This is a genomic window from Salinispirillum marinum, from assembly GCF_042650105.1.
GTDB classification, from domain to species: domain Bacteria; phylum Pseudomonadota; class Gammaproteobacteria; order Pseudomonadales; family Natronospirillaceae; genus Salinispirillum; species Salinispirillum marinum.
In genome coordinates this window covers 914,590-1,029,932 of sequence record NZ_JBHSAL010000001.1, presented here as the reverse complement: position 1 = coordinate 1,029,932, position 115,343 = coordinate 914,590, and the positions used below count along the sequence as shown (strand labels likewise).

At 53.1% G+C, this 115,343-nt stretch carries 102 protein-coding genes (1 of these 102 running past the window's edge); 44 read left to right on the top strand and 58 right to left on the bottom strand.

All coding sequences use genetic code 11. The features are described 5' to 3' along the window. From ACFOSD_RS04790 to ACFOSD_RS04765, 6 genes are all read right to left on the bottom strand, one after another. Window positions 1-944: the beginning of a polymorphic toxin type 10 domain-containing protein gene (locus tag ACFOSD_RS04790; RefSeq protein ID WP_380692952.1), read on the bottom strand. It extends 1,267 nt beyond the left edge of the window; only the first 944 of its 2,211 coding nucleotides appear in the window; it begins with the start codon at window positions 942-944; the stop codon falls past the left edge of the window. Window positions 945-1,738: 794 nt separating this feature from the next. After that, the gene (locus ACFOSD_RS04785) at window positions 1,739-2,377 is read right to left on the bottom strand and encodes a hypothetical protein (protein ID WP_380692954.1); all 639 of its coding nucleotides are present in this window, start codon (window positions 2,375-2,377) and stop codon (window positions 1,739-1,741) included. Further along, window positions 2,377-9,726 carry an RHS repeat-associated core domain-containing protein gene (locus tag ACFOSD_RS04780; RefSeq protein ID WP_380692956.1) on the bottom strand — a complete coding sequence of 2,450 codons (7,350 nt, stop codon included), beginning with the start codon at window positions 9,724-9,726 and terminating at the stop codon, window positions 2,377-2,379. Before ACFOSD_RS04780 ends, ACFOSD_RS04785 begins: the two co-directional genes overlap by 1 nt. A gap of 19 nt (window positions 9,727-9,745) precedes the next feature. After that, on the bottom strand, window positions 9,746-10,324 hold the full coding sequence (locus tag ACFOSD_RS04775; protein WP_380692958.1) for a hypothetical protein: 579 nt from the start codon (window positions 10,322-10,324) through the stop codon (window positions 9,746-9,748). Window positions 10,325-10,642: 318 nt separating this feature from the next. Then, on the bottom strand, window positions 10,643-11,305 hold the full coding sequence (locus ACFOSD_RS04770; protein ID WP_380692961.1) for an SPOR domain-containing protein: 663 nt from the start codon (window positions 11,303-11,305) through the stop codon (window positions 10,643-10,645). Between the two features lie 86 nt (window positions 11,306-11,391). Further along, window positions 11,392-13,590, bottom strand: coding sequence for a primosomal protein N' (locus ACFOSD_RS04765; RefSeq protein ID WP_380692963.1), 2,199 nt, complete (start codon window positions 13,588-13,590; stop codon window positions 11,392-11,394). Between the two features lie 128 nt (window positions 13,591-13,718). On the opposite strand from ACFOSD_RS04765, the gene rpmE reads away from it, so the two are divergent. Next, window positions 13,719-13,934 (top strand): 50S ribosomal protein L31, encoded by a 216-nt coding sequence (gene rpmE, locus ACFOSD_RS04760; protein WP_380692965.1) that lies wholly within the window; start codon window positions 13,719-13,721, stop codon window positions 13,932-13,934. A gap of 173 nt (window positions 13,935-14,107) precedes the next feature. Further along, the gene (locus ACFOSD_RS04755) at window positions 14,108-15,349 is read left to right on the top strand and encodes a malic enzyme-like NAD(P)-binding protein (protein ID WP_380692967.1); all 1,242 of its coding nucleotides are present in this window, start codon (window positions 14,108-14,110) and stop codon (window positions 15,347-15,349) included. A gap of 67 nt (window positions 15,350-15,416) precedes the next feature. Here the strand turns inward: ACFOSD_RS04755 and ACFOSD_RS04750 are convergent, their stop codons facing one another. After that, window positions 15,417-17,822 (bottom strand): penicillin-binding protein 1A, encoded by a 2,406-nt coding sequence (locus ACFOSD_RS04750; protein WP_380692969.1) that lies wholly within the window; start codon window positions 17,820-17,822, stop codon window positions 15,417-15,419. Window positions 17,823-17,989: 167 nt separating this feature from the next. Here ACFOSD_RS04750 and ACFOSD_RS04745 point away from each other — a divergent pair, with 167 nt between their 5' ends. The 11 genes from ACFOSD_RS04745 to ACFOSD_RS04695 all read left to right on the top strand — a co-directional run bounded on the left by ACFOSD_RS04745 (window position 17,990) and on the right by ACFOSD_RS04695 (window position 33,706). Beyond that, on the top strand, window positions 17,990-19,060 hold the full coding sequence (locus ACFOSD_RS04745) for a pilus assembly protein PilM (protein ID WP_380692971.1): 1,071 nt from the start codon (window positions 17,990-17,992) through the stop codon (window positions 19,058-19,060). Beyond that, window positions 19,057-19,611, top strand: a complete 555-nt coding sequence (locus tag ACFOSD_RS04740; RefSeq protein ID WP_380692974.1) for a PilN domain-containing protein — start codon at window positions 19,057-19,059, stop codon at window positions 19,609-19,611. Before ACFOSD_RS04745 ends, ACFOSD_RS04740 begins: the two co-directional genes overlap by 4 nt. 3 nt (window positions 19,612-19,614) lie before the next feature. Next, window positions 19,615-20,235, top strand: coding sequence for a type IV pilus inner membrane component PilO (pilO, locus tag ACFOSD_RS04735; protein WP_380692977.1), 621 nt, complete (start codon window positions 19,615-19,617; stop codon window positions 20,233-20,235). Then, entirely contained in the window at window positions 20,232-20,768 is a 537-nt protein-coding gene (locus tag ACFOSD_RS04730; protein ID WP_380692979.1) for a pilus assembly protein PilP, read from the top strand. Before pilO ends, ACFOSD_RS04730 begins: the two co-directional genes overlap by 4 nt. Window positions 20,769-20,790: 22 nt before the next feature. Further along, window positions 20,791-22,887, top strand: coding sequence for a type IV pilus secretin PilQ (locus tag ACFOSD_RS04725; protein WP_380692981.1), 2,097 nt, complete (start codon window positions 20,791-20,793; stop codon window positions 22,885-22,887). Window position 22,888: 1 nt separating this feature from the next. Further along, complete coding sequence (gene aroK / locus ACFOSD_RS04720) at window positions 22,889-23,416, top strand: shikimate kinase AroK (protein ID WP_380692983.1); 528 nt, start codon at window positions 22,889-22,891, stop codon at window positions 23,414-23,416. Next, window positions 23,403-24,485, top strand: a complete 1,083-nt coding sequence (gene aroB / locus ACFOSD_RS04715; protein WP_380692985.1) for a 3-dehydroquinate synthase — start codon at window positions 23,403-23,405, stop codon at window positions 24,483-24,485. The genes aroK and aroB overlap by 14 nt, the downstream gene beginning before the upstream one ends. Window positions 24,486-24,488: 3 nt before the next feature. Further along, a complete protein-coding gene (locus ACFOSD_RS04710; RefSeq protein WP_380692988.1) occupies window positions 24,489-26,108 on the top strand; it encodes an AAA family ATPase in 1,620 nt (539 codons plus the stop codon). Between the two features lie 164 nt (window positions 26,109-26,272). Further along, window positions 26,273-30,727 carry a glutamate synthase large subunit gene (gltB, locus tag ACFOSD_RS04705; RefSeq protein ID WP_380692991.1) on the top strand — a complete coding sequence of 1,485 codons (4,455 nt, stop codon included), beginning with the start codon at window positions 26,273-26,275 and terminating at the stop codon, window positions 30,725-30,727. 5 nt (window positions 30,728-30,732) lie between these two features. Then, on the top strand, window positions 30,733-32,151 hold the full coding sequence (locus ACFOSD_RS04700) for an FAD-dependent oxidoreductase (RefSeq protein ID WP_380692993.1): 1,419 nt from the start codon (window positions 30,733-30,735) through the stop codon (window positions 32,149-32,151). Between the two features lie 163 nt (window positions 32,152-32,314). Then, entirely contained in the window at window positions 32,315-33,706 is a 1,392-nt protein-coding gene (locus ACFOSD_RS04695) for a hypothetical protein (protein ID WP_380692996.1), read from the top strand. A 57-nt stretch (window positions 33,707-33,763) separates the two neighbouring features. Here ACFOSD_RS04695 and ACFOSD_RS04690 read toward each other — a convergent pair whose 3' ends face one another. The 8 genes from ACFOSD_RS04690 to ACFOSD_RS04655 all read right to left on the bottom strand — a co-directional run bounded on the left by ACFOSD_RS04690 (window position 33,764) and on the right by ACFOSD_RS04655 (window position 42,044). Further along, window positions 33,764-35,293: an amidohydrolase family protein gene (locus ACFOSD_RS04690; RefSeq protein ID WP_380692999.1), complete on the bottom strand. Its 1,530-nt coding sequence runs from the start codon at window positions 35,291-35,293 to the stop codon at window positions 33,764-33,766. A gap of 41 nt (window positions 35,294-35,334) precedes the next feature. Next, the gene (locus tag ACFOSD_RS04685) at window positions 35,335-35,934 is read right to left on the bottom strand and encodes a malonic semialdehyde reductase (protein WP_380693002.1); all 600 of its coding nucleotides are present in this window, start codon (window positions 35,932-35,934) and stop codon (window positions 35,335-35,337) included. A 17-nt stretch (window positions 35,935-35,951) separates the two neighbouring features. Beyond that, window positions 35,952-37,280: a TRAP transporter large permease gene (locus ACFOSD_RS04680; RefSeq protein ID WP_380693004.1), complete on the bottom strand. Its 1,329-nt coding sequence runs from the start codon at window positions 37,278-37,280 to the stop codon at window positions 35,952-35,954. Continuing rightward, the gene (locus ACFOSD_RS04675) at window positions 37,277-37,861 is read right to left on the bottom strand and encodes a TRAP transporter small permease subunit (RefSeq protein ID WP_380693006.1); all 585 of its coding nucleotides are present in this window, start codon (window positions 37,859-37,861) and stop codon (window positions 37,277-37,279) included. The genes ACFOSD_RS04680 and ACFOSD_RS04675 overlap by 4 nt, the downstream gene beginning before the upstream one ends. A 77-nt stretch (window positions 37,862-37,938) precedes the next feature. After that, window positions 37,939-39,048 carry a C4-dicarboxylate TRAP transporter substrate-binding protein gene (locus ACFOSD_RS04670; protein WP_380693008.1) on the bottom strand — a complete coding sequence of 370 codons (1,110 nt, stop codon included), beginning with the start codon at window positions 39,046-39,048 and terminating at the stop codon, window positions 37,939-37,941. Between the two features lie 39 nt (window positions 39,049-39,087). Next, window positions 39,088-40,029 carry a dioxygenase family protein gene (locus tag ACFOSD_RS04665; RefSeq protein WP_380693010.1) on the bottom strand — a complete coding sequence of 314 codons (942 nt, stop codon included), beginning with the start codon at window positions 40,027-40,029 and terminating at the stop codon, window positions 39,088-39,090. Window positions 40,030-40,072: 43 nt separating this feature from the next. Beyond that, window positions 40,073-41,218, bottom strand: coding sequence for a CaiB/BaiF CoA transferase family protein (locus ACFOSD_RS04660; protein ID WP_380693012.1), 1,146 nt, complete (start codon window positions 41,216-41,218; stop codon window positions 40,073-40,075). Between the two features lie 49 nt (window positions 41,219-41,267). Continuing rightward, entirely contained in the window at window positions 41,268-42,044 is a 777-nt protein-coding gene (locus tag ACFOSD_RS04655; RefSeq protein ID WP_380693014.1) for a citryl-CoA lyase, read from the bottom strand. Between the two features lie 172 nt (window positions 42,045-42,216). Here ACFOSD_RS04655 and ACFOSD_RS04650 point away from each other — a divergent pair, with 172 nt between their 5' ends. Both ACFOSD_RS04650 and ACFOSD_RS04645 read left to right on the top strand, forming a co-directional pair. After that, a complete protein-coding gene (locus tag ACFOSD_RS04650) occupies window positions 42,217-43,107 on the top strand; it encodes a LysR substrate-binding domain-containing protein (RefSeq protein ID WP_380693016.1) in 891 nt (296 codons plus the stop codon). 137 nt (window positions 43,108-43,244) lie between these two features. Next, window positions 43,245-44,153, top strand: a complete 909-nt coding sequence (locus ACFOSD_RS04645) for an ROK family protein (RefSeq protein ID WP_380693019.1) — start codon at window positions 43,245-43,247, stop codon at window positions 44,151-44,153. Window positions 44,154-44,215: 62 nt separating this feature from the next. Here the strand turns inward: ACFOSD_RS04645 and ACFOSD_RS04640 are convergent, their stop codons facing one another. The 4 genes from ACFOSD_RS04640 to ACFOSD_RS04625 form a co-directional block, all read right to left on the bottom strand. Further along, window positions 44,216-45,664, bottom strand: coding sequence for a methyl-accepting chemotaxis protein (locus ACFOSD_RS04640; protein ID WP_380693021.1), 1,449 nt, complete (start codon window positions 45,662-45,664; stop codon window positions 44,216-44,218). 203 nt (window positions 45,665-45,867) lie between these two features. Beyond that, window positions 45,868-46,512: a TetR/AcrR family transcriptional regulator gene (locus tag ACFOSD_RS04635; RefSeq protein WP_380693022.1), complete on the bottom strand. Its 645-nt coding sequence runs from the start codon at window positions 46,510-46,512 to the stop codon at window positions 45,868-45,870. Window positions 46,513-46,655: 143 nt separating this feature from the next. Next, window positions 46,656-47,648, bottom strand: coding sequence for a nucleoid-associated protein (locus ACFOSD_RS04630; protein ID WP_380693024.1), 993 nt, complete (start codon window positions 47,646-47,648; stop codon window positions 46,656-46,658). Window positions 47,649-47,829: 181 nt separating this feature from the next. Further along, window positions 47,830-48,378, bottom strand: coding sequence for a cupin domain-containing protein (locus ACFOSD_RS04625; protein WP_380693026.1), 549 nt, complete (start codon window positions 48,376-48,378; stop codon window positions 47,830-47,832). A 249-nt stretch (window positions 48,379-48,627) separates the two neighbouring features. Between ACFOSD_RS04625 and ACFOSD_RS04620 the strand changes: the two genes are divergently transcribed. Continuing rightward, the gene (locus ACFOSD_RS04620) at window positions 48,628-49,926 is read left to right on the top strand and encodes an NAD(P)/FAD-dependent oxidoreductase (RefSeq protein ID WP_380693029.1); all 1,299 of its coding nucleotides are present in this window, start codon (window positions 48,628-48,630) and stop codon (window positions 49,924-49,926) included. 85 nt (window positions 49,927-50,011) lie between these two features. Here the strand turns inward: ACFOSD_RS04620 and ACFOSD_RS04615 are convergent, their stop codons facing one another. Then, entirely contained in the window at window positions 50,012-51,511 is a 1,500-nt protein-coding gene (locus ACFOSD_RS04615; protein WP_380693033.1) for an aldehyde dehydrogenase, read from the bottom strand. A gap of 280 nt (window positions 51,512-51,791) precedes the next feature. On the opposite strand from ACFOSD_RS04615, the gene ACFOSD_RS04610 reads away from it, so the two are divergent. The 4 genes from ACFOSD_RS04610 to ACFOSD_RS04595 all read left to right on the top strand — a co-directional run bounded on the left by ACFOSD_RS04610 (window position 51,792) and on the right by ACFOSD_RS04595 (window position 56,955). Continuing rightward, a complete protein-coding gene (locus ACFOSD_RS04610) occupies window positions 51,792-53,105 on the top strand; it encodes an aspartate aminotransferase family protein (RefSeq protein WP_380693035.1) in 1,314 nt (437 codons plus the stop codon). Between the two features lie 337 nt (window positions 53,106-53,442). Continuing rightward, the gene (locus ACFOSD_RS04605) at window positions 53,443-54,933 is read left to right on the top strand and encodes a CoA-acylating methylmalonate-semialdehyde dehydrogenase (RefSeq protein ID WP_380693037.1); all 1,491 of its coding nucleotides are present in this window, start codon (window positions 53,443-53,445) and stop codon (window positions 54,931-54,933) included. A 197-nt stretch (window positions 54,934-55,130) separates the two neighbouring features. Beyond that, window positions 55,131-55,484, top strand: a complete 354-nt coding sequence (locus ACFOSD_RS04600) for a cupin domain-containing protein (protein WP_380693040.1) — start codon at window positions 55,131-55,133, stop codon at window positions 55,482-55,484. Between the two features lie 184 nt (window positions 55,485-55,668). Continuing rightward, the gene (locus tag ACFOSD_RS04595) at window positions 55,669-56,955 is read left to right on the top strand and encodes an NAD(P)/FAD-dependent oxidoreductase (RefSeq protein ID WP_380693042.1); all 1,287 of its coding nucleotides are present in this window, start codon (window positions 55,669-55,671) and stop codon (window positions 56,953-56,955) included. A gap of 51 nt (window positions 56,956-57,006) precedes the next feature. Here the strand turns inward: ACFOSD_RS04595 and ACFOSD_RS04590 are convergent, their stop codons facing one another. Together ACFOSD_RS04590 and ACFOSD_RS04585 are read right to left on the bottom strand one after the other, a co-directional pair. Continuing rightward, on the bottom strand, window positions 57,007-57,318 hold the full coding sequence (locus ACFOSD_RS04590; protein WP_380693044.1) for a type II toxin-antitoxin system RelE/ParE family toxin: 312 nt from the start codon (window positions 57,316-57,318) through the stop codon (window positions 57,007-57,009). Window positions 57,319-57,320: 2 nt separating this feature from the next. Next, window positions 57,321-57,518, bottom strand: coding sequence for an addiction module protein (locus ACFOSD_RS04585; RefSeq protein WP_380707553.1), 198 nt, complete (start codon window positions 57,516-57,518; stop codon window positions 57,321-57,323). 212 nt (window positions 57,519-57,730) lie between these two features. On the opposite strand from ACFOSD_RS04585, the gene ACFOSD_RS04580 reads away from it, so the two are divergent. Further along, window positions 57,731-58,168, top strand: a complete 438-nt coding sequence (locus ACFOSD_RS04580; RefSeq protein ID WP_380693049.1) for a GNAT family N-acetyltransferase — start codon at window positions 57,731-57,733, stop codon at window positions 58,166-58,168. A gap of 14 nt (window positions 58,169-58,182) precedes the next feature. After that, window positions 58,183-58,539 carry a DUF1801 domain-containing protein gene (locus ACFOSD_RS04575; RefSeq protein WP_380693051.1) on the top strand — a complete coding sequence of 119 codons (357 nt, stop codon included), beginning with the start codon at window positions 58,183-58,185 and terminating at the stop codon, window positions 58,537-58,539. Between the two features lie 6 nt (window positions 58,540-58,545). Here the strand turns inward: ACFOSD_RS04575 and ACFOSD_RS04570 are convergent, their stop codons facing one another. Further along, window positions 58,546-59,472 (bottom strand): NAD(P)/FAD-dependent oxidoreductase, encoded by a 927-nt coding sequence (locus ACFOSD_RS04570; protein ID WP_380693053.1) that lies wholly within the window; start codon window positions 59,470-59,472, stop codon window positions 58,546-58,548. A 128-nt stretch (window positions 59,473-59,600) separates the two neighbouring features. Here ACFOSD_RS04570 and ACFOSD_RS04565 point away from each other — a divergent pair, with 128 nt between their 5' ends. Then, complete coding sequence (locus ACFOSD_RS04565; RefSeq protein ID WP_380693056.1) at window positions 59,601-60,011, top strand: Rrf2 family transcriptional regulator; 411 nt, start codon at window positions 59,601-59,603, stop codon at window positions 60,009-60,011. A 29-nt stretch (window positions 60,012-60,040) separates the two neighbouring features. On the opposite strand, the gene ACFOSD_RS04560 is transcribed toward ACFOSD_RS04565, so the two are convergent. Continuing rightward, entirely contained in the window at window positions 60,041-60,922 is an 882-nt protein-coding gene (locus tag ACFOSD_RS04560) for a LysR family transcriptional regulator (RefSeq protein ID WP_380693061.1), read from the bottom strand. Window positions 60,923-61,027: 105 nt separating this feature from the next. On the opposite strand from ACFOSD_RS04560, the gene ACFOSD_RS04555 reads away from it, so the two are divergent. Next, a complete protein-coding gene (locus tag ACFOSD_RS04555) occupies window positions 61,028-61,945 on the top strand; it encodes an NAD(P)H-binding protein (RefSeq protein ID WP_380693063.1) in 918 nt (305 codons plus the stop codon). Window positions 61,946-62,031: 86 nt separating this feature from the next. Then, a complete protein-coding gene (locus ACFOSD_RS04550) occupies window positions 62,032-63,030 on the top strand; it encodes an LLM class flavin-dependent oxidoreductase (RefSeq protein WP_380709136.1) in 999 nt (332 codons plus the stop codon). Window positions 63,031-63,072: 42 nt separating this feature from the next. Here the strand turns inward: ACFOSD_RS04550 and ACFOSD_RS04545 are convergent, their stop codons facing one another. Beyond that, window positions 63,073-64,215, bottom strand: coding sequence for an aspartyl protease family protein (locus ACFOSD_RS04545; RefSeq protein ID WP_380693067.1), 1,143 nt, complete (start codon window positions 64,213-64,215; stop codon window positions 63,073-63,075). A gap of 277 nt (window positions 64,216-64,492) precedes the next feature. Between ACFOSD_RS04545 and ACFOSD_RS04540 the strand changes: the two genes are divergently transcribed. Then, window positions 64,493-67,162 carry a TolB family protein gene (locus tag ACFOSD_RS04540; RefSeq protein WP_380693070.1) on the top strand — a complete coding sequence of 890 codons (2,670 nt, stop codon included), beginning with the start codon at window positions 64,493-64,495 and terminating at the stop codon, window positions 67,160-67,162. A gap of 80 nt (window positions 67,163-67,242) precedes the next feature. On the opposite strand, the gene ACFOSD_RS04535 is transcribed toward ACFOSD_RS04540, so the two are convergent. The 3 genes from ACFOSD_RS04535 to ACFOSD_RS04525 all read right to left on the bottom strand — a co-directional run bounded on the left by ACFOSD_RS04535 (window position 67,243) and on the right by ACFOSD_RS04525 (window position 67,938). Continuing rightward, window positions 67,243-67,323: a hypothetical protein gene (locus ACFOSD_RS04535; RefSeq protein ID WP_380707551.1), complete on the bottom strand. Its 81-nt coding sequence runs from the start codon at window positions 67,321-67,323 to the stop codon at window positions 67,243-67,245. After that, entirely contained in the window at window positions 67,302-67,556 is a 255-nt protein-coding gene (locus tag ACFOSD_RS04530; RefSeq protein ID WP_380693073.1) for a Fic/DOC family N-terminal domain-containing protein, read from the bottom strand. Before ACFOSD_RS04530 ends, ACFOSD_RS04535 begins: the two co-directional genes overlap by 22 nt. Before the next feature lie 220 nt (window positions 67,557-67,776). Beyond that, window positions 67,777-67,938, bottom strand: coding sequence for a nucleotidyltransferase domain-containing protein (locus ACFOSD_RS04525; protein ID WP_380707527.1), 162 nt, complete (start codon window positions 67,936-67,938; stop codon window positions 67,777-67,779). Between the two features lie 192 nt (window positions 67,939-68,130). On the opposite strand from ACFOSD_RS04525, the gene ACFOSD_RS04520 reads away from it, so the two are divergent. The 6 genes from ACFOSD_RS04520 to ACFOSD_RS04495 all read left to right on the top strand — a co-directional run bounded on the left by ACFOSD_RS04520 (window position 68,131) and on the right by ACFOSD_RS04495 (window position 71,175). Further along, entirely contained in the window at window positions 68,131-68,337 is a 207-nt protein-coding gene (locus ACFOSD_RS04520; protein ID WP_380693077.1) for a ParD-like family protein, read from the top strand. After that, window positions 68,330-69,100: a type I methionyl aminopeptidase gene (gene map, locus ACFOSD_RS04515; RefSeq protein ID WP_380693079.1), complete on the top strand. Its 771-nt coding sequence runs from the start codon at window positions 68,330-68,332 to the stop codon at window positions 69,098-69,100. Before ACFOSD_RS04520 ends, map begins: the two co-directional genes overlap by 8 nt. 77 nt (window positions 69,101-69,177) lie before the next feature. Beyond that, window positions 69,178-69,801, top strand: coding sequence for a LysE family translocator (locus tag ACFOSD_RS04510; protein ID WP_380693081.1), 624 nt, complete (start codon window positions 69,178-69,180; stop codon window positions 69,799-69,801). A gap of 55 nt (window positions 69,802-69,856) precedes the next feature. Beyond that, a complete protein-coding gene (locus tag ACFOSD_RS04505) occupies window positions 69,857-70,228 on the top strand; it encodes a thiol-disulfide oxidoreductase DCC family protein (protein WP_380693083.1) in 372 nt (123 codons plus the stop codon). Then, a complete protein-coding gene (locus ACFOSD_RS04500) occupies window positions 70,225-70,659 on the top strand; it encodes a DUF3429 domain-containing protein (protein ID WP_380693085.1) in 435 nt (144 codons plus the stop codon). Before ACFOSD_RS04505 ends, ACFOSD_RS04500 begins: the two co-directional genes overlap by 4 nt. 63 nt (window positions 70,660-70,722) lie before the next feature. Further along, window positions 70,723-71,175 (top strand): DUF3291 domain-containing protein, encoded by a 453-nt coding sequence (locus tag ACFOSD_RS04495; RefSeq protein WP_380693087.1) that lies wholly within the window; start codon window positions 70,723-70,725, stop codon window positions 71,173-71,175. A gap of 28 nt (window positions 71,176-71,203) precedes the next feature. Here the strand turns inward: ACFOSD_RS04495 and ACFOSD_RS04490 are convergent, their stop codons facing one another. Further along, the gene (locus tag ACFOSD_RS04490; protein WP_380693089.1) at window positions 71,204-71,404 is read right to left on the bottom strand and encodes a YjfB family protein; all 201 of its coding nucleotides are present in this window, start codon (window positions 71,402-71,404) and stop codon (window positions 71,204-71,206) included. 66 nt (window positions 71,405-71,470) lie between these two features. On the opposite strand from ACFOSD_RS04490, the gene ACFOSD_RS04485 reads away from it, so the two are divergent. Beyond that, a complete protein-coding gene (locus tag ACFOSD_RS04485) occupies window positions 71,471-72,097 on the top strand; it encodes a YdeI/OmpD-associated family protein (protein WP_380693091.1) in 627 nt (208 codons plus the stop codon). A 130-nt stretch (window positions 72,098-72,227) separates the two neighbouring features. Here ACFOSD_RS04485 and argS read toward each other — a convergent pair whose 3' ends face one another. After that, window positions 72,228-73,967 carry an arginine--tRNA ligase gene (gene argS / locus ACFOSD_RS04480; protein ID WP_380693093.1) on the bottom strand — a complete coding sequence of 580 codons (1,740 nt, stop codon included), beginning with the start codon at window positions 73,965-73,967 and terminating at the stop codon, window positions 72,228-72,230. Between the two features lie 160 nt (window positions 73,968-74,127). Between argS and ACFOSD_RS04475 the strand changes: the two genes are divergently transcribed. After that, window positions 74,128-75,048, top strand: a complete 921-nt coding sequence (locus ACFOSD_RS04475) for a glutaminase (protein WP_380693095.1) — start codon at window positions 74,128-74,130, stop codon at window positions 75,046-75,048. A gap of 232 nt (window positions 75,049-75,280) precedes the next feature. Here the strand turns inward: ACFOSD_RS04475 and ACFOSD_RS04470 are convergent, their stop codons facing one another. Next, window positions 75,281-76,084, bottom strand: a complete 804-nt coding sequence (locus ACFOSD_RS04470; protein ID WP_380693097.1) for a DUF1338 domain-containing protein — start codon at window positions 76,082-76,084, stop codon at window positions 75,281-75,283. Window positions 76,085-76,230: 146 nt separating this feature from the next. Between ACFOSD_RS04470 and ACFOSD_RS04465 the strand changes: the two genes are divergently transcribed. Next, window positions 76,231-77,115 carry a LysR substrate-binding domain-containing protein gene (locus ACFOSD_RS04465; RefSeq protein WP_380693099.1) on the top strand — a complete coding sequence of 295 codons (885 nt, stop codon included), beginning with the start codon at window positions 76,231-76,233 and terminating at the stop codon, window positions 77,113-77,115. A 43-nt stretch (window positions 77,116-77,158) separates the two neighbouring features. Here ACFOSD_RS04465 and ACFOSD_RS04460 read toward each other — a convergent pair whose 3' ends face one another. The 13 genes from ACFOSD_RS04460 to ACFOSD_RS04400 form a co-directional block, all read right to left on the bottom strand. Continuing rightward, complete coding sequence (locus ACFOSD_RS04460; protein ID WP_380693101.1) at window positions 77,159-78,340, bottom strand: thiolase family protein; 1,182 nt, start codon at window positions 78,338-78,340, stop codon at window positions 77,159-77,161. Between the two features lie 372 nt (window positions 78,341-78,712). Then, window positions 78,713-80,662: an acetoacetate--CoA ligase gene (locus ACFOSD_RS04455; RefSeq protein ID WP_380693103.1), complete on the bottom strand. Its 1,950-nt coding sequence runs from the start codon at window positions 80,660-80,662 to the stop codon at window positions 78,713-78,715. A gap of 132 nt (window positions 80,663-80,794) precedes the next feature. Beyond that, window positions 80,795-81,568: a 3-hydroxybutyrate dehydrogenase gene (locus tag ACFOSD_RS04450; protein ID WP_380693107.1), complete on the bottom strand. Its 774-nt coding sequence runs from the start codon at window positions 81,566-81,568 to the stop codon at window positions 80,795-80,797. A gap of 17 nt (window positions 81,569-81,585) precedes the next feature. Then, on the bottom strand, window positions 81,586-82,935 hold the full coding sequence (locus tag ACFOSD_RS04445) for a TRAP transporter large permease (RefSeq protein ID WP_380693109.1): 1,350 nt from the start codon (window positions 82,933-82,935) through the stop codon (window positions 81,586-81,588). Further along, entirely contained in the window at window positions 82,925-83,536 is a 612-nt protein-coding gene (locus ACFOSD_RS04440; protein WP_380693111.1) for a TRAP transporter small permease subunit, read from the bottom strand. The genes ACFOSD_RS04445 and ACFOSD_RS04440 overlap by 11 nt, the downstream gene beginning before the upstream one ends. Beyond that, window positions 83,536-84,585, bottom strand: coding sequence for a TRAP transporter substrate-binding protein (locus ACFOSD_RS04435; protein WP_380693113.1), 1,050 nt, complete (start codon window positions 84,583-84,585; stop codon window positions 83,536-83,538). The genes ACFOSD_RS04440 and ACFOSD_RS04435 overlap by 1 nt, the downstream gene beginning before the upstream one ends. A 395-nt stretch (window positions 84,586-84,980) precedes the next feature. After that, the gene (locus ACFOSD_RS04430) at window positions 84,981-85,931 is read right to left on the bottom strand and encodes a Gfo/Idh/MocA family oxidoreductase (protein WP_380693115.1); all 951 of its coding nucleotides are present in this window, start codon (window positions 85,929-85,931) and stop codon (window positions 84,981-84,983) included. Next, window positions 85,928-86,833 carry an NAD(P)-dependent oxidoreductase gene (locus ACFOSD_RS04425; protein WP_380693118.1) on the bottom strand — a complete coding sequence of 302 codons (906 nt, stop codon included), beginning with the start codon at window positions 86,831-86,833 and terminating at the stop codon, window positions 85,928-85,930. The genes ACFOSD_RS04430 and ACFOSD_RS04425 overlap by 4 nt, the downstream gene beginning before the upstream one ends. A gap of 22 nt (window positions 86,834-86,855) precedes the next feature. Then, window positions 86,856-87,911 (bottom strand): 4-oxalomesaconate tautomerase, encoded by a 1,056-nt coding sequence (locus tag ACFOSD_RS04420; RefSeq protein ID WP_380693120.1) that lies wholly within the window; start codon window positions 87,909-87,911, stop codon window positions 86,856-86,858. Continuing rightward, window positions 87,904-88,575, bottom strand: a complete 672-nt coding sequence (locus tag ACFOSD_RS04415; protein ID WP_380693122.1) for a 4-carboxy-4-hydroxy-2-oxoadipate aldolase/oxaloacetate decarboxylase — start codon at window positions 88,573-88,575, stop codon at window positions 87,904-87,906. Before ACFOSD_RS04415 ends, ACFOSD_RS04420 begins: the two co-directional genes overlap by 8 nt. A gap of 29 nt (window positions 88,576-88,604) precedes the next feature. Beyond that, the gene (locus tag ACFOSD_RS04410; RefSeq protein WP_380693124.1) at window positions 88,605-89,891 is read right to left on the bottom strand and encodes a TRAP transporter large permease; all 1,287 of its coding nucleotides are present in this window, start codon (window positions 89,889-89,891) and stop codon (window positions 88,605-88,607) included. Further along, complete coding sequence (locus ACFOSD_RS04405) at window positions 89,888-90,424, bottom strand: TRAP transporter small permease (protein WP_380693126.1); 537 nt, start codon at window positions 90,422-90,424, stop codon at window positions 89,888-89,890. Before ACFOSD_RS04405 ends, ACFOSD_RS04410 begins: the two co-directional genes overlap by 4 nt. 107 nt (window positions 90,425-90,531) lie before the next feature. Beyond that, window positions 90,532-91,665, bottom strand: a complete 1,134-nt coding sequence (locus ACFOSD_RS04400) for a TRAP transporter substrate-binding protein (RefSeq protein WP_380693128.1) — start codon at window positions 91,663-91,665, stop codon at window positions 90,532-90,534. Between the two features lie 70 nt (window positions 91,666-91,735). Between ACFOSD_RS04400 and ACFOSD_RS04395 the strand changes: the two genes are divergently transcribed. Continuing rightward, a complete protein-coding gene (locus ACFOSD_RS04395) occupies window positions 91,736-92,968 on the top strand; it encodes a LysR family transcriptional regulator (RefSeq protein ID WP_380693130.1) in 1,233 nt (410 codons plus the stop codon). Between the two features lie 23 nt (window positions 92,969-92,991). Here ACFOSD_RS04395 and ACFOSD_RS04390 read toward each other — a convergent pair whose 3' ends face one another. Beyond that, a complete protein-coding gene (locus tag ACFOSD_RS04390) occupies window positions 92,992-93,630 on the bottom strand; it encodes a response regulator (protein ID WP_380693132.1) in 639 nt (212 codons plus the stop codon). A 74-nt stretch (window positions 93,631-93,704) separates the two neighbouring features. Further along, entirely contained in the window at window positions 93,705-95,066 is a 1,362-nt protein-coding gene (locus tag ACFOSD_RS04385) for a cache domain-containing protein (RefSeq protein WP_380693134.1), read from the bottom strand. A 170-nt stretch (window positions 95,067-95,236) separates the two neighbouring features. Between ACFOSD_RS04385 and ACFOSD_RS04380 the strand changes: the two genes are divergently transcribed. The 6 genes from ACFOSD_RS04380 (at window position 95,237) to ACFOSD_RS04355 (ending at window position 101,380) form a co-directional block, all read left to right on the top strand. Further along, window positions 95,237-95,785 carry a TRAP transporter small permease subunit gene (locus tag ACFOSD_RS04380; RefSeq protein ID WP_380693136.1) on the top strand — a complete coding sequence of 183 codons (549 nt, stop codon included), beginning with the start codon at window positions 95,237-95,239 and terminating at the stop codon, window positions 95,783-95,785. Between the two features lie 2 nt (window positions 95,786-95,787). After that, window positions 95,788-97,182: a TRAP transporter large permease gene (locus tag ACFOSD_RS04375; protein ID WP_380693139.1), complete on the top strand. Its 1,395-nt coding sequence runs from the start codon at window positions 95,788-95,790 to the stop codon at window positions 97,180-97,182. Between the two features lie 283 nt (window positions 97,183-97,465). After that, window positions 97,466-98,593: a TRAP transporter substrate-binding protein gene (locus ACFOSD_RS04370; RefSeq protein WP_380693141.1), complete on the top strand. Its 1,128-nt coding sequence runs from the start codon at window positions 97,466-97,468 to the stop codon at window positions 98,591-98,593. 107 nt (window positions 98,594-98,700) lie between these two features. Beyond that, on the top strand, window positions 98,701-100,032 hold the full coding sequence (locus ACFOSD_RS04365) for an MFS transporter (protein WP_380693143.1): 1,332 nt from the start codon (window positions 98,701-98,703) through the stop codon (window positions 100,030-100,032). 46 nt (window positions 100,033-100,078) lie between these two features. After that, window positions 100,079-100,858 carry an EAL domain-containing protein gene (locus ACFOSD_RS04360; RefSeq protein WP_380693145.1) on the top strand — a complete coding sequence of 260 codons (780 nt, stop codon included), beginning with the start codon at window positions 100,079-100,081 and terminating at the stop codon, window positions 100,856-100,858. Between the two features lie 201 nt (window positions 100,859-101,059). Then, window positions 101,060-101,380 carry a hypothetical protein gene (locus ACFOSD_RS04355; RefSeq protein ID WP_380693148.1) on the top strand — a complete coding sequence of 107 codons (321 nt, stop codon included), beginning with the start codon at window positions 101,060-101,062 and terminating at the stop codon, window positions 101,378-101,380. Window positions 101,381-101,464: 84 nt separating this feature from the next. On the opposite strand, the gene glpK is transcribed toward ACFOSD_RS04355, so the two are convergent. After that, entirely contained in the window at window positions 101,465-102,949 is a 1,485-nt protein-coding gene (glpK, locus tag ACFOSD_RS04350; protein WP_380693150.1) for a glycerol kinase GlpK, read from the bottom strand. A gap of 160 nt (window positions 102,950-103,109) precedes the next feature. On the opposite strand from glpK, the gene ACFOSD_RS04345 reads away from it, so the two are divergent. After that, window positions 103,110-103,868 carry a DeoR/GlpR family transcriptional regulator gene (locus ACFOSD_RS04345; protein WP_380693152.1) on the top strand — a complete coding sequence of 253 codons (759 nt, stop codon included), beginning with the start codon at window positions 103,110-103,112 and terminating at the stop codon, window positions 103,866-103,868. 96 nt (window positions 103,869-103,964) lie between these two features. Then, entirely contained in the window at window positions 103,965-105,512 is a 1,548-nt protein-coding gene (glpD, locus tag ACFOSD_RS04340; protein WP_380693153.1) for a glycerol-3-phosphate dehydrogenase, read from the top strand. Window positions 105,513-105,793: 281 nt separating this feature from the next. Here the strand turns inward: glpD and ACFOSD_RS04335 are convergent, their stop codons facing one another. The 11 genes from ACFOSD_RS04335 to ACFOSD_RS04285 form a co-directional block, all read right to left on the bottom strand. Next, window positions 105,794-106,237, bottom strand: coding sequence for a PIN domain-containing protein (locus ACFOSD_RS04335; protein ID WP_380693155.1), 444 nt, complete (start codon window positions 106,235-106,237; stop codon window positions 105,794-105,796). Next, entirely contained in the window at window positions 106,234-106,491 is a 258-nt protein-coding gene (locus ACFOSD_RS04330) for a hypothetical protein (protein WP_380693157.1), read from the bottom strand. The genes ACFOSD_RS04335 and ACFOSD_RS04330 overlap by 4 nt, the downstream gene beginning before the upstream one ends. Continuing rightward, window positions 106,488-107,294: a hypothetical protein gene (locus ACFOSD_RS04325; protein WP_380693159.1), complete on the bottom strand. Its 807-nt coding sequence runs from the start codon at window positions 107,292-107,294 to the stop codon at window positions 106,488-106,490. The genes ACFOSD_RS04330 and ACFOSD_RS04325 overlap by 4 nt, the downstream gene beginning before the upstream one ends. Window positions 107,295-107,377: 83 nt before the next feature. Continuing rightward, window positions 107,378-107,851: a hypothetical protein gene (locus ACFOSD_RS04320; RefSeq protein ID WP_380693161.1), complete on the bottom strand. Its 474-nt coding sequence runs from the start codon at window positions 107,849-107,851 to the stop codon at window positions 107,378-107,380. After that, complete coding sequence (locus ACFOSD_RS04315) at window positions 107,851-109,869, bottom strand: RHS repeat domain-containing protein (protein ID WP_380693163.1); 2,019 nt, start codon at window positions 109,867-109,869, stop codon at window positions 107,851-107,853. The genes ACFOSD_RS04320 and ACFOSD_RS04315 overlap by 1 nt, the downstream gene beginning before the upstream one ends. 223 nt (window positions 109,870-110,092) lie before the next feature. Continuing rightward, window positions 110,093-110,626 carry a hypothetical protein gene (locus ACFOSD_RS04310; protein ID WP_380693165.1) on the bottom strand — a complete coding sequence of 178 codons (534 nt, stop codon included), beginning with the start codon at window positions 110,624-110,626 and terminating at the stop codon, window positions 110,093-110,095. A gap of 54 nt (window positions 110,627-110,680) precedes the next feature. Then, the gene (locus ACFOSD_RS04305) at window positions 110,681-110,965 is read right to left on the bottom strand and encodes a hypothetical protein (RefSeq protein WP_380693167.1); all 285 of its coding nucleotides are present in this window, start codon (window positions 110,963-110,965) and stop codon (window positions 110,681-110,683) included. Between the two features lie 25 nt (window positions 110,966-110,990). Next, the gene (locus tag ACFOSD_RS04300) at window positions 110,991-111,560 is read right to left on the bottom strand and encodes a hypothetical protein (RefSeq protein ID WP_380693169.1); all 570 of its coding nucleotides are present in this window, start codon (window positions 111,558-111,560) and stop codon (window positions 110,991-110,993) included. Then, window positions 111,560-113,224, bottom strand: coding sequence for an RHS repeat domain-containing protein (locus ACFOSD_RS04295; RefSeq protein ID WP_380693171.1), 1,665 nt, complete (start codon window positions 113,222-113,224; stop codon window positions 111,560-111,562). Before ACFOSD_RS04295 ends, ACFOSD_RS04300 begins: the two co-directional genes overlap by 1 nt. A gap of 171 nt (window positions 113,225-113,395) precedes the next feature. After that, window positions 113,396-113,671 carry a hypothetical protein gene (locus ACFOSD_RS04290; RefSeq protein WP_380693173.1) on the bottom strand — a complete coding sequence of 92 codons (276 nt, stop codon included), beginning with the start codon at window positions 113,669-113,671 and terminating at the stop codon, window positions 113,396-113,398. 298 nt (window positions 113,672-113,969) lie between these two features. Next, window positions 113,970-115,343, bottom strand: a 1,374-nt coding sequence (locus ACFOSD_RS04285; RefSeq protein WP_380709133.1) for an RHS repeat domain-containing protein, incomplete at its 5' end; no start/stop codon positions are given.

Genomic DNA, 115,343 nt, shown 5'->3' with positions numbered 1-115,343 from the left:
TGGCTGATCAGGGTGCCATAGGGCATACCCTGTTCGCCGGGCAGATAGTTCAGGGTGCGGTAAGGGTTGCCTTGGTTGTCCCATTGACTGTTCTCTTGGCGTCCATCATACAAGCTTTGATAGTCGTAAGAACGCTCCCAGTCGCTGAGCTGGGTGCTTACGCGGCGGTCTTGCGCGTCGTACGCGAACTGGTACTGCGCACCGTATTCGGTGGTTTGTTGGGTCATGCGGCCCAGCGCGTCGTGTTGGTATTGTTCGCTTTCGCCGTTGCCTAGATTCACATGGGTCAGTTGGCCGTTGGCGTTATATTGATAACTCTGCGTCAGGCGCTCTTGATTGTGATTGACACTCGGATCCCACATGAACTCAAACAGGTGTTGCTGGTCGAGGTGGTGGATGTCCCAGTTCGATAGGATGCCGTTGTGATTGTAGGCTGGGCCATTGCCGCGTGAGTTACCTGCGCCACTGTGCCGTAAGCGCCAGTGGTCAGCTTGCACCAGTTGGTTGCCGTCGTTGTAGTGGTATTGGTAGCTTAAATCCCGCACCTGTTTGTGGGTAAGGTTGCCCACAGCATCCCACTGGTAGGTGGTGGTGAGGTTCTGTGGTTCGTGTGCGGCGGTCAGGCGGTCGTTCTCGTCGTAGTCATAAAAGAACGCAAATTTCTCGTTTGCCGATCCTGCGCATCCTGCGCCCTCGGCATTAGGGCATCCATGCCCGTCATACATTCTCGCACTCAAATTCCCTTCGCTGTCATGAAAATACAGGTGCTGGTCTTGTGTGCTCCAGCCGGGTTGATTGAACTGTTGGCTCAGTTGCTGTTGCGTGGCGCTCCAGTCTTGGGCGTGGTCACGTTCTTGCCAACGGGGGTTGTTGGGGGTATAGAAGCTGTTGAAGAAGGTGGCGTCAAAACCATTCCACTGTTCGTTGTCTTGTTGCTGCTGCACGATGGCGCGGGTGCGGCCCAGTTCGTCGTACAGGGTCAGGTCCCTCGGGCAGAAGGGAAAGCATCCTGCGATGTATAGTCAGCACATCGCAGGACAGGAGCAAATTGTTAATGAGCTGAGTTATTCAATCAACAATAGATTAAATAATATTGTGAGTATGCTTTGTTCCTGACAGAGAAGATCAAGCCCAATTTGTTTTGATCAGAAATCAATCAATTCTTTTCGGCTTTCCTTTTTTTAGAATCATATTTCTAAAAAAAGGTCTTCAGCTATCAAAATAAATACTAGAGCTATTTCTATTCCAGCACCCCCATTGTATGCACTATAAAAACCAACCAATACTCCTTGAAGCAAGGCAAGATATAAGTTTTTCCTGATAACAGAATTGTTACTAGGATGTCGAAGAAACAATATCCATTTAGAACATTCAATGAATATAATCAAAGAAATAACAATAATTAAAAACATAGTTACGGGCCTCCAATGCATCGACTGCTGTTGCCATCTGTTAATTCACTGTATGCATTGAATATGCCTTGACCTACTTGATATGCATCGTGAAAAGCTATGTAACTGGGTTGGCTCAACAATCGGCTTACGTACTGAGTGCTCTCTAACTCAAGTGGTAGACTACCTCCAGCCTTGATACCAATTTCAACGTCGCCAAAGGAGTTGCCGTTCGGACAGGAAGGTAAAGCATCCTGCGATGTATAAAGCACACATCGCAGGACAGCACTAATTGTTAAAGAACAATAATTCCGTCATTTGTCGGGATTTTCGTCAGGCATGCATGATTAATATGAATCCATTAGATCAAATCGGGTATATGGCAGTCCTCCGTTATCACTACGGAGAATAGCATCAAACTCCGCATTCCTTATTGCTTCTGCAGGTATCGCAATCGTATTTGTTTTCAAACAATAGGTATACCCATTGCATCTCATTGATATTTGCAGCCTGAACTGAGTAAATTCATCCTCAAGTAGATTGAAATGCAACTCCCTAGTTCCTGTCGAGGATCTGGTTACTATAGCGTTTTTAAAAGAATATAAGTACATTATGTATTGGTATGGCGGGCTTTCCCAGTCGTGCGTGAAAATAGCTTGGCTCATATTTTTAGACACAATCCCATACAAGTCTATTAAGTCACCATTGATAAGTCTTGAATATCGGGATATTCCCGGGAAAATCAGTCGTTCATCATCATATATAGAGAAACCTACTGAATTAATATGACTGCACCCAGAGTGAGGGTTGTACCTTTGGCAGATGCCTTCTATCGGATCAGTTGTAGATACAATAAAATAAAAATAGAAGTCATTGCTTTCATCTAATTTTGCTAGGCCAAAATGTTCTAGCTCAATATCAATGTGTTTGGATGCACAACCTGTGCAGAACAATATAACTAGAAAGTTTATAATATAAATTTTCATTAGGGGCACCTCGTGGCTTCAATGGCCTGTAGATACATTCCTCTTGAATCATAGTGATGCAAGTTTGTTTGAACGTTCTGTGCACCCTTTATTGCACCCAGTTGATTCCCAGCCGTAGCGATGACATCTGAGCCATCAATCTTTGATGAAAATATCGATCCGATTCCAGACGCGATTAACCCTACCGCATTGCCAACTATGGGTATATTGACCACTTTATCCAGCAAAGTTTGCCTTTGGTGCATGTTGATATGTGTATTAGCATTTGTTGCCGGGCGAGGTACGTTACCGAATGTTGAGACGGGATCTAGGGTGACGAGACGCTCTACCGATATACCGTGGGTTTTCAACTCTTCAGTGATTCGCATAGCCGCAGCAGCACCATAACTGTGCCCAGTAAGCTTAATACTGGTTTCACCCAAGGCTACACGAGCAATGATATCGGCGATTATTTCATCGGCGTCTTCATGGCCATAGTATGCACTGTCGTTAGCAGTAATTAGGCCGCGCTCAATAGCCCAGTCCATCGTCTCATTCATGTTGCCGGTACCCCTAATGCCTAGATCCCGTCTTTCTTTATCCTTCGTAGGCCAAAGTCGAGCAAGGAAGTCCGCTTTATCTGCACCACCGCCAATGAAGTATTCAACTAACCCCATCGGATCCACCCACCTGAGCGGGTTGCCACTCACATAACCATACGCCATCTGTTGGCTGGGGTCACGCAGCAGTTGTTGGGTGTTTAAGGTGGTGCTGGCTAACAGCTGATGCCGTGCACTTTGTGGCAAGGCCAGTTGGTTAAAGCTGTAGTAGTCGGGTTGTAACCAACGTCCAAGCTGTGGGTTGTACCACCGTGCATCCATGTGGATGAGGCCGGTTAAATTGGTTTCGTACTGTCCGGTGTAGAGGTAAGGAACCAAGTGGCGTTTGGGGCTGTGGCCGACGTGGGTGCGGGTCATCTGTTCGTGTGAGTAACGATGCGTAAAACCGTATGCCTCGCCCTGCGGGGTGTAGTCCCAACGGAAGGCGTTGCCGGCTTCTGGGCCGGTGATTTTCACGGTGCTGCCCAGATGGTCTTGGTGGAAGTAGCCGGTTTCGGCGTAGTTTTGCGCAAAACCGGTAACCCGGAACTCGTCGTTCTGCCACTGGTGGACGTTTTGGCTGATCAGGGTGCCATACGGCAGGCCTTGTTCACCGGGCAGGTAGTTCAGGGTGCGGTAAGGGTTCCCTTGGTTATCCCATTGCGCCAATTCCTGCCGTCCGTCGTACAAGCTGCCGTATTGGTAGCTACGCTCCCAGTCGCTGAGCTGGGTGTGCACGCGGCGGTCTTGCGCGTCGTACGCGAACTGGTACTGCGCACCGTACTCGGTGGTTTGGGCGGTCATGCGGCCCAGGGCGTCGTGTTGATAGGTTTCACTTGCGCCGTTGCCTAGGTTTTTCTGAGTAAGCTGGCCGTTTTGGTTGTAGGCGTAGGTTTGGGTCAGCTTGTCTTGGTTGTGGTTCACCGAGGGGTCCCACATGAACTCAAACAGATGTTGTTGGTCGAGGTGGTGGATGTCCCAGTTCGATAGAATGCCATTACTGTTATAGGCATTGTTGTCGTTGCCGCGTGAGTTACCGCCACCGCTGTGCCGTAAGCGCCAATGGTCGGCTTGCACCAGTTGGTTGCCGTCGTTGTAGTGGTATTGGTAGCTTAAATCCCGCACCTGTTTGTGGGTGAGGTTGCCTACCGCATCCCACTGGTAGGTGGTGGTGAGGTTTTGTGGTTCGTCGGCACGAACGAGGCGGTCGTTCTCGTCGTAGTCGTAGAAGAAGGAGAACTTTTCATTATAGGTGCGTGCACTTAAATTCCCTTCGCTGTCATGAAAATACAGGTGCTGGTCTTGCGTGCTCCAGCCATCTTGATTGAACTGCTGGCTGAGTTGCTGTTGCGTGGCGCTCCAGTCTTGGGCGTGGTCACGTGCTTGCCAACGGGGGTTACTGGGGGTTTGGAAGCTGTTGAAGAATTTGGCATCAAAACCACTCCATTGTTGGCTGTCTTGTTGCTGCTGCACGATGGCGCGGGTGCGGCCCAGTTCGTCGTACAGGGTCAGGTCACGCGTGCCGTTGGGCAGGTAGCGTTCAGTGATGCGGCCTAATGGGTCACGTTCAAAGTAAGTGGTTTCGCCTGTGACGTGCAGGGATGCACTAACATCGCGGGCGCAGGAAGCGCAGGAGCGATGCAAGGTCAATTCACGGATACGCCCCATGGCATCACGCGCATAGGTGGTGCTCGCACCGCCTGCAACGTGCATGGCTGCGCGCTGGTTATTGGCGTCGTAGGCGTAGTCGATCCGTTGGTTCAGGGTGTGGTTCAACACGGCGACTTGGTTTCCGGCCGGGTCGTATTGGTAGTCTTCCCGGTTGGCGGGACTGTCAATTTGCGTCAGGTTGCCACGGGCGTCGTAGGCTTGGCGTTCGACGATGCCTTGGAACCGGCGTTCCACCAGTTGGTCGCGGCCGTTGTACGCCAACTGAATATCGGTGCCGGCTTGGGGTTGCTGGATCTCGGTGACGCGGCCCAGCCCGTCGTATTGGTAACGGGTGCTGAGGTTTAAGGCATTCGTGCGCTGCACCAGTTCGTCGCGTTCGTTGTATTCCAAGCGTTCACGCTGGTTGTTGGCGTCGATGATCTCGGTCAGGCGGTTCCCGGTGTCGTAGGTATAGCGCGTGCTGGCTCCGTCCGGCAGGGTCACCCGAGTGAGGTTACCGAAATCGTCGTAATGGTGTTCGGTGGTGCGGCCTAAGGTGTCGGTGTGTTCGGTCACTTGATGGCGCAGGTTGTAGGCCCAGTGTTCGACATCGTTTAAGGCGTTGATCTGGGCGACTCGGCGGCCCAGTTCGTCGTAGGTGTAGCGCGTCTGGTTGTTCAGCGGGTCTATGACCCGTTCGACTTCACCAAAGGCGTTGTGGTGCACGTCGGTGCGGGCGTTATTGCGGTCGATCACGGCCTGTACGCGACCGGCAGCGTCCCGCTCGTAGGTGATGGGCTTTTCGTAGGCATCGCGCTGTTCAATCACGCGGCCCAATGCATCGCGTACTTGCGTTTGCGTGTTGCCGTTCGGGTCTGTCATGCCCACCGGGCGGCCGAGCGGGTCATAATGGTATTGGGTGTGCCATGCATAGCCTTGGCGCACGGCTTCGGCGTCGTAATGCACGCTGACTTGGTTGTCCGGGGTGTATTCCAGCACCTGGGTGTCGCCGTTGCGGTCGGTGTAGCGCACGATGTTGTCGGCGGCGTCGTAGTCCCAGTGTTCGCTCAGGCCTTCGGGGTAATAGGTGGCGATTTTACGGCCCCGGGCGTCGTAATGGTGGGTGATGCGGTTAAAACCATCCGGCAGGGTGATCTCTTGCAACTGCCCTAGGGCGTTGTACTGGTAGCGCGTTTGTGCGCCGTGCGGGGCGATGCGCTGGGTCACACGGCCTAGGGCGTCGCGCTGGTATTGGGTGCGGCGCGTGTCGCCGTTCTGGGCGATCAGCGTTTCTTCGGTGAGGTGCCCGGCGTGGTTGTAGGTCAGCGTCAAGGCGGAGCCGTCGGGGTTATCGATCTGCGTCAGCAGGCCTCGGGTGTCGTAGCGGTAGCGCCAGAGCTGCCCGGCGGCGTCTTCGGTCTCGATCAACCGGCCCATGAGGTCGTACCGTTCGCGCTCGCGGCGTTCGCGGTCGGTGCGCAAGGTGGGCAGGCCGGGGTCGAGTTCGGTACGGGTGATGTCTAAATAACGTGCTGTCTGGTTGTAGACCCAGGTGATCTCCAAGCCCGCGGGGGTGGTGTGGGCAATGCGGCGGCCGAGGTCATCATAGGCGAAGGTGTGTTCACCGCCCAAGTTGTCGCGCTGTTCGATGAGTTCACCGGCGGCGTTGTAAGTGAAATCAATTTGGCCTCCGGTAGCATCGGTCTGTTGGATGACCTGCCCGCGCTGGTTGTATTGCCGGGTGATGCGGTCTTGTTGCGGGTTACCGGGGGCAGACTGGGTGGCCAGTTGACCACGGGCGTCGCGTTCAAGCCGGGTTTGGTGGCCACGGGCGTCGGTGGCGGCGGTGACTTGACCGCGCGCATCGTGTTCGTATTGCACCACATAGGCACCCAGGGTGCTGTCGTACAGGGTGTCCAACTGGCCTTGGTTGTTCCAAGTGAGGCTTTGAGTGTTGTTCAAGGCATTGGTCAGGTTGCGCAGGCGGCCATCGGGGTGGTAGTCAAACGTTTGTTGGCTTCCGGTGGCGTCTTCTTCACGGGTTTTACGCCCGGCGGCGTCGTATTCATAGGTGTGGTGCAGTTCCGTGCCTTGCAGTTCCGCCCGGGTCAGGTTGCCGCGCGTGTCGTAGGTGTACAGCCAGACTTGCTGGCTGTGCTGATCGCCGCCGGGGTGCGTGGCCTTGATCAAGCGGTTGTTGGCGTCGTATTCGTAGGTGTAGGCGTACTCGGTGCTGCCATTACCGTCGGCGTTGGGCATGACGATGGTTTTACTGGCGACTTCACCGCGTGGGGTGTAGGTATAGAGTGTTTGTACGCCGGAGAAGTCGGTTTCTTGTACGAGGCGATTATTACCGTCGTAGACAAAGGTGGCGTGCCGTCCGCTCGGGTCGGTCACGCGCGTGGGTTGGTTCAGGCTGCGGGTGCCTTGAGTGTAAGAGTAACGGGTCATGCGGCCTAAGGCGTCTTCGTGCAACAACAAGCGGCCCATGGCGTCGTATTCCAACCGTTCTGTTCGCTGCGCTTGGGTGACGGCATCGGTGTAGGTGATCTCGGCGGGGTAGCCGTTGCTGTCGTAGGTCCAGTCAGTGCGGTGCCCGGCTTCATCGATGCGGCGCACCAAGCGGTTGCCCTGCCAGTCTTGTTGCACCGTCTCGCCAGTCGGCAGGCGGATTTCGGTTACTTGACCTTGGCCATTGCGCACGTATTCGGTGCGGTGGCCGTCGTGGTCGGTCAGGCTGAGCAAACGGCCTTGGGCGTCGCGTTCAAAGGTGGTGGTGCGGCCGGTTGGGTCGCGCTGCCAGGTCACGTTGCCTTGGGCGTCGTAGGTAAAGGTGGAGGTGTCGCCGGTCGGGTTGATGACCGCCACGCGGTTGCCCCGGTCGTCGTATTCAAACTGCACCTGTTGCCCGCCGGGCAAATGGGTTTGGGTGTCGGTGAGGCGGTTTTCGCCATAGGCGTAGCGCGTGATGGCGCCATCGGTCGCAAAGCTGCGTTCACGCACGTCGGTGATGCGGTTTTCAAAGTCGTAGATGTAGGTCCACGCATGGCCTGCGGGGTCGGTCTGGCGGTCGACCACGGTTTTGCCGTCTTGCTCACGGTAGGCGTAGACGCTGGCGTGGCCTTCGCCGTCGATTTTTTGGGTAATGGCCAGCGGATTGGTGGCGTATTCGTAAAGGTAAGACTCGGTGCTGCCATCAAACCCGGACACCTGTACCAAGCGGCCTTGGCTGTCGTAGCTGTAGTTGAGTGCACGGCCTACGGGGTCGGTGATGCGGGTAATGCGGGTGCCGCTGTACTGCACCGCGTAGCTGCGGTCTTCATGGTCGGTGATGGTAGTAATGCGTTGTTGTGCGTCGCGCGTGAGGGTGACGGTGCGGTCATCGCCTTGGACGATCTGCACCAGCATGCCGTGCGTGTTGTAACGGTAACGCAGGCCTTCGGTCGCCCGAATTTCCAAGCCATCTGACCATTCTGCTAGGCTGACGGTGTTCACCCCTTCCGCCACATAACCCGTGCCTTCTTCCCGGAACAAGATGCGGTCACCCTTGGGGCTGACCCATTTTAAGCGCTGCACGCCGATCAGTTCTTCGGTGCGGTGGTTGGGGTCGGTGGCGAACTGGTTGCGTTGTTGGTGCTGTTGGCTGCGGGTTTGGGTGGTTTGTAGGGCACTTAATTGTTGATTAAGGTCGTTTAATTGCGGGGTAAGTTGAGCCAGATAGCTATCAATAAGCGCCAAGGCTTGTGTCGCTATCGTTCTGGTTTGATCCCCAAAAGCCGTGTCATATTTTAATTGGTAATAGGTTTTACGCGCTTGCAGGTCGTCAATCGTGCCTTGTAATGATTGTATGCTGCTCTCAAGTGTTGCAATAGCAGACGTTACGTCAGGAGACGTACCCCAAATTAAACGGGAATCCATGCCCCAATGCCAACCTGCACCCAAAGACCATGCAGATTCATGGCTTAGGCGGTGTTGTCTTGAAATGTTCAGGGTTGTCCCATCAAGGTCAGTCGCGGATGTAATCTTTGAGCCACAGCTGATGGATACCGGACATCCAGATTTGTGAGTCACTGACCCCTGCTGAGAGTTTAAATTTTCTTCAGCACGTTGCTGTGTTTGCGTTGCATTAATTTCTGCTGCGGCCTCTGTTCCTGCTGCCGATACCTGGGCGACGGTGGAACTTTGCGTGTCTTGTTCTGCCGCAAACTCTGCTGTGAGTTCATTAGCTTGCTGTTCATCTTTGCAGCTGTTGCCGCAAGACTCCTCTTCTGAACTTCCGCCTCCACCAGATTCTTCCTCTTCCTCCTCTTCTTTAGGGTTCCACTCACCACAATCATAGCCATTATCACACGGGTTACCATAGGAGCGCGCAAGGGTTGCTGAGGTAGAGCGAAATCCTCGGTTTTTTGGATTCAAGGTGTCAAATTGATGCCATTCCATATATAAGCTTAACGCTCCAGAGCTTACATCTGGATCTTCGAAAAGTTCAGGGCTAGAGGTTAGTGCATCGCGAATAGCAGAAATGACGAGGTCTTGCTGTCCGGTGGTTAATAAAAGACCAAATTGTGTTTCATTGCTTGTCCAAATACCTGGCATCCTCGTTTCTGCCCATTGCGAAAACTCGGTCAAGTATGTAGCTAATCGATAGTATCTTGTTGAGCTTCCATTGATATTGAATTCGGCCAAAGTAAACAGTGTTGCTTGATAGAAAAATTGACGGAGCCCGGCGTCGTCTTTGAATATCAGGCCTTCCCTAACTAAGTATTCAGCCATGTCATACCAAGTCCGGTAAAATTGACTCGTTGACGCTAAATTTCCGCGTTCTATCTCAATTGAGGCTAAACGGAATAGTCGAGTATGAAAATATTGAACGGCGGGAAGAATATCTCCTTGGGTATAACCAGAGGCAAATTGGACATGAGGTCTTAACGCCTTCAAACCATCCATATAGGCATTGGCCGCCTGTTCTGGCTCTTCTTCCCACAACGCATCGCCTTGCTCAAAATGTTGCGCTGCGGTTTGTCGCGCTTCGGCCAACGGTGGCGCGGCGGTGTCGTTATTACACCCGAATAAAAAGAGTGCCACCACCAGCCAATACGTTTTACGAAATACCAGAGCCATAATCCCTCCAATGATCCTTTCAGAACGCATATGAAACGCTAAGCGCGCTGATACGTTGAGCCGATAAGAATCTGAACCGTCGGTTGTAGTCGGTATCCGACCCGTTTTCCGTGAATAGGGTTTCGTTCCCGCCGAGGAACTGCAAACCGCCTATAGCAGACACCGTAACTGCCTCATTCACCGGCATGCGAATGCCTAAGAGCGTATCCAGTTGCACGGCCCATTCGCGGTTAAATTCATCGTCTTGCGCAGCGCTTTCGGGGTTGAATTGGTAACCAAACAGGCTGACGCCGAGCCGGGATTCAGCGAATACATGCTCATTGATGTTGTAGAGCGCTGTGCCTTGCAGCACCAGTCGGGTGGTTAATTCGGTGTAATCGTCGTTCCAGTCACCAAACGCATCGTCATGGGTTTGGCGCTGGTTCCGAAACAAGGATGCGGTGCCGAGGAATACCCCTAAATCTAGGTTAGCTTTATAGGGATAACGCATGCCGATGCCGGCGGTGCTAAAGAGGTCAATATGAACAGAACGGGTATCGGCACTGGCATGGCTCAATAAGCCTAAGAGCGCCCATAAGGCAAAGATTTGGTATTTCATCGGGCTCCCTCAAGCTGAATTGCATGCGCACCTTGCGCAACATCTGAGGGGAATTTACGAAACAATGACGAGATTTACAAAGCGTATTGCGTTCATTTTTGTAGTTTTGAAACAGGAGGATGCCAATATATTGGCGAAGATTTTATGGATATTGGGCATTTGATTGACAGTATAGCGCTGGGGTTTTAGTTAAGCACCACAGTATTGCTATCCATTATGGCATGTTGCACGCTGTTACAATTAAGGCGGTTGAAAATCGGCACAGCCTAACTCTAACCTTGGCGAGCCTCACTCTGGATGCTTTTACCCCGGCGTGCTTCACCCAGGATAGTTACGCACTAAGCCCTGTAAGCCCAAACGCTCAAGCGTATTGGCTACGCCAGCGGCTTCGCGCGAACCGTTTACCGGCCCGATCATTACGCGGTGAAATACGCCACGCTCACCAAGATCGGCCTGAGTAATATGGGCGCTGGTTAAGCCTTCCAATATCAATCGGGCACGCAGGGTGTCGGCATCCGAGCGGCGGGAAAAGGAAGCCACTTGCACAATGTATTGCCCGGAAGGCAAGGCCTGACCCGTTGCACTGCCTTGGCTGGTGCCTGAGTTGGCCGTACCGGAAGCTGTGGATTCTTGCGGGGGCAGGTCGCGGTCACGTAACACCAAGTCGCTGTCGGGCACTAATACGTCGGTTTGTTGCAGCAGGGTGTAAAACTCCAGTTGCTCTTGCCGTGAAGGTTCCGCCGGTGTTGGTCGGGTGGGCGCGGGTGCTTGGGTTTGCGGTGCGGGTGTCGTGACCACTCGAGGCAACGAGGGCAATTCAAGGCGTATCGGTTCACCTTCCGGTTGGCGGCTGAGTAAAAACAAGCCCGCCACGAATAAAATGGCGACGCTGGTGGTGAAAATCCATACCCAACGCGGTACCGAGGAGCGCTGGGGGGCGGCTCGGGAAGACCGTTTTTTCTGGGCGTAATCTCTGGCCACGCGGGGGTAACTCCTATGCTCGAATGGGCTGCATTATCCGTGTTTTAGGGCTTGAATGTAAGTCCGTCAGCAAGGTACATGTGGGGTTAAAATTCATACGGGTCGACATCTATGCCCCAACTGATGCCGCTGGGTGGTCTGTGTTGGGCACAGTGCGCGATGATCTGTTCAAGCACAGCATGCAGGGTTTTACGCTCCGTTGACCGCAACAACCACAATTGCCGATACAGCCCGGCCCGTTTGCTCATTAAAGCGGGCATGGGGCCAAGTCCGGTAACGGCGAGAGGCAGTGCTAAGGTGTTGCCTAGGTCGCTAAGAAACTGCGCGGCCTGTTCTTCTTCTACATGGTCAGCACGCACGGTGGCCAAAAAGCTGAACGGCGGCATTCCGACCTGTTGGCGGTCATGCAGCAGTTGGGTTGCCATGGTGAAATAGTCGGTGCGCAAAAACTGATGAAACAGCGGGTGGTCCGGCAGCCGGGTTTGTACGATTACTTCGGCTCGGGCGCTGCGTCGCCCGGCACGCCCGGACACCTGCGTCAACAATTGCGCCATGCGCTCATAGGAGCGGAAGTCGGCACTGAATAAGCCGCTGTCGGCATCGACGATGCCTGTGAGGGTGACGTTTGGGTAGTCGTGGCCTTTGGCCAACAGTTGCGTACCCAGCAAAATGCCCGCTTTGCCGCTGTGAATTTCGGCGTTAATCGTTGCCCAGTCATCGGCGTGTTTAATGTTGTCGCGGTCGATGCGCCAAAGCGCAACATCGGGCCAATGGGCGCGCAATTGTTCTTCCAAGCCTGCGGTGCCAATCCCCAGCGGTTCTAGGGTGGTGGCATGGCAAGATTCGCACGGGTACGGCGGGCGATGTGACCAGCCGCAATGGTGGCACAACAAGCGGGCCGGTCGCTGATGATAAGTCACATAGGCTGAGCAGTTCGGGCATTGCTGGATGGTGCCACAGGCGGTACACACCATGCTGGGGGCCATGCCACGGCGGTTCAGAAACAGCATCACTTGCTGGCCTTGTTGCAAATGGTCGGTGATGCGTTCCACCAAGGGGTTGCTCAGGCCTGTGGTGGTGGCATGGCGGGTAATATCCACCAAGCTGCGCGCCACTTCACCTTGGTCGGCGCGGCGCAGCAGGGTATGCAGGTTATAGCGGCCACGTTCAGCGTTGGCCAGGGTTTCCAAACTGGGGGTGGCGCTGCCCAGTAGAATAGGGCATCCCTGTTGATGCGCACGCCAGATGGCCACGTCACGCGCGTGGTAACGTACACCGTCATGCTGTTTATAAGAACCATCGTGCTCTTCGTCCACGATGATTAAGCCTAGGTTGTGGAACGGTGCCAGTACCGCCGAGCGGGTTCCCAGTACCAACCGTACCGTGCCATCTTGTAGGCCTTGCCACACGCGCAGCCGGGCGAGGTCGCTCATGCCGCTGTGCAATTGCGCCACCGTCATGCCAAGGCGAGCGGAGAATCGACTGATCATCTGCGGGGTGAGGCCAATTTCGGGCAACAGTACCAAGCATTGCTGCCCGGCTTGCAGCGTCGTACGGCACCATTCGATGTAGATTTCGGTTTTGCCGCTGCCGGTGGCACCCAACAGCACCTGTGGTTCGGCGGTGTCGGGTAGCGCCAGTAAGTGACCTAGAATGTCTGCTTGCGCCGTCGTTAAGGACAGGGTGTTGGCGCTGGGTTGCGCGGCCACCGGTTGCACTTCGGGCTGGATCTGTACCAGCTCATCGCGTTCCAGCGATCGAGCGGTTGCCAAGCTTATGTTGAGTGCTTTGAGTTCAGCTTGGGGTATATCCCCTTGGCTGTGCAGAGCGCTTACTAAGGCTTGCCGTTTTTTCCCGGTCAATTGTTGGGCTGCTATGGCCCTGCCTTTATGGGTTAAGCGCACAACAAGGCGCGGTTTAGGCGCTGGCAATGCAGTGCCCTGACGCGCCAAGGCGGGCAACAACAGTTCCATGCAGTCCCCTAAGGGTGCATGGTAATAACGACTTAACCAATGGCCTAGGGCTAGGCTATCGGCAGGCAATAGGGGCTCGGTGTCGGGTATGTCGATGAAGGGTTTAAGCGTAACATCCGCCGGTGCGTTGGTTTCGTCCAACACAATACCCGTGCATTCACGATGCCCGAACGGCACCCGCACACGCGTGCCCGCCCGCACGTTGGCCGGACCAAGGTAGCTAAAGGTGGTGTGTAAGGGTACGAACACCGCGACATCGTAAACCGTGTTCGCGGTGTCTTGAGTTGTGCTTTGTAGGGAATCTGGTAACATTCGTCGCCCCGAATTGCTGACTGATTGTGCCTGATGTGGCGGATGAGTTCAAAGCGGTGATTTTTAACCCGATGCGGTGCCTGCGACAGAGAGCAGGTGGCGGCGTCAACTAACAGAGGTTCGCTCTCATGAAAGAAGGTATTCACCCTAACTACCAAGTATTGGTTGCCAAATGTTCTTGCGGTAACGTCATCAACACGCACTCGGTGCGTGGCGGTGAAATGAACTTGGACGTATGCTCAGCCTGCCACCCGTTTTATACCGGTAAGCAGAAAATGATTGATGCTGGTGGCCGTGTAGACCGCTTTAACAAGCGTTTCGGTAACCGCTCAATCAGCAAGTAAAGACAATCTGTCTGAGAAAGCGCCCTACGGGGCGTTTTTTTATGGCAACGCGGTTGCAGGCAGTTGGTTTTTTGCCTTGCGTTACGTTATCTTTGCACACTCTCGTCAGCCAACAACCAGATTTCTGCCCGCCTAGCGGAGTAAGAAACGTTTCGTCAATTGGATAATGAACTATGTCTGATTTCAAGCAAGAAGCCTTACGCTACCACGCAGAACCACGCCCCGGAAAACTGAGTATTGAAATTTCAACGCCTGCGGAAACACAGCGCGACCTTTCCTTGGCATACAGCCCCGGCGTGGCAGAGCCCGTGCGCGCCATCGCTGAGAACCCTGAATTAGCCTACACCTACACCATGAAGGGCAATTTGGTTGGCGTAATCTCTAACGGTACGGCCATTCTTGGCCTGGGTGACTTAGGCCCGTTGGCGAGTAAGCCGGTGATGGAAGGTAAGGCGTTGTTGTTCAAACGCTTTGCCAACATTGATTCGATTGATATTGAAGTGAACACCACGGATGTTGACGATTTCGTAAAAACCGTTGAAAACATTGCAGATACCTTTGGTGGCATCAATTTGGAAGACATCAAAGCACCTGAGTGTTTTGAAATTGAGCGCCGCTTGATTGAATCCTGCAACATTCCGGTATTCCATGATGACCAGCATGGCACCGCGATTGTAACCGTCGCCGGTATGTTGAATGCCTTGGAAATCAAAGGCAAAGCCATTGAAGACGCCCGTATGGTGTGCTTGGGTGCTGGCGCTGCCGCAATTTCATGCAGCCGCTTGTTGAAGTCGGCGGGCATGAAACCAGAAAATATCCTGATGCTGGATCGTTCTGGGGTTATTCATTCTGGCCGCACAGACCTGAACGAATACAAAAAAGAATTTGCCGTGGATACCGACCGTCGTACCTTGGCCGATGCCTTGGACGGTGCGGATATTTTCTTAGGCTTGTCAGGCCCGGATTTGTTGTCGCCCGAACTGCTGGCGAAAATGGCACCACAACCCATTGTGTTTGCGTGTTCAAACCCAGACCCGGAAATCAAACCTGAAGTGGCTAAGGCTGCTCGCCCGGATGTAATCATGGCAACCGGTCGCTCGGATTATCCGAACCAGGTCAACAACGTGTTGGGCTTCCCCTTCATTTTCCGCGGTGCACTAGACGTTCGTGCATCGGCGATTAACGAAGAAATGAAGCTGGCCGCAGCGCACGCCATTCGTGATTTGGCAAAAATGCCCGTACCCGAAGAAATTCTGGCGGCCTATGGTGTTGATAAGATGGATTTTGGTCCTGAATACATCATTCCGAAGCCCATTGACGCCCGTCTATTGAACGCGGTAGCCGGTGCAGTTGCCCGCGCAGCGGTTGATACCGGTGTGGCGCGAGTCGCATTGCCAGAACAATACAAGGTATAGCTTACCGTCTGCTCCGACGCTGTTTAGACGCCGCTTTGGCGTCTAAACAGTTTTCAGTGGCCGCTTGCTAAAACAGCGGCGCAAGATCTTCCTCTGCATCATCAGTGCTGTTACCCCCACCGAAAATCCCTGCACCATTATTGGGTAGGGCGGGCGTCGGCGCGGCGGTCGGCACCATGTCAGCTTTGAAAATCTCAAACACCGCGTTACTGCTGCCCGGTAATGCCAGTTGCCCGGTGGTTGGGTCAATGCGTACCTGCACAATGCCAGACGGCTGCGACCATCCCTGATCGGGTTTGTTGGCCAGCGCTTTAGACATAAAGTCGATCCAGATCGGTAACGACGCCCGCCCGCCAAATTCATTGAACCCGAGGGTGGTGGAGTTGTCGTATCCTGTCCAAGCAACCCCGGTTAAATGCGGGCTAAACCCGGAAAACCAGGCATCCACCGCATTATTGGTGGTACCGGTTTTTCCGGCGATGTCATTGCGATTAAGCGAACGAGCAGCGGTGGCGGTGCCGCGCGTAATGGTATCGCGCAAAATGTCCGTCATGATGTAATTTGTTTGCGGTGATAACACACGCTCGGCCACGCCGGGTGTGTCGGGTGCACAATCGGCACAGGCGACTACCCGTGGCGATTCGTACACAATATTGCCATTGGCGTCTTCGACCCGATCAATCAGGTAGGGGCTGACCAAAAAGCCGCCGTTTGCAAACACACTGTAGCCACGTGCAATGTCCAGCGGGGTAAAACTGGAGTTGCCCAACACCATGCCGAGGTTGCGTTGCACTTGGTTGGGGTCCAAGCCAAAGCGGCTGACATATTGGGCGGCGTAGCTCACGCCAATCTCACTGAGAAGGCGGACGCTGGCTACGTTGATGGAGCGATACAAGGCTTCACGCATGGGAATGGGGCCGAGGTAACGGTCACCGGAATTGCTGGGTCGCCACACGCCTTCCAGGGTGGCGTCCTGGACGATTAGGGGCGCATCGTTAACTATGGTAGAGGCAGAAAATCCCCGATCTAAAGCGGCCGAAAATACGAAGGGCTTAAAGTTGGAGCCGGGCTGCCGGGTCGCCTGCGTGACGCGGTTGTAGCTGCTCAGAAAATAATCGAAGCCACCCACCAAGGCCATAATAGCGCCGTCATTCGGGTTTAATACCACGAAGGCACTTTGTGCCTGTGGGATTTGGGTGAAACGCCAACTGTTGTCCGGGTTACGTTTTAGCCGGATGACGTCACCTTCAGCCACCACATCCGCCGGGCTTTGGATTTGTGGCCCGAAGCGATCGACGGTGATGCGTTCACGTGCCCAGGTCATGGCGCTCAAAGGAATTTCAATGCGTCCGTTGTAGCGCCCCCAAGCCACGGCCTTTTCGTCATCGACCGCGATGACAATGGCCGGTTCTAGTTCACCAAAAAAGCCATAGGTGTTGACGATGGACTGATAAAGCTCGGTCGCCTCGCCATTGTGCTCTGGCGGGAGTTCATGTTGGCCTTCCGGGCCGGTATAGCCATGCCGTTGTTCATAGTCTAAAAGGCTTTTATTAACCGCATCGTAGGCCCAGCGTTGGTAATCGGCGCGTGCGGTGGTGTAAACCTTATAGCCCTCATTAATCACCTCTTCACCGAACAACTCCACCATTTCGATACGCGCCATCTCGGCGACATAGGGGGCGCTGACGGCAACCAAATTGCTGCTGCGCTCGGCCGTGATGGGTGTAGCACGCGCGGCTTCATAGGCTTCAGTGGTGATGAAACCGAGGGCGTGCATGCGGCTCAGCACGGTGTTGCGTCGTGCTAGAGAACGTTGCGGAAAGGAAATGGGATTCGCGGCCGAGGGCAACTGGTGCAGGCCCGCTATGGTCGCCAGTTGTGGCAAGGTCAGTTCGTTCAGGTCGCGGTTGTAATAAACACGTGCTGCCGCCTGTGCACCATAAGCGCGGTGGCCTAAATACATCTGGTTGGAATACAGTTCAAAGATCTCGGCCTTGGTGAGCACCTGCTCCATTTTAAAGGCGAGAATGATCTCGGTGAATTTGCGCGTGAAGGTTTTGTCCCGATTAAGGAAGAAGCTGCGAGCCACCTGTTGCGTCAAGGTGCTGCCGCCAGCGCCCAAATCCCCGGACGAGACAAAGTCGATCACGGCGCTGGCAAAACGTACCGGGTCTACGCCGTAGTGTACTTCAAAGCGGTGATCTTCAATGGCCATTAAGGCCTTAACGTAGAGTTCAGGAATTTGGTCGAAGGTGATGGGTGTGCGCCGTTGTTCACCGATTTCGGCCAACAATTGATTGTCTGCCGAATAGATGCGTAACGGCGTCTGTAATTTGACGTCTTTGAGCACCTCGACCGGAGGAATGGTCGGTGCGAGGTATAAATAGATCGCTGCGCACACCGTAGCGAAGCCAAAGAGCCCCGTCAGGACTAGCCAGAGGACGGTGTACCACGTTTTTTTTAGCCACTTCATGTAAATTGTGCCCGTTTTTTGCTAACAGCTTCTCAAAACCCCACATTATATCGCTTCAAAGGTGAATAGACAGTTGTCATCCAGAAACGGGTGCTTTCTAATTGAGGCGTTCACGTGTTGGTTTGCAGCATACCTATAATAAATAACAGGATAAAGGACGCACCATTGTGGCAGGCCTTACCAAAAAATCATCAAAAACCCTTTTGGGTGTCGACATCAGCTCAACATCCGTCAAAATTTTGGAGCTGAGTCGAAACGGCAAACAGTTTCGGGTGGAAGGGTACGCGGTTGAACCCTTGCCTGACAATGCTGTGGTGGAAAAGCATATTAATGACGTAGCGGCGGTCGGCAATACGGTTAAAAAAGCTTTACAGAAATTACGCACTCGGCTTAAGGGGTCGGCTTGTGCGGTGTCCGGCTCATCGGTGATCACCAAAACCTTAACGATGAACGGCGAGTTATCGGCCGACGATATGGAAGAGCAGATTCGGGCCGATGCTGACCAATACATTCCTTATCCGATGGATGAAGTAGCGCTCGACTTTGACATCATCGGGCCGTCGTTGCGTCAGCCCGGCATGGTGGAGGTGCAGCTGGCCGCCAGTAAGAAAGATATCGTAGACGATCGCCAGCTTGCCCTCGAAACCGCCGGGTTGGTTGCCGAGGTAGTGGATATTGAAGTCTACGCCATGCTGCGCTCCTTTGACTTGCTGCGCGATGGCTTGGCGTCCGACACCCCCAAAGACGAACTGACCGTCGCCATCATGGACATCGGCCATACCATGACCACACTCACCGTGGTGCATGGCGAGCGGATTATCTATACCCGCGAGCAAGTGTTTGGCGGCAAGCAACTGACCGATGAAATCACCCGTCGTTACGGGGTGAGCGTGCAGGAGGCCGGATTGGCGAAGAAACAAGGCGGCTTGCCAGATGATTATGCGCGTGAAGTATTAGAGCCGTTCCGCGATGCCACCGTGCAGCAGGTGTCCCGGTCACTGCAATTTTTCTTTGCCGGTACCGAATACAACGATGTGGACTATTTATTATTGGCCGGTGGCTCTTCCGCCATCCCTGGGCTGGCACAGGCTATTCAAGATAAATTGGGGACGCCGACGCAGGTAGCCAACCCCTTTGCCAACATGAGTTTGGCGTCCAAGGTCAATGCAATGAACCTCAGTAACGATGCACCCTCCTTATTGGTGGCCTGTGGTTTGGCCCTGAGGAGCTTCACATGATTACCTTAAACCTATTGCCGTGGCGGGAGCAATTACGCAAACAGCGTAAAGCTCAGTTTGTGCGTGTTATGTTCGGCGTAGCGGTTCTGTCGGGGCTCATCATTCTAGCTGGGCAGCAGTATCTGGCAACCGAAACGCAGACTCAGATTGCCCGCAACCAGTACATCCAAGGCGAACTGCGGGTATTGGATCAGCGCATCAGCGAAATCAATACGTTGCGCACCGAGCGCGCGGACTTGGTGGAGCGCATGCAAGTGATTCAGCAGTTGCAAGGCGACCGACCGATCATTGTTTATGTATTTGACGAATTGGCACGCATTACCCCGCAAGCGGTGTACTTCAACAGCTTTAATAACACCGGACGGCAAATACAAATGGCCGGAATTGCTGAAAGCACCACCGCGATATCACAGTTGATGCGCAATATGGAAAACTCCACCTGGTTCACCAACCCGGTATTAGGCTCCGTGGTCAGTGAAACCACGGCCGGTGTGACCCGGCATCGCTTCCAGCTTCGAGTGACGCAAGTCACCCCCAGTGTGGAGGAATAACCCATGAGTTCAACGTTAAAACAACTGCAAGAGTTTGACTTCAACAACATTGAATGGGAACGCATGGGGGTGTGGCCGACGCCCATCAAGGTGGTGTTTTGTTTGTTTATTGTCGTGGTCATTCTGGCGGGTGGCTTTTTCGGCGTGGTAAAGCCGTCACAGGCCGAATTACAGCGCTTGCAAGCAGAAGAAACCCGCCTCATGCGTGATTACGAAGCCAAGGCCTTCCAAGTCGCTAACCTGGATGCCTATCGCAATCAATTGGTTGAAATGCGGCAGGCGTTTGAGTCGGTATTGCGGCAACTGCCCAACGATACTGAAATCCCAGACTTATTGGTCGATATCAACGAAACCGCCTTATCCAGCGGCCTGCAAGTTGGCCAGTTGAGTATTGGTACGCCGACCCAGCGCGAACTTTTCGTGGAACAACCGCTGCGGCTTGAGGCTACCGGTGGATACCATGAGATCGGTACCTTTGTCTCTGGAATTTCGGCGCTGCCAAGAATTGTGACCCTGCATGACTACACCCTACAGCCGATCAATGCCGCCGGTGATTCCCGGTTACGTTTGGCCATCGACGTACGCACCTATCAATACCGGGAAGCAGGAGGCGCGACACGATGAACACCCTATTGTCACGTTGGACCCTGTTCGGTGTTTGCTTGGGCTTACTGGCCGGTTGTGAAAGCCCGCGAAATTTTGATGACATTCGGGCGCGCATGGCGGAATTGGACAGTCGCCCCACCGGCACCATTCCCGACGTACCGAATTACGAAGCGCAGGAGTTATTTTTCTATTCGGCGTCCGGGCTTCGTTCCCCGTTTCAGCCGTTTCAGCGCGTCGAAGAATTGGCACAAGAGATTCAGGAAACGGGAATTCAGCCTGATATGGCGCGGCCAAAGCAGCCACTGGAAGCCTTTCCGCTGAATGAACTAACAATGGTAGGTTTTTTGCATAGAGAAGGAGAGCCCATGCGTGCATTGATACGTGATCCACAACGCGAGATTCATTCGGTTCGCATAGGGGATTATATGGGAACGAACTATGGCCAGATCAGTGCTATATCGGCGCAAGGTATTCGACTGGTTGAAATCGTGTCAAACGGGCGTGGAGGCTGGTTAGAGCGCCCACAAACCTTGGATGCCCTCGGGCAATAGGGCCATTGGTTAAGTGAGAATAATGATGATAACAGACCCAAAAAGGGCGATGCCACAGCGATTACTGTCCTTGCTCGGCTTATGCATGCTCAGCCTGTTCCTGGCGCCGATCAGTCATGCAGTTGATCTGACGGAGATCAACTTTACCAGCCTAACCGGCGGCAGGACGGAAGTTCTTCTGCGCTTCAATGGACCCGCACCGGCGGTATCCGCGTATGAAATTCGCCAACCGGCGCGAATTTCCATTGATATGCCGGATGTCACCAGTGTGCTGGGTGAACGTTATTTCGCCGTTGATAGCGGCAACACCCGCACCGCGACCGTGTTGACGGCCGGTGGACGGACGCGCTTGGTGCTCGGTTTAACCTCCTTGGTACCGCACGAAATACAAACCCAAGGTAATGAACTGATCGTGACCGTTGGCCGCAGCACGGCCAGTGTTGCGCCATCACAAGTTGCCATGGGTGCCGTTACCGACTTGGATTTCCGCCGTAACCCCGAAGGGGAGGCGCAAGTCCGTATTCAGATGAGCGACAACCGTGCCGAAGTCGACATCCGCTCGGAAAGCGATCGCATCATTGTTGATATTCCGAATTATGAACTGCCCGCCGCCTTGGCACGACGCATTGACGTGTTGGATTTTGCGACGGCGGTGAATTACATCACCGCGCGGCAAATGGGCAATGGCACGCGCATTGAAATTGAGCCTAACGGAGAATTTGAATACGCGGCGTATCAGACCACCAATGTATTGTCGATCAACGTGGGTTTACCCGCGCCAGAGGTAGCCGAAAACGTCGATGAAGCCTCGTTAACCTTCGTCGGCGACCGCATTTCCTTCAATTTCCAAGACATCGAAATTCGCCGTATTTTGCAGTTGATTGCGGATACTGCAGGCTTGAGTTTGGTGGCGACCGATGCCGTAACAGGCAACATCACTATTCGGTTGGAAAATGTACCCTGGGATCAGGCACTGGATTTAATTCTGCGCTCGCGCAATCTGGACAAGCGTATTCAGGACACTATTTTGTTGGTGGCCCCGGCGCAAGATATAGCCGACCAAGAACAACAGCGGCTCAACAATGCCCGCGCCTTGGAAGAGCTTTCACCGTTACAAACCGAGTTTGTGCAGATTAATTACGCCACCGCAGCGAATGTCTTGTCGTTTATTACCAACGATGAAAACCTCCTGTCTTCGCGGGGTGCGGCCAGCATTGATCAGCGCACCAACAGTCTCTTGATCAAAGAAACCGCGAGCAACTTGCAACGCATCCGTGAAGCCATTGATTTTATCGACGTACCGGTCCGCCAAGTGATGCTGGAAAGTCGCATCGTCGTCGCGCGTTCATCTTTGAGTAATGAAATGGGCATTCGCTGGGGTGGCGGTGCCTTAGCGCGTGGGGGACGAAACTTTGGTTACCTGACCGGTGGCATTGAAGGAACGCAAGCAATTCAAGATTCGGGTGCACAGTGGGCGGAGTATTACAGCGGCGGCCCATTACCCGCCTATCAGGACGTGTCCATTCCTGCGAATACCGCGTTTAACCCCATCGTGAACATGCCCACCACCAGCCCGAACGCCACATCCTTTACCGTGGGTTTTGCCGCTATGGATTATGTGTTGGATCTTGAGCTATCGGCCCTTGAAAGCCGAGGTCGCGCCAACATCGTATCGCAACCCAAGTTGATCACCGCAGACGGTGAACGGGCGCGGGTAGCGTCAGGTACAGAAATTCCTTACTTGACCGAAGACGGTATTGAATTCCGACAAGCTGTGCTTTCGATGGAAGCAACACCGCAAATCACCCCCGATGGGCGGATTATGTTGCAACTATTGGTCACGCAGGATTCACCCGGTAACATTACGCCCGGTGGTGTATCCATTAACACCAACACGCTGGAAACGCAGGTGCTGGTGGATAATGGCGAAACCCTTGTACTGGGTGGTGTGTATCGCGTAGAGGAAGTGGAAGAAGAGCTGAAAACACCGATTTTGGGTGATCTGCCGTTGATCGGTCGCTTCTTCCGCAGTTCGCAACGCTTAGAGCTGAAGAACGAACTGCTGATCTTTATCACACCCAAGTTGATTGATGAGCGGGTTAGCATAGGATCACGATAGGTTGTCTGCCGAGAGTATTTTTCTAATTGGTCCTATGGGTGCCGGTAAAAGCACCCTAGGTCGATTGCTGGCTGACGTGCTGGGGCGCGACTTCCATGATTCCGACCGGATCATCGAAGAGCGGGCGGGTGCCAACATTCCCTGGATCTTTGATCTCGAAGGCGAATCCGGTTTCCGTGAGCGTGAATCTCAGGTGATTGATGAACTCACGCAACGCACCGACCTCGTGGTCGCCACGGGCGGTGGCGCCGTTGTCCGGCCGGAGAACCGCCAAGTCATGCAGGACAGGGCATGGGTGGTGTACTTGCGAACCCGCGTTGCGACACAGTTGGAACGCACCGCAAAAGACAAAAATCGTCCATTGTTGCAGCGCGACGATCCTGCCAAAATACTCACCGAATTATTAGCGGCACGCGAACCCCATTATCTTGCCTTGGCGCATCTGACGGTAGATACCGACGACATCGCCCCAAAGACGCTTGCTGAACGCATTGCGCAGGAATATCGAATAGCCCATGAAAACGCTTAACTTACAGCTTCCATCGCATCAATATGCCATTCACATTGGCGCCGATATCTTACGTCAGCCTGCGTTGTTGGCGTCTCACCTCAGCACCGAAATGCTGGTGGTGACCAATGAAACCCTAGCCCCGCTTTACTTGGATGGTGTAATGAAAGACCTTGCGCCAGAGGTCCCTAAGCTGGCCAGTGTGGTCTTGCCAGACGGCGAAAAGTACAAAACATTGGATGTGCTGAATCAGATCTTTACGGCTTTGTTGGAACACAACTTTTCCCGTAAATGTACCTTGGTCGCCTTAGGCGGTGGCGTGATCGGTGATATGACCGGGTTTGCCGCCGCCAGCTATCAGCGTGGGGTAAAATTTATCCAGATTCCGACAACGCTACTGTCGCAAGTCGACTCGTCGGTGGGCGGGAAAACCGGTGTGAACCACCCGCTCGGTAAAAACATGATCGGCGCGTTCAAGCAGCCCGAGATTGTGCTGATCGATACGGCTACCCTAAGTACACTGCCGGACCGTGAATTTGCCGCCGGCTTGGCCGAAGTGCTGAAATATGGCCTGATTGCGGATGCCGACTTTTTTGTCTGGCTGGAAGCCCATTGGGATGCTTTGTTAGCGCGGGATGAAAGTACCGTCCAAGAAGCCATTTTCCGTTCCTGTCAGATCAAAGCCGACGTCGTCATGGAAGATGAAACAGAGCAAGGGCGACGCGCCATTCTGAATTTAGGCCATACCTTTGGCCATGCCATTGAGACCTTTACCGGCTATGGTAGCTGGCTGCACGGGGAGGCCGTTGCAACGGGAATGTTGATGGCCACCAAGATGTCAGCCCGGCTGGGCAAGGTACCTGAAGCGCTGGTGCGTCGCGTTGAAGCCTTGCTGCTGCGTGCCCATTTACCGGTACAGTCACCGGCAGGTATGACGCGGGATGACTACATCGGATTGATGGCGCGCGACAAGAAGGTTGACGCCGGGCAGTTGCGGCTGGTGTTGTTAAATGCTTTAGGCCATGCGATAGTTACCGCCGAGTTTCCTGCCGAAACACTCTATCAGACGATCGACCACTACCAGAGCTAATGCATGTCTGAGTTGCCAAAATACGTCGACTACTACGGCCTCAACAGTGATCCCTTCGATGTGGATGCGGTGCAGCCCTTTGTGCCCGTTGCGGGCCGACAGAAGGCCGTGGACACCCTCGTCCATCTGCTGCAATTCTCCGATGATATCGTATTCATTGCCGGGCCGGTCGCCAGCGGAAAATCCGCTATTTTGGAGCAGTTGGTCAGTCAGCTACCGGAAAACATCGACCTGGTGATGGTGGATGTATCAGAAGCCACCAGTGATAAGGAATTGCTGTGGGATGTCGCCACGCAGTTCAAATTACAGCCCGACCGCACACACAGTACCCAGCGTTTGCAGCTCATGATTCAAGCGCATTGCCAAAGTTTGCACGGCGAAGGCCAAATACCGACGCTAGCGATAGATGACATCGACGAGCTGCCCAGCGATATCCTTGCCAGTTTAAGCCCCGTTTTGCATGGCGGCTTGAACGGTGATGCCGGTTTGCGACTGGTCGGCTTGGCGGCAGATGCGGCCGAAATCCGGCGCGAGTTATCGGCCTTAGGCTTTGCCTCCGGCCAAGTCATTGAATTGCCTTTGCTGAAATTCAGTGATGCGGTCAACATCATTCAAGGCTATTTTGCGGCCGCCGGCATTACCTCAGGTATACCCTTTGATGTAGCCACCTTGAAACGCCTGTATAAATCCAGTGGGGGTCGGCCGGGCCATTTAGTGGATGCTGTCCGAGATCACATGCTGGTAGAAACCCAGCGCGGACGTCGGCGTAAAACCATTCCATGGCCACATTTAGTGGCCGGTGCCGTAATTGCTTCCGCGCTTATGTTGGCTGTTTTGTATCGCTCCGGTGGCGAAGACGTTCCAACGACCGACACCTTTGAATTGCTACCCAGCGAACCTGTGGCACAGGGTGCCGAATTGGACGCCGCCGCTGTACGGGAGCGTCTGGCACAAGCCATGGCAGAACGCAGCGTGACGGACAGCCGTTCGCCTGACGCTTCGCCAAGCAATGGCTTAACAGAACCCATGTCGAGTAGCACCGTCTCGCCTACGCCGCCAAGCGAGAAAACACCCGAGCAAGAGACACGCTCGAATGCGGTGCCGCTGTCGGCGGATAAGCTGGCTGAATTGTCATCGCCTGAGCCAAGTACGACTAACAGTTCCGCACCCGTAACTGCTGTGCCTTCTGAAACGGCCTCGGAAACGACGCCGGTAGAAGTGCGGCCGGTTGCGCCACCGGTGACGACCACGTCGACCGCCGCATCGTCTGGCAACACAGCCGCTAGTAGGCCCACTGCGCCTGCTGCTGTTTCCGGTGCTTCGCCTTATTTAGCGCCCAGCTGGTTACGCAATGCCAATAACAGTCATTACACCTTACAGGTCTTAGGGGCCAGACAGGAGCAAAATGTACTGGAATTTATTGCCACGCACAGCTTGAGTGCGGCACAAGCGGGTTACTACCGGACTGAACTGCAAGGCCAGCCATGGTTCGTCTTGGTGTATGGTTCTTACCCTGATGCCGATGCCGCACGGGCGGCGATTGCTACCTTATCGGCGGATTTACGGGCTGCCCAGCCGTGGCCACGGCCAATCAGTGCGGTAAAATCCGATCTGCCTGGTTAAATATTAGCCTCTTATACCGTTAAAAATAAAAATACCTGCCGCTTTTGAGGGCAAAGCCTTGCCCTCAATTGTTCCTCCATATCCCCCTGAGTACACTTGTGGTCCATAACAGGCTGGTCAAATAGTAACCAGCCGAACCGAATTACGCATTTGAGAGTGTCAGTATGAGTGAAGCACTGTTTCGTCCAGACGAGTTTCGTGATAACTGTGGATTCGGTCTCATCGCGCACATGCACGGTGAGGCAAGTCACCAGTTGTTACAAACAGCCATTGAATCGTTGGCCTGCATGACGCACCGCGGTGGTATCGCGGCCGATGGTAAAACGGGTGATGGTTGCGGTCTGTTGCTGCAAAAGCCCGACGAGTTTTTACGCCAAGAAGCGCAACGCCTGTTTTCTGCCGACCTACCAGAACATTATGCGGTCGGCATGTTGTTTTTGAGCCAAGACGAAGATTTGGCCAGTACCGGTGAGCATGCCGTGAAAAGTGCTTTAGAAGCACAAGGCCTGACGGTGCATGGCTGGCGCAACGTCCCGATCAATCCGTCGTTCTGTGGTCCGATGGCACTGGCCTGTATGCCAACCATCCGGCAAGTGTTTGTGTCGATCGATTCAGACATTACGGCCGAAGATTTTGCCATCAAGTTGTATGTGGCCCGCCGTAAAGCCGAGCTGGCCATGGCGCATGACCAGGATTTCTACATCTGCTCTTTGGCCGAAAAAGTTATTTCGTACAAAGGTCTGGTGATGCCGGTGGACTTACCCCGCTTCTATACCGATCTTGGTAACGCCGCCGTAAAAACCGGCATCGCGGTATTCCACCAGCGTTTCTCCACCAACACCGCCCCCAAATGGCCGTTAGCACAGCCGTTCCGTCTGTTGGCGCACAACGGTGAAATCAATACCATTTCCGGTAACCGGAACTGGGCGCGGGCGCGGGCAAGAACCTTTGAAAGTGATTCACTGCCGAATCTGGAAGAATTGCAGCCAGTGGTCAACACCACAGGTTCGGATTCCTCCAGCCTCGACAACATGATGGAACTCATGATGTTGGGCGGTATGGATCTGTTCCGGGTAGCGCGTACGGTGATCCCGCCCGCGTGGCAAAACTTTGAAACCATGGACTCCAAGCTGCGTGCCTTCTACGAGTTCAATTCCATGCACATGGAGCCTTGGGATGGCCCGGCCGGTATCGTATTGACCGATGGTCGTTATGCGGTCTGCTTGCTCGACCGTAACGGTTTGCGTCCCGCGCGCTGGGTGATCACCAAAAACGGCTTTATTACGCTCGCCTCGGAAGTGGGCGTGTTCGATTACAAGCCGGAAGATGTGATTTCCAAAGGTCGGGTTGGTCCCGGCCGTATTGTCGCCATAGATACCCATACCGGCGAATTCCTGCAAACGGAAGAAATCGACAGTCGCTTAAAAACCGCGTTCCCCTACAAGCAATGGCTCAAAGAACATGCGGTGCGTTTGCGCTCGCGGTTGGACTTGGCGGAACTGGCCGATGGGGCTACAACGTCGGGGAAAACCCTGCGTTCGTACATGAAAATGTTCCAAATTACGCAAGAAGAATGCAACGAAGTGTTGTCAGCTTTGGCCGAAGGTGGTCAGGAAGCCGTAGGCTCCATGGGCGATGATACGCCGATGGCTGTCTTGTCCAGCCGCGTGCGTCCGCTGACCGACTACTTCCGGCAACAATTCGCGCAGGTAACGAACCCACCGATCGACCCACTGCGCGAAGCCTGCGTGATGTCGTTGGAAACCTGCTTAGGGCCGGAGCGTAACTTGTTTCGTCCGTCCCCGGATCATGCTAAACGGCTGATTTTGACTTCGCCGGTGTTATCACCGTTGAAATATCAAACCCTGTTGCACATGGAGCAGCCGGAATATCAGCACGCCATGATCGACACCACCTATGACCCGTCAGAAGGCCTGGAAAACGCCATCCGTCGCGTAGCAAATGAAGCAGAAGCGGCAGTGCGCGCTGGTAAGGTCATCATTATTCTGTCGGATCGTGGCATCACCGAATCGCGCCATGTGATTCACGCCGCCTTTGCCACGGGTGCTGTGCACCATCGCCTGATCGATACCGGTTTGCGCACCAATGCCAACATCGTGCTCGACAGTGGGCATATTCGTGATCCACACCAATATGCCGTCGTTATTGGTTGTGGTGCATCGGCGGTGTACCCGTATTTGGCTTACGAAGTGATTCACTCGGACATCCGTAATGGACGTTTAGACGGACACCCGCACGAGCTGCTGCGCAATTACCGCAAAGGCATCGACAAAGGTTTGTACAAAATCATGTCGAAGATGGGTATTTCCGCCATCGCTTCCTATCGCGGCGCACAATTGTTTGAAGCCATTGGTCTGTCCGATGAAATCATCAACCTGTGCTTTAAAGGCATGACCAGCCGCATTCAAGGGGCGCGTTTCGAGCATTTTGAAACCGAACAGCACCTATTGAACAAGGCGGCATGGTCTGACCGCAAACCCATTCAACAAGGTGGGCATTTGCGTTATGTGCACGGTGAGGAATACCACGCCTACAATCCGGACGTGGTAAAAACCCTACAAGACGCTGTGCAACATGGCGATGCTGCCCGCTACCGTGACTTTGCCGCCATGGTAAACGACCGGCCGGTAGCCACCATTCGGGACTTGTTGGATCTGAAATCCGACCGCAGCCCGATTCCGTTGAGTGAGGTAGAGTCCGAAGAAGCCATACTCAAGCGCTTTGACTCGGCTGCCATGTCATTGGGTGCCTTGTCGCCTGAAGCGCATGAGGCCTTGGCTGTGGCCATGAACGAACTGGGTGGGCGCTCCAACAGCGGCGAAGGTGGCGAAGACCCGGCACGCTTTGGCACCAGCAAAGTGTCGAAGATCAAACAGATTGCCTCGGGCCGCTTTGGTGTCACACCTCACTATCTGGTGAACGCCGAAGTCTTACAGATCAAAATCGCTCAGGGCGCAAAACCCGGTGAAGGTGGTCAGCTCCCCGGCGGTAAAGTGAATCCGTTGATTGCCCGATTGCGCTTTTCAGTGCCTGGTGTCACCTTGATTTCGCCGCCGCCGCACCACGATATCTATTCCATCGAAGACTTAGCGCAGCTGATCTATGACCTGAAACAGGTTAACCCGGAAGCCTTGGTGTCGGTGAAATTGGTGTCTGAACCCGGTGTAGGCACCATCGCCGCCGGTGTGGCGAAAGCCTATGCCGATTTGATTACGGTGTCAGGATACGATGGCGGCACAGGAGCATCGCCCATCACTTCCATCAAGCATGCGGGTTCACCATGGGAGCTGGGCCTCGCCGAAACGCATCAAACATTGCGCGGCAATGATTTGCGTGACCGCGTGCGTTTGCAGACGGATGGCGGTATGAAAACCGGCCTAGACGTTATTAAAGGTGCCTTGTTCGGCGCGGAAAGCTTCGGTTTTGGTACCGCCCCTATGGTGGCTTTGGGTTGTAAATACCTGCGTATTTGCCACCTGAACAACTGTGCGACCGGTGTAGCGACGCAGGATGCCCGCCTGCGCCAGGAACACTTCCGTGGCACCGTGGAAATGGTGAAGCATTATTTCCGGTTTGTTGCCGCTGAGGTGCGTGAGCATTTGGCGCAACTGGGTTATGCCAGCCTTGGCGACATCATTGGTCGTATCGACTTGTTCACGCCGCGTGCCGGTGTGACTGATAAGCAGGCGGGCTTGGATCTCAGTGCCTTGTTGAATTACACCAACATACCGGCAGAAAAGCCGCACCAATGTACATGGTCGCGTAACGAGCCGTTCGATAAAGGCGAAAAAGCGGAAGCGATTCTTACCGAGGTACTGCCCGCCATCGAAGCGAAAACGGGTGGCACCTTCACATTCCATATCGGCAACTGCGACCGCTCCATTGGTGCGCGCATCAGCGGCGAAATTGCCAAACGCCATGGCAACTACGGCATGGAAGATGTGCCCATCACACTCAATTTTACCGGTATTGCCGGGCAAAGTTTTGGCGTGTGGAACGCCGGTGGCCTGAACCTGATTCTGGACGGTGATGCCAACGACTACGTGGGCAAAGGTATGGCCGGCGGCAAGATTGTGTTGCGTCCGCCCCAAGGTTCAACGTTCAAATCGGAAGAAACCTCCATCATGGGCAACACCTGCTTGTACGGTGCCGCCGGCGGTAAATTGTTTGCGGCCGGTCGCGCCGGAGAGCGTTTCGGCGTGCGCAACTCGGGTGTACATGCGGTTGTCGAAGGCGCGGGTGATCACTGCTGTGAATACATGACCGGCGGTATGGTCGCTGTTCTGGGGTCTGTAGGTACTAACTTCGGTGCCGGTATGACCGGTGGTTTTGCTTACGTACTCGACCTCGAAAACACCTTCCAGGACAAATATAACCGGGAGCTGGTCGATGTCGTGCGGGTACACCCTTCCAGCATGGAAGAGTATCGCCAGCACCTGGGTAGCGTGATTGAAGAGTTCGTTGCCGAAACCAACAGTGCTTGGGGTAAAGAACTGCTGGAAGATTTTGATGATTACGTACGCTACTTCTGGCTGGTAAAACCGAAAGCCGCCAGTGTGTCGCAACTGTTGTCCAACACGCGTGCGCGTCCGGAGTAAGAATCATGACCACACGATTAAACAACGATTTTCAGTTTTTGGATGTAGGCCGTAAAGACCCGGCGAAGCGTCGCTTGAGCACGCGGAAAACCGAATTTGTCGAAATTTACGACCCTTATTCGGCCAGTGAAGTGCAACAGCAGTCGCACCGCTGCCTCGATTGCGGAAACCCCTATTGCGAATGGAAATGTCCGGTGCATAACCACATTCCACGATGGTTGGAATTGGCGGCGCGTGGCAACATCATGGCGGCGGTGGAATTGAGCCACATGACGAACTCACTGCCCGAAGTCTGTGGTCGTGTGTGTCCACAAGACCGTTTATGCGAAGGTGCCTGTACTCTGAACGACGGCTTTGGTGCGGTCACCATCGGTTCAACCGAGAAATACATCACCGATACCGCCTTTGCCATGGGCTGGAAGCCGGATATGTCCCGTGTTGAATGGACCGACAAAAAAGTCGCGGTCATTGGCGCAGGTCCAGCCGGTTTAGGTTGTGCAGATGTATTGGTGCGTAATGGTGTGAAACCGGTCGTGTTCGACAAATACCCCGAAATCGGTGGCTTATTGACCTTTGGTATTCCCGAATTTAAGTTGGAAAAAAGTGTCATGACCCGCCGCCGTGAGATCTTCACGGAAATGGGCATCGAATTCCGCCTGAACACCAATGTCGGCACCGATGTCACCATTGAAGAACTGCTGCGTGATTACGACGCTGTTTTCATGGGCATGGGTACGTACAACTACATGAAAGGCGGGTTTCCCGGAGAAGATTTACCGGGAGTGCATGAAGCCCTGCCCTTCTTGGTCGCCAATGTGAACCGTTGCTTGGGTTTTGAAAAAGACCCCGCCGATTACATCGACATGAAAGGCAAGAAAGTCGTCATTCTGGGCGGTGGCGACACCGCGATGGACTGCAACCGTACGTCGATTCGCCAGGGTGCAAAAAGCGTCACCTGTGCTTACCGCCGTGATGAAGAAAACATGCCCGGTTCCCGCAAAGAAGTAAAAAATGCGCGTGAAGAAGGCGTTAAGTTCCTGTTCAATCGCCAGCCGGTGGAAATTGTCGGTAACGGTAAAGTAGAAGGCGTTAAAGTCGTCACCACGACACTGGGCGAACCCGATGAACGTGGTCGTCGCTCGCCGGTGGTAGTTGAAGGTTCAGAGGAAATTCTGCCCGCAGACGCTGTCATTGTTGCCTTTGGATTCCGCCCCAGCCCGGCTGCGTGGTTGCCGGAGCAAGAGGTTTCGCTGGATAAGGGTGATCGTGTGGTGGCAGCAGAAGAGCAAACTTATGCCTTCCAAACCAGTAATCCGAAAATCTTTGCCGGTGGCGACATGGTGCGTGGCTCAGACCTTGTGGTGACCGCCATTTACGAAGGCCGCAAAGCTGCCGAAGGTATTTTGGATTATTTAGAGGTTTAACACGCGCGACATTACGGGGCTCACCTATCCATTGTGCACAGCGAAATGATAGGTGGGTCACGATTTCAAACATTTACTGTTTCAGTACACCCCTAAGTTACCTTAGACTGTTCGAAGACGAATAAATCGAACAACACCAAGGATTCGCCTAGGAGGCAAAGAAATGGTAAGTCTATTATTAAGATGGTTGGCGTTACTGTCTGTATCGTTAATTTTGGTCGGTTGCAATGAAGTGCCTGTAGATGCCTCCAACAGCGACAGTGATAGCAGTTCCAATACTGACACTGACTCCGACGATGACAGCACCGACGACGATGATTCCGATGACGACACGACAGCTACTCTGCCTGCCGGCGCCGGATTTATCGAAATTCTTCCCCCCAGCCCGACCTCGATCGCCTTGCAAGGATATGCTACCAGTGGTTTAGCCGATTTTTCTAAAGTGGCTGTCCGGGTGCTCGATTTCAGTGGTGAGCCGGTAGCCAATCATACGGTGAATTTCGAGCTTACCAATGCGGTAGGTGGGGCTGAATTATCTTGGGCTTCGCAGGCTACTAATGCTTCTGGAGAAGCACACACATGGTTAAGTGCCGGGAGTGTACCCGGAGTGACGCAAGTTGAATTCCGCATGAACATCATTGGCGCAACGGGAACGCTGTTGGAAACGAACCGCCATGTTGCCACCAGTCAGCCGATCAACATGAGTACGGCAGTACCGGTAACGGATGGTATTAGCTTGTCAACGAATGTGTTTAACCCGGAAGGTTACAATTATGACGGTGTACCCGTTACGATCACCGCCCACCTCGGTGACATGCACCGCAACCCTGTGGCAGATGGCACCTTGGTAAATTTCATTACCAATACGGGAATGATCGTTGGATCTTGCCCAACAACCAATGGTACTTGCAACGCCGTATGGCGCTCTGCAGCGCCCAGATTTACCGACGGGCGTATCCATATTCTAGCCCGTACGGAGGGCAATGACGCCTTTGTGGATACGAACGGAAACAGCCGTTTTGATGTGGGTGAAACCTATACCCCTCAAGGTGAGCCCTTTGTGGATGCTAATGGTAGCGACTCTCATACAGCGGGTGAATTTTTTTGGGATCGTGACAATAACAACAGCTATACGGCGGCGAATCCTGCGGCTGTTTATAAGGGCTATGGGTGCAGTGATGCGGCTGTAACAGCGGGTCACTGCGCAGAGCGGGCGGATGTATTTGATAGCATCACTTTGGTGAACAGTGGGTCAATCATTACCTTAAATCCGGTGCCGACGGCAATATCGGGTTCACAAACGGTTACCTATACGATGGTGGATCAAAATGGCAATGTACCGCCGGTGGGCAGTACCTTAGCTATAAGTTGTGAAGGGGACGTGGAAACAACTTTGTTTAACCAGACTGTGCCTGGTAATCCCGGCAACTTATTTTCTGGTTGGCAAGTAGGAGTCACCTATGCTGTTGATGGTACGGCAACCTGTGCCATCACCGTAAAATCGCCGAACGGTGCCGGTGCTGGCAATCGTTATTTTGTGAGTGTAACGCCCTAACGTTCGTTGTGATAAAAAAAGCAGCCCTTGGGCTGCTTTTTTGTACCTAGCGAAAAGCTACACGCGGAACAGGTCGTGTTCAATACCAGCGGCGTTGAACAGATAATCGCGGCTGGCTTCGAGTTGCTGGCCGAGGTGTTTGATGTCCACATCCACCAACTGACCGGCCCATTTACGGATTTGGCCCGCGACCATCACGGTATCTACGTTGTTGCGTTCCATCAGTGTCACCACGGCGCCGGGCACGTGGTTCAACGGATGAACGTTGATGGCAGTGGCATCCAGCATGATCAGGTCGGCTTCTTTGCCGGGGGTCAATGTGCCCACTTTATGATCCAGCTTTAGGCCTCTTGCGCCTTCAACGGTCGCAAACCGAATGCAGTCGCGCGAGGTCAGCAAGGCGGGCAGGTCGGTTTCACCGGCCAGCGCCTGCTCATTGATGAACGCGCGTTGCAGTGTGAGGGTGGCGCGCATTTGGGTGAAGAAATCGGCTGTCATGGTGCATTCAACGTCGGTTGATAAGGATGGTTGTAGGCCCAAATCCAAGCATTTCTGAATCGGTGGCATACCGTGGCGCATGGTCATCTCGATAGGCACGGATAATGACACGTGTGCACCCGCATCCGCGGCACGTTGCCACGCCATATCACTCATGCCGGTCATGTGGATGAAGATGTTGTCTGAACCAAATTGTCCGGCTTCCGCCAGTTGGTCAAACGTGGATTGCATACCAAAGGTGCCGACCACATGCAGTGCAATGGGCAAACCCAGTTCACGGCCGATGCGCCAGGCTTCTTCATAGCCAGGCAGATAGATTTCACCGCCCATCACCATGGTCATCAATTGGTCATCTGACGAAAAATATTGATTACGTAGCCGCGCAGCATCTTGCGGATACTGGGCGCGATCGCCCCAGCCTTCAAAGTAGCCAAATACTGCCCGGCGACGCGTGTCGGCCAAGGCTGAAATGACCGCATCGGAATGTTCAGGCGAATGGTGGATCTGGCTAACATCCATCACCGTGGTCACACCGGCATCTAACTGTGCCAATCCGCCATAGAGTTCGTTGATATACACGTCTTCTGGGCGGTAAACCATTGAGAATTTTTGCAAAATGGTTTCGTAGTAATTCATGCGGCTGTGCGGTTGACCGTCGTTGATCAAAATACCGTCAGCCAACACACTGCGTAATGCGGTTTCAAATTGGTGGTGGTGCGTATCGATGAAGCCGGGCATCACAATTTTGCCTTTGGCATCGATCACGATGGCATCCCCGGCGTTAATGGAAGGAGCAATGGCTACGATTTTATTGCCTTCCAACATCACGTCACCGACGGCAAAGTCACCGACACTGTCATCCATGGTCAAAACATGGCCGCCTTTGATCAAGGTTCGCTGACCGGGTCGACCCACCCCTTCTGGCCGAGCACTGGTCGCAGGCGCTGCCGTGCGTGCGTGGCTGGCGGCTTGCGCTGAACTGCCCATTAATGGCATGGCAGCCATTGCACCGCCGGCGGCGGCCAGTTTTAGAAAATCCCGACGTCCTTCTTCTTTTTGTGTCCGTCGTGCTTCACATAATCTGCACATGATTTCACCTCGTTATTGTTGTTGTGCTCGCAGTGCGGGCGTCATAGCAAACGGCAAGCGGTGTCGAAAGACAGGCGCGCACCGCGGGGTCTTAATTTTTCATCGTCGCCATAGCCGAGGTTGCAAATGAAATTGCTGCGCAGGTGGCGGTCTTGTTCACCAAAGAAAATATGATCAACCTGATCGTTGTCGAACCCGGAAATGGGACCGCAATCCAATCCCAAAGCCCGCGCTGCCAGAATGAAATAACCGCCCTGCAGGGAGCTGTTGCGGAACGCGGTTTCCTCCCGATAGGGTTCATTGCCCACAAACAGCGCTTTGGCATTGATGTGCGGATAGAGGTCGGGCAGTTGGTCGTGGAAACGACGGTCATACGCCAGAATAGCCGTGACCGGAGCGCCTTCCACCTTGCGTACATTGCCTTCGTCCAACGCCGGTAATAGCCGGGCCTTGGCTTCCGGGGTGCGTAAAAAATAGACACGCAGCGGGTTACTGTTGACGCTGGTGGGTGCCATGCGCGCCAAGTCGTACAGGCGTACCAACAGTGCATCGTCCACGGCTTTGTCCTGCCAGTAGTGGTAGGTTCGAGCGGCAAGAAACAATTGGTTAAGTACGCTGTCGGGCAAAATAGGTTTGTCCATGCTGTCAGGCTCCGGGATCAGTAGCGATGTGCTAGGTAAGTGGACAATGCTGGGAAGGCAGCCAAGATCACCAACACCACCAACATGGTGAAGAAGAAGGGCATGACGCCTTTAAATATTTCACCAACGGGTACTGACTTGTCGTTCAGGCTGGCTTTTACGGTGTACACCGAAATGCCGAACGGCGGGGTGACCAAGCCAATTTCAACCGCGACCACCGTCAACACACCGAACCAGATCAAGTCCATGCCAAAGAACTGGGCAATCGGTAAAACGATGGGCAGCACGATGAGCATGATGGATACCGAATCGATGATGCAGCCCATCAAGATGATCACCACCAGATAGATGAACAGGAACTGGTAGAGGCTCAAATCCATGGAGGTGACCCACTCGGCAATGTTCATCGGCAGTCCGGTCAGCGCCAGCATGCGGCTGTATAGAGATGCAGCCAGAATCAGGAACAGGATCGACACCGCCACATGGCCGGTCTCACCCAGCACCTGATAAAACGAACGCCATGACAACCGACGCTTGACCAACGCCAGAACGAGGGCACCAAAGGCTCCGACACCACCAGCCTCGGTTGGGGTGAAAAAGCCGCTGTACAAGCCGCCGAGTACCAGCGTCATCAAGACCAGAATAGGAATCAGCTTAACCAGCAGGTCGCGTTTGCGTTCCGGCACGCCGGCGTCGAATGATGCGAAGTCAGGGGCGTTTTCCAGCGTCATAAAACGCGGCATGAACTTGGCAATGAACAAAATGGCTACACTGAACGACAGCGCCAGTAGAATGCCCGGTATGATGCCTGCAATGAACATACGCCCCACCGATTGCTCGGCCAGCACACCGTACACAATCATCAACAAGGACGGTGGTATCAACATGCCCAATACCGAACTACCCGCTACCACGCCGACCGCAAATTTCGGCGTATAGCCGTGCCGACGCATCTCGGGTACGGCCACCTTGGTGAACACGGCAGCCGACGCGACACTGACGCCGGTGATGGAAGCAAACACGCCGTTGGCACCAACAGTGGCAATGCCTAAGCCGCCTTTGATTTTGCGCAGTAAGCGTTGGAATACGTCGAACGTATCGCGCCCGACACCGGACACCACCACCAGTAAGCCCATTAACACAAACAACGGTACAACGCCGTATAAATAGCTGCTTAAAGAATCATTAGCCGCGGCAGATACCATGCGCGTTGCCAACCCGGCATTGCGCAACTCGGCAATGGCCACGAACGATACCAGCATTAACGCGATGCTGATGTGCATGCCAATGTAGATCAGAATCAACATGGCAACGACGGCAATAATGCCTATTTCAATGCCGGTCATGCTGCATCCTCCAATTCAGGGGAATGATGAGGGTGTGCGGCCTGACCGGTCCACGCCCAATACAGGTATTGTCCGGCTAAGAGCAAGAACTGAGAAACCGTCACCAACGCGCAGGTGAGGACAACGATACGTATTGGCCACACGGGTAAGGTGAAAACGCCCTCAATACCCATGAATTGATTGCGCTCCCAAGCGCGCACAAAAACAGGCCAGGTACCCTTGTAGACCAGCCACATAACCCACGCACCCGCTAGGTGAAACAGGGCGTTCAATACATTACCCGCGCGGGGGTGACGGCGACTGAAACCGCCAATGAAGATATCGGCTTGAGCTAACCGACCATGCCGCAGGGCGCTGGCCAATTGCAGAAATACGATCATCACAATGGAGGCCGACACCATTTCGGCAACACCATTGATGGGGGCATTAAACGCATTGCGCGAAAACACGTCCGCACAGATTAACGCCATAATGATGAAGATAAGTAAGGAACCCAGGGCATTCAGGCCATCCAGCACATGCCCGTAAAGGCTTTTGTGCTCGGCATCGCCCATGACCCACCGCTTTATATTTGTTGTCATGATTGCGTACTCCTGAAGTGACCGAAAAAACACCAAGGTGGCTGGGGGGCGAAACCCCCAGCCATTAGGGTTAGGTTCTATTGGTCCCAAGCACGCTCAGGTTCAAAGCCACGTTCACGCATGGCGTTCATGTAAACACTCAACAGTTCGCCCGCAGGCTCACCACGTTCTTCGTTGCGCTCAACCCATTGGTCGGCCAGATTAGGCATGTTGTCGATCCAGCGCTGACGCTCGGCGGCGGTCAAATCAATGACCGTAACGGGCGTACGTTGCTCCGCACCTAATTCCACCATGGCGTCAATGGACGACTGGTAGCGTTCCGCCAGATCACGACCGTGTGCCAAGGTGTATTCCTGACCGGCTTGAACGAAGGCTTCTTGTACAAACTCAGGCAGGTCTTCGAAGGTATAACGGTTCATTGCAATGCCACCCGAGAACACCACACCCAAGTTTACGCGGGTGATGTAGGGTGCAACTTCATAAATACGAGCGGGCAGGTTACCGGTGGCTAAACCCACCACGCCTTCAGATACCCCGGTTTGAATATCGGTGTAGTAGCTTGCCAAGGTGCCATCCACCGGTACGGCGCCCACAGGGTTCAACCAAACACCCAACACGCCCGGTGCCGAAATGCGGCGACCACGCAGATCATCAATGCTGTTGACCGGGAAGTTGGTGTAGATGTCGTAGGTGTCTGACCCGGTCAGGCCCAAGAGCACCAGATCATGGCGATCCCATTCGTCTTTGAACTCGGGCACGTTGAACATCAAATCGTTCATCACATCCAGAATCAGCTCGGGGTCACTGGTGGTGAACGGCGTATAGGCGCTGATTTGTGCCAACGGCATGCGTGAAGGTTCCAGGTAGCTAAACACCCAGCCCATATCCGCGATGCCATCTTGTACGGAGGTCAGCGTGGCGTTTACGCCATACAGTTGTCCGGCATAGGCTTCCGTCCAGTCGATTTCATAACGGCCATCTTCGGCCAGAATGCGATCAACGGCAGGTATCAGCACATTAGGAATCATGCCAACCCATGGAATGGTGGTGGGGTGACTGGAGCCGACGGTGATCGGGATGACTTCCTGTGCACTGGCCATGGGCGCGACACCCGCGATTAAGGCGGTGGACGCCACCAGCGTGGCGATCAGGTTTTTGGCTTTTTGGTTTGGTTTTAACGTTTTCATAAGCGTTCTCTCTTTTGTTGTCTTTGTTGGCGAACTGTCTTAAGCGTTGATGGGTGAACTGGGTAACCGTGACTCGCCGGGTGACAAGTCAAAGGTCAGGTCGAGCGTGCAATACTCGCCCGTCACATCGGCGTCCGGTGCGTTTCCGTCGTAGTGCATGGGGAACGGAATGGCGAGGTCCTTACTGGTGACGCCGAACACGCAGTCAGATTCCACGAACAGATCATCTTCCGGGAAAATCTGTGTCACTAACGTGTTGTGTTCAGCGGCGGATACCGTGAAATGCAGGTGGGCGGCCCGGAATGGGTGCCGACTTTGCGCTTCTAACATACGGCCGACTAAGCCGTGCGTTGGAATGGGGTAGCTGGCCGGACGGATGGAGCGGAAATGGAAGCTGCCGTCCGCCTCGGTACGGAACTTACCGCGCAGGTTGTTGGCTGGTTGGCTGGGGTCTTGATTGTCGTAGAGGCCCTCTGGCGAGGCATGCCAAACTTCAACCAAGGCATTCGCCAGTGGCGTGCCATCTTTACTCACCACCTTACCGCGCACAAACAGCGGGATGTCGGTGGGCTTGGGTTCGTCGCGGGCTATGTTAAACCCGTTGGGGTATTCGGGATCTTTGCGGGTGTAGAACGGCCCCAGCAATGCAGGGGAAATTTGTTCTACATCGCGGTCTTGATTCAGGATCATCACCAAGGTAGAGAAGCCTAAAGCATCCGACATCACCATGGTTTCGTTGTGCTTGTCTTTGGTCAGGTGACCCAATTCGGTGACGGCGTTGATCGCCATCATGAATTCTTCTTCGGTCAGTTTTACTTCACGGCCGAAGGCGTGCAGATGTTTCACCAGCGCCTGTAAGATTTCACGCAAACGCGGGTTTTCAGTGCGTCCCATGGCTTTCAACACGATCTCGGTAATGTCGTGTGGGGTGCTGGGGATGCCGTGGTTGAAAATATCTTCTTTCTTGGGTAGCTCAAACATGGTTCTACTCCACTCAATGTTATTGTTGTCTGTGGCCTGTTGTTCAGCTCGCTTTGCGTTGGGCTAACTCCGCAATGATTTCGGCGCGGTGTTCATCCAAAGTCGGCGGGGCTTGCACCGACAGGGCGCGTTCACCATCGTAGGTTACGGGGCTACGAATGGTTCGGAAGGCCCCCATGGTGGGATGCTCCGTTGCAATTTCGAGTTGTAGGTGTTTGGCTTGCGGGTCGTCGAGCACTTCATAAGCGTCGTACATGGGTGCGTGCGGCACATCCTCTGCCAACAAACGTTCCAGCCATTCCTGCAACGGACGCTTGCTGAAGATGCCCTTAAGCACGTCGATCATGTCGTCTTGATGATTGATACGGCCTTCGCGGGTTGAAAAGCGTGGGTCTTGCAGCAGTTCAGGGAACTCCATGGCGTTCGCCAAGCCTTGCCAGAATTTTTCCGGCGAGGACATGTGCAACGCGACCCATTTGCCATCCGCACATTCCATCACGTAAGACTGCGATACCTGCGGACGGCTGTACGGCCCCATGATTTCGCCTTCGGAGAAGTAGTGCGTGAACGCATCGAGGTTGAAATGGCTCATGGCCTCCAACATGGATACTTCCACCGTACGCCCTTTGCCGGTACGCGCACGCTCCAACAGGGCACCCAAAATGCCGTAGGCGGCGTAGAAACCCGACAACGAATCCGCCATGGCAGGGCCGACCACCCGTGGGTTTTTCGGATTGATCAGCAATTTCAGGAAACCGCTGACTGCTTGTGCGACGGTGTCGTAACTGGGCCGTTGCGCGTAAGGGCCGGTGGTGCCAAAGCCACTGATGGCGCAATAAACCAACCGTGGGTTCAAGGCCCGTAACCGCTCTTCGCCAGCACCTAAACGGTCTGCCGCGCCGGGCCGGAAGTTTTGGATGTACACATCGGCGTTGCGAATGAGATCGTCAAAGATCGCCAAATCGTCCGGCTGTTTGGTGTTCAGCGCGATGCTGCGTTTGTTGCGGTTGTAAGTCTGATAATGCGGGCTGTACAACCCGCCTTTAAACGTACGAAAGGGATCGCCGCTACCGGGCATCTCCACCTTAATTACATTGGCCCCCAAATCGGCCAACAACATACCCGCTGCCGGGCCGGTGATGAAGGTGCCTTGTTCTATGACCGTAATGCCTTCGAGAACCTTTGCCATGATGGTCGCCTTTTCTTGTTATGCCGTTGCTGTGAGTTCGCTTGTGCCGTTAACCGGTAAATTCGACCGCTTGGCTGGCGTGGTAAGACAACGCAAAACCTGCGGGTTGCGTGGTTTCTTCGTTCAAATGCGCAATCAAGCTTGCTGTGCGCGCTAGAATTGGAATACCGCGCAGCGCCGTGACCGGGAAGTCGGTACCCAACAACACAGCGGGAATAGCGGCGGATACGTTGAGGTTCAGCTCTTTACCGACGATGCCGGGGATTGCTGCCTCGATGGCTTCGGCGATCTCGACATAACGCAAGCTGGCGCCCGCTTCACGAGCCACGTTGAACAGCGCGTCAACACGCGGGTCGCGCTCTTTATGCAGAGGGTGGCCGTAACCCGGAATCGGCAGGCGGGCGGCACGCATTTCCGTGACGGTGGCTTTGACCACAACGTCCAGTGCTTCGCCCGCGTCTACCCGTTGGGCAATGCGATGGAACAGTTCACCGGCATTTTGAGAGGCACCTAGAATTACCGGGCCACAACCAAGAATACCGGCAGCCACGGCGCCTTGTAGCGCGTCGGGCGCGGCGGCGTAAGTCATACGCGCTGCTTGAATGCTGGGGACGAAACCGTGCTCGGCTATGGATACGAGGGTTGCATCCAGTACCTTGCGCGTGGTGTCATTGGGCGCTTGCCCGGTGAGCAACAAATAAAAATAGTCGGTGAAGCTGGTGTTCGGAATCAGCTCGGAACACAGGTCCTTGCCCCGCACTGTGATGGTGTCGGCTGTAGACGTGCAGATCGCGCTTTTGGGTGTAACTTCGCGCCCGATTTTCATTGTTATTATCTCCCGTCGAATTTACTAGAAATCGTATTGAGTCATGTTGAACTCATGAAAAGTACAATAAGTGACCAAACATCATTTATGAAATGATAAATTTAGATAAAAACAATCGACACCATCGATGGTTTTGGCTACGTTGGGGCCAGATGATCACGGGAAGCGTTCTATGGAATTAAGACACTTACGTTACTTTGTGGCCTTGGCGGAGGTGCTGAACTTCACCCGGGCGGCGGAGCGGGTGCATGTTACCCAAAGCACGTTATCGCACCAGATTCGCCAATTGGAAGACGAATTGGGCATCGTACTGTTTGAACGCGTGGGTAAACGGGTGTTGTTAACCGAAGCCGGTAGCGTGTTTTTAGAACAGATAACGCCCGCCTTGACGCAAGTGGACGACGCGGTAAACGCCTTACACCAAGTACCTGAGCAACTGCGAGGGGAATTGCGCATGGCGGCCACGCACAGCTTCAACGTCCAATTAATACCGGCGTGTCTTGCTATGTTTATGGAGCGTTATCCGGCGGTTAAGGTAGTGGTCGAGGAGTTGTCCGGGGAGGATATCGCGCACCGTTTAGAGCAAGGTGAGTTGGACCTTGGTATTTCCTATCGACCTGCCATTCCGCGTGGGCTCTGGTTTGAACCCCTCTATAACGAAGAGATGAAGCTGGTGCTGGCGAAGTCTCATCCCTTGGCACAACGACGTCGGGTGCGTATGGTGGAGCTGAATGGTTTGCCGATGGTGTTACTGACGCCGAATTTTTCGACCCGACAATTGCTGGAAGAGTGCTTTCATGCGGCTCATTCGCAACCCGTGGTAGTGGCGGAAATGAACGCCATTTCGCCCATGCTCGAGTTGGTTCGGCGGACCCATGTGTGTGGCATTGTATCGAGTAACGCCCTCGTGGGTGAGGAGGATCTGGTAGCGTTGCCATTGGAAGATCCGACACCCATTCGAACACCCGGACTGCTGTGGAACCGTAAACTGGACCGGCCGACGGCCACGCGCTACATGGCGGCGATCATTCGCCAATTGGTGAAGGAGCACAATACGGATTGATTGCGCAGAACGCTGTCGGTTGGGTATTGGAGTTGACCCTACAATACCCGCTATAATGCGCGACCAACAGACTGCCAGCCACGACACAATAACAACATCACTATTACGGCACACATAACGGCACAGCGGAGAGCAACATGAAAGAGTATCGAATCGGGATAGACTTGGGTGGAACCAAAATTGAAGCCATTGTGCTGAGCAGCGACAGTTCAGAGCATTTTCGTAAGCGTGTTCCCACCCCACAGCACGACTATCAGGCGACATTGGACGCCGTAGTGGGTTTGGTGGCCGATGCCGAAGCTGCGCTTGAGGTCAACAATATCCCGGTTGGTATTGGTATTCCCGGTACGGTATCACGCAAAACCGGTCATGTTAAAAACGCGAATGCCGTATGGTTGAATGGCCAGCCGATGCAAAAGGATCTGTCCGAACGCTTGCAGCGAGATGTGAAATTGACCAATGATGCCAATTGCTTAGCGGTGTCGGAAGCGACCGATGGTGCAGGCAGTGGTTATGAAATTGTGTTCGCAGCGATATTGGGTACCGGTTGTGGGGCAGGTATTACCGTAAAAGGCTTGCCTCTGGTAGGACCGAACGGTGTGGCGGGTGAATGGGGGCACAATCCGTTGCCCTGGAGCACTGATCATGAACTGCAACGTCGGCCCTGCTATTGCGGCAAAATGGGGTGTAACGAGACCTTCTTGTCGGGCACCGGTTTGGTAAAGTCTTATGAAATGGCTACGGGTGAGAAACTGACCGGTGCTGAAATTGCCCAACGCGCTGCGGCGGGCCAAGCCGCCGCGGTACGGGTAGTCGATGACTATGTTGATCAGTTAGCGCGTGGTTTGTCCAACATTGTGAATGCGCTCGATCCCGATGTGATTGTGCTGGGCGGTGGCGCTTCCAATATTGCCGAAATTTACCAGCGTGTCCCTAAATTGTTGCCCAAGTATGTGATTGGTGGCGAATGCGATACGCCCATTGTGCAAGCCAAACACGGTGATTCCAGTGGCGTACGCGGCGCGGCATGGTTAAATCCACTCTAAGGTGAGCACGCGCTGACCGATTCCTCACCGCGCCGGACTGTTTGTGCCCGGCGCGTTGTTGGTCAGTCAAAACGGCGCAACATGGTGGCCAAATCTTTAAAGGTGCGGTCGAGTGCATCGGTGCGCTGCCCGCTTTCGGTGATCTTTGCCGTTGTACGTGTACTGATCTCATCGATGTTGCCCGCTTGGCTGGTAATACCACCAGACACCTGAGTTTGTTCTTCTGTAGCGACCGCAATTTGTTGGCTGATGGCGGAAATGTCTTCTAGTGCACCACCAATTTGCTGAAACACCTGCTCCACCTGTTCCGAGTGCGCCACATTTTCGTCCACACGCGTTTGACTGGCGCGCATCGCCGTAACCGCCGACTGCGAACCACTCACCAAGCGATCAATAATGGACCGGATATTGGCCGTTGAGTTTTGTGTACGGCTGGCCAGCGCCCGTACTTCGTCCGCCACCACCGCAAAGCCGCGCCCTTGTTCGCCCGCCCGAGCAGCTTCTATCGCTGCATTCAACGCCAGCAGGTTGGTCTGTTCAGCGATGCCTTGAATCTCGGTCAGGGTTTTGGTCACGGCTTGGCAGTCGTCGGCGACGCTCTCGATGGTTTTTCCAGTCTCTGTGAGCACCTGAGAGAGTGCTTGAATACCCGTACGCTGTTGTTGAACCGTGTCTTGCCCGGCTTTTTGTGCCGCCTGGGTGTCGCTCACCAAGCCAGCTGAGCGTTGGGTTTGTTGTGCAACTTCCACAAAGGAGGCGTTCATGTCATCCATGGCAACGCGAATCTGCCGAATGGCGTCCCGGCTTTGTTGGCTGAGAGCCATCACATCCTGACTGTTGTGGGTAAGGTGGTCGAGGTTTTCATGCGCGGCGTTGTAGGCATGATTGGCTTCCTGAATGGCCTTCTCCAGAGATTCAAGCACCCAATTTAATTGCCCTAAAATAGGGTTGCCGGTGTCGTTCGCCCGAACTTTTAAGTCGATGGTATTTTCATCGTCGCCCAACATGGTCGTGGTCACCACCACCAGTTCCCGAGAGGCATTGAGCATACGGCGAGATAACCGCATCATCACCAGCAATATCCCAGTTTCTAAGACCACATACAGCGCATGCATGCCGACAATGGTCCAACTGTGCATGCCATCAGGAAATAAATATACCGGGAATCCGGCGTGCTGCATCAGGTGCAGCACGACATGCAATACCGCCGCAGCAACCGCGCCCCAGAGTAACGGGCGATATTCCATGTAGACAAATAATATCGCCAGCACCACGAAATAGCCGAAGTGCGCCTCAATCATGCCCTGTAATTGATGCACATGCAGCGACACCATCAACATAAAAACTACTGCGATAATGGCGGTCGTCCAGCGCTCATGCTGCAGAACTTTAATGGCCCACAGATTGATTCCCGTCAGAACGCCACCAACAACCAATGCCAACAACCAAGTGTTGTGCACTGGCGCATAAAGAAACGACAGCAACCAAATGCCGAAGGTGATTTTCAACATGATATCGTCCACATGAGAACGATAATTTAGGACAAACTGAATAAGTTTGCTGCGGTGGGCTACGGTCATGGTTTGTGCTCGAAAAGACGGGGAAAGATTGAAAAAGTATATGTCAGGACTTGAAACAGGTATAGAACAAAAGAAGTCACTGGCTGTTCGTACCAGTGACTTCTTTTACGAGTATTAACGCATAGAATGGTGCTCTACATGAGCCCACAACCGCGCAATACAATATCGGTGAGCTGGTCGGCAACGCGTTGTTGTTCGTCAGCATCCAAGGGCTGCGGAACCAACTGTTCCACTTGCGCGCTGAAGTCGGCATAGAACTGGGTACTCCCCCAGATCAGGAACATTAGATGCAGAGGATCCACCGGAAGCATCTTGCCTTGCGCAATCCATTGTTCAATGACGGTGGTTCGGCCGGCGACCCAATCTTTCAACGGTTGACCCAATTGTTCGGTCAAATTGGGGGCGCCGTGAATGATTTCACTGGCAAAAATACGCGATGCCATCGGGTGCGTAAACGAGTACCGGACTTTGGCGTGTATGTAGTTTGACAGGGCTTCGGCAGGATCGTCTTCTACCGAAATATGGTCGAACGCGGAATTCCACAAAGTAAGAATGTTTTCCAACAAAGCCAAATAAAGGCCCTGCTTGGACTTAAAATAATAAAGTACATTCGCTTTGGGCAGGCCAGCGCGTTCCGCTATGTTCTGCAAAGACGCGCCGCGAAAACCATGATTAACAAATTCATGCGCGGCGGCGGCAAGAATTTTTTCCGTGTTCTCCTGACGTATGCGCCCAACGTTGGACGGCTGCGTGATGGGTATTGGCTGATCGACATTCATGGATGAGTGGTCCGTGTAGTGGTTTTAGTCTTTCTTAATTTTTTAGTTATGCAAATAAATTACCTGCACGGACCATGTTATACCAGAAAAACTGTGCTCAATCAGTGATCAGTTTCTTACTTCAGGGCGATTATTAACCACACCTACTCACCTTGCAGTTTGCGCAGCTGTTGCAAAAGTGCCTTTGGCAGTTGATGTATGATCAGCGTTTCGCTGGAAGCATCAAACTCAACGCCCTTGCCCAATGAGCCGCTGGCAAAGCTGATGGATACATCTTTGCTTTTCCCGCTTAACCGCACGTATTGACGCAGTTGTTTGCGGTCTGGAATCAGCTCGTCGCGTGGCACGCTCTGGTTCTGTTGCAAATAATCGTCGAACAGCGTTGGTGCAGCCTCGCTGACATGCGCCGACAGCTCCTTATAGACCACAGGTTCGCCCGCTTTATCCTGTTCGACACAGAATTCTATGACTTTCTCTTTGGTGGCCGTGCTTTCTTCATCGGGTAACTGAGCGCAAAACGTATCCACCAATTGAAGAAATTCGCTGGTTTCGGCTTGCTTGTCCACCGTGTCGGTAAAACCCAACCAGTCGAGTAGCGGTTTTTGCACCGTCCGCTCACCGCGCCCCAGACTGACGGTTAGATACTTGCTGGCGTCGTCAGCCCAGTCGGTGAGATCCAGGCAGGCAATAAAGCCGGTATGACTGAAATCCAGATAGGTGGCGTCTACAATGTCCAGTTGTGTGCTCAGCGCGAAGGCTTCGGTCTCGTGCAGTAGGGCGACGAATAAACGCTCGCTTTGTTCCAGGGTTTCCAGCAAAAACACCAGATGGCCGTCGAGAGCTTCATTGTGCTGGTCCAGTTGCAGTCCTAACTGCTCGGTAGCGCGGCGGGTAAAACCGGTAAACGGGATTTGTTCGCTGCGCCACTGTTGCACCAGACCGCGCAGCCCGCTTTGTTCCGGGTCAAAACGGCCGTATTGCTTGCCAGCGCGCGCAGCTTGGACACGTTTTATCTCATTCACCAGCGTCTGTCCATGCGGCTCAACCGGACATTCCTCCGGGCGGGCGTTGATTTGCGTGGCCGTTTGACCATCTGCTTGGGTGAGCTGGTGGATGATGAATTGTTGCACGGGCATGGCTATGCGTTCCCTTCAGGGTGAACAAAGGCGGTATGGTAGCAGTGTTAACCGACCAATTGCAGTTCTCTACTGGTCGGCCGAGGGATGCTATCCACGGGAGTCGATAGAGCGGTGGGCAGTACTCTCGGTGGCAGGATACCCTAACCGTTGTTAAAGCCCGCTCGCATAGACTTCGGGGTTAGAAATTCGCGGGTGTCGTTGCGGAGACCACGACACAGGGTTCGCCATAAGGGTTGCGGAAACGGTGCGGCCGCGTGGAATCAAAGTAGTAGCCGTCGCCGGGGTTCAGTTCGTACACGTCGCCATCGACGGTGAGTTCTAACTTGCCTTCAACTACCATGCCGGACTCTTCGCCCTGATGTTCGTACATATCCTCGCCGGTATCCGCGCCGGGTGCATAGGTCTCTTTCAGAAATGCGATGGCGCGTTGCCCATAGGCTTTGCCAACGAGCTGGTACTTCACACCTTCACCGACGGACAAATCCATCATTTCTTCATCGCGGTAAACGACTTGCGGCATGTCGTTGTCGCCTTCGGTACTGAAGAATTCGACCAATGACATGGGAATGCCTGACAGCACTTTTTTCAGCGAACTGACGCTGGGGCTAACACTGCTTTTTTCGATCATCGAAATGGTACTGTTTGTCACGCCCGCTCGCTTGGCGAGTTCGCGTTGTGATAAACCAAACTGTTTCCGAATCTGCTTAAGGCGTGGCCCTACGTCCAAATCGTCATCCTCTTTCTTTCGGTGAGTTATTGCGTAGCACAAGTACGTTGCCAGATGCCCTTTCGCCGGACGCCGTAGATACATCCATGTAGGCTCGGTTGCGACCATCCGGGTCGCAAACGCCGGCTACAGGGCACCTGGCACCGAACTTGCGCGGATCATCCAAAATACTCATGAAACTTACTTGCAACCTTTCGATCAATGTGTCAATTATATACAACACTTGAGCAGAATAATATACGAATTTCTATGTACCTGAACCCGCTGACCCATACCGATAACCTACCCGATTCCTACTACGCCGCTACACGTCATTACACCGGTGAATATCCGCAGCTCACAGGTGATGTTCGTACACAAATCTGTGTGATAGGCGGTGGATTTGGTGGCGTCAACACGGCCTTAGAGCTGGCCGAACGCGGTTTTGAGGTCGTGTTATTGGAAGGCCGTAAAATCGGCTGGGGCGCGTCGGGCCGCAATGGCGGGCAGCTCATTCGCGGCATTGGCCACGGCACCGAACAGTTCAGGAAACATATTGGTGAGCAAGGCATGGAGGCCATTGATCGCATGGGTTTTGAGGCGGTCGATATTGTGCGGGAGCGCGTCGCGAAATACGATATCCAGTGTGACTTGACGATGGGCTATTGCGACCTCGCCAATAAGCTGGAGCATCTGGAGCATTTCAAAGAAGATAAGGCGTGGCTCGACAAAATGGGCTACGCCCATCACACCGAGGTGCTCACTGCAGAGCGTATGCACGAAGTGGTCGGCTCGGATGCGTATGTGGGCGGGCTGATTGATATGGGCAGTGGGCATGTTCATCCGTTGAATTTGGTGCAGGGCGAAGCGGCGGCGGCCGCTTCCTTGGGTGTGAAAATTTTTGAACAGGCACTGGTGACCAAGGTCGTACAGGGCGAACCGAATGTGGTGCACACCGCCACTGGTAAAGTAACAGCGGATACGCTGGTGATTTGTGGCAATGCCTACGTAGAAGGTTTGGATCCTATTCTTGAGGGTAAGGTATTACCGGCGGGCAGCTACGTTATTGCCACTGAACCGCTAAGCGACGAACAAGCCAACCGAGTGTTGCCACAAAACATGGCGGTGTGTGACCAGAAAGTCGGGCTGGATTACTATCGTTTAAGTGCTGACAACCGCCTGTTATTTGGCGGAATCTGTAACTATTCAGGGCGCGACCCGAAGAATATAGAAGCTGTGTTGCGACCACATTTGGTCAAGGTATTTCCCTATTTGGCCGACGTGAAGGTCGACTACCAATGGGGCGGTATGATCGGTATAGGTGCCAACCGTATGCCACAAATTGGCCGTTTGAAACCGAATGTGTATTACGCTCAAGCCTACGCGGGGCACGGTGTGAACGCCACGCACATGGCGGCCAAACTGATGGCCGAGTCCATCAGTGCTGAATCACAGCGTATTGAAGTGTTTGAGAAAATCCCCCACATCACTTTCCCTGGCGGAAAGCTTCTGCGTTCGCCTTTGTTGGCATTGGGTATGCTGTATCATCGGCTCAAAGAAGTGATTTAGCAGGGTTCGCGCGGAGGGCCGCGCTCCTACGACCCACCATTGCGTAGGAGGCCAGCCCTCTGGCCGAAACCATAGGGCAAGCGTATCAATCCAATTTAATCCACGTCGCCTTCAACTCGGTGTACTTGTCGAACGCATGCATCGACTTATCACGGCCGTTACCGGATTGCTTGAACCCGCCAAACGGCGCGGTCATGTCGCCACCGTCATAGTGGTTTACCCACACCGAGCCAGCACGCACGCCCTTCGCCATGCGGTGCGCTTTGCCGAGATTGCCCGTCCAAATCGCTGCTGCCAAGCCATAAATGGTGTCGTTGGCGATGCGCAGTGCGTCGGCTTCATCTTTAAAGGTAATGACAGACAATACAGGGCCGAAAATTTCTTCTTGGGCGATGGTCATGTCATTGGTGATGCCTTCAAACACCGTGGGCTCAATGAAGAATCCGTCTTTCACCACCTCGGCTCGTTTGCCGCCGGCGGTAAGCCGACCACCTTCTGCTTTGCCTTTTTCAATAAAGCCCAGTACCTGATTCATCTGCTGCTCGTCTACAATGGCACCCACGTTGGTGTTGGGGTCCAATGGATTGCCGGGCCGCCAGTTACCCACATGGGCACGGACTTTAGCCATAAAGGTGTCCGCGATGGAGGCTTCCACCAGCAAGCGTGAACCAGCGGTACAGACTTCACCCATGTTATAACAAATGGCGCTGGCGGCAGCTTCAGCCGCCGCGTCCAAATCAGGAGCGTCGGCAAACACGATGTTGGGTGACTTGCCGCCCGCTTCCGTCCACACGCGCTTCATGTTGGACTCGCCCGCGTACACCATCAACTGTTTGGCGATTTTGGTTGAGCCGGTGAACACCAGCGTATCCACGTCCATGTGCAGCGCCAACGCTTTGCCGACGGTATGGCCAAAGCCCGGCAGCACATTGAATACGCCATCTGGAATACCTGCTTCGGTGGCCAATTGCGCCAAACGAATAGCAGTAAGTGGTGATTTCTCTGATGGCTTCAAAATAACCGAATTGCCGGTGGCGAGGGCTGGGCCAATTTTCCAGCTCGCCATGGTCATGGGGAAATTCCACGGTACGATGGCGGCCACCACACCGGATGGTTCGCGGGTGATCATGCCGATTTCGTTGTCTGGGGTGGGGGCCAGTTCGTCATAGATTTTGTCGATGGCTTCCGCGCACCAGCGGATACAGCGCAACGTACCGTTCACGTCAACCGTTAAGGCATCGGCAATGGGTTTGCCCATATCGAGGCATTCCAATAGGGCGAGTTCTTCCCGGTGTGCTTCAATCAAATCGGCAAAGGCTTGCATCACCCGTTTGCGTTGCGCCGGTGCCTTGCGTGACCAGTCGCCACGGTCGAGTACGGCGCGGGCTACACGGACAGTCGCGTCCGCATCGGCCTGATCGCAAGACGCCACATGGGCCAGTAATCGACTGTCGATAGGGCTGTGTTTGGCAAAGGTGTCGCCGTTCACGGCAGCACAGGACTTGCCATTGACCCACGCCTGGCCATTTGGCTGAAGTTCGGCAGCCTTGGCTTGCCAGTATTCAAAATTATGCACGTCTGCCATGGAAACCTCTCTCTTCTTGCAATAGGCTGTTCATTTTCGTCGCCACACAATAGCGCTCGACGGTCAGTATTTCAATATATCGAACAATAGCGTGCTGTCTAAAACATGAATTATCATGCTGTTTTTTCAGATTCTATGGTGCTTGCAATGGTTTTTTGTGCGGTGTAAAAGATTTTTTTCGTGAAACCGTTGATGTTTGATTTATTTTACATACACTGGGCGTCAAGTGTTCAAAATAACAGACAACCCAGCTCGATCGATAACTGCCAGTAGGTGCCGCATGTCTTCAAATAACCCATCACTCGACGCATTCTGGATGCCGTTTACCGCCAATCGCCAATTCAAAGGCAAGCCACGTTTGTTGGCATCGGCGGAGGGTATGTACTACACCAGTGTCGATGGGCGCTCCATTCTCGATGGCACCGCCGGTCTGTGGTGCGTGAACGCCGGACACGGTCGCAGTGAAATTTCCCAGGCCGTGGCCAAACAGATTGCGAAAATGGACTTCGCACCAACGTTCCAGATAGGCCACCCGTTGCCGTTCGAATTAGCGGAACGCTTGGTGAAACATACGCCGGGTAATCTGAACAAAGTGTTTTTCACCAATTCGGGTTCTGAGTCTGCCGATACGGCCTTGAAAATTGCCTTGGGCTACCACCATGCGCGTGGGCAAGCCCAGCGGACGCGTTTCATTGGCCGTGAACGTGGCTACCATGGCGTGGGCTTTGGTGGCATTTCCGTGGGTGGCATCGGCAATAATCGCCGTTCCTTCGGCAATATGCTGGCCGGTGTGGACCATTTGAAACATACCCTGTTGCCTGAGAACGTATTTTCTAAAGGTTTGCCCGAGCAAGGGTTATGGCTGGCCGATGAACTGGAGCAGCGTATCGCCTTGCACGGCGGTGACACCATTGCGGCGGTGATCATTGAGCCGGTTTCCGGTTCGGGTGGTGTGATTATGCCGCCGGAAGGCTATCTGCAACGCATTCGTGAGATTACGCAAAAACACGGCATTTTGTTGATTTTCGATGAGGTGATTACCGGTTTTGGCCGTGTGGGCAAAGCCTTTGCCTCGAACCGTTTTGGGGTAACGCCCGACATTTTGACCACCGCCAAAGGCTTAACCAATGGCGCTATCCCGATGGGTGCCGTATTTGTTGGCGACCACATTCACGAAGCCTTTATGCAAGGCCCGGAAGAGGTGATTGATTTCTTCCATGGCTACACCTATTCCGGTCACCCGGTTGCCGCCGCTGCGGGCTTGGCCACACTCGATATCTACGAGCGTGACGGTTTGTTTGAGCGCACGTTGGAGATGGAAAATTATTTCCAGGAGGCGTTGCACAGCCTGAAAGACCTGCCGAACGTGAAAGACATTCGCAATCTTGGCTTGATCGGTGCGGTAGAGTTTCATCCAGCGGAGAAAGTCGGCAAGCGCGGCTATTCGGTGTTCGAGCATTGCTTCTGGGAAGGTAACACCCTAGTGCGTTGCACGGGCGACATCATTGCCATGTCGCCGCCCTTGATCATTGAAAAAACGCACATTGACCAGTTGGTAGATGCGATGGCTAAAGCGATTCGCGCCTCGGCTTAACGTGGTGCTGATGCCGGGCTTGGGTGGTGTAGGCCCTATGCTGACACGCCGTGAATACGGCCCTGTAGGCTCGCCAAGCGCATCCATGCGCTTGAACGGTCAGCCTAGGGCCTACACCACCCAAGCCCTGAAGAATTGCAACAAACCATAAATTCACATCGGCAATCTGAGTTTGATGATTGCTGAGGGGCTTAGGAGGCAGATGTCGGTAAGAAGACCGTGCAAGCGCATGGATGCGCTTGGCGAGCCCCCAAGGATGGGTTCACGGCGTGTCTTCGTCCGACGATCTGCCTCCTAAGCCCCGGACTAACGTTATATTCCGTAAATAGGACAGGTTATGAACCAAATCAACCATTTCATCGGCGGCGAAACCACCGCTGCGAGCACCCGCCAAGCGCCGGTGTATAACCCGGCGACGGGACAGCAAACAGGCACAGTCTCTTTGGCCACGGCGCAAGAAACCGAACAGGCCATAGCGGTTGCGAAGGCTGCATTCCCGGCATGGGCAGAAACATCGCCGCTGAACCGCGCGCGCGTGCTGTTCAAATTCCGCGCCATTCTTGAAGAGCGTATGGACGAACTCGCTCGGGTAATCAGTGCCGAACACGGCAAAGTGTTTGAAGACGCCCGTGGTGAAATCATTCGCGGTATGGAAGTGGTGGAATTCGCCACCGGCATTCCGCATTTACTGCGCGGCGACATGACCGAACAAGTCGGTCGTGGCGTTGATGCCTGGTCCTTGAATCAGCCCCTGGGCGTGGTGGCGGGGATTTCGCCGTTCAACTTCCCTGCCATGGTGCCTATGTGGATGTGGCCGGTGGCCATTGCCTGCGGCAACACCTTCGTTATGAAGCCTTCTGAAAAAGACCCTTCAGCCCCTATGTTGGTGGCTCAATGGTTGAAGGAAGCGGGTTTGCCGGACGGTGTCTTCAACGTCATAAATGGCGACAAAGAAGCGGTGGATGTGTTGTTAACGCACCCCGATGTTCAAGCGATAAGCTTTGTGGGCTCGACGCCGATCGCGGAATACATTTACAGCACGGGCAGCGCACACGGTAAGCGTGTGCAGGCCTTGGGTGGCGCGAAAAACCACATGGTGGTGATGCCGGATGCCGACTTGGATATGACGGTTAATGCATTGATGGGTGCAGCGTATGGCTCGGCCGGTGAGCGTTGCATGGCGATATCGGTTGCCGTTGCTGTAGGTGATGAAGTTGCCGATAAACTGGTTGCGCAATTGGCCGAAAAGACCCGACAGCTCAAGATCGGTAACGGCGCTGAAAAAGGCTTGGATATGGGGCCATTGGTTACCAAAGAACATCGCGCCAAGGTGCTGGGCTATATTGAGCAAGGGGTAAAAGAGGGCGCTACGCTGGTGGTCGATGGCCGCGACTTGAAAGTTTCAGGCCACGAAGAAGGCTATTTTGTCGGCGGCACCTTGTTTGACCACGTAACCAAAGATATGACGATTTACCAAGAAGAGATCTTTGGGCCCGTTCTCTGTGTGGTGCGGGTGCCGGATTATGTGTCTGCCGTGAAGCTGATAAACGCTCATGAATACGGTAACGGTACGGCTATATTTACCCGCAGTGGTGGCGTGGCGCGTCAGTTTGTGCACGACATTCAAGTGGGTATGGTGGGTGTGAACGTGCCGATTCCCGTGCCCATGGCATTCCATTCGTTCGGTGGTTGGAAGCGGTCGTTGTTTGGCAGTAACCATGTGCATGGTATGGAAGGTGTGAAGTTCTACACCAAACGCAAAGCGGTAACAGCGCGCTGGCCCGATGGCGACATAGGTGCGGAGTTTGTTATGCCGACTATGAGTTAGATTTCTCAAGTTATTGTTGGCGATGGGCAAATCCCTTGCGCGTGGACGCCGTGAACCCATCCTTGGGGGCTCGTTGCGGACGTCCTGTCCGCAAACGCCACGCTTCAGGGTTTGCCCGTCGCCAACCATAACCGATAGCTCGTCGACAGCATTGTTCGCATCACCGTATCTAGAGTCTTAGTTAACAGAGCTGAGTTATGAACATCAACAACATCCTAGACGTCAAAACCCCTGCGGAAGACGTAGAGTCTTATTTGCCAGACGCGGAAAGAATCATCAACGGCCAACCCAAACAACGGGTATGGAATCTGATGAGTTCGAAAGATGAGCGCTTTCACAGCGGTATTTGGGATTCCCAAGCCGGACACTGGAAAATCAGTTACACCGAAGACGAGTATTGCCACATCCTGGAGGGTGAATCCATCATCCACGATGACGAAGGCACCCATAAAAAAGTAAAAGCAGGCGACCATTTTCTGATTCCCGCTGGGTTTAAAGGTTCATGGGAAGTGCCGTCGTACTGTAAAAAGATCTATGTGATCTACGAATAACACTCAATCAACAGGGCATGAAAAACGCCCTATGTACTATGAACTTAGCTCGGTGAGGGTGTGCTTTTGCGGGGCGTTTGCAGACAGGACGTCTGCAACGAGCCTCCATGGATGGAATCTCGGCGTCCCCAAGAAAGCACACCCTTACTGAGCGCTGACTTAGGAACGAATAGGGCGTTTTATCATGCAGAAAACACCGCATACGGGCTCGTATTACGCAGCCAGCGCAAACCCCTCGCCCGAGCGTCCACCGCTGCGCGAGGCCATAGATACACAAATATGCATAATCGGTGCTGGATATACCGGCCTGTCGAGTGCGCTGCATCTTGCTGAGGCTGGGTACAAAGTCGTGGTCCTAGAAGCCGCCCGTATCGCTTATGGTGCCAGCGGCCGCAATGGCGGGCAGTTGGTTAATAGCTACAGTCGTGACATTGATGTCATCGAGCGTAACTACGGCACCGACATGGCGAAAATGTTGGGTGGTATGGCGTTTGAAGGCGCGCAAATCATCAAAGAGCGCATCGCCAAATACGACATCCAATGCGACTTCCGCCCCGGCGGCATGTTCGCCGCGCTGAACAAAAAACAGTTCAAAGGGCTGGAGCACCACAAAGCCTTGTGGGAGCGGTTCGGCTACAACGACCTCGAACTGCTTAATGCCGAACAAACCAAAGATTACATCGCCAGCGAGCGCTACACCGGCGCTCTGCTCGACAAGGGCGCCGGCCACATTCACCCGATGAATCTTGCCTTGGGCGAAGCCGCCGCAGTGGAGTCCTTGGGTGGTAAGATTTATGAAGACTCCAAAGTTATCCAAATTGACCGTAAAGAACGCCCGGTAGTGATCACCCAGAGCGGTGGCCAAGTGACGTGCGACTATTTGATCATCGCCGGGAATGCTTATCTCGGTGGTTTGGTGCCTGAATTGGCCGCCAAGTCCATGCCCTGTGGCACGCAAATCGTCACCACCGAAGTGTTGGGTGAAGACGTCGCCAAATCGCTCATCCCCGGTATGCAGTGCGTTGAAGACTGCAACTATAAGTTGGACTACTACCGCATCACCGGCGACAACCGTTTGCTGTATGGGGGTGGCACGTCCTATGGCGGTGGCGATCCAGCGTCGATTGAAGCTTTCTTGCGGCCACATTTGGAGAAGACGTTCCCGCAACTTAAAGGCATTAAATTCGACTACGCGTGGGGCGGTGACTTCCTGCTAACCCTAAGCCGACTGCCGCAGTTCGGACGCTTAACACCGAAGATTTATTACGCCCAAGGCTACAGCGGCCACGGCGTCACCACCACGCACTTGGCGGGTAAGTTGATCTCGGAAGCGATCAAAGGACACGCCGAACGCTTCGACGCCTTCGGCCAGCTCAAACACTTCCCATTCCCCGGCGGCCACCTGCTGCGCGTGCCCTATACCGCCCTAGGTGGGTTGTATTATGGCTTGCGGGATAAGTTGGGGATTTGAGTTTGCAAGCGGAGCCGGATTTCTTCGGCTCCGCAATGCTTAAAGCAAGTGTTATGACACTATACGTTTGTGCCAGTAACCGGGCTTTCGTGAGTGGTGGGCAAATGCAACTACTGTGATAGTTAGTTCTTTTTGAATAGTAACAAGAGAAAAGGGAAAGCGGTGAAGGATGAGAGATTTCGCACCCAAACGAGAGGCTTTACCTTGAAGTAAAGTCAGTGGCGGGTTGGGTTCTTTTAACAGTTCGGTAGCGTGTTCAAAAGCATCAATTAGCCGTTCTCCCAGCCCGGTTGATTCATTTTCATACCAAACGGCAGCTTCCGCTAATTCTTCGGCAGCGTCCTTGCTGATTCTTACAATCACAGTTAGTTCCTTATACGAGCTCTTGCGCGTGCGAGTACGTCATCAAGATTCAGAAGCTCTGTACGTCCAGATTCTATCTCATTGATACGGCGGCAAACTTCTATATCCCAAGCTTCTGCTACATCAGATTCCGCTGGACCATCGAGGCTTGCCATCAAGTCACTGGCTAATTTTGCACGCTCGTGCTCAGATAATGTCATGACTGCCATTGTGAGTGATTCGAGTTCTGCCCGAGGCATAGCAATGCTCCAAGATGTTTAAGCGTAAAAGCATAGTGCGATAAAAAGTACTCGATATCAAGGTGAGGACTCAAGTTGCCGATGACTAAAATAAACCAGCACGTTTGGGTTAATAGGAAGTTTGCTAATGGACGATCTTAAATACGAAATACTCGATCTCAATCGTGACCGCGATGGCAGAGGTCGCAAAAGTACATTGCGATGTTCCGCGTGAGTGGTTAGCCGAACATCGGTATTCTGCAGAGTCCATACATCAAACCATTGAAAAGTTACGCAGCCCAGCGTGTCGCAATTATGTCATTCTTGCCAAAAATTCGTCTAACGCCATTGTTGGCCTACACTGGGTGCAGATAGCCGAAAAGTCAGAACCACTGCATGGCAATGTGTTATCGCTGTGGGTGCATCCGCAATTTCGCCAACGAGGTGTCGCTACTCGCCTTAAAACGTCGGCAGAATCATGGTTAAGCAGCAATGGCGTGAGTGAGGTCAGGACACAAGTCTATGTGGCGAATACCAAAATGATGGCCTTGAACCAAAAACTGGGGTATCAGGTAACAATGGTGGGTATGGCAAAAAAACTACATGACGGCAATGGGTTTAACGGAGAATAAAGAGGATTTAAACCATGGGACAAGCAGTTGAACAATGGCTAGAAGACATTCGTGGTTTGGGTGAAGTTCAATATTTGATGGCTGAACGTGTTCGGGAGCTGGCGCTGTCGGCGGGTACGGGGGTGACGGAAGAGGTGAAGTACGGTGGTATTTTGTTTTCCGCCGGGCCGTCGTTTTGTGGTGTCTTCGCCTACGCCAAGCACGTCTCTGTGGAGTTCAGCCATGGCGCTGACTTGCCCGACCCGCATGGGGTACTGGAGGGAGCAGGCAAGTTTCGCCGTCATATTAAGCTGCATGCGTTCGCCGATATTACTAACAAGCAGGTATCAGACTACATAGAAAGTGCGCTGCAACAGGCCTCTAATCAATAAGCACATTCAAAGGTCAAAAATTAACGACCGATGCACTGCCACCCCTGCCATGGTACCCGAAGCAATGGCAAAGGTGCCATTTTGCATGGCATTGGATAAATCACCCGCCACATATAGCCCTTTCAATGAGCTTTCTTTAAACCCATCTACCTTCACAATAGTTCCCAACGGGGTTTCTTCCAGTTCCAAATTCAGACGCTCTATCAGTGGTGAATTCAGCGCAATTTTTGGTCCCACATACAGCCCACCCAGCGGCTGCGTGCGCCCGTCTGCCAATACAACGTGCTGAATCTGCACGCCGTCACCCACTACTTCAACGATGGGCGAACGCTCAATTTCAACACCACGGGCTTGCAGGTGGCTCAAAGTCTGCCCTTCCGGTTCAAACCGCCCTTGGGTAAACAATGTGGTGGCACCCCAGTCAGGAATCATCGCGGCTTGATGGAACGACATCTCGCTGGTGGCCAGTACGCCGAGTGCTCGGTTTTTCAACTCATAGCCGTGGCAGTAGGGGCAGTGAATCACACTTTTGCCCCAATGTTCTGTTACGCCGGGAATGTCCGGCAGTTGGTCAGTAATGCCCATGGCGAGGATGACGCGCTGGGCATTTACTTGTGTGCCCTTGCTGGTCAAAGCTGCAAAGCCATCGCGGGTTTGCTCAATGCCGGTGGCGATATCTTCCAGTAATTCAAACGTGGGGTAGGCTCGCAGTTGCGCCAGCGCGGTGGCGCGAATGTCTTCTGGTGTTTTGCCATCTAAGGCGAATATGCCGTGGGACGCCGCTGCAAAACGGTTGCGTGGCTTGTTGGCGTCAATCACCACAACGCGGCGTTGGGCGCGCACCAGTTGCATGGCGGCTGACAGTCCGGCGAAGCTGCCGCCGATAATAACGACATCTGCGTTGTCTTTGTTTGTGAATTCAGGGTTCAGCATCTTATTCACCTCGCTCTATTATGTAACATTAATTGTTACATCAATGTGCAATTGAGCGCAACACATGTAACAAGAAAAGTTTCATGATAAGATCCACTCCATAAAACTCCTTGCTAAGCAGACGATTCATGCGAAAAGACAGCCGACTCTCGCGCGTACTTCATGTGCTCGTGCACTTAGAAGCCTTTGATGCGCCGGTTACGTCAGACACCATGGCAAACATGCTGAACACGAATCCTGTGGTGGTGCGCCGCACCATGGCGCTGCTGCGCGACCAAGGTTATGTGCGTTCGGCGAAGGGACACAGTGGCGGCTGGTCGCTGTCGAAACCGTTGAATGAAATTACTTTGTTGGATGTGCATCAAGCACTGGGAGATGGCTCAGTGTTTGCCATTGGTTTAACGGACGAACATACGAGTTGCCCGATAGAGCACGCGGTGAATGATGCGCTAAAAGACGTAATGAACGAGGCAGAAGCGTTGATGTTGAAACGTTTTGGCGAGATCACATTGGATGTGCTAGCGGCGGGGTTTAAGTAGAGGTTGTTTTTTAGTAGAGATAGCGTGCTTTAGAGCCTACCCAATACCAGATGCTCCGCTAAAAAATCCATCAACAGCCGGATGCGCCGGTTGTGCTTAACATCACGGTGGCAACACAGATATACGGGAAGTTTAGGTAACTTGAGGTCGACAATTACCGGAACCAGACCGAACGACTCGGCCACCTCTTGATGGGTAGCAACGATACCACCGCCTTGGCGTGCCATTTCTATATGCAGCGGCATGCAGTCGGTACGAAAGAAAAAGTCTTCATTACGCACGTTCCACCCTAACTGCGCAGCCCCTTGCTCGAACTGTTTGTCGCGGTCGTACCCCAATAATCGGTGTTGAATTAATGCCTCGGCGTTTTGTGGGTTGCCGTACTGAGCAAAATAGTCGGCGCTGGCAAAAAAGCCGAGTGGAATGTCGAACAAATGCCGGGCGATCAGGTCAAGTTGTTGCGGCGGAAACATCCGAATGGCGATGTCGGCATCACGTTTGTCTAGGCTAGAGGCCTTGTTGGTGACGTCTATTTCCAGCGAAAGCTGCGGGTTAGCGGCCATGAATTGCGGCAGAATCTTGGGCAAATAATACAAGGCAATGGGTTCATTCGCTGACAGTCGAACCCGGCCGGTCAGCGCCTGATCCTGCCCCGCCGCCTGCCGTTCCAAGCGTTGCGCCGAGGCGCGCATAACTTCCGCTTCTTCAATCAGACTCTGACCAAACCGCGTTGGCGTTAGCCCTTGTGTACTGCGATCAAACAACGACTGACCCAGCTGTTTCTCCAGCGCCTGCAAATGCCGAGATAACGTCGGCTGGGAAACGCCGAGTTTTTCAGCGGCTTGATTCAAACTTCCAGACTGTACGATTTGCAAGAAGTAGTGCCAGCTTTGCCAGTCAATATTATTCATTATTGAATATCCATGTTTATATTTTGTCGATTCTATATTTCTATATGAATAATAGAATGGCGGCATCGCTTTCTCAATGTAAAAACCAGCAGCAAGAGGTAGGGCATGAAAACAGCACTGATCATCGGCATTAACGGCAACTTCGGCTTAGAGATGGCAAAAGCCCTGCGTGAGCAAGGTTGGGCTATTCGCGCGTTACTGCGGGAGCCGACAAAGGCACCCAATTGGCTGATACCTGAGGACATTGTACAGGGCAGCGCACAGGATGAAGAGGCGGTATTGCGCGCCGCCGAAGGGGTAGAACTGCTGGTGTATGCGGCGAATCCGCCGTATCACCGTTGGCCGCAAGAAGCGCTGGCAATGCTTGAACCTTCGGTTAAAGCCGCCGAACAGCACAAATTGCAAATACTCTTTCCCGGCAATGTGTACGCCTTTGCGCCACAGCCAGAGCTTATCGACGAAAGCGTGACAGCGCGCCCGCCAACGGCGAAGGGCTTGATTCGTCAACAGATGGAGCAGCGTTTACAGCAGGCAACAGAACGCGGCGCGCAGGTGCTCATTGTGCGGGCGGGCGACTTTATAGGGCCAGATACCCATCTATCGTGGTTGAACATCATCGCCAAGGTGAAGGGTGACCGCGTTAGGTTGCAACTGCCACATAACGCCGACCACGTGCACTATTACAGTTATCTGCCGGACTTGTGTAAAAACACCGCGTTGCTATTGCAGCAACCGTTGGCAGCTTGGGAAGTGTTTCACGACCCGGGCTTAGCCTTAACCAAGGCTGACTGGCAGCAGGCATTTCAGGAACTGGGCGTAAAATTCAAGATTTCGTCCTTTCCTTGGTGGGGCCTAGCGTTGGCGGCGCTGTTCAGCCCTATGATGCGGGAAGTGAAAAAAATGCGTTATCTGTGGGAGCAGCCGGTGGTATTGAACGGCGAAAAAATGGCTCAACGGCTGGGAGCCGATCGCCACGCAACAAGCTTGCCATTCGTAATCAAACAGACCCTGCTGAAACCATAAAGACTGGGTAATGGTGGTCGCTCGGTTAAGGTTTTATCTTGAATTGATGGTCTCATGGCCGCATATTAAGAGAACACTAATTTGTAATGCCGAATATGTTGCAGTCCATACCCTTTTCTTTGCTAGAACTCGCCTCCATACGTGAAGGCCGCGATGCCACCGACACCTTTAAGGAATCCCTGCGCTATGCCCAAGCTGCCGATGACCTAGGGTTTCAGCGCTTTTGGTTGGCGGAACACCACAACACCGAAGGCGTTGCCAGCTCGGCCACAGCAGTCTTGGTTGGCCATGTTGCCGGTGGTACAAAGCGCATTCGGGTAGGCTCCGGTGGCGTGATGTTGCCCAACCATCCGCCGCTGGTGGTGGCAGAACAGTTTGGCACGCTGGAAAGCCTGTACCCTGGCCGCATTGACTTGGGCCTTGGGCGTGCGCCGGGCACAGACCCCGTTACCGCGCGCGCCTTACGCCGCGATGACCGCGCCGCCGATGACTTCCCGCATGAAGTGCAATTATTGCAGCAACTGCTCGGGCCGCTGCAGCCGGGACAACGACTAAAAGCCATTCCTGGCGCGGGCACCAACGTGCCGATCTGGTTGTTAGGTTCTAGCCTGTTCAGTGCTCAACTGGCCGCACAACGGGGCTTGCCTTATGCCTTCGCCGGGCATTTTGCGCCTCGGCTGGTGCGCGAAGCGGTGCATATTTACCGCACGCACTTCCGACCGTCGGCAACGCTGGCTGAACCCTACGTTATGCTGGGTTTGCCGCTGGTGATCGCTGAAACCGAAGAACGCGCCAAGCTGCTCTCTACTTCTGGTCAACAACGCATTCTGGCTTTGTTTCGGGGTGAGCCGGTGTGGCTTAAGCCACCGGTTGAATCCATGGCGGGTTACTGGTCGCCCCAGGAAGAAGCGGGCGTGAAAGAGTTTTTGTCACTGGCGGCCGTCGGCACACCGGAACAGGTCAAAGCGTATTTGGCAGGCTTGGTCGCAGAACTGCAGGTGAATGAGTTGATGTTCACTAATGACTTGTATGACCCGGATGAACGGATTCGGGCGTTGGAGTTGCTGATGGCGGTACGGGGGTAGGTATTGTTCCATCAAACCCCCGTATTCTTTTCTTGTCATGCCTTACGGCAATACTCGGGTTTCCCCACTCGCCATCTCTAACGTGAGTGGTTTTGTGCCTAATATGCGGTCAAGATGCAAAAAATAGTCACAAAAATCGCTAAAAAGTTCGGAAGGTTTTTGCCCATTGATGGTGTTGATCATCGTGCCGAGGGCCAGTCCGTTTGCTTCCTCTGTCCGATTGACTATCCAGCGGTCATCCACCGTGATACCGGGGATGAAGCGCCGAGGTGGCGAAACCTCAATGTCTGAGCGCGGCATCAAGTGAATACGATCGTCGGTGTAGTCTAAATACAGATCAAAATGCTCCAACACATCATTGCCCAATAACGCCTTACCCTGCTGTGAAAATTCCACCGGAATGGTGGCTTTCATGCCCGCTAACTCGATCGACAAATCTTTAATCAGCAGTTGATCTTCATTGGCGCCAAAAATGCCGGAGGTCGAGCGGTCTGCGATGGCCAGCGTGGTGTCCGAGGCGAATTCCGACGCCAGAGCAAGGGGTAATACCAGTCCACCGTTGTACCCGGTATCAAACAACACGCCTTCGACTGTCTTGCCGCCCACGTTAAGGGATATGCTGGGGGTAGCCGATAGCGTCGGGTGGGTGAATTGCAGCTCATAGGCCATGTCGGGAAGAGGCAGTGGCTCATCATGCAGGGTAATTTCTTGCATGCGGTAGTCGATTTTCCAGTAGCCACGACGCATTAAATTCGCGCCTAACAAACCTTGCGGGGCCACGCACTGCGACGCGGAATCCTCACCATACTCAAGAATACCGGCACTGGTGTTGACGAATTCGGCTTGTCCTAATTGGACGCTGGGAAGCTGCGTTACCGGTAAGCGCTGCTCTAACCCTTGCGCAGTGCTAACATTTTTGGTGGTGACAGTCGGTAAGTCCAGGTGCTGCGCGAAGTCCTGTTCGATCTTGGAGTCGAAAGCCGCTGTATCCAAAATAAACGACCCTCGTTCTGCGCCGATCTGCGCGTCGACGATGATGAGCTGTTTGACATAGGTAAAGGGCAGAGTTGTCGGCGCCGTCGTTTCCATCGAGCCTTGCAAAAGTAACCCTACATTGGTGAAGTAGCTGCACCCCGTAAAGGTGAGCAACGCGGTAACCAACAGTGAACAAAGCCGAACAGCCATAACAGTCCTCAAAACAAAACAGCGATTAAAAAGATAACCTCTACAGCATAGCCGACAATTAAGGGCTTGAACCTTGGATGTGACTAACGGCCTTCCCAGTGTACGAGTGGTAACAATGGCCTACAAATGACACGCCGGGCTTTGAGCTGCTGCACTTTTTGCTTTACACACCCATAATGCCATTCATCGCCGTTATGTGCCGCTGGTCGCAAAAGCGGTACAACGAGGGTGTTTCATCTACACTCAAACACCGAATTATTCAAAAAGGCTTTGTCGTGTGAAACGGGTTTATTGGCAATTCATTATCTTAGGGCTGCTGTTGCTGAACCATGCCGCTTGGGGGCAAGAATGGCGGGTGATCGACCAAGAATCTTTTCGCTTGATCTACCCGGCGGACGTTGAAGACGAAGCCCAACGTATTGCGGCCAGATTGAACACCTATGTTGAGGCCCATGTGCAAGCCCTGCCGGTGGAACGGGGATTGCGAAAGATTGATGTAGTGTTGCGCACGAATGAACACACATCCAACGGTTTTGTCGGCGTGTTTCCCTATCGCACGGTGTGGTACAACCGTCCTGCCCCCTTCGCCGGGCTTGAATGGATGGATGTTCTGGCGGTTCATGAAGGTCGACACATCGTACAAATGAACCAAGCCAATGACTCACCTTGGCTGCGTTTATTGTCCACCGTGTTAGGCCCTGATATTGGCATGGGCGTCTCCTTGCTGATCATGCCCGACTGGTATTTTGAAGGTGACGCGACCGTCAGTGAAACCACCCATACGCTCGGTGGTCGTGGCCGCGTGGCTTCCTTCGATCTGTGGTATCGCACGGACATTTTGAACCAGCCGTCTTACGACTATGACCGCACCATGATAGGAACAGGGTTTGAACGGTATCCTTATTTAGGCCCTTATGTGCTGGGCTATTATCTCACCGGCTATTTGCGTATGAACTACGGTGACGACCTGTTCGAGCAAGTCCATCACCGCATTGGGCAATGGGACGGCGGAACCTTTGATCAAGAAATCGAACGCTTAACCGGGCAACCCATCGAGGTTCATTTTGCCGAGCTTACGGCCCAATTAAAGCAACGTTGGCAACAGCAACGAGACGCCCACCCGACCACCTCGGTCACTTCGTGGAGGGATCCCGCTACCGACCGCTGGGTTAGTCATTATCCGCTCGGTATGGCCAATGGCACGCTCTGGACTTTGCGGGTGGATATGAACACCGGTTACCAAGCAGGCCGTTGGCACGATGGGAAATGGGAAGCGGTGGTCGACATTCCGGTAGATGTCGCGCGGCACTATTATTCCGGAGCCAAAACCCGCGCCATCAGCGTCGATGACGAGGCATTGTGCTGGGTCAGAGAACAGCCTGATGTCGTGCGCCCGCACCACTCGTACGGGGATATCCAATGTTGGTCTGCCGATGAAGGCTATCATTGGGTCACGCAGCAGCAAAAATTCACCCACGTGGCGCATCATCCAGACGGCTTCGTGGCGCATGAACTGGACGCGCAACGGCGCAGTGCCATCGTCTGGTTGGATACACAAGGCCAGGAAACACGCCGCCACACCTTGCCGGTGGGTAGCCTCGCGTTTGACCTAAGCGCGAATGACCTTGGTGTGGTCTATGTATTGGCCGGTGCGGATTCGTTGGATGGTCTCTATCACGTCCGAGGAACCGCCGAGCCCGTGCGCTTGATGCCGTCCGCACAAGAGGTTATCCGTGCGCCCCAGCTCACGGAACACGGCTTGCTGTTCACCAGTGACCGAACCGGGCGCGATCAACTGTACTGGCACACTCTCGACGACCCAGCACAGGTACAAACACGACGGCCTTATGGCGCCTATTACCCGATTCTGGCGGAAGATGGCAATCGTGTATGGTTTGCCGATTATCAAAGCACGGGGCAACAACTGGCTTGGATCGACCTGCCCTTAACCGGCGTAAATCCGGCTTGGGTTGAGGCCGATACCGACCGGCCCGAACGCTACGTTGAACCCCTGATGCGACCCATTAATCACGCCGCCACCGCACCCGTGGACGAACCGGAAACAGAAAAATACAGACCGTGGCAACACCTCTGGAACCCCACCCAATGGTCGATCAGCACCGATTTCCGCCAAGTAACGGCGCAGGTACTGTCGCAGGATGTGCTCGATCACCTCACTCTGGAACTGTTTGCCGGTTATGACTTTACCGAGCCGGCGCCATTGGGTGGATTGACCGCCGACTACCGCTTGGCGGCTGGCCCGGTACTGTCGGTCGGTGCGGAACAGGGAGCGGATACCCGCCAACTGCGGGTTACCGGGTCGCTGCCCATGCAGTGGACGAACGCCACCGCCGAACCCTATGTCGGTATGGTGCAGCAATGGTCTGACGACGATACGCCAGAACAACGCATTGGCACCGGTTTTGACCTAGCGCTGGGGCGCGACCGCCCCATGCAAGCCATTCGGCCGCAACGAGCTTATTCCGGAACGCACCAAGCGGAATATCATCTGGCAGCACGCCAGTGGTCTTTTGCCAGTGCATCCACCGTCACACTGTCCGGTTGGCAGCCCACTCAAGCACTGGAAGTGCAGTGGGCCACCCAATGGTTACAACAAGACACTCCCTTGCTGGACGACCACCCGGTATTTGGCGCTGCTACCGCGCAAGAGCTGACCCAGCAAAACAACCTGACGTATCTGTTCAATAGCGGTGCACAGGGCGGTGCTTTGGGGTCGTGGGTGTTTTTGCGGAATACCGAATTCGGCGTGAGTGCGCATCATCAATATCAACAGGACAACCATCGTGCCGCGTTTGGCGTTTCGGCCTCACCCAGCCTGGTCTTACTGCGCCAGAATGCCTTGCGTATAGCGCCCAAAGCCGCCGTATATTACGAGCCGGGGGAGCAAGCGTTCAGCGCCCAATTGAGTTTGAATCTGGCGTTATGATGTTTATCGGTTAGCGATGGACAGGGTACAGGCAGTGAGCGTATGAAGTCACCTTAGCTTGCTATTGGTTCTGTTTGTCGTTAAGCGCGCTCCAAGAAGAGCGCCATGAGCTGTGAATTGATGTAGAAATTGCTGCGCCCTACCTTGGTTTTTTTGAGCAGGCCGATGGTGACCAGTTCATCAAGATACTTGGTCGCGGTGAGACGCTGGCTTCATCTGCTACCACGGCGCGGTAGAGATCATCCTGAGTGGTGATGATGTTTTCAATTTCGGAGCTGTGCCTAGCTTCTTGCAAAGTGAGCGTATTGATCAGTATTTCTTCATTAGGAATAGTGGCTGCAACACCTTTGAGCTCTGCCAAGTAACGACGGGCTTCCGCCGCTTTTTTCAGCACGTGACGGGCTTCCCAGCTTTCGGGAGACTCCGGGGGCAAGATTGGCAGCACTCAATGACCCGTTCTTAAGTTATGCATAGAAAAATAGTAAATCTATACATGTCCGGCCTGATATGCAGAGGAAATGGTGCTTACCTTTGCATATGGTGCTTTAACGGCATAGGAAATGGAGAAGCAGCGCGCAAATCCACGAGATCTACCTCGGCCTGGCGCTGTTCTGTCAATTGGTTGCTGAGTTCCCATAGCAGCATCGGGTCCACATAGCCTGCACCAAAACAGCAAGATCAATATCACTGTCTGGCCCTGCGGTCTGTTGGGCTTGGCTGCCAAAAAGGTATATGCCTCGCAGTCCCGGCAGTTGCTGATGAAGGAAGTCACTCACCACATGGGCTATTTTTTTTGCTATTAAGGACGGGCATTAGTGCCACTCTGTATTCGTTGAACCATGCCGATACTTTATGCACCGCGTCACCGTTCAGCAAACTCTTGTTGGCGGTGGGATGAGAGTGCGCTTCTTGCGCCCTCAGTAACAGTTGTATATGATTCGTATACGATTCATATATAAGGCACGCCAATGGGTATCGTCAAAATCAACGATGAGCTGCATGAAGAAATTCGCAAAGCCAGCTCGGTGATGTTGCGCTCGATCAACGCGCAATCCGAGTACTGGATCAAAATCGGTATGTTGGCGGAAGCTAACCCCAACCTGACGTTCACCGACATCATGCGTGAGCAAATGAAATTGGCCGAGGTGGATGTGAGGCAGGTTTCGCATGGGTAGGGTCATCATCAAGCAGCCCGAAGAGCTGGCAGTGATGCGCAAATCCGGCCAGTTGCTGGCTTCGGTGTTTCGTTATTTGGACGATCAGATAACGGCGGGCATGTCGACCATGGACATCAATAACCTGGCGGAAGATTTCATCATTAACCGGTTAGGTACGCGTCCGGCCAGCAAGGGGCAATACGGTTTTCCGTATGTGCTGAACACCTCGGTGAATCATGTTGTTTGCCACGGTATTCCTTCGGCCACTCAAATTTTGGTGCCAGGCGATATTGTGAATGTTGATATCACGCTGGAACAAGGCGGGTTTATCGCTGATTCCAGCAAGATGTACGCTATTGGAGATATCTCGCCTCTGGCTAAACGTCTGGTGGATACGACGTACGATGCGATGTGGGCGGGCATACGGACGGTCAAGCCGGGCGCCACCTTGGGTGATGTTGGTCATGCCATTCAGCAACAGGCGACCCAACAGGGCTATACCATCGTGCGGGAATATTGTGGCCACGGTATCGGCCGGACCATGCACGAGGAACCGGCGGTGCTGCATTATGGTCGTGCAGGTGAAGGCTTGGTGTTGCAAGAAGGCATGACGTTTACCATTGAGCCGATGGTGAACCAAGGCAAAGCCAAGGTGAAACAGAAGAAAGACGGCTGGACAGTGGTCACCGCCGATAAGAAATTGTCCGCGCAGTGGGAGCATACGATTGCGGTCACCGCGACGGGTTATGAGGTGTTGACGCTGCGCGATGAGGAGCGCTAAAAATACAAGAGCTTTTTTCGCCGTTGAGTTTACAAGATACGGTATCCTGTTGTCCTAACGTGGATAAGGTGAGTTAAATGGTAGAGTTGCCGCTGGTGTTGATTGTCTCTTTGGCCTTGCTGGCGGTCGCCAGTCCCGGTCCCGCCACGCTCGCCATTTTAGGGACCTCGATGGCCCAAGGGCGAGGTTTTGGCATGGCGTTGGCTGCGGGTGTATTTACAGGCTCGTTGTTTTGGTCGGTATCGGCAGCTTTTGGACTGGGTGCTCTCATGTATACCCATGTTTGGCTGGTAGAGGCTATGCGTTATCTGGGAGCGAGCTATTTATTTTTTCTGTCTTATAAATCAGCACGCGCTGCCTTGCGTCGCGATGCACAACAGGCTGTTGTGCGCACCAGACCTACCTATCGCGCTACCTACGTGAAGGGCCTGTTGATCCACCTCACCAACCCGAAAGCCATTCTCTTTTTCGGTTCGCTCTACGCGCTGGTGGTGTCGCCTACAGCAACCGCCACTGACTTGGTGCAAGTCATTGTCACCGTTGCTAGTGTGAGTTTCTCTGTATTCTTTGGCTATGCACTATTATTTAGTTTGGCGCCGGTACGTCGCGGGTACATAAAGTTGCGTCGGGTGTTTGAAGCCGCATTAGCCTTTCTGTTTAGTCTGGCTGCGGTGAAAGTGCTGTTGAGTTCGAGAGGGTGATCAGCTTCCCAGGCTTGTGCGTACTCGATGCAGGTCATATTTTCAGGAAGCACCAGTGCCTAGCCAACCTCTATTACCTGAACTGTATTACGACAAACGTTGCGGTTTGTGTCGGGCCGAGATCCATCACTTGGCACCCCGCTTCCGCAACAAAATGATCCTCGTCGACATCAGTGCGCCGAATTTCACGGGGGCGCATGGCGTTGAGCCCTTGGCGATGTTGCAGCGCATTCATGTCTGGGACGGGGAGCGTTTTCATATCGGGCTGGACGGCACTTTGTTTTATTGGCGAGTGGCTGGGTTTGGCTGGTTAACGGCCATTTTGAGTTGGCGATGGATCAAGCCGGTGGCCGCTTGGTCTTATGATACGTGGGCGCAACGCCGCGCCATTCGCAAAGGCTATTGCGCGGTGGAGAAAGTATCATGAAGCCTGATAGGTCGGGAATATTGCGCCTGCTTGGCTATGCGGGTTTGATTCCGTTTATCGCCTTACCCATGCTGCAAACGGTGGGTGTTGTCTATACCGCGTTGCCGTACAGCACGTTATTCGATTTTTACAGTGTGGTGATTTTGGGTTTTATGGCCGGTGTGCTCTGGCCCGCGCGCGAATCGGATAGTGCACATCAGGCGTTGGCCTGGTTGTCTGTTACGCCGCCCGTGCTCGGGTTTCTGACCCTTGCGATTGCCCCTGGTCTATTTTTGTGGGTGCAGTTAATGTTATTTCTTGGGCTGCGCGGTGCGGAAATATTACTGGGGTTTGAGCGTCATTATGCGCCCTACTATCGCACGCTGCGCTGGCATTTGACCCTAGTGGTGGTGGCTTGCCATGGTTGGATGATTGGCTTGCAAGCGCTCTGACTTCGCACCGTGTTCCTGACAGTGTATGCTCGGTGGCGTATGTGAACTGAAAGGAGTGCCGCCGTGGTTTACCAACTCGCCCAATTGAACATTGCCCACCTTGTTGCGCCCATGGACTCGCCTACCTTGGCAGACTTCGTTGCTAATCTTGATCGCATCAATGCCTTGGCCGAAGGTTCTCCCGGATTTGTTTGGCGCTTGCAAACCGAAGACGGTAATGCGACCGAGATTGATTTTTTCGGGCCGGACTACATCGTGAATATGTCGGTATGGGAAAGCCACGAAGCGCTGCACAACTATGTGTATCGCAGCGCCCACACGGACATTCTGCGCCGCAAGAAAGAGTGGTTTCATACCATGCCCACAGCACATATGGTGCTGTGGTGGGTGCCGGAAGGGCATCAGCCGACACTGGAAGAAGCGGCGCAGAAGCTGGAATTATTGAACGCCAAAGGGCCAAGTGCCGAAGCGTTCACCTTTAAACAGGCGTTTGAACCGCCAAAGCAGGGTGTCTAATACAGAACAGCTAGGGCGGTATGTTGAATTAAACGCGAATGTCGATATTTTGGCCCACATTCCCGATGGGGGCAGCGCTTGGATTTGCGCTTTGAATAAGTTGTTGCACCATGCCCGCTTGCTGGTCGACGGCCATTTTAAAGGTTTTCAACGCTGCGCCTTCTTGGGCATCAGACATGGCTTTACTGCTGGCGTAGGCGGCTACTGAACCGATTGAACTGACGTCCATAAGACCTCCGTTCGGATGAATGAAAATAGTGTATCGGCGGCCTACAAGGCGACTTGAGGAAATACCATGAAAAATCCTGCCGTAGATGAGTATTTAGCCGACGGCTGTGGCCGCTGCGACAAAGTCGGTACGCCGGAATGCAAGGTCAACACGTGGCGCGACGGGCTTACGCTATTGCGCGATGTCGTATTGGATACGCCGTTGATGGAAGACCGCAAGTGGGGCGCGCCCTGCTACACGCTGGACGGCCAGAATGTGGTGATGATCGGAGCCTTCAATTCCAACTTTGTGTTGAGTTTTATGAAGGGCGCGTTGCTGAAAGACGAGCATGGTTTGTTGGTCGCACCCGGAGAAAATACCCAATCGGGCCGGGTGATTCGTTTCACCAATACCGAGCGGGTCACGGAGCTGGCCCCGATTCTAAAAGCCTATATCTTGGAAGCGATCGAGGTTGAAAAAGCAGGTCTGCGTGTGGAATTCAAAAAACATGAAGACTACGACATTCCTATCGAGTTGCGCCAAGCGATGGATCAAGACGAAGGCCTCAAAGAGGCATTCTTCGCGTTAACACCCGGCCGCCAGCGCAGTTATATCCTGCATATCAGCAGCGCCAAGCAAGCCAAAACCCGGGAGGCGCGGGTTGAAAAATGCCGCGATAAGATTTTCGATGGGAAGGGGTTTAACGAATACTAGATGAACCTGTACCGGGAGGGCTTTCAGGGTATGCCTCCGGCGCTCCACGGCAGGCCGAAAGTCGCGCCTTGAGGCATACCCCTACGCCCTCATCAAGCGCTCATCAGTGGGCATGTTCGAAACGGATGTTTTACATCCGCTCCATCACTTCAATACCCAGCAACTCCAGCCCTTGCTTCAGCAAGCGAGCCACCACGACGGACTGCATCAAACGGCTATCACGTACTTCAGGTGCAATACCGTCTTTCAGCATTGGGCAGGCTTCGTAGAAGGTCATGAAGCGACTCGCCAAATCGTACAGGTAGCCACACAGCACATGCGGTGTGGCTTCGCGCATTACCAACTGTAAGGCTTCTTCAAAACGCAGTACCGCCAAGGCCAGTTGCTTCTCGGCGTCTTCGTTGATGACGATGGGTGCGTTGAACGCGTCCGTTAGTTCCGCGCGGCGCAGAATACTGCGAATGCGTGTATAAGCGTATTGCAGGTAGGGCGCAGTCGCGCCTTCAAAGCTCAGCATGGCGTCCCAATTGAATACGTAGTCGCTGGTGCGGTGCTTCGATAGGTCGGCAAATTTTACCGCGCCAATGCCTACCTTGCGGGCCACTTCGTCGATCTCGTCTGCGCTCAGGTCACTGGTTTTCTCGGCGATGACGTTACGCGCCCGGGTCACCGCTTCATCCAGCAATTCGGCCAATTTCACCGTGCCACCGGTACGGGTTTTGAACGGCTTGCCGTCACTGCCCATCATGGTGCCGAACGGGCAATGCTCATAGGTGCTGTCGTCACGCAGGAAACCGGCTTTGCGCGCCACCAGTTCCACTTGCTTGAAGTGCAGGCCTTGGCGGGCATCGGTGAAGATGATGATGCGGTCGGCACCCAAGGTAACGCTGCGGTATTCGCAAGCGGCCAAGTCCGTGGTGGAATACAAGAACCCACCGCCGCGCTTTTGCACGATAAACACGGATGGATTGTCGTCTTTGTCGGCCAGTTCCTGCAAAAACACCACCTGCGCACCATCACTTTCTTCCGCTAGGCCTTTCTCTTGCAAGCGTTGCACAATGCCGGGCAGCATGTCGTTGTAGGCGCTTTCGCCGCGTAAATCAGCGCGGGTCAAACTGACATTCAGCTTCTCGTACACTTCTTCGCTGTGTTTCACCGAGGCATTAATAAACAATTGCCACAGTTTCAAAACATGGGCATCACCACTTTGCAGGCGTACAACGTAGTTGCGCGACTTGTCGGCAAAGGCTTCGTCGTCATCGAAGTGCTTTTTCGCCGCGCGATAGAAGTCTTCCAAATCGGCCAAGGCCACGCCTTCAAGGTCAACGCCTTCCGCCAGTTGATCTTCCAAGTGCGCAATCAGCATACCGAACTGCGTGCCCCAGTCGCCAATGTGGTTGTGGCGAATGACTTTGTCGCCCCAGAATTCTAACGAACGCGCGACCGCATCACCGATGATGGTGGAACGCAAGTGGCCCACATGCATTTCTTTCGCCAAGTTGGGGGCGGAATAATCCACTACCACGGTGTTGGGGGCGGTGTTCAGGGATACGCCCAAGCGTGTGTCGGCAGCGGCCAAGGTCAGTTGCTCAGCCAGCCATTCCGGCTTCAGCTTAACGTTGATAAAACCGGGGCCAGCGATTTCCGTGCTGGCTGCCAGGTCGCTCAGGTCGAGCGCATCAATGATCTGTTGCGCCACTTCACGCGGGTTTTTCTTCAGAGCTTTAGCTGCACCCATTGCGCCGTTGATCTGGTAGTCACCAAACTCCGGGCGAGTACTTTGCGTGACGGCGGGGTTGGTGTCGGCCGGAATGCCAACGCGGGTCATGGCCTGTCTGGCACGTTCGGTCAGGAGGTCTCTGATATTCATGGATGCTTCCGCAGATAGGATTCTTAATGGGGCGGGATTCTACCATCATCCATCAGGCGCGGCGACACGCTGATAATTACAAACCCTAGGGCAGATGAATGTCGGTTCCAAGCAGGTTACACTGCGCCGAATAACAATAACCAGCGATCATAAACCTATCATGCAAACCCTACTCAATAACATTGCCGCTGAGATGGCACGTGTGACCGAGCGTGGTCATGTGGCGGATTACATTCCCCAATTAGCGCATGTCAGTGCGGCGCGTTTTGGCATGGCCGTCGCCTTGCCCGACGGACAGGTGTTTACCGCTGGGGATGCCAACGAGCCCTTTTCCATTCAGAGTATTTCTAAGGTGTTTGCACTGACCTTGGCACTGGGTAAGCGGGGCGACGCGTTATGGCAGTATGTGGGACGGGAGCCATCGGGAGATCCGTTCAATTCCATCGTGCAGTTGGAGCATGAATCTGGCAAGCCGCGTAACCCATTTATAAATGCCGGGGCCATCGCGGTGGTAGACGCCATTATGATGGGGCACGAGCCTAAGGAAGTCTTGGCGGAAATGTTGAACTTTGTGCGCTATTTGGCAAATGATGCGAGCATTTGCTTCGATCATGAAGTGGCAGCATCAGAGCTGGAACACAAACACCGCAATGCTTCATTAGCCCATTTTATGAAAGCCTTTGGTCGTTTAAAGCACGATGTGGACAAAGTAATAGGCACGTATTTCCACCAATGTGCGCTGGCCATGAGCTGTGTGCAATTGGCGCAGTCGGGGCTGTTTTTGGTGTCGGACGGAGTAAATCAGGCTACGGATTCTCGGGTGGTATCGGCCCAGCGCGCCCGGCGGATCAATTCTTTGATGATGATGTGCGGGCATTACGACGGCTCAGGTGAATTCGCCTATCGTGTTGGCTTGCCGGGTAAAAGTGGTGTGGGCGGTGGCATTTTGGCTATCGCGCCCGGTAAAGCATCTATAGCGGTTTGGTCACCGGGGTTGGACCGCATCGGCAACAGTTTGTTGGGTACCCGTGCGTTAGAAATGTTGGTGCAGGAGACAGGCTGGTCGGTGTTTGGGCATTAGGGAACATCTCAAAACCCCCTTTTCTCAAGCTGGCGTTGTTAAAAATAGCCTCAAAATGCTCACTGGCTTGCCAGAACGACCATGGGTCGGCCCGGAGGGTGAGCGCAGCGAATATTTACGTACAGTAAACTGCGCTTTCTCGGACATTTTTGCCTAGCCAGCTTTTCGCCTCTGAGGTTTTTAGATGCTCCCATTAGGGCAGAAACGCAATCTCTGCCCTCCACGAGCTTTTTTACATCGTATTCGTGGAATCGAAAATCTTATCCGCATTGCCTTCAATAAAGCTGTCGAACAGGGTGCCATTTGGCATCTCATGGCGGCGGGCGAATTCATAGAAGCAGCTCGGAATGGTGCGCGTTGCGCCGTCAGCAAAGGTGAATTCGATTTTGTCAGCCATGGTGGAAGACTGCTCTAAGAACAATGCCGGAGAGCCTTTCACCAAACCACCGACTTGATTGAGTGCATAGCCTTCATCTAACAACAACTGATTCACTGCCTCAATGGTTGGGTAGTGTTCTAGGTGGTTGATGCTGACGGTGAAGTGGTTGGCCTGCATGCCCATGGTGCTGAGCCATGCGGCGTATTCACTGTGCTCAACCAGCGTCAAATAATCCGCTTCGCTGGGGATATCCCACAGGTGTTTTTGCCAGAATATTTCTGGCCCTTTGACGGCATCGGCGGGGATTTGCTTGTTCAGGCCGTGCAGAATGGCTTGGCAGTTGGCCGGTAATTCATCGATCAGTAATTCCGACAGAAATATCTTTGGCGCGTCAGCCTCGGATACGTGCTTATAGCACCGCGCACGCAGGTGCTTGTTTTCGAAACGAAACGCACCATAGGCTTCATAACCTAATGCGGTAAGTTGTGGTTCCAGTTTTTCCAGCGCAATGGGCGATTGCGCGAATGTACGAAAAGCCACGTGATCATTGATGACTGCCTCACCACGGGCGGTAAACAGTGCTTGAATGCGCTTAGCTTGGGGGGTGACCTCGGTGTAAGCATCCCACAGCCGTGCGAAAAATTCGTTAACCTGCATGTCGGGTTTCTCCATAGATGAGCCAATATGCGGTTACTTTAGTCATGATCTAATCGCATGACAAAGGGTAAAAAAGCATGTTGTTATGCGTATAAAGCATGCGAAAATGGCGGTCAACTGAGTGTTCACCAACGAGATAGCTTGCCATGCGTCGCTACATTCCTTCATCCACCGCGCTGACCTGTTTTGAAACTGCTGCACGACATCTCAGTTTCACCCGTGCAGCGCAGGAGCTGCATCTAACGCAGAGTGCCGTGAGTCGGCAGGTCGGCAAGTTGGAACAGTTTTTGGGCCGCGAGCTGTTCATCCGGTTGAACAAACGCTTGATGCTGACGCAAGCCGGGGCGGCTTACTACAAAGAGGTGGTTCCTCTGTTGGACCATATGGAAAGCACCAGCTTGCGCCTCTTGCAGCGGGAAGACGAGCAAACGACGTTAACACTTTCGGTACTGCCCACATTGGCATCGTACTGGCTGATGCCCCATTTAGCCGGGTTTCAGAAAGCCTATCCGCAATATCATGTCACCTTGCTGGCCTTGGATGATATAGAGGCGATTGACCCGGAGCGGGTGGATGTCATTGTGCATTACGGCGGTGATCACTGGCCACGCGCGCAGTCGCACCATTTATTTCGGGAACAAGTGATAGCGGTATGTGCACCGAATTTGATGGCTGGCGAAGCACAATTGCTTGATTTGCCGTTGCTGCATCTGTCTACCCGTAGCAATGCATGGGCCGATTGGTTGGCGCGGCATAGCATTGATGGCGCTCGCATTGCCGGGCCAACGTTCGAACATTTTCACATGCTGTTGGAAGCGGCTACGCATGGCATGGGGGCGGCCATTGTGCCCACGGTGTTGGCGGCGCAGGCCTTACAGGAAGGCCGTTTAGTGGCACCCTTTGGCCCGGCGATGGATACCCCGCATGAATATCTGTTGTCGTACCCCGCCGATAAAGCCGACCAAGAGCCGGTGGTGGCGTTTCGGGATTGGGTGTTGCAACAACTTGCGTCATGTTATCAAGGCGATTAAGCACTGCGAGTCAGGCAGAACATCCTTGTTCTTCACAAATAGCTTACAGTGCTTCTACCGCAATGGCCGTGGCTTCGCCGCCGCCAATACACAGCGAGGCAACGCCTTTTTTCTTGCCGTGTGTTTTCAGGGCATGCAGCAGCGTAACCAAGATCCGCGCACCGCTGGAACCGATAGGGTGGCCCAGTGCACAAGCACCGCCGTGTACGTTCACTTTGCTGGGGTCCAGTTCCAGCTCTTGAATCGCCAACATGGTGACCATGGCAAAGGCTTCGTTGATCTCATACAAATCTACGTCGTCTTTGCTCCAGCCCGCTTTCGTCAATACTTTTTCGATCGAACCGATGGGCGCGATGGTGAATTCATCGGGCAAACGGGCGTTGGTGGCATGGGCAACGATGCGAGCGATAGGCTTTAGGCCCTGCGCCTCGGCGTCGCCGGCACGCATCACTACTAGGGCCGATGCTCCATCAGAAATCGAGCTGGAATTGGCCGCCGTGATGGTGCCGTCTTTGGTGAACGCGGGGCGCAACGCGGGCAGTTTGTCGATGTTGGCGCGGAACGGCGGTTCGTCGGTATCGACCACGGTTTCACCTTTTCGGTCTTTAATGGTGACGGGCGTAATTTCATTCTTAAACGCTCCGCTTTCTACGGCCGCTTTGGCTTTGGTGATGGAGCCAATGGCGAATGCATCCATGGCTTCCCGGGTCAGGGCGTAGTCGTCAGAGGTTTTTTGGGCAATGCAGCCCATGGCGCCGCTGCCGTAGGCGTCTTCCAAACCGTCGAGCATCATGTGGTCCATAACCTGGCTGTGACCAAGGCGCATTCCGAACCGGCCATTGGGCAACAAGTATGGGGCCATGCTCATGTTTTCCATGCCGCCAGCGACCACGACATCGGCGCTGCCCGCTTTGATAAGATCATGCGCGAGCATGACGGCTTTCATGCCGGAGCCACACACTTTGTTCATGGTCATACAGGCGGCGCTGTCAGGCAGCTCCGCAGCGCGCGCGGCTTGGCGGGCGGGGGCTTGGCCGAGACCCGCCGGTAAAACGCAGCCCATGATGACTTCATTCACTTGCTCGCCTTTGATGCCAGCGCGTTCAACAGCGGCACGAATCGCGGTGGCACCCAGCTCGGTGGATTTCACATTGCCTAATACACCGCCCATGGCACCCGTGGGTGTCCGCTGCGCGGATACGATGACGATATCGTCGTTGTTCATTGTCTTACCTCATTAAAATGGTTCGATGTGACAACGATGGTCGTGGGGGTATGCCTTTACGGGGACGCCGTAAATCCGTCCCTGGAGGCTTGTTGCGGACGTCCTGTCCGCAAACACCCCTTTAAAGGCATACCCCCACGCCCATCTTAGTAATCAATACTCTAAAACTTGTAAAAAGCTGTTTGAGAAAGCAGGCGCGCTGTTCAATTGGGCGGTTTGATAGCTGGTTGATGATCTATCAGCTTGAGGTGTGGCATGGGTGGTATCGCGGGGCGTGTGCCGCCAAGGATGGCGGCATCGAGCCAGCAGGGATGCTTTCACGGCGTCCCCAAGATACCACCCATGCCACACCTCAGACCATGGATAGATATATCAGCTCGCCAACTCCGGCAGATCCCGAAACAACTCCAGGGCTTGGGGGTTGGCTAGGGCGTCTTTGTTTTTTACGGGTTCGCCCATGACCATTTTGCGTACGGCTAACTCGACAATTTTTCCCGAAATAGTCCGTGGAATGTCGGCCACCTGAATCACCTTCGCCGGCACATGGCGCGGTGTTGTATTCGCACGAATGGTTGTTTTTATCGTATTGATCAATGCGTCGTCCAGAGTGTACCCGTCTTTCAGACGCACAAAGAGCACAACCCGCACATCGTCATCCCACGGCTGCCCAATGCACAAACTTTCCTGCACTTCTTCAACTTTTTCGACTTGCCGATAAATCTCCGCGGTACCGATACGCACTCCACCGGGGTTTAATACCGCATCCGAACGACCGTGAATAATCACCCCGCCGTGCTCGGTGATCTCACCGTAGTCGCCGTGTGCCCAAATGTTCGGAAAATTCTCGAAATAGGCACCTCGGTATTTACTTTGGTCCGCGTCATCCCAGAAATAGATCGGCATGCTTGGAAAGGGTTTTACACACACCAGCTCCCCTTTTTCGCCGACCACAGCTTGGCCATTGTCGTTAAAAATCTGTACCGCCATGCCTAAACCCCGGCATTGCAGCTCACCGGAATAAACCGGAAGCATTGGCGACCCCAAGGCAAAACAGGACACAATATCCGTACCGCCGGAAATGGACGCCAAGAGAACATCGGCTTTGATGTCACGGTAGACGTAATCAAAACTCTCCGGAGCCAGCGGTGAACCGGTGGACAGTACCGCGCGCAGCTTCGGTAAATGATGCGATTCACGTGGTTTCGCGCCGCCTTTTTCCAGCGCCGCGATGTACTTCGCACTGGTGCCGAAGACGCTGATGCCTTCTTCTTCTGCGATCGACCAGAGGCTATCGAGCTTCGGTGCCATGGGCGAACCATCGTACAGCACTACGTTTGCACCCACAGCCAAACCACTGACCAGCCAGTTCCACATCATCCAACCGCAGGTGGTGTAGAAAAACAGTGTGTCTTCACGGCGCAAATCGCAGTGCAGTATGTGCTCCTTGAGGTGTTGAATCAGCGTGCCGCCGACGCTGTGCACGATGCACTTGGGCACGCCGGTAGTGCCGGATGAGTACATGATGTACAACGGATGGTCGAAGGGTACTTGAGTGAATTCAAGTTCAGTAGCGGTGGGGTCGATAAAATCGTTCAGTAACACGGCTTTTGGCAAGCCTGCGAGGTCGGGGGTTGCTGCCACATAAGGTACAACCACGATGGCTTGAATGGACGTTATCTTGTCGGCAATTTCGCGCACCCGCGCTAAGCTGTCTATTTGTTTGCCGTTGTAGTGATAGCCGTCGCAGGTGAACAATACCTTGGGCTCTACTTGCCCAAAACGGTCGACCACGCCTTGAATGCCGAAGTCCGGGGAGCAGGAACTCCACACCGCGCCGATGGATGTGGTGGCGAGCATGGCAACGACGGTGTCGATGCGGTTGGGCATAAAGCCGGAGACACGATCGCCTACGGTGACACCGAGTTGGCGTAATGCGCTGGCGACTTGAGCGACCTTACGGTACAGCTCGGCATAGGTTAATTGCGCGCGGTTGCTCGCTTCATCGCGGAACGTCAGCGCCGGGCGGTCGTCGCGGTAACGCAGCAAGTTTTCCGCGAAATTTAAGCGTGCTTCAGGAAACCAGCGCGCCCCAGGCATCAAGTGGCCATCGGCCAGCACCACACCGCCTTTCTGGCTGGCGATGATACCGGAGTAATCCCAAAAGCCGTTCCAGAAGGATTCGTGTTGATCGACTGACCATTGGTACAGGTCGTCGTAGGTGTGCAGGTCTAAACCGTGTTGACGGTTCATCGCTTGCATGAATTCATAAAGCCGGGTCGCGGCAATCTGTTGGGCAGTCGGCGTCCAGAGTGGCGCGGTCATCAACGCTCTCCTATTTGTATTTATGGGAATAGAGTAACTTAAAAAAGCGTCACCGGTGGCATCACCGATGACGCAAAGCCCACGCAGGCTGTAAGCTTTATTGTGCACATAGTGTACGCGCTGGGTGACGTTCTACTGTGCCGTGTAGCCGCCATCCATCACCACCGCTTGCCCGGTTACACCGCGCGCTCGGCCACTGGCCAGAAACAGGCAGTAGTCGGCAATTTCACGGGTATCCAACAAACGGCGTTGCGGCACCAACGGATATATCACTTCTTCCAAGACCCGTTCCAACGGCACATTGCGGGTTTTGGCCAAGTCTTCCAACTGACCGCGCACCAAAGGTGTATCGACATAACCGGGGCAAAGCGCATTCACGGTGATGCCATGGGCAGCCCCTTCCAATGCGGCCACTTTGGTCAGGCCAATGACACCGTGTTTGGCCGAGTTGTACCCCGCCTTGCCCGCAAACCCGACCAGTCCGTTGATCGATGCCATGTTGATGATGCGCCCGCTACCCTGACGTTTCATGGTTGGAAAGACCTTCTTTATCGCCAAGAACGGAGCGGTCAACATGATGTCGAGCAGCGTGCGATAAACCTCGCTGGGAAACTCCTCTAGGGCGGCCACGTGTTGCATGCCCGCGTTATTGATCAATACATCAATGCCATCAAAATGCGCAATCACCTGGTCGATGGCCTGTAAAAAACCGGCCTCATCGGTGACATCACAGGCCACGCCCATACGATCGGGGCCTGCACCGCCCAAGATACCCAAGGCATGTTGCAAGGTTTCTTCATTACGATCCAAGATCGCCACGCGGGCACCGTCTTCTAAAAACGCTTGGGCAATTTCAAAGCCAATACCGCTGGCCGCACCCGTAATTAAAACGCTTTTACCCTTCATGTTGAGTTTCCTTCTTATTAGGGGTTCATGCCGGGCAGCCACAGCACAATGGCCGGGAACGCCATGCACAAGATCAAGGCTGACAGTTGCAACAACACAAATGGAATGACCGAACGGTAAATGGTCGTAATGCCAATTTCACCGTCCGTGATGCCTTTCAGATAGAACAGGGCATAACCAAAGGGTGGCGTTAGGAAACTGGTTTGTAGATTGATGGCGACCAAAATGGCGAACCAGACGAGGAATGCCTCTTGCGACAAGCCCATGCCAAAATCCATCATCGTGATGACCGGTAGCATCAACGGCAGAATGACGTAGCTGATCTCGATCCATTCCAGGAAGAACCCCAGCAGGAAGATCATCACCATCATTAAAATCAACAACCCGTAAGGGCCAAGACCAGTGCTGTCGACCAGTTCCAGAATCATGTAGTCGCCACCTAAGCGCTTGAAAATAGCGCTGAAACAGGCCGCGCCGACCACAATGAACAAAATCATCGCGGTGGATTTCGAGGTGTCGTAGGTCACATCGCGCAGGTTTTTATAATTGAAGTTACCACCGATGAACGCCAGCACCATGGCACCGGCAGCGCCAATGGCGGCCGCTTCCGTAGGTGTTGCAATGCCCATCATGATGGAACCCAGAACGGCCACAATCAGTATTACCGGACCGACTAAATCGCGCAGTAAAGCGATCGGCAGCGGGGTGGGGTCGTGGTCTAAAGAATCCGGATCGGGCAGGGGCATCCATTCGGGTTTGAATTTACCCACCAGTAGTAAATAGCCGATGTACAACACGCCCAGCATCAAGCCAGGAACCAAGGCGGCTTTGAACAGCGCACCGACCGATACGTTCAAGATCGAACCCATCAACACCAACATAATGGACGGTGGAATGAGAATTCCCAGTGTCCCCGACGCCGCTACAATGCCTGTGGCCATTTCCGGCTTATAGCCTTGCTTGAGCATGATGGGCATGCCCAACAGTCCGAGCATCACCACGGAAGCCCCCACGATGCCGGTGCTGGCGGCCATGACGATGCCCAGCAGCGCAACAGAAATGGCCAGACCCCCGTGTATGCGCCCAAACAGGCGTTGCAAGGTGAGCAATAAACGACGGGCAACGCCGGATTTCTCCAACATCAACCCCATAAACACAAACAAGGGAATGGCAATGTACAGCCAGTTCTCAATGACACCGCCAAAAATACGTGAACCCACAATGCCGATAAACGGCATGGGAATATCGCCAATGATGGCAAAAAGAATGCCGATACCACCGAGCAAGAACGCCACCGGGTAGCCGGTAAAAATACCGAGAATCAACACCACAACCATCAAGAACGGTAAGAGATATTCACCGAACATAGTATTTCTCCTTTTCCAGACGCGTGGGGTCTAACAAGGCCGCCACGGTGGAAAGACAGCGAGCGAACGCGTTGAGCGCGAGAAAACCGAGGGCCACAGGTAACGCGCCCTTGATCAGAAAACGGTGGGTTAAACCGCCGTAGTTGGACTGTTCGCCCGACACAAACGACATTCTCACCTGCGGCCAATTCATTTCGGACACGATCCAGCAAAAAGGAATCAACAACAGCAAATGACCGATCAGCTCGACGACCAAGCGTGTGCGCGGCGAAAAGCGCTCATAAATGAAGTCCACACGAACATGGCTGTTGGTGTGTAAGGCGTAAGTGGCACCGAACAGCATAAGCAGACCATAGAGGTGCCACTGCATATCAATAACGCTGTTGATGGTTAGGGCACGCCCCAACATGAAAATAGGCTCTTGCCAGCGGCCAAGCTCATTGAGCCCCATGGCATTCATCACAACGGTGAGCAGTACAACGGCGATGATCGGCAACACCAGCCAACTGGTGAGCCGACCGACCCAAAGCCCAGCCAAAATGATGGGCCGGGCCACGAGGTCAAGTGCCGCCGCTACTCTGACGAGAACGGCGGCTGTCATTATTTCAGCTCCTGCAATTCATACCATTGATTGAACATTTCTTCGTGTGCCATCAATGATTCGTAGGCTTCACGGAAACCTGGGGTGTTGGCGAATTCTTCTTCCAACACTTCTTCCCAAGCGCCACGCAAGGCTACTTGTACATCATCCGGGAAACGGCGTACTTCAATGTCCGTTTCGGCTTGCATACGGTTCAATGCGTCAATCTGCATCGGTACGGCTTCCGCCAATGACCATTGCAACGTTGAACGACAGGCGGTTTCGTACTGTGCTTTTTGCGCATCGCTGTACTGGTTCCACACGTCTTTGTTGATGATCAACGAGAACCAACTGGCCGATTGGTGCCAACCGGGGAAGTAGTAGTAATCGGTGATTTCATGCAGACCGGTTGATTCATCAACGTTAGGTACTGAGAACTCGGCCGAATCGATACGTCCACGTTCCAGTGCTAAATAAATTTCGCCGCCAGGAATCAACTGGGTAGATGCACCAAACTTGTTCAGCACGCGAGCACCCAATCCGGAAATACGCATCCGAAGACCTTCAAAGTCAGCGACGCTGTTGATTTCCTTGTTGTAGAAACCGCCGGTTTCTTGCGGTGAAATAAAGCAAGGCAGTACCTGTACGTTGTAAGGGTCATAGGCTTCTTGCAGGTATTTGGTGCCGTCGCCCGACCACATCCACGACGCAAACACTTCGGCAGAAGGCCCGAATGGCAGCGCGCCATACATGTTCACCAAGGGTACGGTGCCGGCCCAGTAGCCAATCCAGTCCCAACCGGCGTCGACCGCACCGGTCGACACGGCGTTAAAGACTTCAAAGGGTGGAACCAAATCGCCTGGCTCATATACCCGAGCAGTCACAGCGCCACCGGTAACGGTGCTCAGTTCTTTGGCAAAGTGGCTGGCACCTTGGCCCAAGAACATGTTGGTGCCAAATACGCTGGCGACGTCAATGCGAGCGGGGCCATTGGCGGACGCGGTGCTGAATGTCATGGAAGCAGCCGTTAGGGTGGCCGCTACCGCAAGCGCTATAGGCTTGATCTTCATGGTGTTGTCCTCATTTCGTCATTGTTGTTGTACTTGTTAGTCTGTATCGACTTCGGAGGGTTATGGCCTGCTGCAAATAATTATGTTGTTGGCAGCATGGCGAACCACTGCGAAGGCTATATCAAGAACGGTGCCATCTTTATAAAAAGCTATATAAAACAAGGAATTAGCTCACGGCAGTGCAAAAATAGCCGTATTTAACGAGTTGTCTATTGTCTAATCTGTCCGAAATTCCGGAAGAAATGGAGACAAAAGATGGAATAGGGCAGTGGTAGCCATCCGAAAACTTGGACGCTGTCCGAAAATCCGGAAGACTTCTCTGTGAGCGATAAAAAAGCCGGTCTATCCTGCACAGATGACCGGCGAAACACCACAACGGCTAGAAAATAAAAACCTTATTTGTCGTCGAGCAACTGCTCCAATTTATGCAAACTTTCCATCGCGCTCAGGGCTTGTCCCACGCTGGCGTTGGGTTCACGGCCTTCACGAATGGCACTGATAAACTCGCGGTCTTGCAGTTCAATGCCGTTGTTAGACACCGCGACGCCGCTCAGGTCGACGGGGTTTTCATGGCCGTCCACCAAGTCATCGTAGCGCGCAATGTAGGTACCATTGTCACAGATGTAACGGAAGAACGTACCGAAGGGCCCCTCATTGTTGAACGACAGAGACAGCGTACAGATCGCGCCGGATGGCACTTTCATACCGATGCTCATATCCATGGCGATGCCCAAATCCGGGTGTTTTGGCCCCTGCAATGCCTGTAATTGGCTGGCTTGTTCACCCGTTTGGTATTGGAACAGGTCGACCGTATGGCAGGCATGGTGCCACAGCAAATGGTCGGTCCAGCTACGCGGCTCCCCTTTGGCGTTGGTGTTGGTGCGGCGGAAGAAATAGGTTTGCACATCCATCTGTTGGATCTTCAATTCTCCGGCCTGGATTTTGTTGTGAATCCATTGGTGGCTGGGGTTGAAGCGGCGGGTGTGTCCGGCCATGGCCACCAGGCCGGTTTCCTGCTGCACGCGGACCAACGCATGGGAGTCTTCGATGTTATCCGCCATGGGGATTTCCACCATCACATGTTTACCCGCCCGGAGGCAGGCCATGGCCTGGCTGGCATGTAACTGGGTGGGCGTAGCAAGAATAACAGCATCCAGCGTGGGGTCTTTGAGCGCTTCGTCCAAGTCCGCGTAGGCATTGGCGATGCCCCGTTCTTGCGCGAACGCAGCAATCTTTTCGGCATCGTGGCCCACCACGGAATGAATCTCGACGTCTTCAATATTGGCTAAAGCATCCAAATGTTTCATGCCAAACGCACCGGCGGCACCGGCGACACATAGTTTCATGATGTTTTCTCCTGATCGTTTGGTAGGTTGAAATGTTTGAGCAGCGCATCGGCAGGCGCTTGGTAATCGTCGGCACTGGCTTGCACGCCCGACTGCGCCAACCGGCGTTGCCAACGGACGGTGGTTTCGGACATGCGTTCTGGCAGCCCCAGATGGCTGAGGAAAGCACACACTTCTTCCATCTCGGCAGCACGACGCTCACCGTGTAAGGTCATGCGTTCCAAGTTATAGGCCGCGCGTTCAGCCCAGTTAAATCCGGGGTTTGAGGCATCCAGTGAGGCGAAGACTTGTTGGTCCACACCCGCCAGCCGACCGGCCAGCGTGCATTCCGCAAACAAGGCTTCCATCCCCTTGACCATGATGCTGCGCACCATTTTGATCGACGATGCGGTGCCGACCGGACCGGGCTCCACCGTGGCATTCATGCCCAGTTCGGTGAGCAGTGCTTGTGTCTCGTCAGCATGCGGACCACTCAGCAATAACGGCGTGCGGTTGCGTAAGGGCAGTACCGGTGACATCACCGCCACGTCAACATAGCGTCCACCCGCTTGTGTAATAATATGCGCCGCGGCTTGCTTGGTGTGTGGGGCGCAGGAATTGCCATCCAAAAACAGCGCGCCGGGCTTTATTTGCTCGGCCACGGCGGTGGCAGCCGCGAACGCTTGATCCGCCGTCACCAATGACCACACCACATCGGCGCTCTGCACCGCCTCCGTTAAGTGGTCATGGCAGACCACCTGTGCCACTTGTGCGGCGGCCCGTACCGTCGACGCGGATGCCCCGGCAACCTTCACGTCATAGGTGTGAATGGTGACGCCGCTGCGCGTCATACGGCTGACAAACGCCTGTGCGGCTTCGCCGAAACCGATAAAGGTTAGGTTGAGTGCGCTATCATGTTCCATGCGGTTGCCCCCATCGTTGCCATTATCCGAATACAACACCATCGAACAGTTTGCGTGCGGTACGCAAAATGCCCGCGCCTTTAATGTTGCCTGCATCGTCCCGGTTCAGTACCACGGTCGTTTTACCGATCGGGTGTTCTACATCAATGATCAGCCGACGTGCATCGTCTACCGTGGTCAGTTCCGCAGCGATGCTGTCCGGAATGGCGCAGGCGGTGGCGACTGATACGGCTCCCAATACGCCAATGGACGCGTGGCATCGATGCGGAATAAAGGTACGCGTGGATAGCGCACCGCCGTGTTTTGCCGGACTGACCAAGGACATTTTCGGCACCGTTTTATCCGTCACGTCGTCCAGATTCATCAAGTAACCGACTTGCAAGCGAATGGCTTCCAAGCGGGCTTTCAATGTGGTGTTAGCATCCAGGTCTTCGCGGCTTTCTTGGCCGGTAATGCCGAAGTCGCTGGCCCGCAACAGGACCGTCGGCATACCGTTGTCGATGCAAGTTACCCAGGTGCCATCGATCAAGTCACGCGGGTTGCCGGTGGGCAACAGAGCCCCGCAGCTGGAACCTGCGACGTCTTGGAACTCCAACAATACGGGCGCGGCCGTGCCAGGTACACCATCAATTTCAGCACTGCCTTCATAGGCCACAACGCCATTGGGCGTCTGTACCGTAGCAATGGCAATTTGTTGGGTATTTTCCATGTAGATGGCCACCTCGGTTTCATCGCCCGTAGCGGCCACTAGACCGCGCTCAATGGCAAAGGGTGCCACCCCTGCCAACATATTGCCGCAATTCTGCGCATCACTGACCAAGGCTTGATCGACATAGACCTGCAGAAACAAATAGTCTACATCGGCACCGGGCTGCTGGGAGGGTTTGACCACAGCGACCTTCGACGTCAGTGGATCGGCACCGCCCATGCCGTCAATCTGCCGTTCATCGGGTGAACCCATCACACGCAATAAAAAAGCATCGCGTTGCGCGGTATCTTTGGGTAAATCATTGGCTAGAAAAAACGCGCCCTTAGATGTACCGCCACGCATCCACATACAAGGCGCTGAGCTAGACATACTTCAGTCCCCGCTCGGCCAAGCGACCGCGCATGTCGTAGATGTCTAACCCCAATTCGCCGGCGGCCAAACGTTGGCGCTTTTGCTCTTCCAAGGCCATACGCTGCTCGGCCTTGTCGGCCACCTCAGCGGCTTCTTCGCGGCGTACTACGCAGACACCATCGTCATCAGCGACGATGACGTCACCGGGGTTAATGTGCGCACCGGCACACACCACCGGCACGTTCACCGAGCCCAGCGTTTCTTTAACGGTGCCTTGCGCAAAAATCGCTTTTGACCATACCGGGAAGTTCATGGCGGTCAGGTCGCGGATATCGCGCACCCCGGCGTCAATGATCAACCCACGGCAGCCGCGTGCCTGCGCCGAGGTGGCCAGTAAATCACCAAAATACCCGGCATTCGAGGGCGACGTCGGCGCCAGCACCAGAATATCGCCCGGTTGCAGTTGTTCAATCGCTACGTGCACCATCCAGTTATCGCAGGGCGCCGCTGAAATGGTTACGGCCGATGCCGCCACCGACGCACCACTGAAGATGGGACGCATATAATCGGCCAACAAACCTTTACGACCTTGGGCTTCGTGTACCGTTGCGACGCCGCATTTAGCGAGGAGATCAATCACGGTAGAGTCTGCTCGTTCAATATGTTGTACAACCACGTTCATTATTATTCTCCTAAAAGACCGAGGGTGTTTTAAAGCAACGCCAGAGCAAGCACGGGGAACGCGATCAGCAATGCCAAGCGCACCACGTCAGATACAACAAAGGGAATGACCCCTTTAAAGATGTCGGTGATCTTCACATTCGGGGCCACAGATTTAATCACGAACACGTTCATGCCAATCGGCGGGGTAATCAACCCGAGCTCTACCGTGATCACGGTCAGGATGCCGAACCATATGGGGTCAAACCCGGCCTGCATAGCCAGCGGGAACACCACGGGCACGGTTAACAGCAACATGGCGATGCTGTCCATGACCATACCGAGCAAGATGTACAGCAGCAGGATGGCCATCAGGATCATGAAAGGCGTCAAGTCCAACGCGTTGACAAATTCCACCAAGGCGAACGACACCCGCGAAACGGACAGGAAATACCCGAAAATTTCGGCACCCATGACCATAAAGAAGATCATTGCCGATACGACCAGCGTTTCACGCACGGCGTCAACAAAGCCGCGCCAGCGCAAGCCGCGTACCACTGCGATGATCAGCGCACCAAAGGCGCCGACCGAGGCAGCTTCCGTGGGCGTGAAAATACCACCGTAAATGCCGCCAATGATCAGCGCGAAGATCAGACCAAATGGCACCAAGCCTTTCAAACCAACAATTTTCTCTACGAACGTGGTGGCCACACCCGGCGTGGCCAGGTCGGGACGCAATTTCACCACGGCGGCAACCGCCGCCATGTACAGCACCATGCCCAGTAAGCCCGGGATAATACCGGCAATGAACATGTCACCGACCGACTGCTCGGTCAGCAGGGCGTATAACAGCAAGGCGATGGATGGCGGGATCATAATGCCCAAGGTGCCGCCAGCGGCAATGGTGCCGGTCGCCAGCGAGTCGGCATAACCTTGCTTCTTCATTTCGGGTAACGCCACTTTCGACATACTGGCCGCCGTGGCTAACGACGAACCGGAAATGGCGGAAAATACGCCGGACGACATAATGGCCGCCAAAGCCATACCGCCGCGCCAGGAGCCAAACAAGGTCCGTGCGCCGTCGAACAGTTCGGCCGACATGCGGGCTTTTGACGCCAGCACGCCCATAAGAATGAACATCGGAATGGGGCTGAAGCTGTAATTAGACAGCGTATTCAGAGCACTCGATTCCAGAATAGACATGGCCGGGTCAAAAGCCACGATCAAACCAAAGCCGGTGAAACCGGTCACGGCCATGGCCATGGCAATCGGCATCCGCAAGGCGATCAAGCCCAACATGCCGCCCACACATAAAAAGCCAATTAATTGTGAGCTCATAGATGATCACCTGATTCTTGATAGGTTTGAGCGGTCAGGTATTCCCATGCCACGGTGATGCCGCGTACCCCTAACATCAACGTACCGATTAAGGTTGCGCCGTAGTAATAGGCCATGGAAATGCCGAAATCTTGGGAGGTTTCACCGGTCATCTGCACATGTTCAATCGAACTCAATAAACCGCGCGACAAGATGAATCCGAATACCCCGAAAAAGAACACATAAAAAGCCGCCATGCGGTTTTTATTGGCATCTGACATCTTGTCGGTGAATAAATCGACGATGACTTGGCCATCTTTCAACGCATAAGGCAGGGCATACGCCATACTCAGTAATAAGCCGTAGCGGACAATTTCGTAACTGCCGCGAAACGTAAAATCGACCGCACCATCGGTCATCCCGAACACGGTGCGGGTGATGACATCAAACAACACTGCCAACATCGACAGGATTAAAATCACCCCGCCAATCTGGCTCAGCACAAAGGCTGCTGTGCGCACGATATCCGCGATGCGATGAATGAAACTCATCATGTAATCTCCCGAAAAGAGGTGTCCCCAGAAAAGCTCCAAGCCAGTGGCCGACTCAGCGCTGGGGTTAATATCGGAGCGGTGACCCATAGAGGGTCACCGTTGGCCGCTTAGGCGGCGCAGCTGTTGCGCAATTCTAAAGCGCGCTGATATACCTCACGAGCTGGCAGGTTACGGCCTTCCAGGTCGTTCAGGTATTGCTCACGTGCGGCGTTGATGGCGGGTGCCCACGCAGGGTTGTCTACACCCCCTTCGATTTCAATGATGGTGCGGCCTTTCGCTTGCGCGTCGGCAATGCCGGCTTCATCCAAACGGTCGAACACTTCACCACCGGTGATTGCCCAATCCATGCCCGAGTTGGCATCGATAACGGCTTTGTTGGCGGGTGAAAGACGGTCATAAACGTCTTGGTTCATGGTCACGATAAACGCCAAGGTATACATGCCACCAATGCTGGTGTGTGATTCCACCAATTCCGCCAAACGGAACGCAATGGTGCCTTCCCAAGGCAGAGCCACGCCATCGATCACGCCACGTTGCATTGCGGTGTAGCTTTCAGGTGCTGGCATACCGACAGGTTGCGCGCCTAATTGCTCAAGAATGTTACCGACCACCGTGGTTGGACGACGGATGCGCATGCCGCGAAGATCTTCTGGGGTACGGATGTCTTTACCACGAACGTGGAACATACCGGGGCCATGCGTAAACATGAACAGGGGTTTGGTGTCGGTGTATTCACGATCCAAATGACCTTCGTCATACAGGCTTTGCAGAATACAGGCGCCCTGTTTTCCGCTGTCCGATACCCCGGGTAATTCAACGATTTGTGTCAGCGGGAAACGGTTAGCAGAGTAGCCCTGAACCGTTGCGGTGATGTCCATTATGCGGTTACTGACCGCGCTGTATTGCTCTGTTGGAGGTACCAAGGTACCACCGGGATAGACTTCCACGGCAATACGACCATTGGAATCCGCTTCCACTTTATCGGCCCACACTTGCATCAATTGCAGGTGGTTACCGGATACGGCAGGCCACAGGTGACCTAAGCGTAGGGTGACTTCTTGGGCGCTCGCGACGCCTGCAGTTAGGCTAGCAGCCAAGGTTATAGCGCTTACTTTTTTCAATACACTCATCATAATGGTGTCCTCGTTGTTGTTATGTGTAAACAGGTCCAAACGGCTGGATACCGCCGATTGTGGATAGGTACGGGCTGAAGTATCCATAAGCACCCGGTGATGCACCATTTAGATTTTCTTGATAAGGTATTAATTTGTGTTATAGATGTTAAAAAATGATCAATAGGTAACGTGCCAAATGAAAAACCGTATGCCCAATCTACGCCACTTGCGTGCCTTTCGTGAGGTGGTACACACGCACAGTGTCAGTGCCGCCGCCGAGCGGGTTTTTTTATCGCAATCGGCGTTAACTCAAGCCTTGGCCAAGTTGGAGGCGTCATTAGGTTGCGCATTATTTCAGCGCAAACATAACGGGTTGTTTTTGACCGAGGAAGGTAAGTTGTTCGATCAGCGGGTGGCTCGTTGTCTATTGTTGCTGCAGCTCGGCGTACGCGAAGCGTTGCGTCAAGGCGAGCGCAAAGACCCTGGTTTGCGCACCAGTGTGGATCCGGCGCAGGGGCTCACCAACGCGCATTTGCGGGCGTTGTTGGCGGTTCAACATGCGCCAAACTTTTCCAGTGCCGCCCGCGCCATCGGTATATCTCAACCGGCGGTTTATAAGGCTGCACACGACCTCGAAGCCGTGTTGAACATCATTTTATTCGAGAAGACCAGTATCGGCGTTAACCTAACACGGGCGGCGTTGCGTTTGGCGCGCCAAGTGCGTTTGGCGTTAAAAGAAATCAGTCAGGGGTATGACGAACTGAGCAGTTTCTCCGGTTCGGATTCCACCACCTTGGTGGTGGGCTCCATGCCTCTGGCGCGGACGTACATCTTGCCATCCGCCATCAACCGGATCAGTGCCTTGCGACCGGATGTGAGTGTCAGTGTGGTGGAGGGGCCGTATGACGACCTGTTACAGCGTTTGCTGTTTGGCGAAGTGGACTTTTTGATTGGTGCTCTGCGCGACCCGGCACCCACCACAGATATGGTGCAGGAGGCGCTGTTTGACACGGAATTGTCCGTTGTGGCACGGCACGATCACCCATTGGCGCAGCATACGGGCCTGACTCGAGCCGATCTTAGCGGCTACCGTTGGGTGGTGCCGCGTAGCGGAACGCCCGCCCGGCGTTACTTTGACCAGGTCTTTACCGAGCATGATGCCACGGTGCTGCAAGGTTTGGTGGAATGCAGCTCGCAGGTGGTGATTCGGGAATTACTGACCGGCAGTGACCGTTTAACCTTTATTTCCAGCCATCAAGTCCAGCATGAACAAGAAGAGGGCATTCTGCGAGTTTTACACACCGACATTCCCATCATGCGCCGGCCTATCGGCCTAACATTGCGGGCCGGTTGGCACCCCACACCCACGCAACGTTTGTTTGTGTCCATCATCAAATCGTTGAGTGATCGGGTCGGCCAAACGCTCTGAGTTATAAACTTTTGTTATAGCAGCTAGATCAGTTGCCGTTCAATGGCGTACTTGGTCAACCCGGCAATGGTTTGGATGCCCAGTTTGTTCTTGATGTTTTGCCGGTGCGTTTCCACGGTACGGACGCTGATGCGCAAGTCACGCCCGACTTCTTTATTGGAATAGCCGATGGCCAACAATTTAAGGACGGTCAATTCCCGTTTACTGAGTTCTTCCAGGGCCTCATCGGCGGCTTCGGTAGGCTGTGTAAACAAGGCTTTCGACGCACCGGAACTGAAATAGGTGTTGCCGGAATGCACGGTTTCAATGGCGTTGATCAGTTCGTTCGATGACACGTCTTTTAAGACGTAACCGGACGCCCCGGACTGAATCAGCGAGAGTATGTATTCGCGGTCGTCATGCATGCTGAGCATGAGAATACGAATGTCCGGCATTTCGGCTTTAAAGCGTTGTGCGGCTTCAATACCATTCAGGACAGGCATCGACACATCCATGATGACCACGTCAGGCTGTAAAGCGCGCGCGGCGACTATCGCTTCTTCACCGTTGTTGGCGGTCCCGACGATCTCAATGTGTTGCTCCATGGCAAGACGGGCCTGCAAACCATCCAGCACCAGCATATGGTCATCTACCAACAGGAGGCGAATGTGCGATTGGGTCATGGTGTTTAACTCAGCTTTGTACTTGTTTTTGTGCCGACGAGTTTAGCATGAAGACAGCGTCGCTGTTTATGGAATCAGCGTCGTCGCTGTCTGCCGGGAAAGACCGCCATAATATGCGAGCCGTTACCCAGTTGTGACTCAACACTAAAGGTGCCGCCCATTACCTCCACGCGTTCGCGCATGTTGACCATGCCGATGCCCTGTCGGGTGGCGGCGCGGGTGTTAAAGCCTTTTCCGTTATCAGCGACTTCGAAATGAATTTCATCGGCATGGTAGCGCAGAGTAATGCTGACGCGGTTGGCGTCGGCATGCTTTTCGATATTGGTTAGGCATTCTTGCGTCAGCCGGTAGATGGTGATTTCGACATCGTCAGAGATTTCGATGTCATCCAAACCGTAAGAAAGTATGACTTCAATGCCAGTGCGTTCGGAAAAACTCTCTTTTAACGCGCGTAACGCAGGTTTTAATCCCAGATCGTCCAATAAAATGGGGCGCAGATTGTGCGAGATCTGACGCACTTCCTGAATGGTGTCGTTTAAAACTTTTCCGGCGATGTTTAATTCGGCGACCGAGGGGTGTGGGCCATCTTCGTTTTCCAATTTCTTCAGCGCAAGTTCAATGCGAAACTTCAAGGAGACAAGCTGCTGGTTGATGCCATCGTGCAGTTCGCGGGAAAACTTGCGCCGTTCATTCACCTGTAAGCGCATGAATTTCTGCACCAGTTCTTGGAGGCGTCCGTCCGCCAGTCGGTGTTCATGCATGTTGATGGCTAAGCCGAGCATGATGATCAACAAAACGGTGATGATCAATACACCCATGACCGCAACAAAGCTGTTTCGGATGTTGGTATCAAACGACGTTTTTACTTTTTCGACTTCGGTATTAATGCTGTCCAGATAAAGGCCCGTACCGAACATCCAATTCCACGGTTGAATCAGGTCGGCGTAACCTAATTTGTCTTCTTGTTGCATCAGGGGCGGGCGTTCCCAGATGTAGCGATGATAGCCGCCACCGCTGTTGGCAGCCTCCAGAAGCGCCTGAATCAGTAAATTGCCGGTGGTATCCTGAAACTGAAATAAATCCTGGCCGACGAATTCGGGAATGGTTGGGTGAACCAAGTTCACCCCTTCTTGGGTATAGGCAAAGAAATACCCGTCTTCCCCGAAGCGCATTTGCGTCAACAAGTGCTTTACCGCCGCTTGTTGTTCAGCGTCTGAGAGCGATTCATCGTCGAGAATAATGTTGATGGCGGAATGGGCAATGTCCATCTGCTCTTTCAGCGCCTGTTTCTTTGCCTCAACCAGATTAAACTCATACACTGCGAGCACTTGATCTGCTAAGTTACGTGCATGATGCAAGCCAAGATAGGTCAGCAGACCGACGGCGATCAGCAAGGGTAAGATGGCCAGCAACAAGACTTTTGCTTTTAGGTTCATTGGGATCAGCTCATGTCGGCGACGATGCCCGTCTGAAAACGCAATAAAACGGTGTTGAATCCGTAGTATTACGGGTTAATTCGGTACTCGTACGAATAGCGTTTGTGTCGGTAACAGTAGATCCTACAGCTTGTTAAAAGCCAATAACAATAACATTGAGGTATGTTCACATGGGTATTCTGGCGCTACTGGTCAGAGCGATCTGCCGACTGAACCAAGCGATAGGCTATGTCCTGTCCTGGTTTACATTAGGGATTGTTCTGGTGTGTTTTACTGTGGTGGTCTTACGCTATTTCTTTGCGACCGGCTTTGTCTGGATGCAGGACCTGTTTGTCTGGATGAATGGTGTTATGTTCATGGGCATCGCAGGCTATGCGTTGCTGAATAATCAGCATGTGCGCGTGGATATTTTTTATCGCCCCGCGTCCATTCAACGTAAGGCGTTGGTGGATTTGATTGGCTGCGTGATCTTTATTGCGCCTTTTGTGACCACAGTGGTGGTGTACGGGTTGCCTTACGTGCAGCGCTCTTGGCGCTTGTTGGAAGCATCAGCCAATACCGGCGGTATGCCGGGTCTGTTCCTCGTAAAATCCTTCATCATCGTCTTTGCGGTGGTGGTTGGCTTGCAGGCCATAGCCATGGTGGGGCGCAGTATTCTTATTTTGAGTAAACGGGAAGAACTTGTCCCCGACTACTATCGCTACAAGGTCGGAGGTTAATCATGGATCCGGTATTATTAGGCGAATTGCTGTCGTTACTCATGTTCTTCTCCATCATCGGTTTCCTGATGATGGGCTTCCCGGTCGCTTTCACGCTGGCGGGTACATCACTGATTTTCGCCTTTGTTGGCTATCACCTCGGGGTATTTAATCCGTCCAACTTGGGCAGTTTGGCGCCACGTTACATGGGCACCATGTTGAACGATGTACTGGTGGCGGTGCCGTTATTTATCTTTATGGGCATGATGCTGGAGCGCTCAGGTATCGCCGAACAACTGTTGATCACCATGGGGCGTTTGTTCCGTGGCCTGCGCGGCGGTTTAGGCATGTCGGTCATTGTGGTGGGTGCTTTATTGGCAGCCTCCACGGGTATCGTCGGTGCTACAGTCGTCACCATGGGACTGTTGTCGTTACCGGCTATGATGCGCGCCGGGTATGATACGAAGCTGGCCACCGGGGTTATTTGTGCGTCCGGCACCTTGGGACAAATCATTCCGCCATCTACCGTGTTGATTTTCATGGGTGACATGCTGGCCGGGGTAAATCAACAAGTGCAGATGTCGCTGGGTAATTTCTCACCCAAGCCGGTTTCTGTGGGGGATTTGTTTGCCGGTGCATTCATTCCCGGCATGATTCTGGTGGCGGTATACCTGGTGTATATGATGTACAAGGCTTGGCGCGACCCTGAATCCTGCCCGGCTCTGGTAGTAACGGAAGAAGAAAAAGCGGCGCTGATGCGTGACGTTTTTGTGACCCTGCTGCCGCCTTTGTTGCTGATCATTGCGGTATTGGGTTCGATTCTTGGCGGGGTTGCTACGCCAACGGAATCCGCTTCGGTGGGTGCTGTAGGTGCTATTATCCTGGCCGCCATCCGGCGTAAATTGACTTATGCCAACCTGCGTTCGGTGATGGTCTCTACCGCCAACACCACCACGATGATTTTTATCATCCTGATCGGTGCTTCGGTGTTCTCTTTGGTCTTCCGCATGATGGGCGGCGAAGAATTGGTCAGTGACTTCTTGAATTCACTGCCCGGTGGCCAAATCGGAGCGATCATCTTTGTGATGCTGCTGATGTTTGTTCTAGGGTTCATATTGGACACCTTTGAAATCATCTTCCTGGTGATTCCGATCACCGCGCCGATCTTGTTGATGATGGGTATCGACCCTATCTGGTTAGGCGTTATGGTAGCGGTGAACCTGCAAACCAGCTTCTTAACACCACCGTTCGGGTTTGCGCTCTTCTATTTGCGGGGTGTAGCGCCGGATAATGTGACCACCCGGCAGATCTACCAAGGGGCTATTCCTTTCGTCGGGCTGCAAATATTGGTCATCGGTTTGCTGATCGTGTTCCCGGATTTGATCACTTGGTTGCCGAATCAGATCTACGGCAACTGATCTACGACTAAAGGGGTAGCCATAGGTTATCCCTTTTTTGCTCTGTGATATGACAAGGGTTTCATAGTGGTCTATAAAGGAGGGGGCCGCTACGTAGAACTACGGAGGTTTCCGTAGTCGTACGCATGGTATCTTGCCAGCAAGTAAAGAAGAATGGATGCTCACCACCCGTGGATGCTCTGAACAGCCGATTAAATCCCTTGCAGTTCAGGGAGTGTGTTGAGTTGAGTGTCCGTGAATTTGTTCTCGACCAAGAAAAACAACAACCGAATGAGGAAAAACAATGAAACGTCGTGATTTTATTGCCGGTGCTGCCGCCGGTGCCGGAGCTTTGGCTCTCACTGCCTGTTCATCCGATAACAGCTCTACTGCAAGTGCTCCAGCCGCACCTGCGGTGCAGCAAGAACGCATTACCTGGCGTATGGTGACCACCTGGCCACGTAACTTCCCTGGTCTGGGTGTTGGCGCCCAGCGCTTGGCCGACCGCATTACCCAGATGTCGGATGGCCGTCTGACCGTACAAGTCTATTCAGCCGGTGAGTTGGTGCCTGCATTGGGTACGTTCGATGCGGTCATTGAAGGTTCGGCAGAAATGAGCCACGGTGCGGCTTACTACTGGCAGAACAAGAGCCAGGCAACCAGCTTCTTCACCGGTGTACCTTACGGTATGACATCGCGTGAATTGGCGGCGTGGATTCGCTACATGGGTGGTCAGGAAATTTGGGACAAAGTGTACGATCAGTACGGCGTGAAAGGCTTCCTGTCCGGTGATACCGGTACACAAGCAGGTGGTTGGTTCCGTAATGAGTTAACCGGCCTGTCCGACGTACAGGGTATCCGTTTTCGTACGCCTGGCTTGGGTGGTCAAGTATGGCAGCAATTGGGCGCTACCGTGGTCAACATGGCCGGTGGTGAAATCTATGCAGCATTACAATCCGGTGCATTGGATGCCGCTGAATTCGTAGGCCCATACAATGACTTGGCACTGGGCTTCCACCAGATCGCCAAGAACTATTACTTCCCAAGCTTCATCGAGCCAGGCTTGGCGACCGAGGCTGTGGTGAACAAGTCTAAATTTGCTGAGTTGCCACAAGACTTGCAACGCATTGTCGAGTTCGCTTGCCAAGCAGAATATGACCAAGTTGCGTCTGACTTCTACGCCAATGATCCTATCGCACTGGCGACCTTGGTGCGTGAGCACGGCGTTACAGTTCGCCAGTTCCCAGAAGAGATTCTGCGTGCCGGTGCTGAGGCGGCGAAAAACATTCTGGGTGGATTGCGTACCAGCAATGATGCACTGACCCGTGAAACAGCAGAAAGCTACTTCAACTCATTGGCTATTCTGCGCACGCGTACCGAGCAGACGGATATGGCGTTCTTGCGCGCCCGTGAGCAGTTCTTCCAGCCGTAGTCATCGGTGTTGTTGGATTGACGAGATTAAGCGACCTAAGGGTCGCTTTTTTTATTACCCGCCAAGTGGCACACTGACTCCATTGCCCAACACCACGAGAAACACGGATGAACGACCTCAAAAACCCCGGTACCAAACGCGAAATTTTTGGCTGGGCCATGTACGACGTGGCGAATCAAGCCTACACCACGGTAGTGATTTCCTTTGTTTATGGCGCCTTCTTTGTCGGCTATATCGTGCCGGAAGGCAGTGCGTGGCGCGACAGCTATTGGTCCATCGCATTGGTGGCCTCCATGCTGGTGGCCATGGTGCTTTCGCCCATTGCCGGGCAGTACATTGATAAAGGACACAGCAAAAAGCAGATGCTCGCTTGGTCTACGTTGGCCTGTGTGGTGTTCACCAGTTTGCTGTGGTTTGTTGAGCCGGGTTATGTCTGGTTGGCTATTCTGCTGTTGGTGGTCAGCAATACCGCATGGATGCTGGGCGAGGCCATCATGTCATCCTTTCTGCCAGACTTGGCGAGCCGGAAGAACATGGGCGTGGTGTCCGGTATCGGTTGGGGTACGGGCTATGTCGGTGGATTGATCAGTATGGTGTTGGTCACCCTTTTGATTGTGACAGCAGACCCGTCGGATAACGTAACGGCGTATATCCGACAGAACCAATGGGCCATGGTGGCCATCTCCATTTATTTTCTGGTGTTTGCGATCCCTACCTTTGTATGGGTACGTGATCACCGTCACACGCCAGATCCGTCGATCGCCAAGAAGTCATGGCGCGCCAGTTTGAATCTCGTGTCGACGTACCGCGAACAGCCGGTGTTGATGCAGTTCTTTTTCGCCTTTCTGTTTTATACCGCCGGTGTGCAAACGGTGATTAAGTTTATTGGCATCTATACGTCCAGTGAGCTGGGCATGACGCCCGCCGAGCTTATCCCTATTTTTCTTGCCACCCAAATCAGTGCGCTATTCGGCGCCATTGCGTTTGGGTTTCTGGAGCGTCGCATCGGTGCGCGGGCAACCTTGTACATCACCATTGCCATCTGGCTGGTGGCGATCACGGCCATGCACCAGCTGCAAAATATCGCCCAGCTGATGAGCGTCGAAGCGAAAACCTTATTTGTATACATTGCGTTGCTGGCAGGCACAGGCATTGGTTCGATACAATCCTCCAGTCGTTCTTTGGTGGGTCAATTAACACCGACCAACCACGCTGGCAGCGCCTTTGGTTTGTGGGGATTTTTCTTGCGTTCGGCGGCTATTTTGGCCGCCATGTTTGGTGTTGTGGCGGATATTTTCAGCCGACAAAATGCATTATTGATGGTGATTTTATTCTTTATCATTGGTGCTGTGCTGCTGTCTCGTGTGCCGTTGGGGCGCACCATCAAGCAGCGTTTGGCCGAAGATGAAGCCAGGGTAAAGGCTGGGCATTCACGGTGAAACCCGTCTAAAGTAGTTAAAGGTTTGTTGTGTGGAGTTGTCCAATATGAATTTTACAAAGGATCCGGAGATCATCGCACGGGTACCGCACGTCGATGTATGCGCGTGCCAAGTGGGATTGCCCTTTGAATTCACTATGGCCTTCCAACCCATTTGGGACTGGCGGGCGCAAAAAGTGTTTGCTTATGAAGCCTTGGTGCGCGGTAAAGACGGTTGTGGTGCAGGTGCGATTTTGAGCCAGGTCACGGCGAAGAACAAATATGCGTTTGATCAAGCCTGCCGCGTTACGGCAATTCGTTTGGCGGCAGAACTGGCGATGCCGAAAGATTGCTTTCTGAGCATTAACTTTCTCCCTAACGCAATTTACGACCCCAATACCTGCATTCGGGCGACGTTAGAAGCCGCTGAACAGTATCAATTTCCGTACAAACAAATCATGTTTGAAATGACGGAACAGGAAGGTCTATCAGACAACAGCCATTTGACGAATATTGTTGAGGCCTATCAAAAATTGGGCTTTATCACCGCAATAGACGATTTTGGTCAGGGGTATTCTGGCCTACATCTGTTGTCGCAGTTTCAGCCCGATGTGTTAAAGATTGATATGGATTTGGTACAAGGCATCGCCACGGATCCGGTGAAACATGCCATTGTTGAAGGCATTGTATTGATGTGTAACCGCCTCAATATTCAACTGATTGCCGAAGGTATTGAAACCGTAGACGATATGAAAACTCTGATGGATTTGGGCATTCCCTATCTGCAAGGCTATCTGTTGGCGCGGCCAGAAATCGAGACGTTGCCAGAGATTCAAGTCAGAAATTAATTTCTGCTTGTCAGGCGCCGCCTACCTTGATAGTTTATTGCGTGATGAACCGCTGATTTAAGAGCAACTTGCAAGCGGTATACAAATGTAGCTAAAGCGCATCGCGTGTCATGCCTTCATCTGTATTGCCTTTGTTCGTTTCTGAATCAGTAATCCTTAAGATATTTTTGCCACTGTATGCGGCTGAGGAATGCTGACCCTATGGAAACCCTGAATTCTGCTTACTTTGCGGCTCGAGAGAGTGCGCAACCCCAATGTCGGGTATTTTTACGTGCACACCTGCAGCGTGGCTTTGCCTTGCCCAATACCCTGTTGCGCGTAGATGTCACCGATCAAGTGCCAGCCTTGTGTGAAATGAGCTATCAACAGCACTTGGCGCCATTAGTTCGTCGGTTGCAAGTACGGATTGAAGAAACGCATGCGGTGCGGGTGCGTACGATTGATGTTGAAGTGCAGTACTATCCGAAAGCAACGCGCAGCGTGATGCCGGTTTCTGAAGCACAAAAAAACCACGCTGCCTAACAGCAGCGTGGCAAAGATGCGATTGGAGGCATTCCAAATTCGCATGCCGCGATTGTATCACGGGCTTTTCACTACCATGACTTTTTACGACGTACTTTGTACCTTGGTAACGGCTTCACGCCAGCGCCGATAATGAGCCGTGCGTTCGGTATTGCGCAGGGAAGGCGTATATTTTTCAGACACTCGCCAGACCTTGTCGAGATCGTGCAAATCTTCGAAATGACCAATGTGCATCGCGGCCAACATGGCCGCGCCCAAGGCCGTACTTTCTTTGGTATGACTGGTCACCGTTGGCACACCCGTAAGATCAGCCAACACCTGCAAGAACCAGCGGTTCTGTACCATGCCACCATCAACGCGCAAACTCGTTACGGCAATGCCATCCTGTACCATGGCTTGTAACAAGTCTTCTGTTTGGAAGGCAATGCTACGAATAGCCGCGGCAACCATGTGCGCTACTCCGGTATCGCGTGTCATGCCAAAGATGGCCGCACGAGCATCTGGGTCCCAATAGGGTGCACCTAAACCGGTGAACGCAGGCACCATGATTTCGGTTTGGTCATGACCGATGGCTTTCGCCAAGGCTTCTGTGTCGGAAGCCTTTTCAATGATGCCAATGCCATCACGCAGCCATTGAATGATCGCCCCGGCCATGAAAATACTGCCCTCTAAGGCATAGGTGGTTTTGCCCTTCAGGCGATAGCCCACCGTGGTCAACAGCCGGTGTTGGCTGATGATGGCCTTTTCGCCAGTATTCACCACGGCGAAGCACCCTGTGCCGTACGTACTCTTCAACATGCCGGGTTCGAAACACGCTTGGCCGACCAGTGCACTTTGTTGATCGCCAATCATTGCGCCGATCGGAATGTCCGCGCCAAACCATTCGGCATCACACACCCCGAAGTCGTCGGAGCTGTCTTTGACTTCAGGCAACAAGGACTCAGGAATCATTAAATGTGCCAGCAGTTGTTCGTCCCACCGCTGCGTATGAATGTTGAACATGAGCGTGCGCGATGCGTTGGATGCATCGGTTGCATGCACGGCGCCCTTGGTTAAGCGCCACAACAAAAAGGTATCTACGGTGCCAAAGATCAATTCGCCGCGTTCAGCGCGAGCCCGCACGCCTTGCACGTTGTCGAGTATCCATTGCACTTTAGTGCCGGAAAAATACGGGTCGAGCAACAGCCCCGTTTTCTCTTGGAAGAGTGGCTCCAATTCGGCTTTTTTTAACTCCTGACAGGTGCGTGCCGAGCGTCGATCTTGCCAAACGATGGCGTTGTAGACCGGCTCACCGGTGTTGCGGTCCCACACTACAGTGGTTTCGCGCTGATTCGTGATACCAATGGAGCGCACCGAGCTAGCTGGTACATTATGTTGTGCCAACACAGAACGACAAGTCCGCAATACGGTTTGCCAAATATCCTCCGGGTTATGCTCTACCCAGCCATTCTTTGGAAAATGTTGCTTGAATTCTTCCTGGGCAGACCCGAGTACCGTCATATCCATGGTGTACAGAATAGCGCGACTGCTGGTGGTGCCTTGGTCGATTGCGAGAATGTAGTCAGTCATAAGCGTAATGTTCTTTAATATTCGTTTTTGTTCTTGATTGCGCATTTATACCCTTGAGGTTCGGCTTTGGCAACCATTCCATGCGCATTAAAGGGTTTCTTTTTGTGTCAGCGTGTTAAAATGCGCGCAATCATGTATCTCAATGGACGACGCATCCGCTATGAACCAGACATTGCGGCAAAATCGCATTCTGACGCTCGTTAAACAGAAAGGCTATCTGACCATCGATGAATTGGTGGAGCATTTTGGGGTTACGCCGCAAACCATTCGGCGCGACCTGAATCAAATGGCGGAACGCGGTGAAATAGAGCGCCATCATGGCGGTGCCGGACAAGCCTCCAGCGTGCAGAACACCGAATACCAAACGCGCAAAATTCAGTTGTTGGCCGAAAAGCAACGTATAGCCGAACAGATAGCTGCCCATGTCCCTGACCATTCCTCGCTGTTCATCAACATCGGTACGACCACCGAAACCATCGCTCAGGCGTTATTGCAGCGTCAGGGCTTGAAGATCGTCACCAACAACCTGCATGTCGCGTCAATACTCAGTGCCAAGCCCGATTTCACGGTGATCATTGCAGGAGGAGAAGTACGCTCACGTGATGGCGGAATTGTGGGTGAAGCCACGCGTGATTTTGTGCACCAGTTTAAGCTCGACTACGGAATCATCGGCATCAGCGGTATAGACGACGACGGCACCCTGCTGGACTTCGACTACCAGGAAGTGCGCATCGCCCAAGCCATCATTGAAAATTCCCGTTTTGTATACTTGGCCGCCGACCATTCAAAATTTGGCCGCAATGCCATGGTACGGTTGGGCAACTTAACCCAGTGTACGGCGCTGTTCACCGACCGCCCTCCCAGTGATCCTCTCAAAACCCTGATTCGTCAGCATCAAGTCGATCTGCATATCTGTTAAAACGTTACGAAAAATAACGCAAAGACTGCTTGCCAGTATGTTCGCTTATGTTTATATTGTGTTCGCAACGAACATATACGAACACGCAGGTTTCGCATGAGCTTGAACTTAGACAATCAATTAAATAACGACACAGTAGATTTGGTGGTCATCGGTGGTGGCATCAACGGCGTGGGTGTTGCGGCAGATGCAGCAGGTCGGGGCTTGTCGGTAGCGCTGTTTGAGGCTGATGATCTAGCCAGCGCAACCTCGTCTTGGAGTTCAAAGCTAATACATGGTGGCCTACGTTATTTGGAGCATTATGAATTCCGCCTGGTGCGCGAAGCCTTGGGGGAGCGAGAAGTATTGCTCCGCATGGCCCCACATTTGGTGACGCCGTTGCGTTTTCGTATGCCGCACCAAGACAAAGTGCGCCCCGCATGGATGATCCGCATCGGCTTATTCATGTACGACCACTTGGCAAAACGCGCCACCTTGCCCGGCTCAAAAGGCATTCGTTTTGACCCCGCCGGCCCGGTAACCAGTGCTTTCAAAAAAGGCTTTGAATACAGCGATTGCAAAGTGGATGACGCGCGTTTAGTGGTCATGAACGCGAAGCTGGCCGAACAAAAGGGCGCTCATATTGCCACGCACCATAAAGTAACGGGCGCCAAGCGTGTCGGTGACCTTTGGCACGTCACCGTGACACCAGAAAGTGGCACGGCTTTTGTCGTTAAAGCGCGCGCGGTGGTTAACGCTGCAGGCCCATGGGTGCGTAAAGTGCTCGACGCAATGGACAATGTGACCATCGACAAAACCATTCGTTTGGTGAAAGGTAGCCACATCATCGTGCCCAAAATTCACGACGAGGACGAAGCCTACATTCTGCAAAACAACGACGGCCGTATCGTCTTCGTCATTCCGTTTCACGACAAGTACTCACTCATCGGCACCACCGATGTGGACTACCACACCGACCCACGGAATCCGGAAATTGATGACAATGAAATCGACTACTTGTTGAAGATCACCCACGATTATTTCAACTGCTCGGTCAGCCGAGAAGACATCGTTTGGACCTATTCCGGTGTACGCCCGTTGATGCAAGGCGAACGTGAAGAAGGCAAGGCCGCCGCAAAAGTGACGCGGGACTACCACTTTGAAGTGGAAGACCAAAAAGGTAAAGCCCCGTTATTGTCGATTTTTGGCGGCAAGTTGACCACTTACCGGAAGCTATCTGAAGCAGCCATTAAAGGTTTAAAACCGTATTTCCCGAACATGGGGCCAGCGTGGACAGCCAGCGCCATTTTACCGGGCGGCGAACAGCTCACCACCCCCGAAGCCTACAGTGACGAGTTGATGCAGCGTTACGTTTTCCTCGACCGTGCCACCGCGCGCCGCCTGGCGTTCAGCTATGGCCGGTTAGCTGAACAATGGCTGGGTAAAGCACGTCAGGCTACCGATTTGGGTGTGCGCTTTGGCGATTTATTTAAGGTTGAAGTCGATTATTTGTGCGACCACGAATGGGCCAAAACGGTGGACGACATTATCTGGCGACGCACCAAAACCGGCATCGGTATGTCGGAAGAAAATAAACAACGCCTGGCCGACTACCTCAGCGCACGAGGTGCGGTGGCAAAAAAGACTGAACAAGCGGTGGCCTGAGGGCTGAAAACACTTGGACTACCGTTTGTTGAGCGCGGAGTGGGAATAACGTTGCCCGACTTCAAAAAAATCATGAAGTATTTCATGGTTGTTCTCTCTGCTTAATCTCGATATCCCTTGCCCGGCTTCTCTCCTCGAGCACCGGGCTTTTTTTATTGCCTGGAAATAGTTAGGTGTTTTTGGTGGGGGTAGGGGAATCCGTGTTATGGATGATCCAGTCTCGAAATCTGGCATCCTTAAACTCATAGGTAAGATGGTACGTCACAGCATTATGACAATGTTTATCCGAGCTGCCATGGGTTGACGAACTTGGCACCCGTATTCCTGAACTCGCTTTCATTTCGAGTTACAACTGTGAGGTTGTGGTTGACCGCGAGGCCAGCGAGCATGGCGTCAGGTAGGTGATCATCCAGCGGCTCTCCACGGCGGCGCTTTTCTTCCATAATGCGCGCGCAACATTCAGCATCACTCAAAGACCAGTCAAAAACTCGATCTTCGAAATACAGTTCAATAAGGTCGTGAAACAGTCTTGCGAGTTGGCTACGCCGTTGCCCAGAATCGAGTCTGCCGATGCCGTTTAATATTTCCCAAACGGTGATGGAGGCAATAGCAAGTCCTCTCTCCGCAATAGAATCGAGATATATTGCGACCTGAGCAGTGGGTGCTGGCCGCATCATTTCGGAGATAACGTTGGCGTCTAGTAAGTATTCAACTCGTGTGGTCACAACTTTTTCTCGTCTGCAAATTCAATGTGCTGATAGTTGTACTGGCTGCGGGATGGAAGCTCAATGCCATGCTCTTGACCAAAAAAATGACGAAAAACTTCGGAAGGCAACTGGCGTGCCTCACTCTTTTGACGCTTTTCATGAATCAAACGGCGGACAAGCTCTTCCATAGATACGCCCTTGGCCTTGGCTTCACGTTGAAGCCAAAATTTATCGCTGGGATCAACACTACGCACGGTGATGGTCGTATTCATGACGATACCTGTTGAACAAAAATAATGGCCTTCAGTATAGTGCTAGCATTATTTGCTTTCAAGAACAGCATGATTCTAGTGTTCTTCGGTACTTGCGGGTTGTATCGGGCAACCAAACTTCCGTTCTCATGCGTGCGGTTGCCGTTGCTGTCGTATTGCCAGCTTTGTACCGAAATACCGTTTTTCAACACCTGCGCCAAGCGGTTGTGTTGGTCGTACAGGTATTGGTATTCAGCGGGAATACCACCCAAGGTTTCGGTTTTGCCGTTAATGCGGCCTACGTCATCCCGATGCAGGGTGTAGTGATACAACACCGAACCGTACTGGCTGGCGCTGTACTCAGACAGTTCACCCAGTGCGTTGTAAGCTTGGCCGGTGTACAGGCTGCCCAGTTGGGTACTGGTGAGCAAACCATGGGTTGGCCCGTAGTTCAGGCTCAAATCACCCGCCTGAATAAGCTGGCTGTCGGCATTGAATTGCCAATCCACCGCCACGCCGTTCAATAACTGACGCGTGGGCTCAAAATAATGGTTGTACTCGTAACCGAGTGCCCCCGACACCGGGCCACTCCATTGCGTGCCGGTGAGCAAGAAACCGTCGTACTCATAAGCCGTTTGCAGACCACCGGGCGCGGTTAAGGTTTTGAGCTGCCCGCTGTGCACGGCATCTTGCGCGCCGTAGTAGGAAAAAGGCAGGCATAAACCTCGTCCGCACGAACGAGGGTCATGCCTGCCTGAAATGTAAAATTTGACTGTTAAAGAACAAGTGCTACCCAGCATATTCGATTCATCCTTTGGGTTCATTGCCACTCTTTTTGTGCGGCAGTTATTCTATGAGTTTAGGATGCCTCAAATAGCAACCGAATACATAGAGTGACTAGCCTTCCTCACTCAAACGTAATAAATCCAATTTCAGCCCCACTCCCATAGCCCTCATAATAGACCCAATAAAAATTTTCATCCCTTGAATCTTGTTCAATTCTCATTCTGTATGCTTGTTCATTTATGATAACGTCAAAAGAAAATCCACCTATTGGGTGTGAGCCTGATTTTCCTTTGAAAGTGCTGAGCTTTAGAAGAGCATTCTTTATCTCGGACGTACTTTTTTGCGTACGCTCTTGTAATACTATTTGATCGTCACTCTTTAGATTACTCTTAAGATAATGAATAAATATTGCATTTTGAACAGTCAGCAGGAAAACGCCCATCAGAAGCACTGATGCCAGTGTGTAAAAGACTGCTTTCTTCTTCCTTTTAATCACAAAGATATGAAAATATGGAATCATTAATAGGAAGACCAGGATCGTAACCAGTCCTACCCATAGAGATATTGCGGTAAAAAAATCAACTAATATCTTCATCAGCAAATTAAACTCATTAATCTATGAATGATCCATAGCGGATTTCCTTGAATAATAGTACTCGTCCTAGTGAGATAGGCATGCGCCCCAACAGGCACTCCAATGCCGGCACCATAACCACCATATATTCCATGGTAACCTTCTCCAGCCATATGCCCTCCCTCAATAACGAAGCCATCTCCTGCTTCAATTCCAAATTGCGTACCAATACCTCGCAAGTCATTAACGGAATTAGCGCCTGTAATTTCTACGTTTCCAGTGATCGACAATCCAGGAGATTCGGCACCTATACCATTAATAACCTGTAAGGCTATATTGAAATGGTGGTCAACCACTATATTAAAGCCAGCGGTGCCGCCTATTCCAAAGCCACCTCCGACGTTAAAAGAAACACCGAATGTCGCTAAACCTGTTGGATCAATGTATCTAACGGGATCACTATAAACATACGCATAATGATTCAACCCGCCCCCAAACCCTATCGGGTCCTTCGTCGTCCATCTTCCCACTTCCGGGTCATAATCGCGGGCACCGAACCTAACCAATTCGGTATCGCGGTCATAAATACCACCTGCATACCCAAACGGCTGGAAACCCGGATTCGTGTCGTTCGTGACATTGCCCCACGCATCATAGTCCATGCGTTGGGCGATTTCGCCTGTTTGGGTGTTCACTACTAAGCGCACACTGCCCAGATGATCACTGACGATGCGGTAGTGGTTGCCGTTTTTGATCATGTAGCTGGGTACATGGCCTTTGTCGGCGTACACAAAACGCGCCACGATGTTGTTGTTGCCATCCAGTTCCGCCACGGGGTTCAGTTGGTCTTGGTACAAGAACCCTTGTTCTTGGATGCCGTTGCGTATTTTACCCACTCTCCGGTTTTGGCCGTCGATCAGGTATTCAATCTGCGTGCTGTCGGGCAGGGTGACGGTTCTCAGGTTTGAGAAGGCGTCGTAGTGGTAGTCGGTAGTTTCTCCACTGTTTGCGTTGGTTTTTTGTGTGCGTTCGCCGTTGGCGGTGTAGCGGTATTGGTTATCGCCGTACTGCAACAGGCGGTCTTGCGCGTCGTACTGTGCGATTAACGTACCGTTCTCATGCGTGCGGTTGCCGTTGCTGTCGTATTGCCAGCTTTGTACTGAAACGCCGTTTTTCAACACCTGCGCCAAGCGGTTGTGTTGGTCGTACAGGTATTGGTATTCGGTGGGAATACCGCCAAAGGTTTCGGTTTTGCCGTTAATGCGGCCCACGTCATCCCGATGCAGGGTGTAATGATACAACACCGAACCGTACTGGCTGGCGCTGTACTCGGACAGTTCACCCAGTGCGTTGTAAGCTTGGCCGGTATAGAGGCTGCCCAGTTGGGTGCTGGTGAGCAGACCATTGTTGGCTTGATATTGTAGGGTTAAGTCACCGGCTTGCGTGAGTTGGCTGTCGGCATTGAATTGCCAATCCACCGCTACGCCGTTCAACAGTTGGCGCGTGGGCTCAAAATAATGGTTGTACTCGTAGCCGAGTGCCCCCGACACCGGGCCGTTCCACGATGTACCCGTGAGCAAGAAACCATCGTACTCATAAGCCGTTTGCAGACCGCCGGGCGCGGTTAAGGTTTTGAGCTGCCCGCTGTGCACAGCATCTTGCGCGCCGTAGTAGGCGAAGTCATACCGGCCTTCGGGAATGACCAGTTCGGTCAGTTGCCCGGTGGTGGTGTTATAGCCGAAGTCCACCACGGTGCCGTCGGGCCGGGTGAGGGCTTCGAGTTGTTTATCCCGGTTGTATTGATAATGGGTGGTGGGGTGCCCGTTGCCCAAAGGCGCATCCGTCTGGCTGTCGTTCGGGTTCGGTGGGCTGTAGGTTTCTTGTTGGTCTACTGGGGTGTAGGCGAAACGGTGTATGTCGCCGCTGGACAGCCGAATTTCCGTGAGGTTGCCGTTCGGGTCATAGTCGTAGTCTACCGTTGAACCGTTCGGGAAGGTCTGCTGTTGTACGCGGCCTACGGCGTCGTTTTCGTAATGCACGGTTTTGCCGAGGGCTGCGCTCCTACCGTAAGCGTAAGTTACAGACCCGAATACAACAGGCAGACATAAACCGCGTTCATACAAACGAAGGCTAATCCTGCATGATCTGGTTGTTAAAGAGCAAGTGCTGTCCGGCATTTTCGGTTAATCCTTATGAGCCAATGCCGCACAATTGTGTGGCAATGTCTCGTTCTAGAAGCAAGTGTTAAGGTTGTTCAAAGCACTACCAAGGTTCATAGGGGACGGAAATTAACTTCGCAATCCCTAGCTTGGATAGTGGCTTGATAGCCCCTCTCGAGTAGCCAATAGAACTTTTAAAACCCCCGTCGTCTTTTATATTTATGGACACATAGACCCCTTTTAAATATCCAAAAACTGCCCCAGCGTATACTTTCAATTCTGCGTGTGAAAGGTCGGTGCAAATCGCTAAAAGTGAATCGTAATCTACATCTGCAAGCGGTTCAGTCCCTGCGCATGCCCATTCACTCTGATTATGTGAGACCTTGACGCCGATTAACTTTGCGATCTGCTCATAACTTCCCACCCAAAACCCTATAGTTTGTTCGGAAAACCATATGGTAATACCTAATGATCTAGGATTTTTTTGGGAAATTTTTATCTCATAATCGATTACATAATCATTGTTTATAAGGTCTTCTGGTTCCTTTCTTGTCGAAACTTCGATAGTGCCAGAAGGAAGCGATTCAGCCCACTTTAGAGTTTTGTTCACTAATTCACTTACTGAATCGCTATTCATATCTCATTCCACAAAACTTTACGAATTCAGGACTACAATCAATCACTTTCAAGGCTAAATTTCCTTCAGTAATAGTCTCGATAATCCTATGCCGACCATAAATGCAATGGCGATAACAGGGACAGCAAAATCAAAGGCCGAGGCAATGATCAGAAGAGCAGAGGACGCTAATGCAAGTTGAATGAACAAGCACGCTGACGTAATAAGCATCTGATGGCCAAGACGCTGTTTGCTCTGCCCCTTATGACCAGCTAATCTAGTTGCCAACCAGATTAGCCCCCGAAAAATAAAAGGTGTTGCCACTCCACAGATCAGTGCGAGAACTCCCGCCACAATCATGGCATCCACCTTAGTTGCAATTCCATCAAACGAACAACTTCAATGATGATGGTTCGACTTCGACGATGGGAACCCCGTATGAAGCCAATCCTTCAAGTAAATTATCCATGTGTGTGGCCGAACAAGTCATGTGCAGATTTTTCCCATCGGTGAACACAAGCGCAATATTGAAGTCGTAGTTTCTCTTTTTTTGTTCCTCAGGCTCGAATGGCGCATACTGTAACTCGCATATTTTTTGCTTAACTTCAGCCTTTGATAATTCAATAGATTTTCCGTAGGGGCGATAGATCCTTAAACCCTTCGGGTGTAATGCTATTTTTCGCATTTCTTTGAAAAACCCCAGTACAAAACGAGCTGCCCGATATGTGATCCAAAGATGGAATAGTGGTAATGAATAGGCAAATACTAATTTAGCATAGTCCATTATTGATGTGGGTTTTATATTGGGTGGAAATTCATCCCAATATAGTACATATCCGAAGAATATAGTGGACGCCAATACTATAAAAAAACCAATTACCATGAAAAATGGAATAATATTGAAAGGATCTATCCTGCTATTAGATGCCAACGTTTTCTGTGTCGATGATTTCATTATTTAGGCCGCTGCATGTTATTGATGGTATAAACATGGTGGCTAAGTACTCCAAAAAATAGAGTCGACATGGATTGAAATGTCGACTCTGTCATTTTATCTATAGCATCTGAATAGGGCCTTACAATAGAGCTCCCCAAGAATCCACCTACGCTTGATCCTGCTACCGCAGCCCAACCTACACAGCCCAATGCTGACCGCCCTTGTATCGTGTTGGCAATGACTTGTCCCCCGAAACTCTCAAAACCTGAAATGGCACCTGATGTCGCCATGTTTCTAAACACACCACGAACAGCCGTTGACGGTGCAATTACACCGACAACGCCGCCAACAGCACCTGCAACCAATATGTCGGTAACAGAGCCATTTGCTAAGTACGCCCCATAAGCACCGGAAGCGAAACCTACAAACCCACCTACTGCTTGGACTACCCACAGTCCGTTTTCGTCGCGATAATTGATGGGATTGGACGCGCTGTATTGGTATACGTTTAAGTCGCCTCCCCCAAACCCTATCGGGTCCTTCGTCGTCCATCTTCCCACTTCTGGGTCGTAGTCGCGGGCACCGAACCTAACCAATTCGGTATCGCGGTCATAAATCCCACCCGCATACCCGAATGGCTGGAACCCCGGATTGGTGTCATTCGTGACGTTGCCCCACGCATCGTAGTCCATGCGTTGGGCGATTTCTCCGTTGCTGGTGTTCACCACTAAGCGCACACTGCCCAGATGATCACTGACGATGCGGTAGTTATTACCGTTTTTGATCATGTAGCTGGGCACATGGCCTTTGTCGGCGTAGATGAATCGTGCGGTTACATTATTGTTGCCATCCAGTTCCGCTACGGGGTTCAGTTGGTCTTGGTACAAGAACCCTTGCTCTTGGATGCCGTTGCGTATTTTGCCCACTCTCCGGTTTTGGCCGTCGATCAGATATTCAATCTGCGTGCTGTCGGGCAGGGTAACGGTTCTCAGGTTCGAGAAGGCATCGTAGTGGTAGTCGGTAGTTTCTCCACTGATTGCGTTCGTCTTTTGTGTACGCTCGCCGTTGGCGGTGTAGCGGTATTGGTTATCGCCGTATTGCAACAGGCGGTCTTGCGCGTCGTACTGGGCAACCAAACTGCCGTTTTCATGCGTACGGTTGCCGTTGCTGTCGTATTGCCAGCTTTGTACTGAAATACCGTTTTTTAACACCTGCGCCAAGCGGTTGTGTTGGTCGTACAGGTATTGGTATTCGGTGGGAATAACGCCTAAGTTTTCGGTTATGCCGTTAATGCGGCCGACGTCATCCCGATGCAGGGCGTAATGGTACAACACCGAACCGTACTGGCTGGCGCTGTACTCAGAGAGTTCACCCAGTGCGTTGTAATTCTGGCCGGTATAGAGGCTGCCCAGTTGGGTGCTGGTGAGCAAACCATGGATTGGCCCGTAGTTCAGGCTCAAATCACCCGCCTGAATAAGCTGGCTGTCGGCATTGAATTGCCAATCCACCGCCATACCGTTCAACAGTTGGCGGGTAGGCTCAAAATAGTGGTTGTACTCGTAACCCAGTGCTCCCGACACCGGGCCGTTCCATTGGGTGCCGGTGAGCAAGAAGCCATCGTACTCATAAGCCGTTTGCTGACCACCGGGCGCGGTTAAGGTTTTGAGCTGCCCGCTGTGCACGGCATCCTGTGCGCCGTAGTAGGAGAAGGACAGGCATAAACCTCGCCCGCACGAACGAGGTTTATGCCTGCCTGAAATGCAAAATTTGACTGTTAAAGAGCAAGTGCTGTCCAGCATTTCGATTCATCCTTAGGGGTCATTACGCACGTTTTGGTAACATACATATTCAAGTCAAAAACGACTTGATAACCCCAGCATGAGGCTTGGGTTTATTAATAGTGTAACTCCCAGCCCCAAGGCCAAAACTCCTATAATAATGGCGAAACTCCCTGTTATGCTGTTCTTCATTTCATGTCCTTCGATACCATAGGCTACTTTTCTGCTTTTTATTATGCTGATAGCCCATATAATTTCGACTACTGCAATTAGTCTTATTCCCAGTGTTGCATTCAACATGGTTACTACAATTATAGCAATAACGATAATTCTATATTTTGACATTCTCATATATATAGGCCTATCCAAAACGCATAGAATAGGAATCCAGCCAGTAATGTTGATACTGAAAATATGAGTTGAATAAGATTTATTAAGCTCCTTTTCTTTCTATGTGAGGACATAGTCCACATGAAAAAAGCCATCATGAATAAGATAAATGGTATTGGGAATAAGATATACCATAAAGAATTTATTTCAGGGGTTCCATGCTTTCTGATCCATAATATTTCAGTGGTGGGGAGTAGGGCAATGACAACAGTCACCACCGCCCAATTAATATTCATTAATTTTGAATAAAATTTATTGGCTACTCCCATGCTGCACCTATATTAAATGTTCCACCAAAGCCAATTTTAATTCCAAAACCCTGTGTGGCACTTATACTCCCAAAAAGTCCTCCGCTTTCTGTAAAGTCAATCTGCGATTTACCATTGCAGTCAGCCCCTGCAATCATACCTGTTTGGCCTGACCAACCACCCGCTACCGGGCCAATAATAGCCGCAGCCCAGCCTTGAAACCCAGTATATATTTCTGAACCATTATATGAATTTCCATTTTTCGGTACTGGAAATTTCCCGCTTGGGTTATATGATATCCCCCCTCCAAAGCCGACTCCTACTCCGAGAGTGGCAAACCATTTGCCATTGCTGCGACCAACCGATACGGTTCCACCTTTAACAAAGAATACGCTTAAATCTATGCTCCAGAGCCCATTCGGATCAATAAAATTAATCGGGTCATTTTCAACATACGCATAATGGTTCAGCCCACCCCCAAACCCTATCGGGTCCTTCGTCGTCCAGCGGCCGATCTCAGGGTCATAGTCGCGTGCACCAAAACGAACGAGGTTTATATCACGGTCATAAATACCACCCGCATACCCAAACGGCTGAAATCCCGGATTCGTGTCATTAGTCACGTTGCCCCAAGCATCATAGTCCATGCGTTGGGCGATTTCGCCGGTGTTGGTGTTGATGACGAGTCGCACACTGCCCAGATGATCAATGACGATGCGGTAGTTATTACCGTTTTTGATCATGACGCTGGGCACATGGCCTTTGTCGGCGTAGATGAATCGTGCGGTTACATTATTGTTGCCATCCAGTTCCGCCACGGGGTTCAGTTGGTCTTGGTACAAGAACCCTTGTTCTTGGATGCCGTTGCGTATTTTACCCACTCTCCGGTTTTGCCCGTCGATCAGATATTCAATCTGCGTGCTGTCGGGCAGGGTAACGGTTCTCAGGTTCGAGAAGGCGTCATAATGGTAGTCGGTGGTTTCACCACTGATTGCGTTTCTTTTTTGCGTGCGCTCGCCGTTGGCGGTGTAGCGGTATTGGTTATCGCCGTATTGCAACAGGCGGTCTTGCGCGTCGTACTGGGCAACCAAACTGCCGTTTTCATGCGTACGGTTGCCGTTGCTGTCGTATTGCCAGCTTTGTACTGAAATACCGTTTTTTAACACCTGCGCCAAGCGGTTGTGTTGGTCGTACAGGTATTGGTATTCGGTGGGAATACCGCCTAAGGTTTCGGTTTTACCGTTAATGCGGCCGACGTCATCCCGATGCAGGGTGTAATGATACAACACCGAACCGTACTGGCTGGCGCTGTACTCAGCCAGTTCACCCAGTGCGTTGTAAGCTTGGCCGGTGTACAGGCTGCCCAGTTGGGTACTGGTGAGCAA

Bases quoted from the DNA above. Each gene is read 5' to 3' on its own strand.
- ACFOSD_RS04785 (WP_380692954.1), bottom strand. From the start codon at position 2,377: ATGAAAATTTATATTATAAACTTTCTAGTTATATTGTTCTGCACAGGT.
- ACFOSD_RS04780 (WP_380692956.1), bottom strand. From the start codon at position 9,726: ATGGCTCTGGTATTTCGTAAAACGTATTGGCTGGTGGTGGCACTCTTT.
- ACFOSD_RS04775 (WP_380692958.1), bottom strand. From the start codon at position 10,324: ATGAAATACCAAATCTTTGCCTTATGGGCGCTCTTAGGCTTATTGAGC.
- ACFOSD_RS04765 (WP_380692963.1), bottom strand. From the start codon at position 13,590: ATGTTACCAGATTCCCTACAAAGCACAACTCAAGACACCGCGAACACG.
- rpmE (WP_380692965.1), top strand. From the start codon at position 13,719: ATGAAAGAAGGTATTCACCCTAACTACCAAGTATTGGTTGCCAAATGT.
- ACFOSD_RS04755 (WP_380692967.1), top strand. From the start codon at position 14,108: ATGTCTGATTTCAAGCAAGAAGCCTTACGCTACCACGCAGAACCACGC.
- ACFOSD_RS04750 (WP_380692969.1), bottom strand. From the start codon at position 17,822: ATGAAGTGGCTAAAAAAAACGTGGTACACCGTCCTCTGGCTAGTCCTG.
- ACFOSD_RS04740 (WP_380692974.1), top strand. From the start codon at position 19,057: ATGATTACCTTAAACCTATTGCCGTGGCGGGAGCAATTACGCAAACAG.
- pilO (WP_380692977.1), top strand. From the start codon at position 19,615: ATGAGTTCAACGTTAAAACAACTGCAAGAGTTTGACTTCAACAACATT.
- ACFOSD_RS04730 (WP_380692979.1), top strand. From the start codon at position 20,232: ATGAACACCCTATTGTCACGTTGGACCCTGTTCGGTGTTTGCTTGGGC.
- ACFOSD_RS04725 (WP_380692981.1), top strand. From the start codon at position 20,791: ATGATGATAACAGACCCAAAAAGGGCGATGCCACAGCGATTACTGTCC.
- aroB (WP_380692985.1), top strand. From the start codon at position 23,403: ATGAAAACGCTTAACTTACAGCTTCCATCGCATCAATATGCCATTCAC.
- ACFOSD_RS04710 (WP_380692988.1), top strand. From the start codon at position 24,489: ATGTCTGAGTTGCCAAAATACGTCGACTACTACGGCCTCAACAGTGAT.
- gltB (WP_380692991.1), top strand. From the start codon at position 26,273: ATGAGTGAAGCACTGTTTCGTCCAGACGAGTTTCGTGATAACTGTGGA.
- ACFOSD_RS04700 (WP_380692993.1), top strand. From the start codon at position 30,733: ATGACCACACGATTAAACAACGATTTTCAGTTTTTGGATGTAGGCCGT.
- ACFOSD_RS04695 (WP_380692996.1), top strand. From the start codon at position 32,315: ATGGTAAGTCTATTATTAAGATGGTTGGCGTTACTGTCTGTATCGTTA.
- ACFOSD_RS04690 (WP_380692999.1), bottom strand. From the start codon at position 35,293: ATGTGCAGATTATGTGAAGCACGACGGACACAAAAAGAAGAAGGACGT.
- ACFOSD_RS04685 (WP_380693002.1), bottom strand. From the start codon at position 35,934: ATGGACAAACCTATTTTGCCCGACAGCGTACTTAACCAATTGTTTCTT.
- ACFOSD_RS04680 (WP_380693004.1), bottom strand. From the start codon at position 37,280: ATGACCGGCATTGAAATAGGCATTATTGCCGTCGTTGCCATGTTGATT.
- ACFOSD_RS04675 (WP_380693006.1), bottom strand. From the start codon at position 37,861: ATGACAACAAATATAAAGCGGTGGGTCATGGGCGATGCCGAGCACAAA.
- ACFOSD_RS04670 (WP_380693008.1), bottom strand. From the start codon at position 39,048: ATGAAAACGTTAAAACCAAACCAAAAAGCCAAAAACCTGATCGCCACG.
- ACFOSD_RS04665 (WP_380693010.1), bottom strand. From the start codon at position 40,029: ATGTTTGAGCTACCCAAGAAAGAAGATATTTTCAACCACGGCATCCCC.
- ACFOSD_RS04660 (WP_380693012.1), bottom strand. From the start codon at position 41,218: ATGGCAAAGGTTCTCGAAGGCATTACGGTCATAGAACAAGGCACCTTC.
- ACFOSD_RS04655 (WP_380693014.1), bottom strand. From the start codon at position 42,044: ATGAAAATCGGGCGCGAAGTTACACCCAAAAGCGCGATCTGCACGTCT.
- ACFOSD_RS04650 (WP_380693016.1), top strand. From the start codon at position 42,217: ATGGAATTAAGACACTTACGTTACTTTGTGGCCTTGGCGGAGGTGCTG.
- ACFOSD_RS04645 (WP_380693019.1), top strand. From the start codon at position 43,245: ATGAAAGAGTATCGAATCGGGATAGACTTGGGTGGAACCAAAATTGAA.
- ACFOSD_RS04640 (WP_380693021.1), bottom strand. From the start codon at position 45,664: ATGTTGAAAATCACCTTCGGCATTTGGTTGCTGTCGTTTCTTTATGCG.
- ACFOSD_RS04635 (WP_380693022.1), bottom strand. From the start codon at position 46,512: ATGAATGTCGATCAGCCAATACCCATCACGCAGCCGTCCAACGTTGGG.
- ACFOSD_RS04630 (WP_380693024.1), bottom strand. From the start codon at position 47,648: ATGCCCGTGCAACAATTCATCATCCACCAGCTCACCCAAGCAGATGGT.
- ACFOSD_RS04620 (WP_380693029.1), top strand. From the start codon at position 48,628: ATGTACCTGAACCCGCTGACCCATACCGATAACCTACCCGATTCCTAC.
- ACFOSD_RS04615 (WP_380693033.1), bottom strand. From the start codon at position 51,511: ATGGCAGACGTGCATAATTTTGAATACTGGCAAGCCAAGGCTGCCGAA.
- ACFOSD_RS04610 (WP_380693035.1), top strand. From the start codon at position 51,792: ATGTCTTCAAATAACCCATCACTCGACGCATTCTGGATGCCGTTTACC.
- ACFOSD_RS04605 (WP_380693037.1), top strand. From the start codon at position 53,443: ATGAACCAAATCAACCATTTCATCGGCGGCGAAACCACCGCTGCGAGC.
- ACFOSD_RS04600 (WP_380693040.1), top strand. From the start codon at position 55,131: ATGAACATCAACAACATCCTAGACGTCAAAACCCCTGCGGAAGACGTA.
- ACFOSD_RS04595 (WP_380693042.1), top strand. From the start codon at position 55,669: ATGCAGAAAACACCGCATACGGGCTCGTATTACGCAGCCAGCGCAAAC.
- ACFOSD_RS04585 (WP_380707553.1), bottom strand. From the start codon at position 57,518: ATGACATTATCTGAGCACGAGCGTGCAAAATTAGCCAGTGACTTGATG.
- ACFOSD_RS04580 (WP_380693049.1), top strand. From the start codon at position 57,731: ATGGCAGAGGTCGCAAAAGTACATTGCGATGTTCCGCGTGAGTGGTTA.
- ACFOSD_RS04575 (WP_380693051.1), top strand. From the start codon at position 58,183: ATGGGACAAGCAGTTGAACAATGGCTAGAAGACATTCGTGGTTTGGGT.
- ACFOSD_RS04570 (WP_380693053.1), bottom strand. From the start codon at position 59,472: ATGCTGAACCCTGAATTCACAAACAAAGACAACGCAGATGTCGTTATT.
- ACFOSD_RS04565 (WP_380693056.1), top strand. From the start codon at position 59,601: ATGCGAAAAGACAGCCGACTCTCGCGCGTACTTCATGTGCTCGTGCAC.
- ACFOSD_RS04560 (WP_380693061.1), bottom strand. From the start codon at position 60,922: ATGAATAATATTGACTGGCAAAGCTGGCACTACTTCTTGCAAATCGTA.
- ACFOSD_RS04555 (WP_380693063.1), top strand. From the start codon at position 61,028: ATGAAAACAGCACTGATCATCGGCATTAACGGCAACTTCGGCTTAGAG.
- ACFOSD_RS04550 (WP_380709136.1), top strand. From the start codon at position 62,032: ATGCCGAATATGTTGCAGTCCATACCCTTTTCTTTGCTAGAACTCGCC.
- ACFOSD_RS04545 (WP_380693067.1), bottom strand. From the start codon at position 64,215: ATGGCTGTTCGGCTTTGTTCACTGTTGGTTACCGCGTTGCTCACCTTT.
- ACFOSD_RS04520 (WP_380693077.1), top strand. From the start codon at position 68,131: ATGGGTATCGTCAAAATCAACGATGAGCTGCATGAAGAAATTCGCAAA.
- map (WP_380693079.1), top strand. From the start codon at position 68,330: ATGGGTAGGGTCATCATCAAGCAGCCCGAAGAGCTGGCAGTGATGCGC.
- ACFOSD_RS04510 (WP_380693081.1), top strand. From the start codon at position 69,178: ATGGTAGAGTTGCCGCTGGTGTTGATTGTCTCTTTGGCCTTGCTGGCG.
- ACFOSD_RS04500 (WP_380693085.1), top strand. From the start codon at position 70,225: ATGAAGCCTGATAGGTCGGGAATATTGCGCCTGCTTGGCTATGCGGGT.
- ACFOSD_RS04490 (WP_380693089.1), bottom strand. From the start codon at position 71,404: ATGGACGTCAGTTCAATCGGTTCAGTAGCCGCCTACGCCAGCAGTAAA.
- ACFOSD_RS04485 (WP_380693091.1), top strand. From the start codon at position 71,471: ATGAAAAATCCTGCCGTAGATGAGTATTTAGCCGACGGCTGTGGCCGC.
- argS (WP_380693093.1), bottom strand. From the start codon at position 73,967: ATGAATATCAGAGACCTCCTGACCGAACGTGCCAGACAGGCCATGACC.
- ACFOSD_RS04475 (WP_380693095.1), top strand. From the start codon at position 74,128: ATGCAAACCCTACTCAATAACATTGCCGCTGAGATGGCACGTGTGACC.
- ACFOSD_RS04470 (WP_380693097.1), bottom strand. From the start codon at position 76,084: ATGCAGGTTAACGAATTTTTCGCACGGCTGTGGGATGCTTACACCGAG.
- ACFOSD_RS04465 (WP_380693099.1), top strand. From the start codon at position 76,231: ATGCGTCGCTACATTCCTTCATCCACCGCGCTGACCTGTTTTGAAACT.
- ACFOSD_RS04460 (WP_380693101.1), bottom strand. From the start codon at position 78,340: ATGAACAACGACGATATCGTCATCGTATCCGCGCAGCGGACACCCACG.
- ACFOSD_RS04455 (WP_380693103.1), bottom strand. From the start codon at position 80,662: ATGACCGCGCCACTCTGGACGCCGACTGCCCAACAGATTGCCGCGACC.
- ACFOSD_RS04450 (WP_380693107.1), bottom strand. From the start codon at position 81,568: ATGAAGGGTAAAAGCGTTTTAATTACGGGTGCGGCCAGCGGTATTGGC.
- ACFOSD_RS04445 (WP_380693109.1), bottom strand. From the start codon at position 82,935: ATGTTCGGTGAATATCTCTTACCGTTCTTGATGGTTGTGGTGTTGATT.
- ACFOSD_RS04440 (WP_380693111.1), bottom strand. From the start codon at position 83,536: ATGACAGCCGCCGTTCTCGTCAGAGTAGCGGCGGCACTTGACCTCGTG.
- ACFOSD_RS04435 (WP_380693113.1), bottom strand. From the start codon at position 84,585: ATGAAGATCAAGCCTATAGCGCTTGCGGTAGCGGCCACCCTAACGGCT.
- ACFOSD_RS04430 (WP_380693115.1), bottom strand. From the start codon at position 85,931: ATGAAACTATGTGTCGCCGGTGCCGCCGGTGCGTTTGGCATGAAACAT.
- ACFOSD_RS04425 (WP_380693118.1), bottom strand. From the start codon at position 86,833: ATGGAACATGATAGCGCACTCAACCTAACCTTTATCGGTTTCGGCGAA.
- ACFOSD_RS04420 (WP_380693120.1), bottom strand. From the start codon at position 87,911: ATGTCTAGCTCAGCGCCTTGTATGTGGATGCGTGGCGGTACATCTAAG.
- ACFOSD_RS04415 (WP_380693122.1), bottom strand. From the start codon at position 88,575: ATGAACGTGGTTGTACAACATATTGAACGAGCAGACTCTACCGTGATT.
- ACFOSD_RS04410 (WP_380693124.1), bottom strand. From the start codon at position 89,891: ATGAGCTCACAATTAATTGGCTTTTTATGTGTGGGCGGCATGTTGGGC.
- ACFOSD_RS04405 (WP_380693126.1), bottom strand. From the start codon at position 90,424: ATGATGAGTTTCATTCATCGCATCGCGGATATCGTGCGCACAGCAGCC.
- ACFOSD_RS04400 (WP_380693128.1), bottom strand. From the start codon at position 91,665: ATGGTGCATCACCGGGTGCTTATGGATACTTCAGCCCGTACCTATCCA.
- ACFOSD_RS04395 (WP_380693130.1), top strand. From the start codon at position 91,736: ATGAAAAACCGTATGCCCAATCTACGCCACTTGCGTGCCTTTCGTGAG.
- ACFOSD_RS04390 (WP_380693132.1), bottom strand. From the start codon at position 93,630: ATGACCCAATCGCACATTCGCCTCCTGTTGGTAGATGACCATATGCTG.
- ACFOSD_RS04385 (WP_380693134.1), bottom strand. From the start codon at position 95,066: ATGAACCTAAAAGCAAAAGTCTTGTTGCTGGCCATCTTACCCTTGCTG.
- ACFOSD_RS04380 (WP_380693136.1), top strand. From the start codon at position 95,237: ATGGGTATTCTGGCGCTACTGGTCAGAGCGATCTGCCGACTGAACCAA.
- ACFOSD_RS04375 (WP_380693139.1), top strand. From the start codon at position 95,788: ATGGATCCGGTATTATTAGGCGAATTGCTGTCGTTACTCATGTTCTTC.
- ACFOSD_RS04370 (WP_380693141.1), top strand. From the start codon at position 97,466: ATGAAACGTCGTGATTTTATTGCCGGTGCTGCCGCCGGTGCCGGAGCT.
- ACFOSD_RS04365 (WP_380693143.1), top strand. From the start codon at position 98,701: ATGAACGACCTCAAAAACCCCGGTACCAAACGCGAAATTTTTGGCTGG.
- ACFOSD_RS04360 (WP_380693145.1), top strand. From the start codon at position 100,079: ATGAATTTTACAAAGGATCCGGAGATCATCGCACGGGTACCGCACGTC.
- ACFOSD_RS04355 (WP_380693148.1), top strand. From the start codon at position 101,060: ATGGAAACCCTGAATTCTGCTTACTTTGCGGCTCGAGAGAGTGCGCAA.
- glpK (WP_380693150.1), bottom strand. From the start codon at position 102,949: ATGACTGACTACATTCTCGCAATCGACCAAGGCACCACCAGCAGTCGC.
- ACFOSD_RS04345 (WP_380693152.1), top strand. From the start codon at position 103,110: ATGAACCAGACATTGCGGCAAAATCGCATTCTGACGCTCGTTAAACAG.
- glpD (WP_380693153.1), top strand. From the start codon at position 103,965: ATGAGCTTGAACTTAGACAATCAATTAAATAACGACACAGTAGATTTG.
- ACFOSD_RS04330 (WP_380693157.1), bottom strand. From the start codon at position 106,491: ATGAATACGACCATCACCGTGCGTAGTGTTGATCCCAGCGATAAATTT.
- ACFOSD_RS04325 (WP_380693159.1), bottom strand. From the start codon at position 107,294: ATGAACCCAAAGGATGAATCGAATATGCTGGGTAGCACTTGTTCTTTA.
- ACFOSD_RS04320 (WP_380693161.1), bottom strand. From the start codon at position 107,851: ATGAAGATATTAGTTGATTTTTTTACCGCAATATCTCTATGGGTAGGA.
- ACFOSD_RS04310 (WP_380693165.1), bottom strand. From the start codon at position 110,626: ATGAATAGCGATTCAGTAAGTGAATTAGTGAACAAAACTCTAAAGTGG.
- ACFOSD_RS04305 (WP_380693167.1), bottom strand. From the start codon at position 110,965: ATGATTGTGGCGGGAGTTCTCGCACTGATCTGTGGAGTGGCAACACCT.
- ACFOSD_RS04300 (WP_380693169.1), bottom strand. From the start codon at position 111,560: ATGAAATCATCGACACAGAAAACGTTGGCATCTAATAGCAGGATAGAT.
- ACFOSD_RS04290 (WP_380693173.1), bottom strand. From the start codon at position 113,671: ATGAGAATGTCAAAATATAGAATTATCGTTATTGCTATAATTGTAGTA.